This is a genomic window from Halomonas sp. ND22Bw (assembly GCF_003011945.1).
Lineage (GTDB): Bacteria > Pseudomonadota > Gammaproteobacteria > Pseudomonadales > Halomonadaceae > Halomonas > Halomonas halophila.
In genome coordinates this window covers 111,704-223,561 of sequence record NZ_PXWD01000004.1, presented here as the reverse complement: position 1 = coordinate 223,561, position 111,858 = coordinate 111,704, and the positions used below count along the sequence as shown (strand labels likewise).

Genomic DNA, 111,858 nt, shown 5'->3' with positions numbered 1-111,858 from the left:
GTGGGCATCGATCAGCGCATCGGCGTCACGGCAGGGCTGGTCGGGGTGATCATGACACTCCAGCAGCGCGCGGATCTCGTCGTGGGTCATGTCCAGCGCCCGGCAGCGGCGGATGAAGGCCAGTCGCTCGACATGGGCCTCGCCGTAGAGGCGGTAGTTGGCCTCGCTGCGAGCGGGCTCGGGAAGCAGCCCCTCGCGCTCGTAGTAGCGGATGGTGACGACGCGGCAGTCGGTGCGCCGCGCCAGTTCGCCGATCTTCATGAGCAGGCTCCGATATGGACGTTGTCGGCAGAAACGTTCCCTATAGAGACTATAGGCAATACGTGAGACAAGCCGGCATGACCGGCGTTCGCCTCGATGCCGGTCGGCGACACCCTGTGCAGGAAATCGACAAGGCAGCGCCACGTGCCGAACCCGCTCGCCACACGCCGGTCATCGGAAGGGTCACCCATGACAAGGAGATCGCGATGTCCCTCGCCGCCAACGCCGATGCCGGCGTCGCTCGCCCTTCCTCGGCCTGGACGGGCTGGGGCCAGTGGCTGGCGCTGATCACCATGACCCTCGACCATCTGTCGCGCTACGCGGTGCCCGAGGCCTGGGGACTGGACTGGATCGACTCCTCACTGGGGCGCATCGCCTTCCCGCTGTTCGCCGCCATGGTCGCCTGGCACGGGCTGTTCAACACCCGCGATCCGCTGCGCTACGCCCGCCGCGTGCTGGTGATCGGCCTCGTCGCCCAGCTGCCCTATGCGCTGATGCCCCGGGATATCGATGGCCTGATCCTCAATATCTGCTTCACGCTGTCGCTGGGCCTGATCGGCGGCGCCTGGCTGCTGAGCCTGCCGGCACGGCGGGGGCGCGGTCTCGCCGCCTGGCAGATGACTGCCGAGGCGATCGCCGCCCTGGCGGTGTGGGGGCTGGCGGGCCCGGTCGTCGAGTATGGGCATCTGGGCCTGCTGATGATCCCGCTCTACATGCTGGCGATGCAGCGCCTGCACGCGCCCGCGGCGACGCCGGACGCGCGCCTGTTGGGGCTGATGTCGGCGCTGCCGGTGCTGGTCACCGCCGGACTGATGAACAGCTCCCCGATGGCCAAGGCCTTTACCGTCGCCACCTGCCTGGTGGCGCTGCTGCTGGCCGCCGGCGCCCACCGGCTCTCGCCGCGGGTGCCCTTCACCATGCCCCGCCGCCTGTGGCTGGCCTGGTATCCCGCGCACTTCGCGGCCATCGCGATATGGCTGGCGCTCGTCTGACGCCCTTTCGCCCCGCCACCGGCCTAGCTTTCTTCGCGCAGTACCCGTCGGACCAGCATGGGCCCGACGGTCTCGAACACCAGGGTCGAGGCCACCACCGTCGAGAGCAGCAGCGTGCCATGCTCGGGAAAGCGCTCCGCCGCGAGCAGCGCCATGCCCATGGCCACCCCGGCCTGGGGCGTGAGGGCCAGGCCGATGTCCCGGGGCAGGTCGGCCTGGCGAACCCTGGCCAGACGCCCGCCCAGCATGCCGCCGAGCAAGCGGCCCGCCAGCCGCAGCGCCAGATAGGCCAGGATCAGGCCCTGGGCCTCGTGAAGGTGCAAGAGATCGACGCTGGCGCCGGACAGCACGAAGAAGAACACCAGGAAGGGCCATTCGATGTGCTCGATCTCGCTGAACGAGCGGGTATGGTGGCGGGACAGGTTGGCGATCAGCATGCCGGTGACCATGGCCGCCAGCAGCGAGGAAACGCCGAGCCAGGTCGACAGGCCGGCGAGCAGCAGGATCAGGGCGATGGCCTCGACCTGGGTGGGCTGTCCCGGCGCCAGGCGCCCGGTCAGCCAGGCCGCGGGCAGACCGATGACAGCACCCAGCAGCAGCGCCCCGCCCAGCTCCCAGACCGCCTCCAGCAGCAGGTGCTCGCCACCGGCCGCCCCCTGAAGCCCCCAGCCCAGCACCGACATGGCCAGCCCGAAGACCAGGATGCCCCAGGCATCGTCGATGGCCACGATGCCCAGCAGCAGGCGGGCCCGCAGCCGAGTGTCGCCGCTGGCATGAATGCTCTCCTGGACGGCGGCGGGATCGGTGGCCACCGAGATCGCCGCCAGCGAGACGGCCACCGCCAGCGGGAATCCCAGCGCCCAGAGGCCCAGTCCCACCGCCAGGGCGCCGACCCCGACCACCGACAGCGAGACGATCAGGATCAGCGGGCCGGTGGTTCGCAGGCGCGCCAGGGTCAGCTCGCCGCCCAGCAGGAAGGCCACCATGACCAGGGCCACCTGGACCAGCGGCTCGCCGAGACCGTCGAGGAGGCGACCGGCAGGCAGCCCCAGCACCAGCTGCTGAACGATCGCCACGCTCAGCCCGACCAGCACCAGCAGCGAGATGCGCGGTAGCCGGGTGCGGCACGCCACGGCATCGGCAAAGATGCTGGAGGCCAGCAGCCCGCCCAGCACGATCAGCGCCGCCGCCGCGGGCGGCAGATCGTTCACGACCGGGAGCATGTCCCTCTCCTTCGTCCTGGCATCGCGTCCTGTCCTTCTCCGTCCCTGTTCGCGTGCCGTTGGCCCGCTGGAAGGCACACCGGGCCGCTGCCTTCGCCCGGCCTTCAGTGTATGCCAGCCTCGCGAAGGCGCTGCGGGGTCAGATCAAGAAAGCGGTTCTCGGCTTCAGCCATCGCCCCGGGACTCGACGAGGAACACCTTGAAGGCCTGCCACAGCGGGCTGCGGTAGCGTTCGGGATGCCACACCAGCGAAAAGGTGCGGCACAGCACCAGCCGGCTGTCGAGCGCCACCAGCTCGCCGCGCTCGCGCTCGCCGGCCACGCTCAGCGCCGACAGGCAGCCGAGCCCGAGCCCCGCCAGCACCGCCTGCTTGATCGCCTCGTGCTGCCCCAGCGACATGCGCACCCGGGGCATCAGGCCCAGATCGCGCATGGCCTGCTCGAACACCTCGCGGGTGCCGGAGCCCGGCTCGCGCAGGATCCAGGGTGCCTCGGCGAGATCGCCGTCCTCCAGGTCGCCGCGACTCGCCAGCGAGTGGCCGGGCGCGGCCACTACCACCAGCCGATCCTCGCACCAGGGCTCGCTGACCAGCGCCGGCTCGCGGCACTCGCCCTCGATCAGCCCCAGGTCAGCCTCCAGGCGCAGCACATCGCCCACGACCTCGTGGGTGTTGCGCAGCCGCAGGCGTAGATCGGCGCGAGGATGCGCCTCGCTGAAGCGCCCCACCAGGCCGGGCAGCAGGTAGGTGCCCACGGTGGCGCTGGCCGAGACGTCCAGCGTGCCGCGCAGCTCGCCTTCTGGCTCACGGGCCGCGGCGACGAAGCCGGCCATGTCGTCGAGCAGCGCCTCGGCCCGGGGCAGCAGGCCGCGCCCCAGTTCGTTGAGCACCAGCCGCCGCCCGGGGCGCTCGAACAGCGCCACGCCGAGCTGACGCTCCAGGTCGGCCAGCGCCTGGCTGGTCGACGACGGGGAGAGCGACAGCGCCTCGGCGGCGGCGCTGACCGTGCCGAGACGCGCGACGCTGGCGAAGACCTGAAGCTGGCGGAAGCTGACCTGGGGCGACATATCGGTTTTTCCGAAAAGCAGTTTCGTTATCAGCTGATAACCATTAGCGCTATTAGGGCATAGCATGGGCGCCATGAACAACGTCTCCTTCCCCACCGCCCCGATGCGCGAGGCCCTGTGGCCGGGCCTCGCCCTCTGCGCCCTGCTGACTCTCGGCGGCACCGCGCTCTCGCGGCTGCCGATGCTCGCCGAGGCCGGCGTGAGTCCGCTGATGCCGGCGCTGCTGCTGGGCATGGTGGCCGGCAATCTGCCCCTGGCCCGCCACCTGAGCCAGACCGGCCCCGGGCTCGCCTTCGCCACCCGCCGGCTGCTGCGAGGCGGCATCGTGCTGTTCGGCCTCTCGCTGACGCTGCAGCAGGTGGCCGGCCTGGGGCCGAAGGTGCTGGTGCTGGACGCACTGGTGATCGCCGGCGTGCTGGCCGGCGGCTACGGGATCGGCACCCGACTGCTGGGGCTCGACCGCGACACCGCGCTGCTGACCAGCGCCGGCAGCGCCATCTGCGGCGCCGCCGCGGTGCTGGCCACCGAGTCGACCATCCGTGCGCGCCCGGCCGCTACCTCGATGGCCGTGGCCACGGTGGTGCTGTTCGGCTCGCTGGCGATGCTGGTCAACCCGCTGCTCTATTCGCTGCTGGACCTGCCGCAGGGCCTGTTCGGCATCTACATCGGCGCCACCGTCCACGAGGTCGCCCAGGTGGTGGCCGCCGGCGAGGCGGTGGGTCCGGAGGCGCTGGCCAACGCGGTGATCGTCAAGCTGGTGCGGGTGATGCTGCTGGTGCCCTTCCTGCTGATCGTCGGCCAGTGGTGGCAGCGCCGGCAGGCAGGCGGCGCCGAAGACGGCGATCGCGGCCGCCTGGTGATCCCCTGGTTCGCCTTCGGCTTCCTGGCCATGGTGGCGTTCAACAGCCTGGTCGCCCTGCCCGCCCCGCTGCACGCGGCCCTGGTGCAGCTCGGCCAGCTGGCGCTGACCATGGCCATGGCGGCGCTGGGGTTCGAGACGCGCCTTTCCCGGCTGCGCGCCCTGGGGCCGAAGCCCTTCCTGCTGGCGCTGATCCTGTTCGCGCTGTTGGTGGGCGGCGGCGGGCTGGCCAGTGTGCTGATCATGGGATGACACCGGATAACGGAAAAGGCCGCGCCCGAGGGGCGCGGCCTTTTCCTGTCAGCCGATGAGGCGAGGCCTCACTCGAAGCTGAAGCTCGGCGCCGGGGCGTCGGGCAGCAGGGCCGCGCAGGCGCGGACCTTCTCCAGCAGCGCATCAAAGGTCGGCGCCACCAGATTGACGTGGGCCAGCTTGCGGCCCGGGCGCTCGCCCTTGTCGTAGCGATGCAGGTGGGCGTCGTCGATCTCGAGCAGCTTCGCCGCCTCGCCCTCGCGACCGATCACGTTGACCATGCAGGTCGGCGCGCGAGCGGCGGTGCTGCCCAGCGGCAGGCCCTGGATGGCGCGCAGGTGGTTCTCGAACTGGCTGGTCACCGCGCCATCCTGGGTCCAGTGGCCGGAGTTGTGCACCCGAGGTGCCATCTCGTTGGCCAGCAGGCCGCCGTCGCGAGTCTGGAACAGCTCCAGGGTCAGCACGCCGACGTAGTCGAGCTCGTCGAGCAGCGCACGGATGTAGCCGTCGGCGGTCTGCTGGACGGCGTCGTCCAGGTCCGGCATCGGCGCCACGGAGTAGCGCAGGATGCCGTCGACGTGGACGTTCTCGGCCATCGGGTAGAAGGCCACCTCACCGTCGCGACCGCGCACGGCGATGATCGACACCTCGCGCACGAAGTCGACGAAGGCCTCGACGATCAGCCGCGGGTGGTTGATCGAGCGCCAGGCCTCGGCCGCATCGGCCGGGTCCTTGATCACCGCCTGGCCCTTGCCGTCGTAGCCCTCGGTGACGGACTTGGCGACCACCGGCGTGCCCAGCTCGCGCGCCGCGGCCTCCAGCGCCTCGGCGCTGTCCACCAGGCGATAGGCCGGGGTCGGGATGGCCAGGCGATCGAACAGCGCCTTCTCCTCGGCGCGGTGCTGGCAGACGCGGATCGCCTCGCTGCCGGGGTAGACCGGCTTGCGCTCCTCGATCGCCTGGACCAGCGCCACCGGCAGGTGCTCGAACTCGTAGGTGACCAGATCGACCTTCTCGAGGAAGCTCTCGAGGTGCTTCTGGTCAGTGTCGATCATGACGTCACCGATGCCCGCGCTGGGGTGGCCGGTGGTGTCGAGGAAGGTGAAGCGGTTGGCCAGCGGATAGCCCGCCAGGGCCAGCATCCGGCCGAGCTGGCCGGCTCCGAGTACGCCGATGTTCATCGTGGTTGCCTCGCTCGTCGCTCGCGGTCAGGGAAGGGGGCGCGGGTCGGGATTGTCCAGCACCGTCTGGGTCTGCTCGGCGCGGAAGGCCTCCACGGCCTCGCGCACCTCGGCATCCTGCAGGCCGACGATCTGGGACGCCATCAGGCCGGCGTTGGTGGCGCCGGCCTTGCCGATGGCCAGGGTACCCACGGCGATGCCGCCGGGCATCTGCACGATCGACAGCAGCGAATCCAGCCCCTTGAGGGCCTTGGACTCCACCGGCACGCCGAGCACCGGCAACGCGGTCTGGGAGGCCACCATGCCGGGCAGGTGGGCCGCGCCGCCGGCGCCGGCGATGATCACCTGCAGGCCGCGTTCGGCGGCGGACTTGGCGTAGTCGAACAGCAGGTCCGGGGTGCGGTGGGCCGAGACGACGCGTGTCTCGTAGGGCACGCCGAGGCGCTCGAGCATGGTCACCGCATGTTCCATGACCGGCCAGTCGGACTTCGACCCCATGATCACGCCGACCCGCGGCGTCTCGTTCGATGCTGTCATCCTGGGCTCCTGAAAACGGGAATGACGCCACCTCGCAGCGCATGCCGCGGGCGGATGATGAAAATCGGGAACCCGCTATTCTAACAGAGCCGCGACGCGCCTACCTCTCCCACAGCGCCGGGAAAGGGGGCGATCGCGGCAGGTCGTCCCGATTCGATCCCTCCCTGCGGCCCCAATGTCGCCACCAGGCGACAGCGGGTTTCAAGCTTCCTGCAGATTAGCTTGATAGGGTGATGATCGAAGCGGTCGACAGGGACGCGACCACACACCCCCACACGGCACACGTGTTGAAGGAGACCGACCATGAAGCGTCAACTTTTCATTGCGGCAGCCCTGACCGGCACCCTGGCGCTGGCCGGCTGCGACCAGGCCGACGACAGCGAACAGAACGCGGCCGATACCGCCACCCAGACCGAACAGACGACCGGCAGCGAACAGGCGTCCCAGAACGGCGAGCAGCAGGCCAGCAAGACCCTCGAGGGCGTGCTGGAGTTCGTCGCCACCGATACGCCGCTGCCGGACGATGCCCAGGTCACCGTCAGCCTGCTCGACGTGGCCCGCGCCGACGCGCCGGCCACCACCATCAGCGAGACCACCGTCGACGTGACCGGCAACGACCCGGTCGAGTTCGGTCTCGACTACACGACCGATCAGGTCGATCCGGGCCACGCCCACGCCGTGCGCGCCGAGATCCGCGACGACGACGGCAATCTGCTGTGGACCACCACCCAACGCCATCAGGTCGAGGTCGGCCCGGACGCCGAGCAGGCGCCGATCACCGTGAGCCTGGAGCCGGTGGCCAGCCAGGGTTCCATCGCCGGCCAGGCCCTGGAAGACACCGAGAACGCCGTGGACCAGGCCGGCGATGCCGTGGCCGACACCACCGGTGATGCCGTCGAGGCCGCCGGGGATGCCGCCGGCGATGCGGTCGACGCGACTCAGGACGCCGCCGCTGATGCCGCCGAGGCGACCGAGGAAACCGCCGAGGACGCCGCCGCCGCGACCGAAGAGGCCGCCGAGGAGGCGCACGAAGAGGTGGAGGAAATGATGGAGGACGACACCCAGTCGACTCAATAAGCCATCGCGCTCCATGACACGGCCCCGCCCGGATCGCCCGGGCGGGGCCGTCTAGCGTCTGGCCGAAGAGCGCTGGCCCCGGGGCGCTGTAAAAGCCAGGGTCGGGGCGCTGAAAAGGCCAGCGGCCTCAACCGGCCACGGCGGCCTCCCGTCGGCTGGCGATCCAGTTGCCCCCCAGCGCCAGCACCATCACCGCCGCGCCGGCGGCCTCGGCGATCAGGCTCGGGTAGAAGACCCCGACGATGGCCGGCAGCAGCACCAGCCGCACCGGTGTCGACATGCGCGTGAACAGGTAGCCCTCCAGGGCGGCGGCGAAGGCGCCCAGCGCCAGGAAGGCGGTCAGCGTCGTCCAGGCCAGCAGCGGCAGCGGGCCGCCCATGATGATCTCCGGATTGAAGACCATGAACAGCGGGATCAGATAGAGCCCCTTGGCGAACTTCCAGGCCTGGAAGCCGGTGTCCATCGGCCTGGCCCCGGCGATCGCCGCCCCGGCGAAGCCCGCCAGCGCGATGGGTGGGGTGACGTTGGAATCCTGCGAATACCAGAACACCACCAGGTGGGCGATCAGCAGCGGCACGCCGAACTCCGAGGTCAGCGCCGGTCCCACCAGCACGATCAGCACGATGTAGCTGGCGGTCACCGGCAGCCCCATGCCCAGCACCAGGCTGGCCAGCAGCACCATCACCAGCGCCAGCAGCAGGTTGCCGTCGGAGAACGCCATCATCATGGCCGAGAACTTGAGCCCCAGCCCGGTGAGGCCCACCACCCCGACGATGATGCCCGCCACGGCGCAGGCCATGGACACCGCCACGGCATTGCGCGCACCGAGCTCCAGCCCCTCGATCACCTTGAGCGCACCGAGCTTCAGCGCCTGGATCAGCGCCGCCCCGGTGACCGGCTCTCCGCGCCCGGGCGCGACGAAGAAGAACCACACCGCGAAGCGCAGTGCCGCCACCGCCAGCATGGTGAGGATGGCGTAGTAGCCCACCCGCATCGGCGACATGTTCATCACCAGCAGCCACACCAGCACCGCGAGCGGCAGCAGGAAGTGCCAGCCGGCGCCCATCACGTCGCGCAGCTGCGGCAGCTCGCTCTTCGCCATGCCCTGCATGCCCTGCTTGAGCGCGATGATGTGCACGAACAGATAGACGGTGCCGAAGTACATGATGGCCGGCAGGATGCTGACCTTGACCACCTCCAGGTAGGGCATCCGCGTGTACTCGGCGATCAAAAAGGCGCCGGCGCCCATCAGCGGCGGCATGATCTGGCCGCCGGTGGAAGCCGCCGCCTCGATGCCGCCGGCCTGGTGGGGCTTGTAGCCCAGGCGCTTCATCAGCGGGATGGTGAAGGCGCCGGTGGTCACCACGTTGGCGATGGCGCTGCCGGAGATCGAGCCCATGCCGGCCGAGGCGATGACCGCCGCCTTGGCCGGCCCGCCGCGCTGGCGACCGGTGGCGGCGTAGGCCAGGTCGATGAAGAAGCGGCCGGCGCCGGTGATCTCGAGGAAGGCGCCGAACAGCACGAAGATGAAGATATAGGTCGCCGCCACGCCCATGGGCAGGCCGAAGATACCTTCCTGCCCCAGGTAGAGCTGGCCGACCAGGCGGTCCAGGCCGTAGCCGCGGTGCTCGAGGATGCCGGGCAGCCATTCGCCGAGCCAGGGCAGCTCGCCGCGGGGGCCGGCGAAGGCGTAGAGGATCGCCAGCACGCCGATCACCGTCATGCCGAACCCCACCGCCCGGCGGCTGGCTTCCAGCACGGTGACGGTGGCGATGATGCCGACCGTGATGTCGGTCTGGCTCCAGAAACCGGCGCGATTGATGATCTCGTCGAGATACAGCGCCATGTAGCCGCCGGTGATCACCGCCCCGGCGAAAAACGCCAGGTCGATCGCCCCGCCCAGGGGCCCCCTTCCGTGCCGGGCGCCGAACACCGGAAACATCAGGAACGCCAGCATCATGATCAGCGCCAGGTGGATGCTGCGCTGGTAGAAGAGCCCCAGCGGCTCGATGCCGGCGGAGTAGAGCTGAAACAGCGACAGCGCAACGGCCACCAGGCTGATCAGCCACAGCACCGGGCGCGAGTGCGGCGCCTGGCTGCCGGGGACGATGGGGGAAGCACCCGCTTCGCTCATGGGCGTGTCTCTCTTCTTGAAGTTGGATGAAAGCCAGACGTTGCTCGACGGTACAGGTCGTTCATTATCAGACGTCCTCGTCGTCGGGCATCGCGGCCTCCAGGGCCAGCGTCACCCGCTCGTTGGCGGCGAGCTCGCTCAGGCTCACGACCACCGGCGACTCGGCCGCATCGGGATACCCTCCGCCGGCGTCGCAGTCCCGGGCGTCGTCCAGCAGGGTCGCCAGCGGCGCGCCTCCGGGGCGACCGACCAGGCGATGATCGACGCGCGGCGACCCGACCCGAAGCCGGTAGGCATCGCCGGGCACCGGCTCGTCGATGGCCTCGATCCAGTAGCCGCCGCGGCCGTCGGAGACCTGGCGGCCGCGGCCGGGAATGTGGTCGAGGCCGGCGGCGAAGTCCGGCAGGTGGCTGCGCTGGAGCACCATGTGTCCGGCGACGTTGCGATAGCAGTCGTGGACGGTGAAACCCTCCACCGAATGGTTCCAGGCCAGGCACCAGCCCTCGCCGTCCGGCATCGGCAGGCGTACCAGCGGCCGGTCCTGGGCGTCGAGGACCGTCAGCTCATGGCTGGGGCAGTCGGCCAGCGCCGGCGGCGCCAGCCCGCCGAGCAGCAGCGCCGCCAGCAGGGCCTTGACCCGCACCCGCCACGACGACGGGGCGAGCCTGACGGCTCGCCCCGGGGTCATCGAACACCTCATCGCGGCGCCCCTCAGGGACGCTGACGGTCGGCGATCTCGGCGCCCACTTCCTCGTAGTAACGCAGCGCGCCGGGATGGAAGGCGATCGGCGTGGACTCGACGCTGAAGTCGACGGTGGTGTCATTGGCCGCCGGGTGGATGGCGATCAGCTGGTCGGTGTGTTCGAACAGCGTCTGGGTGATCCGATAGGCCAGCTCCTCGTCCATCTCGCTGCTCACCGCCAGCACGTTGGGGATGCCGATGGTCTGCACCGCCTCTTCCATGCCCTCGTAGAGGCCGGACTTGAGCTCATAGGCGGCGAACACCGGTTCCTCGGCCTGGGCGTTGGCGATCTCCTCGTCGGAGAGGCCGATCAGGCGGATGTCGCGGGTGGTGGCCAGGTTCATGATCGAGCTGGTGGGCGGGCCCACGCTCCAGAAGCCGGCGTCGATGTCGCCGTCGCGGATGGCATCGGCGGTCTCGTTGAAGTTGAGGCGGCGAGCGTCGATGTCGTCGTAGGTGATGCCGTTGGCCTCCAGCAGGGTGCTGGCGTTGATCTCGGTACCGCTGCCCGGTGCGCCCACCGAGACGACCTTGCCTTCCAGGTCGGAGAGCGACTCGATGCCGGAATCGGCCATGGTCACGATCTGCACGGCATTGGGGTAGATCGACGCCAGGGCGCGGATGTTCTCGAGCTGGCGGCCCTCGAAGTCGCCGGTGCCGTTGTAGGCCTGGTAGACGGTGTCGGCGAGCGCCAGCGCGAGGTCGGAGTCGCCGCGCCAGACCAGCCCCATGTTCTCCACCGAGGCGCCGGTGACCTCGGCCACGGCGTCGAAGCCTTCGACGTGCTCGTTGATCAGCTCGGCGAGGCCGCCGCCGTAGGGATAGTAGGTACCGCCGGTGCCGCCGGTGGCGATGGACAGCTGCTGCTGGGCCAGGGCCGCGGGGGCCGCCACCAGCAGAGTGGCGGCGAGGGCCGTCTTGAGTGCGCGCATGAAGCCTCCTACAGACGATTCGAGGGAATTGTTGTGCTTGTTCGAGCGATGCCGGCTCGGTCGATAACTGGCCGGCGCGCCTGGAAAAACGCTAGCAGTCCCCGCGCGGCGGGGCCACACCACCAACGTCGATACGGCGACAACTTTAGCGCTTCCTGCGCGCTGGCCGGGGGCCGCCTTTCAACGCCGCCTTCACTCGCCGACCAGCTCCTTCACCTTGCCGACGATATGCGCACCGATCGGCAGCGCCGAGGTGGCCGCCGGCGACGGGGCGTTGCCCACGTTCACCGTGCGTGGCGTGTTGACGAACAGGAAGTCGTCGACCAGCTTGCCGTCCCGCGACACCGCCTGGGCACGCACCCCGGCCGGATGGGGCTCCAGGTCATCGAGGGTCAGGCTCGGGCAGTACTTGCGCACCAGCTCCAGGTAGCCACGCTTGTGCAGCGAGTTCTTCATCTCCTTGAGCCCCGGGCGCAGGTTGCGCCCCAGCACCCTGAGGATGCCCGGGTTGGTGAACATCCGCGCCAGATCGACCGGCGAGACGTCGCGCTTGCGATAACCCTCGCGCTTGAAGGCCAGCACGGCGTTGGGCCCCACGGTGACCGAACCGTCGATCATGCGCGTCAGGTGCACGCCGAGAAACGGCATCGACGGGTCCGGAATCGGATAGATCAGGTGATTGACGATGGCATTGTGACGCTCGGGCAGCCGGTAGTATTCGCCGCGGAAGGGGCAGATGGTGAACCCCGGGTCCTGGCCCAGCATGCGCACCACTCGATCGGCCATCAGCCCCGAGCAGGTCACGAGATAGCGTCCGCTGAACTCGCCGGCAGCGGTCGTCACCACCACTTCCTGGCGTCGTTCCTGGAGCCCGGTGACCTCGGCGCCAACGCGGATGTCACCGCCCATCCGCTCGAATTCGGCCGCCATCGCACGGGTCACGGCCCGATAATCGACGATGCCGCTGGACGGCACGAAGATGCCGCCGACGCCGGTGATGTTGGGCTCACGCTCCTTAAGCTCGCCCCCCGACAGCCACTCCCGCTCCAGGCCGTTGGCCTCGGTGCGCTCCCACAGCGCCTGCATGCGCTGCATCTCCAGGTCGTTGGTGGCCACCAGCAGCTTGCCGCAGCTGGCGTAAGGAATGTCGTGTTCGTCGCAGAAGGCCTTGGTGGCGCGATTGCCCTCCAGGCAGAAGCGCGCCTTGAGGCTGCCCGGGGTGTAGTAGACCCCGGCGTGGATCACGCCGCTGTTGTGCCCGGTCTGGTGGCAGGCCGGCTGGTGCTCCTTCTCCAGCACCAGCATCCGGCGATCCGGATAGGCCTGCTTGAGCTGCATGGCGGTGGACATGCCGAGAATGCCTCCGCCGATGATGATGAAATCGTACATGCCGTCCTCGTTGCGATGAGCGAGGGCCACGCCGCGGAGACGGCATGGCCCGGTCATGCCCCTTTATACCCTCAGGGCGCGATTCGACGTCGCCGCCCGCTTCAACGCTGGGGACGCGTCGCGGCATGGGTGAAATAGCCACGCTGGCGCATCAGCTCGCGGCGCAGCTCCGGGTGCGGCGTGAAGCGGTCCCGGCCGTGCAGCCAGAAGTGGTTGTTGATCAGCAGGAAGCTACCCACCGGATTGGGCACCGACAGGATCGCCGCGCTGCCCTCCAGCGATTTGGAGAGATCGCACAGCCAGTTGCCCTCCTCGAAGTCCTTCGGCTGCACGAACTGGTCGATGTAGGACATGATCGGCCGCCCCTCGCGGTCCACGTCGAACACCGGATGGAAGACGTCCTTGGCGACGTTCTTGCTGGGCGGCGCCGCCCATCGCATCCCGCGGTGCGCCAGCGGATGGCGATAGAAGCGCTCCAGGTCCTCCCAGTCATCCAGGTGCAGCAGCAGCGAGTCGCCGCCCTGCATGTGCCGCTCGTCGATCTTCATCATCAGCACGTAGTCGGTGTCCTGCTCGACGAAGGTGCCGTCGTTGTGCAGCTCCATCACCCGATGCGGCTGGCGCAGGTAGCTGTCGGACTCGTCGACGTTCCTGACCACGAAGCGGGCATAGAACTGGCCGCTCATGGCGTCGAAGTTGGAACGCCCCATCAGGTGCGCCACGGCGGTGGCGAACTTGACCATCTCCTCGGCCTGGGCGACGTCGTCCAGGCCCTCGGGCACCACCTGCAGTCCGCCGGTCGCGCGGTCCACCAGGGTATTGATCAGCACCGGCTGCAGGGTGTTGCCACACAGGTCGTCGAGGAGCTTCGCCACCCGAAAGCGCAGCATCGACTTGTACTCCAGTGCCTGCACCGGCCACTCGGCCACGGCCTCGACGAAGGCCGTGACCACCTCGCGGGAGAAGTTCATCTGCAGCAAGCGCGGCGACTGGGCCGACGGCGTCAGGGTGAAGCCCTGCAGGTCGGCGGGCAGCGGCATGGCGAGTTCGGGTATCCGGGTCAACGCGGTCATCGGGAGGCTCCAGGGGATCGAGGGTCGATGAATCAAAAATATCGACATTTTTATAAAACATCAACAAACCGCCGTCATCCCTACATCTCCCCCGCGCCCGGAAATGCCGACCACAGACCAAGAACACCGGGGATTCAACCGCATCGGAGACCGCGCTTTGCCCTGTCCGCCCCTGGCCTTGCCATCCCCGCCACCGGCCGATTCAGCGGGCAATGAATCTTGCGCCATCCGCCTTTCGACCACTGGCGAAACGCGTCAAAAGGCTTCATGCTGTAGCGGTCGATTCTGTCCTGTGGAGCATCATGAGCACGGCAAGCCCATCCAACGCGGAAATCCTCGACCCTCCGCGACGATGCCCTGACCTCGACGTCAGGGACCTGGAACAACGTACGCGCCTCATGCGCATCATCACTCGGCTGATCGCCGTATCGGATCTCGGCAACCGCGAGATCGCCCGTCGCGCGGGCCTGCCGATGCAGAAGATCAGCGACCTTCTCGCCGGACGCCTGGAGCAGCTCACCCTCGACGAGCTACAGGCACTGCGCAGCACCATCGACCACGAACTCACGCCGCCCTAGCCGTCAGGCGACCCGCTCGCCCGCGCACTGGGCCCGGGCCGGTCACGCCGGCCCTTCCACCTCATGGATTCGAGAGATCAGGGAGATTCCCGATGCGCCACCTCGTGACCGGCCTGCTGCTGGCCGCCTCGCTGCCCGCCCTGGCCGATGGCCAGGCCACCCTCGAGAGCCGTTCCGACCAGGGCAACGCCACCATGGAAGTCCGCTGGGCGGGCGATGACCTGCGCATGGACTTCCCCCAGCAGGCCCAGGCGGGCTTCATGCTGCTCAAGGACGGCAACGGCTACATGGTCACCCGGATGCAGGGCCAGACCCTGGTCATGGACATGGCCCGCCTCAAGCAGATGGCCGAGAGCATGGGCGGCGATCAGGCCATGGCCGGCGTGACCAGCCAGCAGGCCGACTCGGTCGAACGGCTCGAGGCCACCGGCGAACGCGAGACCGTCGCCGGCCTGGAGGGCGAGGTCTACGCGCTGACGTGGACCGACAAGGCCGGCAACGCCCATGACGACACCCTGGTGCTGAGCGACGACGATCAGGTACGTGAGCTGATGCGCGCCTTCCACGCCTACCAGCGCACCATGACCGGCGAACCCGACCCGATCGCCTCGGCGCTGGAGGAAGAGGGGCTCGGCATGCTGCGCTTCGGCGACCGCTTCCGGATCGCCTCGCTGTCCGACGAGGCCCCGGCGGCAAGCGCCTTCGAGCTGCCCGAGGACGCCATGAGCATGGAAGACATGATGAACCGGGCGCTCTCCCAGTAAGCCGACGGCCGCAGGGCACGCCCTGCCCGAAAGCACGAACGGCGCCGCCCCTCGGGGCGGCGCCGTCGCGTCTCGGGTCCCCGATGGGCCAAGCTAGTCGGGGCGGTCGGTCACCGCCCCGGTCGAGGCGGAGCTGACCGTGCGCGCGTACTTGGCCAGTACCCCGCGGGTGTAGCGCGGCGCCGGCCGCTGCCAGGCGGCCCGGCGTCGTTCGAGCTCCTCGACGGTGAGCGCGACATCGAGGGTATCGGCCTCGGCATCGATGGTGATGGTGTCGCCATCCTCGAGCAGCGCCAGGGGACCGCCGTCGAAGGCCTCCGGCGTCACGTGGCCGACCACGAAGCCGTGACTGCCGCCGGAGAAGCGGCCGTCGGTGATCAGCGCCACCTCGCTGCCGAGCCCGCGCCCCATGATCGCCGAGGTCGGGGTCAGCATCTCGCGCATGCCGGGCCCGCCGCGGGGCCCCTCGTAGCGGATCACCACCACGTCGCCGGCCACCACGCTGCCGTCGTTGATGCGCGCCTGGGCCTCCTCCTCGGAGCCGAACACCCGGGCCGAACCCGAGAAACGCGTGCCCTCCTTGCCGGTGATCTTGGCCACCGCCCCTTCCGGCGCCAGGTTGCCGTGCAGCACGCGCAGATGGCTCTGGGCCTTCAGCGGCGCCTCGAGGGGCGCGATGATCGCCTGATCCTGGGGGTAAGGCGCCACATCGGCCAGATTCTCGGCCAGTGTGGCGCCGGTCACGGTCAGGCAGTCGCCATGCAAGAGCCCCGCCTCGAGCAGGGTCTTCATCAGCGGCTGGATGCCGCCGATCTCGACCAGCTCGCTCATCATGTACTGGCCGCTGGGGCGCAGGTCGGCGAGCACCGGCACCCGCTTGCCGATCGCCGTGAAGTCGTCGAGGGTGATCGACACGCCGATGGCGTCGGCCATGGCGATCAGGTGCAGCACCGCATTGGTGGAGCCGCCCAGGGCGATCACCACGGTGATGGCGTTCTCGAAGGCCTCGCGGGTCATGATGTCCGAGGGCGTGATGTCGCGCTCGAGCAGGGCCAGCACCGCCTCTCCCGCCGCCCGGCTGTCGTCGCGCTTGGTCTGGGACACGGCGTTCTGCGCCGAGCTGCCGGGCAGGCTCATGCCCAGTGCCTCGATGGCCGAGGCCATGGTGTTGGCGGTGTACATGCCGCCGCAGGCGCCGGGCCCGGGAATCGCCGTTTCCTCGATCCGCTTGACGTCGATGAGGTCGAGATCGCCGCGGCTGTGGGCGCCCATGGCCTCGAACACCGAGACGATGTCGGTGTGCCCCTCGCCGGGCAGGATGGTGCCGCCGTAGACGAAGACGCTGGGCCGGTCGAGCCGCGCCAGGCCGATCAGGCAGCCGGGCATGTTCTTGTCACAGCCGCCGATGGCCACCAGGCCATCGAAGCCCTCGCAGCCGGCCACCGTCTCGATGGAATCGGCGATCACCTCCCGCGACACCAGCGAATACTTCATGCCCTCGGTGCCGTTGGCGATGCCGTCGGAGATGGTGATGGTGTTGAAGATCACGCCCTTGCCGCCGGCCGCATCCGCCCCGGCGCTGGCCTGCTCGGCCAGCTCGCCGATATGGCTGTTGCAGGGCGTGACGCGGCTCCAGGTGGACGCAATGCCCACCTGGGGCTTGGTGAAGTCGGCGTCGTTGAAGCCCACCGCGCGCAGCATGGCGCGGCTGGCCGACTTGCCGACGCCGTCCACCACCGGGGCGGAATGGCGGCGGCGGGGATCCTGTGGCGTGTCACTCATGGCGCGGCTCCTCCGTCAGGTCGGGATGACCTTCAGAGGGTGGCCGTCATCCGCCGGCCTGGCAACCGTTCAGGCCGTGCGCCGCACCGCGGCCGGGCGCCACCAGGCCACCAGCAGCGCCACCGCGCTGGAGGCCACGAGCGCGCCGAGGAAGGGTGGCAGGGTCGGCACCCCACCGGGGAAGCTCGCCGCCAGCAGGCCGTCGAGGGCACTGCCCGAGGCGACCCAGCCCGGCAGCACCGCACCGGCCAGCCCGGCGAGGCCGCCGGCCAGCGCCGCCACGGCGCTCATCCGCGCCCACAGCCCCAGCAACACCGGCACCACGATGGCCGCGCACAGCAGATCGGCGATCAGGAACAGTCGCAGCACCGAAAGCCCCTGAAGGGCGATCGCCACCACCGGCACCATCAGCGCCACGGTGACCCACCGCGACGCCCTGAGCGACAGGCCGCGACGGCCGCTGCCGGCCACCACCAGCGAGGCGATGCCGTTCTGCAGGGTGTCGACGCTGGAGGCCACCAGCGTCACCGCCAGCACCAGCGCCGGCAGCGCCAGCCAGCCCGGCGCCTCGGCGAGCAGCGCGAAGAACGGGATCGGCGGCTCGCCCAGCGACACGCCGGCCATGGCGGCCAGCATGCCGAGGCCGCCGACCACCGCCACCACCAGCACGGTGATGCCGCCGCCCAGCCAGGCGCCGCGCCCCAGCGCCCGGTCGTCCCGGGCCGCCCACACCCGCTGCCAGTAGCCCTGGTGGAAGAGGTTGGCCGCGGTCACCGCGATCACCAGCGTCAACGCCACGGACAGCGCATCGCCGGCGGGAATCGACGGCAGCGCGGCCTCGGCCGGCAGCTCGGGCAGCCGGGCCAGCGCCACGCCGCCCACCACCAGCAGCAGGGCCAGCAGCAGCCAGGCCTGCCAGCGATCGGTGGCCAGGCTCGCGCGCAGCCCGCCCAGCGCGGTGTAGAGCAGGGTCGCCACCGCCACGCCGACCACCACCAGCGCCACCGGCACGTCCGACAGCAGCCCGGTGATGGCGCCGATGGCAGTCAGCTCGGCGGCCAGGAAGCAGCCCATGTACAGCACCGAGACCAGCGCCACCCAGCGGCGGATGCCGGCGCCGAAGCAGGCCTCGGCGTACTCGCCGATGCTGCGCCCCTGCGGCAGGCGACGGCGGATGGCCGGGCCGAAGGCGCCGAGCACGAGAAACGGCAGCGCCGAGCCGATGGCATAGCCGGCCAGGCCCAGCGGGCCGACGAAGGCGCCGATCTCGGGCGGCGCGAAGAGGATCCAGGCGCCCATGCCGGAGGCCAGGAAGGAGAGCCCCAGGGTCGGGGCCGACTGGGAGTTGCGGGCGGTGACGTAGTCGTCGAGCGGGCCGTCGGCCCGGCGGGCACGCAGGCCCAGAACGGTGAAACACAGAAGCGCCGCGCCAAGCACGGCTGACGTCAGATAAGGCATGTCGCACTTCCTCCGCCGGTGTGAACCGGATCAGGTTCCAGGGTCAGCGACGCACGCTCTCTCAGCCCCGCCGATGCCGGCGGGACTCCCCTGGCGACAGTGAATGGATTGTAGTGGCGATCCTCAAGACAGGGCCAACATGGCCGATATCCGGATTGCCACGCCAGCATGACACATCCTTCCCGCCATTCGAACAACCAGCCCGGACCCCGCCATGCCGTTTACCGAAGCCAAGGAACACGCCCCCGGTTGCCTGCACCGGATCTTCGCCGAGCCCTACGCCGCCTTCGACAACGGCGTCCCCGAGCGCCAGCTGCACCTGCGCATCGCCCTCCAGGCGCTGCTGGAGGCGCCGATGCGCGAAGGGCGACTGACGCTCAGGGTGATCCACGGCTGGGAGAACGGCGGCTGCGCCCCCGAAGACCTGCGACATGGCGACCATGCGCTGGGCATGACGGCCGACCTGCGTGCGATCGCCGAGCGCTACCAGCAGGCGCTGGACCGTCTCGCCCCACTGCCGGGCGAGGCCGACAGCCTGCTCGCCGAGCCGCTGGCCGGTGCCATCGCCAGCGCCGAGGCCGACGGCCTCGAGGTCGACTCAGAGACTCGAGACAACCCGGCCCGCTGGCCGGCGTTTCCCCGCGGTCTGTCGCTCTATACCTTCTTCAAGGTCTATCACCGCCTGACCTACGGCGAGGACGAGGCCTACCGCTCGATCCGCTGCAATACGCCCGAGGGCAGCCGCGAGATCCACGAATTCCATCTGGAGGAAGGCGAATTCGCCATCGTTCGCCCCGCCGACGACGAACCCGGCGAGTGCGTGCTGGTGCTGCACGTGGGCCAGCTGGAACCGCTGAGCGAGCTGCTGGAGATGGCCCATATCCGCCCCTAGGCGATACCGTAGCGGGGCCTCAGGAGAATGCAGAAGCTTCCATGGAAGGGTCAGGATCGCCGGAGGCGTCATTGATCTTTAGCGCTTCGGAGGTGACCAGCGGCCCCCTACTCACCGCTGCCGTTCAAGGCAACAGCAGCTTGGCGGTGAGGTTGAGGGTGTCCGAGGCGCTCACCCCCTCGTCGTAGAAGTTGTGCTCATAGCTGGCCGTGAACTGCACCGGATACTCCTGAATCCTCACCAGCTTGTTGAGCGCAACGCCCAGGGGCAGGCTCACCCAATCATGCTGCTCCCAGTCATAGGTGATCGACATGTCGGAGGCCCCCGCCGACCAGCCATTCCCGAGGCTGTAGTTCACGATCGGCTGCACGATCGAGATATTCACGTCGCGGTAGTCGTCGTCTCCCGCCACCGTGAACACGTTCTGATTGAACAGCCCCCATATCCCCGAGGGTTGGCTGGCCACGAAGCCCACGGCGGGACCGAGCCCCCATTTCTCGGCGCTCAGGCCGTCTTCCCCGGTCGGCAACAGCGCGACCGCACCAACGCCGAATCGCCCCCATGAGCGGTCGAAGGTCACCAGGTCGAAGAGGGTCATGTCGGACCAGCCGCTCGAGTCATTCGGCGAGTCGGTCACGTAAGGCGCGGTGAGTCGGAAGATGTTGCTGGAGTCGCCCAGCGAGAACGGAATGGCGGCGCGGAACTGCATGCGGTTTCCGTCCTCGTCGTCGAGGTTGTGGTACCGGTAGGTGTAGAAGTCCTGCAGCTGGAAGGCCATGACGGAGGCCGTCGGATCGTTGGCTTCCGAGCCCAGGCCATCTTGCTGAGCGCTGGCGATCCCCGGGGAAAACATGGCAAAGAAGGTGGCGATCATCAGTGCATTTCGTGCAAGCATCCGTGACTCCCTGGGCTACGGTTTTCCTTCCCCACGCCCGGATAGGCATGCCCACAGCAGGCAGGCGCGTTTCATGTCCGCAGACGTGGCACCCGTGATGCCCCACGGATGGCCCGCAGGCGCACCTGCAGAGCCAAAGCCGAAGGAAACTCGCGAGGGGGGAAATCTCCCCCGGCCCCAGCAACGCTTACTGCCGCGAGACCCTGATGCGCACGGGGTCACCCGCCTCGCCGGCGAAGGGATCAACGTGCTCCGTACTGGTGAACAGCAGCTCGCCGTCGTGAACGATCCGTGCCCGCAGTCCGTAAGTCATGCGCTCGTCGATGGCCTGAGGGTCATAGACAAGCCGGAACGGATAGGGAGGCTGGGCGCCCTCGACGGTGTAGGTGTAGTCGGTGAGCACGGTGGCGGGTGCATCCGCGCGCGACTGATCCTCGAGGGTCACGATGACCTCGGCTCCCGGTGGCAGCGCCATGCGCTCGCGATACCACACCTCGCCGCTGATGACCCGCATCAGGGAGTTGTCCGGCTGCTGCATCGACGACTCTCCCGTCCTCTGTGGCTGACTGCATGCCGCCAGCAACAGGACGAGAGTGCCAATCATCCAGGGGCCGATCACTGCCGCGATTCCGTTTTTCGATCTCATTGATGACTCCTTCATGTACCAGGGCGAGGAAAAGACCCGACACCGCTGGCCGCGTCAGCCCGAACAGGCTCGTGACGCCAAGGCGGCTTCATTCCAGTTCGATACCACCTCAAGGTAGCAAGGTTTCGGCGTCCCGGTAGGGCGAGCGGGGAAACCGGCATGACACGGATCATGGAATCCCTCGCCGGCGCAGAACCGGCGCCCGGTCAACACGCGCCCAACCACGACGGCCCCGCCTCTCCCGAGGCAGGGCCGTCGATGACCGCCGAGCGGGATGGGATCAGCTCAGCGAGATGGTGCTGTTGATGCCGCCGGAGACGTTTTCCGGCTCGAACCAGCGGGCGGTGACGGTCTTGGTCTGGGTCCAGAAGCCGATCGCCTGCTTACCGTTGGGCCCGAGGTCGCCGAGCTTGGAGGCCCGCGAGCCGGTGAAGCTGAAGTAGGCCACCGGCACCGGAATCGGCACGTTGATGCCCACCTGGCCGACGTCGATCTCGGTCTCGAAGCGGCGAGCCACCCAGCCGGAGTTGGTGAAGATCGAGGTGCCGTTGCCGTTGGGATTGGCGTTGATGAAGTCGATCGCCTCGTCGAGGGTCTCGGCGCTCACCACGCACAGCACCGGGCCGAAGATCTCCTCGCGGTAGATGGTCATCTCGGCGGTCACGTCGGCGAACAGGGTCGGGCCGACGAAGTTGCCCTCCGGATAGCCCTCCACCTGACAGCCGCGGCCGTCGATCAGCAGCCGGGCGCCCTCCTGCTCGCCGGCAGCGATCAGGTCCTCCACCCGCGCCTTGGCGGCCGGCGACACCAGCGGGCCGAGGTCGGCGTCACGCTGGGTGCCGGGGCCGACCTTCATGTGGCGGGCGCCCTCGACCAGCTCGTCCAGCCAGTCGCGGGCCTCGCCCACCAGCACCACCACCGAGTTGGCCATGCAGCGCTGGCCGGCGGCGCCGAAGGCCGAGCCCAGCAGGTTGTTGATGGCCTGGCTGCGGTTGGCGTCGGGCATCACCACGCAGTGGTTCTTGGCCCCCATCATCGCCTGGGCGCGCTTGCCGGCCTCGGCGGCACGGCGATAGAGCTGGGTGCCGACGTGGGTCGAGCCGATGAACGACATCGCCTTGATGTCCGGGTGGTCGCAGAGGCGGTTGGCCACGTCCGGGCCGCCGTGCACCACGTTGAGCACCCCGGCCGGCACGCCGGCCTCGTGGGCCAGCTCGACCAGCCGCATGGTCGAGCTCGGGTCCTGCTCGGAGGGCTTGAGCACGAAGGTGTTCCCGGTGGCGATGGCCAGCGGGAACATGAAGCACGGCAGCATGATCGGGAAGTTGAAGGCAGTGATCCCGGCGCCCACGCCCAGCGGCTGATTGAGGGTGTAGACGTCGACCTCGGTGGCGGCGTTCTCGGCCAGCTCGCCGAGCTGCAGCGAGGTGATCGAGCAGGCGTGCTCCACCACCTCGAGCCCGCGGCCCACCTCGCCGGCGGCATCCGGCAGGGTCTTGCCGTGCTCCTCGGTGATCAGCGCGGCCAGCTCCTCGGTGTGCTCGCGGATCAGCGCCTGCAGCTTCAGCATGATGCGCTGACGCTTGGCCAGCGGCGTGCGGCGCCACTCGAAGAAGGCGGCCCTGGCGCTGGCCACGGCGCGATCGACTTCCTCCAGGGTGCAGAACGGCACCCGGGCGACCACCTCCTGGGTGGCCGGATTGAGTACGTCGCGCCATTCCTGGCTCTGCGAGGTGACGGCCTGGCCATCGATATACAGCGGGATCTCTCTGACGGACATCTAGCGGCTCCTTTGGCGGCCCCGGGGAGAGGCTCCCTGCCCTCCCCCGGGTTCGCGGTTTGTGATTGTTATCCGATGTTCGGCCCCGTTAATGCATCGACGGGGCCGGATCGAGAACAGCGAAACGCTCATGCGGGGCTCATGATTACCGAGCCATCGAGTGTAGGGAGGCCGCGAATCGCCAAGCAACCAGGGGGCGACCAATGGACGACGGTCGGCCATGCCGAACGTGGCCGGCCTCGTATCGTCAAAGGACGATAAAGGTTTGCTATCAACTTGTTCAGGAAAGAAAAATGGCAGTCGCCCCAGTCATCACTAAGCTATGTGAAAGAGGCTAGAGGCCCGCTTGGATGCACCGGATTCCCGGCATTCGACAACAAGGGCGGCGACGTGACCTCTATCGATACTGGAGCACACGACCACGCGATGAAGGAGTACGAGATGGGTGACGCAACACAGCAAGGCGGCGCGGGCAAGTGCCCGGTCATGCACGGCGGCATGACCGAAACCGGCACCTCGGTCATGGACTGGTGGCCCAATGCCCTCAACCTCGACATCCTCCACCAGCACGACCGCAAGACCGACCCGATGGGCGACGACTTCGACTATCGCCAGGAAGTCCGCAAGCTCGACTTCGAGGCGCTGAAGAAGGACATGCACGCCCTGATGACCGACAGTCAGGCGTGGTGGCCGGCCGACTGGGGCCACTACGGCGGCCTGATGATCCGCATGGCCTGGCACGCCGCCGGCTCCTACCGCATCGCCGACGGCCGAGGCGGCGGCGGCACCGGCAACCAGCGCTTCGCCCCGCTCAACAGCTGGCCGGACAACGGCAACCTCGACAAGGCACGGCGCCTGCTGTGGCCGCTCAAGAAGAAGTACGGCAACAAGGTCAGCTGGGCCGACCTGTTCATCCTCGCCGGCAACGTCGCCTACGAGTCCATGGGCTTCAAGACCTTCGGCTTCTCCTTCGGTCGCGAGGACATCTGGCATCCCGAGAAGGACGTCTACTGGGGCGCCGAGAAGGAATGGCTGGCCCCCTCCGATGAGCGCTACGGCGACGTCGACAAGCCCGACACCATGGAGAACCCGCTGGCCGCGGTGCAGATGGGCCTGATCTACGTGAACCCCGAGGGGGTCAATGGCCAGCCCGACCCGCTGAAGACCGCCGAACAGGTTCGCGAGACTTTCTCCCGCATGGCCATGAACGACGAGGAAACCGCGGCGCTGACCGCCGGCGGCCACACCGTCGGCAAGACCCACGGCAACGGCGATGCCGACGCCCTGGGGCCGGAGCCGGAAGCCGCGGACGTCGAGGCCCAGGGTTTCGGCTGGCTCAACCCGAACCAGCAGGGCAAGGCCACCAACGCCGTCACCTCCGGCCTCGAGGGCGCCTGGACCAAGAACCCCACCCAGTTCGACATGGGCTACTTCGACATGCTGTTCGGGCATGAGTGGGAGGTCACCAAGAGCCCCGCCGGCGCCAACCAGTGGGAGCCCGTCGACATCAAGGAGGAGGACAAGCCGGTCGATCCCACCGACCCGTCCGTCCGCCACAACCCGATGATGACCGACGCCGACATGGCGATGAAGATGGATCCGACCTACCGGGCCATCTGCGAGAAGTTCATGAAGGATCCGGAATACTTCAAGGACTGCTTCGCCCGCGCCTGGTTCAAGCTGACCCACCGCGACATGGGCCCGAAGACCCGCTACATCGGCCCGGAAGTGCCGGACGAGGACCTGATCTGGCAGGACCCGGTACCGGCCGGCAACATCAACTATTCGGTCGAGGCCGCCAAGCAGAAGATCGCCGAAAGCGACCTGTCCATCGGCGAGATGGTCGCCACCGCCTGGGACAGCGCCCGCACCTACCGCGGCTCCGACATGCGCGGCGGCGCCAACGGCGCGCACATCCGCCTGGCGCCACAGAAGGACTGGCCGGGCAACGAGCCCGAGCGCCTGAACAAGGTGTTGAAGGTCTACGAGGGCATCGCCGCCGAGACCGGCGCCAGCCTGGCCGACCTCATCGTGCTGGGCGGCAGCGTCGGCATCGAGCGGGCGGCCCGTGCGGCCGGCCACGACATCCTGGTGCCGTTCTCGCCGGGCCGCGGCGATGCCAGCGCCGAGATGACCGACGCCGACTCCTTCGAACCGCTGGAGCCGGTGGCCGACGGCTTCCGTAACTGGCTGAAGCAGGACTATGTGGTCAAGCCCGAGGAGCTGCTGCTCGACCGCGCTCAGCTGATGGGCCTCACCGCCCCCGAAATGACCGTGCTGATGGGCGGCATGCGCATGCTGGGCACCAACCACGGCGGCAGCAAGCACGGCGTGTTCACCGACCGCGAGGGTCAGCTGAGCAACGACTTCTTCGTCAACCTGACCGACATGGCCAACCACTGGAAGCCCGCCGGCAAGGGCCTCTACGAGATCCGCGACCGCAAGAGCGACCAGGTGAAGTGGACCGCCACCCGCATCGACCTGGTGTTCGGCTCCAACGCCATCCTGCGCTCCTACGCGGAGGTCTACGCCCAGGACGACAACGAGGCCAAGTTCGTGAAGGACTTCGTGGCCGCCTGGACCAAGGTCATGAACGCCGACCGCTTCGATCTCGAACTGGGCTGATCGCCCACCCGACGGCCGCCGCACCCCGCGGCGGTCCCCGACGACATCGCGCCGGCCCTCGTGGCCGGCGCGCTTCGTCGTGGGCGCCCGCTGTCTTGCTCGGCCGCTATCCGGGCGTATCGACCGTCTCTCATCGATTAGACGGCATCGCCGTATCCGCCTAGGCTAGCCTCTCTATCGTGCCGCCGCCCAGGAGCCCCCATGTCGTCCGTTCTCGGTGTCGTTCTGCCCATCTTCGGCCTGATCCTGGCGGGCTACCTGTGCCGCCGCACCGGCCGGCTGGGCGAGACCGCCGCCGCCGAGCTCAACCGCTTCGTGGTCTGGCTGTGCCTGCCGGCGCTGCTGTTTCGCACCACGGCCACCGCCCGCTGGGAGGAGATCTGGCATCCGGGCTTCATCGCCGCCGTGACCCTGCCGACGCTGCTGCTGTTCGCGGTCACCGTGGGCTACCGCCTGCGCGGCCGGCGCCGGCTGGTCGACGCCAGCATCGACGGCCTCGGCGCCGCCTACGCCAACACCGGCTACGTGGGCATTCCCCTGAGCCTGCTGGTGCTGGGCGAAGCCGGGCTGGCACCAGCGCTGATCGCCACCCTGATCGTGGTCTGCGTGCTGTTCGCCATCGCCGTGGTGTGCATCGAGGTCGGCCTGCAGGACGAGCCGTCCTTCGTCCAGGCACTCGCCAAGGTGTTCAAGGCCCTGGCCAGGAACCCGCTGGTGGTCTCGCCGCTGGTGGGCGCGCTGTGGGCGCTGGGCGGCGCGCCCCTGGACGGCCCCTTCGACGACTTCCTGCGCCTGCTGGGCGATGCCACCACGCCCTGCGCACTGGTCTCGCTGGGCCTGTTCCTGGCCCAGAAGCAGAGCGGTTCCGCCGAAGGCGCCTGGGGGCTGGTCGGCCTCAAGCTGCTGGTGCATCCGCTGATCACCTGGGTGCTGGCGTTCCACGTCTTCGCGCTGCCGCCGCTGTGGGCCAAGTCGGCGCTGCTGATGAGTGCGCTGCCCACCGGCACCGGGCCCTACATGCTGGCGGAGTTCTACGGCCGCGAGGCGGCGGTCGTCTCGCGCACCGTGCTGCTCTCGACGCTGGGCTCGGTGGTAACGCTGTCGCTGTGCCTCTACTGGCTCTAGAGGCAGGCTCGAGGCGACGTGGTGCGTGTTTTCGATAGCTCCAGGGAACGGGAGGCGGCCCCTGACCTCGCATTGCCCGCCCCCGGGCGATAAGCGCGCTGTGCGATGGCTTCGCTTCCGGAGATCACGGCCCGCCGATGCCTTCCCCTTGAACGTCAAAGCCCCCGGCGAACATTCATTTCATTGTTAGAAATATCACCATGGATGAATTTCAATCATCTTCAAGCCGGAAAACCTTCATTGGTGACGAGGGCTGAACGACTGCCAGAATGCAGCTTGATTCAAGACACCTACCACCGCGGAGGCATGCATCCATGGCACAAGACCTGATCACCCAACGACTCGACCGGGGCCCCCTCATCTGTGCCGAGGGTTTTCTGTTCGAGCTTGAACGGCGCGGTTATCTCTCCGCCGGTGAGTTCGTCCCCGAAGTGGCGTTGCTGCGCCCGGACGCGCTGGAAGCGCTGCACCGGGATTTCCAGCATGCGGGATCAGACATCGTTCAGGCCTTCACCTATAACGGCCACCGCGAAAAGATGAAGGTCATCGGCAAGGAAGATTTGCTGGAGCCGCTGAATCGGGCCGCGTTGAAGATTGCTCGCAAGGTGGCCGATGAAAAGGCCGGTAACCTGATGGCCGGCAACATTTCCAACAGCAACGTCTGGGACCCGGAAGATCCAGCCTCTCAGCAGAGCGTGCGCGCCATGTTCGACGAGATGGTCCAATGGGCCGTCGAGGAAGGCGCCGACGTCATCATCGCGGAAACCTTCTACTATGCCGGAGAAGCCGAAGCGGCCCTGGAGGCGATCAAGGCCAAGGGGCTGCCGGCCGTCGTCACCCTGGCGCCGATGGCCGAGAATCGCATGATCGACGGCCCCGGCATCGTGGAAACCTGTGTCGCCCTGGAGCAGAAGGGCGCCAGCGTGGTCGGTCTGAACTGCTTCAGAGGGCCGGATACCATGCTGCCCTGGATCCAGCGGATTCGCGACGCCGTGACCTGCCATGTGGCGGCGCTGCCGGTGACCTATCGCACTACCGAGCAGGAGCCGACCTTCTTCAACCTCTCCGACCATCAGGGGTGCGGCTGCCCGGCGCCCCATGGACGCCCCTTCCCGACCGCCCTGGACCCGCTGTTCTGCAACCGCTACGAACTCGGCGCCTTTGCTCGCGACGTTCATGCCCTGGGGGTCAACTACCTCGGCGTCTGCTGTGGCGCATCGCCGATGCACGTGCGCGAGGTGGCCATGGCGGTGGGGCGTGAACCGGAAGCCGCCCAATTTGCGGAGCGCATGGAGAACCACTTCATGTACGGCTCCCATGATCGCCTGCCGGACCATATCGCCGCCCTGGGGGAAAAGGCCTGACAAGGACCCGATGGGGCCGCTGATCCACAGGGAAAGGTTCCCTTCACCCATGGCGGTCCCGCCGACGCCTCGTTGGCGAGAACCGGCGTCATCGCTGACTGTCTGGTTTCCAACTTAAAGCCGGACGGTCCGCCGCCGTGCCGCCCACGACGCGGCGCTCTCGTTACGGCCCCGGACGAGCGCCAAGCGATTCCTGAGCCGCTTGACCGCCCCCGCTCCCGGGGCTATGCCAAAGAAGGACGGCGGACGGCCGTCGTCCCGGAACATCTTTCCGTCCTGCCACTTCACCCTGCCGTCGCCCGACGGCGGGAGGACAACATGAACACGCACGTGATCGGTACCGGTGTCGCCACGGCGCTCGGCGTGGCCCTGATGGGCTTGCCGCTGCTGGCAGCCGGCGACGCCAAGACCCTGCTGACGACGGAGCTCGACGGCATGGAAGGCATGGAGGTCAACGTGGTGAACTTCGAGGTCGGCGACGACTGGGTCACCGACCGCCACATTCATCCGGGCCACCTGTTCGTCTACGTGACCGAGGGCAGCCTCGAGGTCGCGGTCGAGGGCCAGGAGCCGCGTACCATCTCGGCCGGCGAGGTCTTCCACGAGAAGCCCGACCAGCCGATGGTCGGGCGCACCGTCAGCGCCGAGGGCGCCAAGTTCACGGTGTTCCAGATCGGCCCCGCCGGCGAGCCCATCATGGTCTCCCAGCCCGAGTGAGGCTCTCTCAAGAGTGTCATCCGACACCACGACGGCCGGCCCAGGGGCCGGCCGTCGCTTGCCACAGTGACGATGCGCTCGCGTCAGGTGCCGCAGAAGGTCCGCAGCACCTTCTCGTCGTCCCGCGGCGGGCGGGTATAGTCGACCTCGCCGGTCGGCGCCTCGAAAGGCCGGGTGATCGCCGCCAGCAGCGCCTCGAAGGGACCGAAGTCGTCGTTCTCGGCCGCCGCGATGGCCTCCGCCACGCGATGGTTGCGCGGAATCACCGCCGGATTGACGGCCCGCAGGCGCCGCGCCAGCTCGGCCGTGTCGGCCTCTTCGCGCGACAGCCGCTCGCGCCAGCGCGCGAGCCAGTCGTCGAGCGCCTCGCGGTCGCCGAACGGTTCGGCCAGGCGCGCCTCGCCCTCGGGGTCTTCCAGGGCATCGGCCAGCCGGCGGAAGCTCAGGGTGAAGTCGGCGCGTACGGCCTGCATCGCCGCAAGCCAGTCCTCGATCAGGGCGGCGTCGCCCTCCTCCGCCGTCTCGAGGCCCAGCTTGGCGCGCATCACCCGCAGCCGGCTGGCCTCGAAGCGATCCTCGAAGGTCTTCAGCACCTCGGTGGCGCGCTCGATGGCCCGCTCGCGGTCCTCGTCGATCAGCGCCAGCAGGGTCTCGGCGAAGCGCGCCAGGTTCCACTGGGCGATCGGCGGCTGGTTGACGAAGGCATAGCGGCCGCGCTCGTCGATGGAGCTGAACACGGTGCGCGGGTCATAGGCGTCCATGAAGGCGCAGGGGCCGTAGTCGATGGTCTCGCCGGAGATCGCCGCGTTGTCGGTGTTCATCACCCCGTGGATGAAGCCAAGCCCCATCCACCGCGCCACCAGCTCGGCCTGGCGCTCCACCGTCGCCTCGAGCAGGCCCAGATAGCGCTCGCCCTCATCGCGCTCGGCAAGATGCGGGTAGTGGCGCTCGATCGCCTCGTCGGCCAGCAGCCGCACGGCCTCCTGGTCGTCGCGGGCGGCGACGTACTGGAAGGTGCCCACGCGCAGGTGGCTGGCGGCGACGCGGGTCAGCACCGCGCCGGGCTCCGGCACGCGGCGATAGACCGTCTCGCCGGTGGTCACCGCGGCCAGCGCCCGGGTGGTCGGCACGCCCAAGGCATGCATGGCCTCGCTGACCAGGTACTCGCGCAGCACCGGGCCCAGCGGCGCGCGGCCGTCGCCGCCGCGGGAGAACGGCGTGCGGCCGCTGCCCTTGAGCTGGAGGTCGCGCACCCGGCCGGCGCGGTCGGTCACCTCACCCAGCAGCACCGCCCGGCCATCGCCGAGCTGGGGCACGAAGTTGCCGAACTGGTGGCCGGCGTAGGCCAGGGCCACGGGCTCGGCGCCCTCGGGCAGGACGTTGCCGGAAAACAGCTCGGCAGCCCGCTCGGGGTCGAAGGCGTCCAGATCGAAGCCCAGCGACTCGGCCAGCGGCCGGTTGAAGGCCACCAGCTCGGGACGCTCGACGGGCGCCGGCCGGGCGGGCGCCCGCAGCCGGTCGGGGAAGCGCGCATAGCGCAGCGTGAAGGGGGGAAACATGGCGCCTCCTGAATGCGAATTGCCCCCAGCCTACAGCGACCGGGGGCCTGCACCCAAGGCGTATCGGCGACTCTGGCGCGACGCGCGTCTAGCGCGACTCGACGAAGGTGGCGTGATCCCGGGCCACGCAGTCGGCGTAGCTGAAGGCCAGCGTCGAGATCATGTCCACGAAATGCTCCTGGCCGCCCTCGACCCGGCCGGTCACCGCCCGGGCGAAGGTGCCGGGATCGTCGGGGTTCAGCGCCTGGCCGCCGCGCAGGTGCTCACGGGCCAGGATCCGGCCCCACTGCTTGGCCAGCTTGCGATAGGGCTTGTCGCCGTCGATCTTGTGGGTCGGGAAGTCCTCCTTGAACGGCGAGCGCTCGCGCACCGAGAACACCGTGTCGCCCAGATGCAGCCAGCCCAGGTAGATGTCCGGGTGCTCGGCGATGGCGGTGAAGGCGGCGGCATGGCGGGCGCCCTCGTGGGCGAAGGCGCGGCGCCAGTCGCGCTTCTCGGCGGCGTTCATCAGCCGCCAGCCCTCTGGTGCGGTCTGCTGCTTCACGTCGAGGATGACGTCGTCGTGGACATGGTCGCGCCCGCCCTCGATCAGCACGTAGTAGCGGTCGAGCCCCAGCGAACCGGTGCCGGCATCGAGGCGCCGCGCCATGTCCTTGACCCGGAAGTGATCCTCCTCGGCTTCGGCGCGGGCGCCGCGCAGCGTCCCGCGATACTCCTCCTCCAAGGCCTTGCGCAGCTGGCTGCCCAGGTGGGCCGGCAGGCGGGCCAGCTTCTCCGGGCGCTCGTCGACGGCGAGACGACGGCCGTCGTCGCCGAGCACCGTCCACTTGTCGAGCATCTTGGCCCGGCTCTCCTTGCGCGCCACCTTCTCCAGGAAGGGCTCCAGCGGCCCCTTGGCGGTCTCCAGGGTCACCGCCCCCGGCACCTCGCCCTCGGCGTGATCGTCGAGCTCGTCCAGGTAGGCCTCGATGAGCGTCTCGAGCGACTTGTCGATGCCCTTGCGCGAGAGCCCGGCGTTCTCACGGGCGTCCAGCACCAGGCTGATCGCCAGCCGCCACAGGTCGTACTGGTAGTCGCCGACCATGGCATCGTCGAAGTCGTCCATGCCGTAGCGCACGGCATCGTCATGATGGCCGTAGGCGCCGAAGTTGTAGACGTGAGCGTCGCCCTGCAGCCAGGTCTGGGTCTCCGGCAGGCCGCCGTAGAGGGCAAAGCGCCAGTCGTGCCAGACGTCGCTCCAGTACAGGTGGTTGGTGCCGCGGAAGAAGCGATACGGCGACTCGGCCAGCTTGGCGTACTTGGCCTCGCGGTCGTCGTCGTCAAGCGAAGCGTTGGCGGCGGCGATGGCGTCGAGCACCTGGCGGGGGCGATTGTGACGGGTCAGCGGTGGCGTCATGGGAAAACTCCGTGTGATCGAGGGCAACCGAAACGGCATCCTTTACAGTCAAGCAGGCTCCGAACCACCGGGTAAGCCTGACGCATCGGCCCGATGAACACCATCGGGCATGAGGCAACCGCGATCATCGTCCCATCATCCTGGCCCCGCCGGCTACAGCGAGGTTCTGACCGACCAGAGCTCGGGAAAGAACTTCAGGTCCAATGCCTTCTGCAGATACGACACGCCCGAGGTGCCGCCGGTCCCGCTCTTGTGGCCGATGATGCGTTCGACGGTCTTCATGTGGCTGAAGCGCCACTTGTGGAAGTTGTACTCGGTATCCACCAGCTTTTCCGCCAGCTCATACAGGTCCCAGTGCCGGTCGGTCTCGGCGTAGATATCGGCCCAGACGGCCTCGACCTCCGCACAGGCTTCATACGGCTCCGACCAGTCGCGATCCAGCACCGATGCCGGCACGCTGAAACCTCTCCGCGCCAGCAGCTGCAGGCTGATGTCGTACAGGCTGGGGGCCTGCAACACGCTCACTAGCCGCTGATAGTGCTCGGGGTGCGAGCGATGGACCTTGACCATGCCCGGGTGCTTGTTGCCCAGCAGGAACTCCAGCTCGCGGTATTGGTACGATTGAAATCCGGAGCTCTGCCCCAGGCTGTCGCGGAAGCTGACGTAGTCGGTCGGCGTCATGGTGACCAGGACTTCCCAGGCCTGGATCATCTGCTCCTGGATGCGCGAGACCCGGGTGAGCATCTTGAAGGCCGGCCGGAGTCGATCCGCCGCGATATGCCGAGCCGCCGCATGCGCCTCATGGAGGCACTGCTTCAGCCATAGCTCGGATACCTGATGGATGATCACGAAGAGCATTTCATCGTGCTCGTCAGAGACAGGATTCTGGCAGGACAGCAGGGTCTCGAGCCCCAGGTACTGTCCGTAGCTCATGTCCTGATCCCAGTGAACGCTCTTTTCGCTCGTCAGGTTCACGGCATTCCGGCCGGTCTTGTTGTCATTTGAGTGCTTCATGGCGGCCCCCTTGCCTACCTTCATGTTGATTCGTTGGCTGATGCATCCTTGCCCGAACGATCTGGCGTGCTGCCGAGCCGCTCGAGAATATCGAAGTGGTCACAGTCCTTGAGCTCGGTCAGCCGACAGCGCCCTCCTGCCGCCTGCACCCGTTCATCGAGCCGTTCGCTCTGGCGATGGAACGCCGGCGGGTCGAATTCCCCGAGCACCAGCTGAAGCGGTGGCAGTCCCGCCAATGACTGGCACAAGGGGCTAAGCTCCTCGGCACGCTCAGGATCCAGCCCCAGCGGGGCATTGATGTAGGTCTCCACCAGGGGGCGCAGGTCATAGATACCGCTGATCAACCACAGCGAGCCGATGCCCACCAGCCCCGTGTCGCCCAGGCAGCTCGCCAAGGCCAGGTGCGCCCCGGCGCTGTGCCCCCCCAGGTGAAGGGGCGCTTCGGCGTTCAGCTCCCCCAGCTCTCGCTGAAGGACCGCGACCGCCCGCCGGCAGGCTTCGACGATGGCCTCGATGGGCGCCTGCGGCGCCAGCGGATAATCCACGGACGCGAAGGCCCAGCCGGCCTCGAGCCAGTCGGCGGCCATGAAATCCGTCGCCGAGGCGTCCAGCTCCTGCCAGTAGCCGCCATGGAGGAACACCATCAACCCGCGCGGCTTGCCCGTCGTCGGCAGGAAGAGATTGATACCCTGCTGAGCGCCCGGCCCATAGCTCAGGCGTCGCGGCGGATGACGTTCCCTGAGCCGCTCGCCACGCCGGGCCTGGCGAGCCAGGCTGGCCTCGAAGCTTCGCGCCCAGAGGCTCGGCGAATAGGCACGATCCCGTGCCGCCTGCGCGTCGCTATCGGCCATCAGGTCACCGCCCCGCGCACGTGGAAGCGCGGTTCACGATACTCGCCGCTCTCGACCACCTCGCGGAAGTGCATCGCCGCCCGCCAGACGTCCTCGAAGCTCAGGTAGAGCGGCGTGAAGCCGAAGCGCATCAGGCCCGGCTCACGGTAGTCGCCGATCACCCCGCGACTGATCAGCGCCTGGACGATGGCGTAGCCGTTGTCGGCATCCACCAGCGACGCCTGGCTGCCGCGCTCGGCCGCCGGCGGGGTGATGTCCTCGATGCCATGCGCCTCGAACAGATCGGCCAGGCAGTCGCGGAACAGCGCGCTCAGCGCCAGGCTCTTCTCACGCAGCGCCGCCATGTCGACATCGCCCCACATCGAAAGCGAGGCCTCCAGGGCGCTGTAGGCCAGCGCGGAGTGGGTGCCGGTACGAAAGCGGGTGATGTCACCGGCCGGGGCATAGTCGGCGTAGAAGGCGAAGGGCGCGGCATGGCCGTGCCAGCCCGAGAGCGGCTGCCAGCCGCCGTCCTGGTGGTCCCGATGCACATAGAGGAAGCCCGGCGCGCCGGGGCCGCCGTTGAGGTACTTGTAGGTGCAGCCCACGGCGTAACGGGCACCGCTGCCGGCGAGGTCCACCGGCAACGCGCCGGCCGAGTGGGCCAGGTCCCAGATCACCTCGGCCCCGGCCTCATGTACCCGGCGCGTGGTCGCGGCCATGTCGCGCAGCCGGCCAGTGCGGTAGTTGACCTGGCTGAGCACCACCACGGCCACGCCGTCCAGGTGGTCGGCGAGCTCGGCGCCCTCGGGCAGTACACGGTGCTCGACGCCGCCGAGCCGGCAGAAGCCCTGGGCGATGTAGCCGTCGGTGGGGAAGTTGCCGCCCTCGCTGAGCACCGCGCCACCGTCTCCATCGCCGCGCCGCTCGAGGATATAGCCCAGCAGCTTGAACAGGTTGAGGGTGATGTTGTCGGTGACCACCACTTCGCCATCGCGGGCACCGATCACCGGCGCCAGCCGGTTGCCGAGGCGCTCCGGGGCATCGAACCAGCCCTGGTTCCAGCCGCCGATCAGCTCGTCGCGCCACTGATCCAGGGTCGCGGCGACGGCTTCCCGGGCGGCCGTCGGCTGGGCACCGAGAGAGTTGCCGTCGAGGTAGAGGGTGCCCTCGGGGAGGGCGAAGCGGCGCTTGAAGCCCGCCAGGGGATCGTGGCGGTCCAGCTCGCGAACGCGGTCCAGGCTGACGCTCATGTCGGGTCTCCGCAGGTCAGGGGAAAGGCCTGCGATCATTCTAGGCGAGGACGGACGACGCCCGTTTGCATTCTCATGGGCTCCTGGGCATCTTTAATACAAGAATCTTGCATAAAAAGGCCACATAACGATAAATGACGACACTCGATCGCTTCGACCTGGCCCTGCTCCATGCCCTCCAGCGCGACGCCCGCCTGACCCTTGGCGCCCTCTCGGAGGCCGTCAGCCTCTCGCCCAGTCAGTGCTCGCGGCGCCTGGCGCGGCTGGAACGCGACGGCATCATCCAGGGCTATGCACTACGGCTCGACCCCCGGGCGCTGGGCCTGGCGGTAACGGCCTTCATCTCCATCTCCATGGACAAGTCGCGCATGGACCGCCCGCTGGATGCCGTGGCGGCGCTGCTGGCCCGCGACGAGGTCATCGAATGCCACACCATCACCGGCGACCATGATTTCGTCCTCAAGGTGGTGGTGGAAAGCCTGGGGGCACTGTCGGCCTTCCTCGCCGAGGCCATAAGCCCGCTCGAGGGCATCCAGAACGTCGCCACTCAGGTGGCCATGGACACCCTCAAGAGTAACGGGCCGCTGAAGCTGGGCTGACGGCCTCCACGTCCGTTTCCGGCGAGTCTCGCCGCGCTGGCGCGTTACACTGCGATCAGGAACCGAGACCGAGGAACGCCGCCATGCTGGATGCCGCTCAGTGCCGCCAGGCGCGCCTGGCCCGGGATGCGCGCTTCGACGGCCGCTTCGTGGTCGGCGTGACCAGCACCGGCATCTACTGCCGACCGATCTGCCCGGCCATCCCGTCGAAAGACACCCGGGTGCGCTACTTCGACACGCCCCTGGCCGCCGCCGAGGCCGGCTTCCGTCCCTGCCTGCGCTGCCGGCCGGACAGCGCCCCCGACTCCCCCGCCTGGCGCGGCACCCGCACCACGCTCGAGCGAGCGCTGCGGCTGATCGACGACGGCGCCCTGGGCGACGGCTCGCTGAGCGACCTGTGCCAGCGGCTCGGCATCGGCGAGCGTCACCTGAGGCGGCTGTTCCACGACGGACTCGGCGTCTCGCCCAAGGCCTACGCCCAGTATCGCCAGTGCCTGTTCGCCAAGCAGCTGCTGCACCAGACCACGCTGCCGATCACCGACATCGCCTACGCCAGCGGCTTTCGCAGCCTGCGACGCTTCAACGATGCCTTCGTGACCCGCATCGGCCTGGCGCCACGGGAACTGCGCCGAAGCGCCGCCGATAGCGCCCACGGCGGCCAGAACGGCGAGCCGCTGACGCTGTGGCTGGCCTATCGCCCGCCCTACGCCTGGCCGGCGCTGCGCGACTTCCACGCCGGCCGTGCCATTGCCGGCCTGGAGTGGGTCGGCGAGGCATATTACGGCCGGCATATCCGCTGGGACGGCGCGCGCGGCTCGTTCACCGCCGAACACGTCCCGCAGCGCCACGCCTTCCGGGTCCGCCTCGTGCTCGACGACCTGCGCGCACTGTCGCCGGTGGTGCGGCGCATCCGCCGGGTGCTGGATCTGGACGCCGACACCACCACCATCGAGACTCATCTGGCCGGCGCCTTCCCCGGCCTTGCACTGGTCGAGGGGCTGCGGCTGCCCGGCATCTGGTCGCCCTTCGAGGCCGGCGTCCGCGCCATCCTCGGCCAGCAGGTCTCCACCGACGCCGCCCGCGGCCTGGTCACGCGGCTGGTGGAAGCGCGCGGCGAGCCGACCGAGCACGGCCATCACTTCCCCGTGCCCGAGGCCATCGCCGACAGCGAACTCGACGAACTGCGCATGCCCGGCGCCCGCAAGGCGACGCTCAGGCGCTTCGCGAGCTGGTACGCTGAAGGCGAAGCCGACGACGACCCGCAGGCCTGGACGACGCTGAAAGGCATCGGGCCCTGGACGGCGAACTACGCGGCGCTGCGCGGCACCGGCGCCCCCGATATCTGGCTGGACGGCGATGCCGGCGTGCGCCGCGCCCTGCCCCGCCTGGCGGGCGCCGACCCGGCCCGGGGAGCGCCCTGGCGCAGCTACCTGACCCTGCAGCTCTGGTCTTCCACCCCCTGAGGTTCATGCCCCTGAGCAACAAGGAGACAAGCCGATGAGCGACAACGCCCTGGACTACTTCCACCCGCCGGAGACCGAGGCCCTCGGCCTGATTCGCCTGAGCGCCTCCGACGCCGGACTGACCGGGATCGCCTTCGTCATGGAAGAGGATGCACCGGCCCGGCCCAACGCCCACACCGAGCAGGCCCGCGCCCAGCTGGCCGAATACTTCGACGGCCTCCGCCAGGCCTTCGACCTGCCGCTGGCACCGGAGGGCACCGACTTCCAGCGCCGCGTATGGCAGGCGCTGGCCACCATTCCCTTCGGCGAGACCCGCTGCTATGCCGAGATCGCCGAGCAGCTCGGCTGCAAGGGCGGTCAGCGCGCGGTGGGCGCAGCCAACGGCAGGAACCCGCTGGCCATCGTGGTGCCCTGCCACCGGGTGATCGGCAGCGACGGACGGCTCACCGGCTACGCCGGCGGCATCGGCCGCAAGCAGTGGCTGCTGGCGCACGAGGCCGGCGAGATTCCATTCTCTCTAAATTGATTGCCTCTGAATCGCGTGTCTCTGAACTGAGCCGATGCAAAGCGACCGGATCGCTTCGCCGCCACGATGCCCCGCCTCGGAGGGGTGTCGCGGCGGACTTCCCGCGATTTTCTTCTGCCTCGCCCTATCGCCCGCCATGACCGCCTTTCGGCGCCTTTGCTGCTTTGCAGCTCACACCTTTGTCTAGACCGGCCGGTTTGACAGTAGTATTTCACTTCGCCTATTGAAATATATATCAGCACCGCTGATAGACACTTCAAACAATAAAGCTTCGTACAACAGCCGCTCTCTCGCTGCTGCTCCAAAGAGAAGTTGTGCCAAGAAACGTTGCTCTCAACAAACGGCCCATAACAACAACGCCAATCTGGAGACGCCATGAAACGCTCAATGCTCCCCATCGTCGCGGGCACCGCCCTCGCCGCCTCTCTCGCCGGCACCGCCGCCTCGGCCGACACCGTGCTGCGCGCCTCCCACCAGTTCCCCGGAGGCCAGGGTGACGTGCGCGACGAGATGGTCCAGCTGATGGCCGACAAGGTCGCCGAGGCCGACGTGGGCCTGGAGATAGAGGTCTATCCCGGCCAGTCGCTGTTCAAGGCCCGCGAGCAGTGGGCCGCGCTGTCCCGCGGCCGGCTGGACATCACCGCCCTGCCGCTCGACTACGCCAGCGGCCGCCACCCGGAATTCTCCGCCACCCTGATGCCCGGCGTGGTGCGCAACCACGAGCACGCCCGCCGCCTCAACGACTCCGAGTTTATGGGCATGATCAAGGACGTCATCCAGGAAGGCGGCGCCCGGGTGCTGGCCGATGCCTGGCTGGCCGGCGGCTTCGCCTCCAGCCAGCAGTGCATCACCTCACCGGACACCGTCGAGGGCCAGACCTTCCGCGCCGCCGGCCCGGTCTTCGAGGAAATGCTGGCCGGCGCCGGCGCCTCGATCTCCTCCATGCCGTCGTCCGAGATCTACACCGCCCTGCAGACCGGGGTGCTGGACGCCGCCAACACCTCCTCGATGTCCTTCGTCTCCTACCGCATCTACGAGCAGGTGAGCTGCATGACCGCGCCGGGCGAGCACGCCCTGTGGTTCATGTACGAGCCGATCCTGATCTCCGAGCGCAGCTGGCAGGGCCTCAGCGAGGAGCAGCAGCAGGCGCTGATCGCCGCCGGCCAGGCCGCCGAGGACTTCTTCGCCGAGGAGGCCGCCGGCCTCGACCAGGCGATGGTCGACGTCTACGAGGAGAACGGCGTCGAGGTGGTGACCATGAGCCAGGAGGACTACGACGCCTGGCTGGAGATCGCCAAGCAGACCTCCTACCAGAACTTCGCCGAGAACGTCCCCAACGGACAGGCCCTGATCGACGCCGCCCTGGCCGTCGAGTAACCGGGTTTTGCCCCCACGACACCGGCCTTCGGGCCGGTGTCTCTGACTCCGGGAGGACGACATGGCCATGGCCAATACCTCACCCCTCGCCCGACGCCTGCCGCTGGTCGGCGGCTACATCCGCCTGATGGACGGCGTCTCCCGCGGCGCCGCCTACGTCGCCTGTGCGCTGTTCCTGGCCGGCGTCGCGGCCATCTGCCACATGGTCTTCGTGCGCTACGCGCTGGGCATGAGCACCAGCTGGCAGACCGAATTCACCATCTTCTCGGTCACCGGCGCCATGCTGATGGGCAGCGCCTACGTGCTGATGACCGGCGGCCACGTCGCCATCACCCTGCTGCCCGACCTGGTCGGCGGCCTGGGCCGCAAGCTCATGCTGCTGCTCGGCTCGCTGGTCGGCCTGGCCTTCTGCGCCGCCCTTGCCTACGGCAGCTGGGTCTACGTCGCCGAGGCCTGGCACGGCCAGTGGACCACCGGCACGGTGTGGAACCCGCCGCTGTGGCCGGCTCTGCTGCCGGTGGCCCTGGGCGCCACCCTGCTGACGCTGCAGTACGTCGCCGAACTGCTGCGCGGCGAGGAGGACTGACATGGATCCGATCACACTGGGCATCATCGTCGCCGTCGGCCTCATCGTACTGATGGCCATCGGCACCCCCATCGCCTTCGCCCTGGGCGGCGTCTCGCTGATGGCGCTGCTCTACGACCGCGGTATGCCGGAGCTCACCTACTTCGGCGAGACCTTCTTCGAGCGCATCGCCGAATTCGGCTTCGTCGCCATCCCGATGTTCATCCTGATGGGCGCCGCCGTGGCCTCCTCGCCCACCGGCCGCGACCTCTACCGCTCGCTGGACCTGTGGATGGGCCGCCTGCCGGCCGGGCTGGCCGTCTCCAACATCGGCGCCTGCTCGATCTTCGCCGCCCTCTCCGGCTCGTCGCCGGCCACCTGCGCGGCGATCGGCAAGATGGGCATCCCCGAGATGCGCACCCGCGGCTATCCGGACGGCGTGGCCGCCGGCTGCATCGCCGCCGGCGGCACCCTGGGCATCCTGATTCCGCCCTCGGTGACCATGATCATCTACGGCATCGCCAGCGAGACCTCCATCGGCCGCCTGTTCATCGCCGGCGTGGTGCCGGGCTTCATGCTCGCCGGGCTGTTCATGGTGTGGACGATCATCGCCTGCAAGCTGGCCGGGGGCTATCAGAACCCCGCGGCCGAGGCCGCCAGCCGGCTCAAGGAGACGGTCAAGGCCAACGTCGACTCCAACCTCAAGGCGGTGGTGCGGGTGCTGCCCTTCCTCGCCGTGGTGGCGGGCATCCTGTTCGCGCTCTACGGCGGCGTGGCCACGCCCTCCGAAGCGGCCGGCGTCGGCGCCTTCCTGTGCCTGGCGCTGGCGATCCTGATCTACCGCATGTGGCAGGCCGGGCCGATCAAGCTGATCATGCGCGACTCGCTGCGCGAGAGCGTGATGATCATGCTGGTCATCGCCTGCGCCGAGGTGTTCGCCTACGCCCTGTCGTCGCTGTTCATCACCCAGACCGTGGCCGGCGCCATCGCCGACCTCGAGGTCAACCGCTGGGTGCTGATGGGCGTCATCAACGTCTTCCTGCTGGTGGCCGGCTTCTTCCTGCCGCCGGTGGCGGTGATCGTGATGACCGCGCCGATCCTGCTGCCGATCATCCTGGCCGCCGACTTCGATCCCTACTGGTTCGCGGTGGTGCTGACCATCAACCTGGAGATCGGCCTGATCACCCCGCCGGTGGGCCTCAACCTGTTCATCATCAAGGGCATCGCGCCGGACATCTCGCTGCGCAGCATCCTGACCGGCAGCCTGCCCTACGCGCTGTGCATGGTGCTGGCGATCGTGCTGCTGTGCCTGTTCCCGGACATCGCCCTGTGGCTCCCCGACCTGATCATGGGCTGAAGGAGACGCCGCCATGAACATGACCTTCCTTCAGGAACTGCTCAACAACATCACCCAGCGCGATGCCCTGCGCTGGAAGCGCTCGGAGGGCGACGCCGCTCCGACCCACGACGCGCTGGTCGAGGCCTGCCGCGGCCTGCTCGAGAGCGACGGCGAGGCCTCGAGCATCGCCCTGGCCAGCCGCGCCCTGGCCATGTACGCCCGGCTCGACGCCGACCAGCGCAAGCACTTCTTCATGCGCCTGGCCGAGGAGTTCGCCGCCGACCCCGAGCGCATCGACACCACCTACGCCGCCTATCGCGAGACCCGCGACAACGCCTCGCTGGAGGCGCTGTTCGAGGCCTGCGAGCCGAAGCGCCAGGAGTTGTTCCGGCGCCTCAACCTGGCCCCCGAGGGCACCTACCAGCTGGTGCGCATGCGCGAGCAGCTGCTGGCCCTGCGCCGCGAGCATCCCGAGCTCGCGGCCATCGACGCCGACTTCGCCCACCTGTTCGGCTCCTGGTTCAACCGCGGCTTCCTGATGCTCAAGCGCATCGACTGGAACACCCCGGCCTCGATCCTGGAGAAGATCATCCGCTACGAGGCGGTGCACGAGATCCAGGACTGGAACGACCTGCGCCGCCGGCTCGATGCCCGCGACCGCCGCTGCTTCGCTTTCTTCCACCCGGCCACCGGCGACGAGCCGTTGATCTTCGTCGAGGTGGCGCTGTGCAAGGGGCTGCCGGACCGCATCCAGCCGATCCTGGCCGGCGACACCAGCGCGCCGGGCCACGTGGAGGAACCCGAGGATGCCGACAGCGCCGCCTTCTTCGGCATCAGCAACTGCCAGGTGGGGCTGCGCGGCATCTCGTTCGGCAACTTCCTGATCAAGCAGGTGGTGCAGGAGCTCAAGCAGGAACTGCCGCAGCTCAAGCACTTCGTCACGCTCTCGCCGGTGCCGGGCTTTGCCCAGTGGCTGGCCGAGCGCCAGGACGACACCACCCTGCCGGAAGCCACCCGCGAGGCGCTGGCCGAGCTCCAGGCGCCCGGCTGGCATCAGGACGCCGAGCGCGCCGAGGCGCTCAAGGCCATCGTGCGCCCGCTGGCCGCCCGCTACCTGGCCGAGGAGAAGAACCCCAGGGGCCTGCCGCTCAACCCGGTGGCCCGCTTCCACCTGGGCAACGGCGCCGAGCTGCATCGCATCAACTGGCTCGGTGATACCTCGGCCAAGGGCCTCGAGCAGGCCGCCGGGCTGATGGTCAACTACCTCTACGTGCTCAACGACATCGAGCGCAATCACGAGAACTACACCGCCAACGCCACCGTGGCCCGTTCCGGCGAGGTCAAGGACCTCGTGCGCAAGGCCCGCAAGGCGCAGGGCAAGGGAGACACCGCCAGATGACCGATAACAACAACCTGTTCAAGACCTTCGCCGCCCGCATGCAGGCCCGTGGCGACGCCGACTTCATCACCACCCGCGACGGCCGCCGCTACTCCCACGCCGACGCCCTGGCCGAGAGTGCCAAGCTGGCCGGCGCCCTGGTCGAGCTCGGCGTCTCGCCCGGCGACCGGGTCGCGGTGCAGGTCGACAAGAGTCCCGAGGCGATCCTGCTCTACCTGGCCACGCTGCGCGCCGGGGCGGTCTACCTGCCGCTCAACACCGGCTACACCGGTGACGAGATCCGCTACTTCCTGAGCGACGCCGAACCGGCGCTGTTCGTGTGCCGCCCGGCGGTGCTCGAGGAAGCCCGCGCGCTGGCCGCCGAGACCGGCTGCCCGGCGGTCGAGACCCTCGGCACCGCCGCCGACGGCTCGCTGATGGAGCGCGCCGCGGCCGTCCCCCCCTTCGACGACGCCGTGCCCCGCGCCGACGACGACCTGGCGGCGATCCTCTACACCTCCGGCACCACCGGCCGCTCCAAGGGCGCCATGCTCACCCACCGCAACCTCGGCTCCAACGCCGCGGCGCTGGTCGAGGCCTGGCGCTTCACCCCCGAGGACCGGCTGATCCACGCCCTGCCGATCTTCCACACCCACGGCCTGTTCGTGGCCTGCAACGTCACCCTGATGGCCGGCTCCAGCCTGCTGTTCCTGCCCAGGTTCGACGCCGACGTGATCTTCGAGGAGCTGCCCCGCGGCACGGTGATGATGGGCGTGCCGACCTTCTACACCCGGCTGGTGGCCGACGATCGCCTCACCCCCGAGGTCACCGCCAACATGCGCCTGTTCGTCTCCGGCTCGGCGCCGCTGACCGCCGAGACCCACGAGCTGTTCGCCGAGAAGACCGGCCACGCCATCCTCGAGCGCTACGGCATGACCGAGACCAACATGAACCTCTCCAACCCCTACGACGGCGACCGCCGCGCCGGCACCGTGGGCATGCCGCTGCCCGGGGTGGAGATCCGCATCGTCGACCGCGACAGCGGCAAGGAGGTCGCCGACGGCGAGATCGGCCTGCTCCAGGTGCGCGGCCCCAACGTCTTCGTCGGCTACTGGCGCAAGCCCGAAAAAACGAAGGAGGAACTGCTCGAGGACGGTTTCTTCATCACCGGCGACCTGGTCACCCGCGACGCGCGCGGCTACGTGCAGATCGTCGGCCGCGACAAGGACCTGGTGATCTCCGGCGGCTACAACGTCTATCCCAAGGAGGTCGAGCAGGTCATCGACGAGATGGACGAGGTGCTGGAATCCGCCGTGATCGGCCTGCCCCACCCGGACTTCGGCGAGGGCGTCACCGCAACGGTGGTCTGCCAGCCCGGCGCCCGGCTCGACGAGGCCCAGGTGATCGCCCACCTGCAGGGCCGGCTGGCCAAGTACAAGCAGCCCAAGCGGGTGTTCTTCATCGACGCCCTGCCGCGCAACACCATGGGCAAGGTGCAGAAGAACGAACTGCGCCAGCGCTTCGACGCCACCTATCGCTAGGCTGTCGAGGCTGGCGACACACCGCCACCACGAACACGACGGCACCGCCATGGCGGTGCCGTCGTCATATGGAGCGGATGAGGCCCCCTCGCGATCGCGGGTCCGTGCTACCCTGCCGACGACTCGGCCGCCACGCTCAGGAAGCCCGACCATGACCCAGTTCTGGCACGACCCGGCGCTGCCCTTCGTCGAGAGCCGGCGGGCCAGCGACAGCCGCGCCTGCTACCGGCCCCACAGCCATCCCACCCTGTCGATCGGCGTGGTCGACCGCGGCCAGAGCCGCTTCCATTGCCAGCGCCGCCGCGAGCGCCTGACGCCGGGCTGCCTGGTCAGCGTGCCGGCGGGCGTCGTTCATGACTGCAATCCGCTGCCGGAAGGGCGCTGGAGCTATCAGATGCTGCATCTGGACCCGGCCTGGGCCAGCGACGTGCTGGACGAGGCCTCGGCCGAACGCGATAGCGATCGCGCCCTGCCGTCGACGGTCTTCATCGCCCGCGAGCCCGCGCCCTATCGGGCCTTCTGTGAGCTCAATGCGCTGCTGTTCTCCCCGGCCCCGGCGGCCGACAAGGAAGCCGGGCTGATCGAATTCCTCGGCCGGCGCCTGTGGTGCCGGGGCGAGCCCCTGGCCGTTCACCGTCCGGACTCGTCCGCCCTGGCCGACCTCCAGCGGCACCTGCTCGAACGCCTCGAACGGCCGCCGTTGCTCGAGGCGCTGGCCCGGGATCACGGCCTGAGCCGCTATCAGGTGATCCGGCTGTTCCGCCGCGAGACCGGCCTGACGCCCCACGCCTGGCTGCTCGACCGGCGCATCCAGCGGGCCCGCCGCCGCCTGCGTCAGGGCGCCGGGCTGGCCGATCTCGCCCAGGAGCTGGGATTCGCCGACCAGGGCCACTTCCAGCGCGCCTTCAAGGCCCGGGTGGCGATCACGCCGGGGCGCTATCGCGGCGCCTGAGCCCGCCGCGCTCTCCTTCGTCAGCGCACTTTTCTTCAATACCGCCGCGCCGGCACGACGCAGACTGGCCTCCCCGCCATCCGGAGAGGCCCAACGTCATGCTGCAACAGTTCCTGCTGGTCGCCGGCGCTCACTTCCTCGCCCTGCTCAGCCCCGGCCCGGACTTCTTCCTGATCCTGCGCTACGCCATGGCCCGGGGCCGCGGCCCGGCGGCGCTGGTCAGCCTCGGCATCGGCCTGGCCAACGCGCTGTTCATCCTGCTGGCCATGGGCGGGCTGATGGCCCTCGATGCCGAAGCCGACGCCTTCATCGCCGTTCAGTGGGCCGGCGCCGCCTTCCTGCTGTTCATGGGCCTGCAGTGCATTCGCCAGGCGGGCGAGACACGGCTCGACGCCGCCACCCTCGGCGAGACCGCGGCGCCCTCCCGCGCCGCGGCCGGCGCCCTGCTCGCCGGGCTGGCCTCGGGGCTGCTGAATCCCAAGAACGCGCTGTTCTACGCCAGCCTGTTCGCGGTGCTGCATGCCCGGGACACCCCCGCCGGCCTGCAGGGCCTCTACGCGGCCTGGATGATCGCCGCGGTGCTCGGCTGGGACCTGCTGGTCGGCCATCTGGCGGGGCACCCGGGGCTGATCCGGCGCTTCGGTCACGGCCTGCGGCACATCGAGCGACTGGCCGGCGCCCTGCTCATCCTGCTGGGGCTCGGCGTCGTCCTGACCCGGCTCGATCCCGGGCTGCTGACGCTGGCGTGACCGGCCCGGCGACTCACCCTTCGGGCGTCTCCAGCGCCGCGCGGTTCGCGACGATCAGCTCGCTCAGGAAGTCGGCCAGCGCGCGCACCCGCGGCGCCCGCGACAGATCGGTCTGGATCACCAGGTAGATGTCCTGCTCGACGCCGATGTCGGCCTCGAGGCAGGTAAGGTCGCGGCCCCGCGCCAGCAGATGCGGCAGCACCGCCAGCCCGAGGCCCGCCTCGGCCGCCACTCGCTGGGCGTCGAGCGAGGTGGTGGTCAGCGCGGGCTCGCGGCCGTCGAGCCGCTGCGCCACCCAGCGCGCGGCCGGCAGATGGGCGTGGCCCTCGTCCCAGTTAATGAAGGCGTCATGCTCGACGCCCGGCCCGGCCGGGCGCCGCGCCAGATAGCCGGGGCCGGCATAGAGCCCGTAGCCCAGGGTGCCGAGACGGCGCAGCGAGACGTTGCCCCGCTCCGGCTTGACCATGCGGATCGCCAGATCGGCGTCCCGGCGCGACAGGCTGGCGGTGGCGATGTCGGTGACCAGGTCGATGGCGATGCCAGGATGGCGCTCGCGGAACGCCGGCAGCGCCGGCAGGATCAGCCGGGTCGCCAGGTTCTCGGCGGTGGCCAGCCGCACCCGGCCGCTCAGCGCCTCGTCCTCCTCGACGCCCGTGGAGAAGGCGTGGGCGGCGGCCTCCAGCGCCTCGGCCCGGGGCACCAGCGCCTGGCCCTCCGCGGTCAGCGAATAGCCCGACGGCTGGCGCACGAACAGCGGAATCCGCATCGCGCCCTCCAGCCGCTCGATGCGCCGCCCCAGGGTGGCGATGCCCACGCCCAGCGCGCCGGCCGCCCCGCTCAGGGTGCCGTGGCGCGCCACGGCCAGGAAGGCCTGGGCGTCGTTCCAGTTGACCCGGCGCGAGGCCGGCTTTTCATTACTGGCAATCCGCTTTGCGGAGTCGTTCATGTTGCGCGTTCCCGGTGTGTGTGACGCTGCCTTCCGACACGTTCCGCATCGCCACAGGAGGCCCCAGCATGCAACGACGCACTCTCGGACAGGACCTGACGGTATCGGCCATCGGCCTCGGCTGCATGGGCATGAGCGAATTCTACGGTCCGCGCCATGATGACGAATCCCGGCGCGTATTGGCCAGGGCGGTCGAGCTCGGCGTGGACTTCTTCGACACCGCCGACATGTACGGCTCTCACCACAACGAGACCCTGCTCGGCGACTTCCTCGCCCGCCAGCGGCCCGAGGTCAAGGTCGCCACCAAGTTCGGCATCGTGCGCCGCCCCGGCGAGTACCGGCGCAGCCTGGACAATAGCGCGGCCTACGCCCGCGAGGCCTGCGAGGGCTCGCTGCGCCGGCTCGGCGTCGAGCGCATCGATCTCTACTACGTGCACCGCATCGACCCGGCGCAGCCGATCGAGGACACCATGGAGGGGCTGTCGCGCCTGGTCGAGGAAGGCAAGATCGCCCGCATCGGCCTGTGCGAGGTCGGCGCCGAGACCCTGCGCCGGGCCCACGCCGTGCACCCGATCAGCGCCGTGCAGACCGAATACTCGCTGTGGACCCGCGACGTCGAAGCCGCGGTGCTGCCGACCTGCCGCGAGCTCGGCATCGGCTTCGTGCCCTACTCGCCGCTGGGCCGCGGCTTCCTCACCGGACGCTACCGGGACGCCTCCGACTTCGAGGAAGGCGATTTCCGCCCCGGCCTGCCCCGCTTCGCGCCGGAGGCGATGGCCGCCAACCGGCGGATCGCCGAGGCCATCGCCGAACTCGCCGCCGAGAACGGCTGCACCCCGGCCCAGCTGTCGCTGGCCTGGCTGCTCGCCCAGGGCGACGACATCGTGCCGATTCCGGGCACCAAGCGGCCGCACTATCTCGAGGAGAATGTCGCGGCGGCCAGCATCACGCTGACGCCGGACGAATGCCGCCGCCTGGAAACCGCCACCGCCCGCCTGCCGGTCAGCGGCGAGCGCTACACCGCCGAGGGCATGAAGGGGGTGAACGCATGAGCGATGCGCCGACGACCCGCCGCGACGAGGCTTTTGCCCTGCTGGCCCGCCTGGAGCCCGAGGCCCCGAGCAGGGTCGCGCGCAACCTGGACGACTTCGATGCCGACGCCGCCGAGATCCTGCTCGGCTTCGCCTTCGCCGACGTCGTCGCCCGCGACGGCCTCGACCTTCGCACCCGCGAGATGCTGACGGTGGCGATGCTCGGCGCCATGGGCACGGCCCAGGGCCAGCTGGAGTTCCATCTGCGCGCGGCGCTCAACACCGGGGTGACCCGCGAGGAAGTGGTCGAGATCGTCCTGCAGGTGGCGGTCTATGCCGGCATTCCCGCGGCCATGAACGCCATGAGCGCGGCCAAGGCGGCCTTCCGGGCCCAGGACGCGGGCTGACGTCCGGGGGACGCCTAGACGTCGCGGCTACAGCGGCAGATGCAGGATGGCGCCGCGCAGGGCCGAGGCGTCGGCCCACAGCTTGCCGAGGGTCAGCGGCAGGGTGAAGCGGCGCCGGCCGGCGCCGCCGGGATTGAACAGCAGCCGGCCGTCGCGCCATTCGTTCCGGGCCTTGTGGGAGTGGCCGTGGAGCACGGCGGCGCAGGGCGTCTCGGGAGCGAGGTCGGCGATGTCGTGCACCAGATGCAGGCGCCAGCCGTTGACCACGAGGTCGCGATGCCAGGGCAGCCGCTCGGCCCAGCCCGCGGTGTCGACGTTGCCGCGCACGGCGAGCACCGGCGCCAGCTCGCCCAGCCGCTCGAGGATCGCCGCATCGCGGTCGCGGCTGCCCACGTCGCCGAGATGCAGGATCAGCCCGCAGCCCTCGAGCATCGTCAGCGCCTCGTCGCGCAGCGTGCCGTGGGTGTCGGCGATCACGCCGACCGGGGCGTCGAGCTCGAAGCGCTCGTGATCCATGGAGATCCTCCCTTCAGGTCGTTTCCAGCGCGGCGTACCAGTCCGCATAGGGCGTGTTCTCGACCTTGTACTGGGTGTAGTCCGGCGCGCCATCCCGCCACCACACCGGCCCGCGTTCGCCCAGCGCCCGCTTGGCCTCGTCGACCTCATCGCGAGCCTCGCGCTCGGCCTGCGGGTCGTCGGCACGCTTCGCCTGGGCCACGCCGCGACGGGCCCGCATCAGGCGCTGCACCCACTCCTGACGCTGCGCCTCGGGCAGCTCGGGATTCGTGCACCGCCACAGGCGGCCGCGGACCACGATATAGCGGCCGTCCGGCGTGGTCAGCGGCGTCGATGAGCTCATGGTGTAAGGTGCCTCCCGGCCAGATCTGTATTCGGGGCTTGCCAGACAAGGCTGGCATGCCTTCTCGGCTCGTGCCCAGCACGGAGGTTCATCCGGCCCTCGGCCCGCTTCATGCCCCCGGCGTTTTGCGGCACCATTGAACCCCGTTTCATCGCCGCGAAGGATTCGCCATGCTCGCCACCGCCAAGACCGAACTGACGCCCGGCTTTATGGTGATCCACGGCAATCGCCTGGAGGCGCTACGTGACCTGGCGGTGGAATGGCTGCGCAACCACCCGCTGGGGCCGCTCGAGGACGAGGTGATCCTGGTGCAGAGCAACGGCATCAGCCAGTGGCTGAAGCTGGCGCTGGCGGCCGATCCGCCCGCCGGCGCCGGTATCGCCGCGGCGATGGACGTCACCCTGCCGGCCCGCTACCTGTGGCAGGCCTACCGCGCGGTGCTGGGTAATGACGCCGTGCCGCCGGCCTCGCCGCTGGACAAGCCGCGCCTGATCTGGCGGCTGATGCGCCTGCTGCCGGAGCTGCTGGATGACGAGACCTTCGCCCCGCTGGCGCGCTTCCTGGCCGACGACGAGGACTGCCGCAAGCGCCACCAGCTGGCCGAGCGCCTGGCCGACCTGTTCGACCAGTATCAGGTCTATCGCGCCGACTGGCTGGCCGCCTGGGCCGAGGGCCGCGACGAGCTGATCGACGCCCGCGGCCAGGCCCGACCGCTGGCCGAAGACCAGCGCTGGCAGCCGGCGCTGTGGCGGCGCCTGCGCGACGACATCGGAGACGAGGGCCTGGCCACCAGCCGCGCCTGGGTCCACACCCGCTTCCTCGAGGCCTGCCGGGAACTGACGCCCGAGAGCCCTCAGCGGGGTTCTGGAAAGAGCCGGCCGGCCGGGCTGCCGCGCCGGGTGGTGGTGTTCGGCATCTCCTCGCTGCCCCGCCAGACCCTCGAGGCCCTGGCCGCAGTGTCGAAGGTCACCCAGGTGCTGCTCTGCGTGCATAACCCCTGCCGCCACTTCTGGGCCGACATCATCGAGCACAAGGACCTGCTGCGGGCCGCCCGCCGGCGCCAGCGCCATCGCCCCGGCATGCCGCTGGAGCTCGACGACACCCAGCTGCACCTCCACGCCCAGCCGCTGCTGGCCGCCTGGGGCAAGCAGGGCCGCGACTACCTGCGCCTGCTCGACGAGTTCGACGACCAGGACGCCTACCGGGCGCTGTTCGACGCCGAGGCGATGCGCATCGACCTGTTCGACTCGCCCGCCGACGGCGAGGCGCCGGGGCTGCTGCAGCAGCTGCAGGACGACGTGCTCGAGCTGCGCCCGCCCCAGGAGACCCGCGAAGCCTGGCCGGCGGTGGACCCGACGGCTGATCGCAGCCTGCGCTTCCACGTCGCCCACAGCGCCCTGCGCGAGGTCGAGATCCTCCACGACCAGCTGCTGGCCGCCTTCGACGCCGACCCCACGCTGCGCCCCCGCGACGTGCTGGTGATGGTGCCGGACATCGACACCTACGCCGCCGCCGTGCAGGCGGTGTTCGGCCGCCTGCCGCCGGAGGACCCGCGCCACATTCCGTTCACGCTCTCCGACCAGACCAGCCGCCACCGCCAGCCGCTGCTGGTGGCGCTGGAGGCGCTGCTGCACCTGCCGGAGGCGCGGCTGACGGTCAGCGACCTGCTGGACCTGCTCGAAGTGCCCGCCCTGCGCGCCCGCTTCGGCCTGGACGCCGAGGCGCTTCCGGTGCTGCGGCGCTGGATCGAGGGCGCCGGCATCCGCTGGGGGCTCGACGCCGAGCAGCGCGCCCGGCTCGACCTGCCCGGCGGGCTCACCGCCAACACCTGGGCCTTCGGCCTGCGCCGGCTGCTGCTGGGCTACGCGGTCGGCGACACCGCCGACGGCCCCTGGCACGACATCGAGCCCTATGGCGACATCGGCGGCCTGGAAGCCGCCCTGGCCGGCCCGCTGATGGACCTGCTCGACGCCCTCGAGGCCCAGTGGCGCGCGCTCTCCGAGCCCGCCGACGTGCCCACCTGGTGCCGCCGCCTGCGCGGGCTGCTGGGCGAGTGCTTCGCCGCAGAGGACGAGGCCGACCTCGCCACCCTCAGCCGCCTGGAGGAAGGCCTGGAGACCTGGCAGGAGACCGCCGAGGACGCCGGCCTGACCGAGGCGCTGCCGCTCTCGGTGGTGCGCGAGCACTGGCTCGGCCAGCTCGACGAGGCCAACCTCTCCCAGCGCTTCCTGGCCGGCGCGGTGAACGTCGCCACTCTGATGCCGATGCGCGCCATCCCGTTTCGCCACGTCTGCCTGCTGGGCATGAACGACGGCGACTACCCGCGGGTACAGCGTCCGCTGGACATCGACCTGATGGGCCACGACTACCGCCCCGGCGACCGCTCGCGCCGTGAGGACGACCGCTACCTGTTCCTCGAGGCGCTGCTCTCGGCCCGCGACAGCCTGATGGTCAGCTGGGTCGGCCGCAGCATCCACGACAACGAGCCGCGCCCGCCCTCGGTGCTGCTCGGCCAGCTGCGCGACCACCTCGCCGCCGGCTGGCGGCTGGCCGGCCACGAACAAGAGGACGACGCCGGCCAGGCCCTGGTCGACGCCCTGACCACCGAGCACCCGCTGCAGCCGTTCAGCCGGACCTACTTTTCAGATAACCCGAGCCTGTTTACCTACGCACGCGAGTGGCGGGCGGTGCACGCCGGCCGGCCGACGCCGGAGGCCGCGGTCGACGGCGAGCTGCCGCCCATGGAGCTCGACACGGCGCTGACGCTGTCGCGCCTTTCCGGCTTCCTCAAGGACCCGGTGAAGGCCTTCTTCACCACCCGGCTCGGCGTCTACCTCGAACGCGAGGCGCTGGAGAGCCCCGACCACGAGCCCTTCGCCCTGGACGGCCTGGACCACTGGCAGCTCCAGCAGGCGCTGATCGAGGCCGGGCGCCGCGCCGTCGATGCCGCCGAGCCGCCGATGCCCGCCGTGCACGACACCCTGGAGCGCCTGGAGCGCGAGGGTCGGCTGGCCATGGGCGGCTTCGCCGAGCTGATGCGCGAGCACCTGGTCGAGCCGCTGGACGGCCTGCTCGGCGACTACGCCGACCAGCTCGAGGCCTGGCCCCACGCCTGGGAGACGCCGGCCGCCGTGTCGCTGGAGCTCGCCACCGACGAAGATTCGCTACAGATCGAGGACTGGCTGGACGGCCTGCGCGAGAACGCCGCCGGCGAACGCTGCCGGCTGGTGCTGATGACCAGCAGCCTGGTCAACAAGGGCAAGTACCACTGGAAGCACTGGCTGGCCCCCTGGGTCGCCCATCTGGCCGGCCAGCTTGCCCTCGGCCCCATGACCACGGTGCTGCTCTCCCGCGCCGGCGGCGGCACCCTGGCGCCGCTGGACGCCGATACCGCACGCGCGCATCTGGAGGCCATCGCCCGCGCCTGGCGCGCCGGCATGACCGCGCCGCTGCCGCTGGCCCGCGACACCGCCTTCGCCTGGCACGAGAAGGGCGGCGACCCCGGCACCCTGGCCCGCGTCTTCGGCGATGCGGACAAGGCCGAGGAGGCCGATCACAAGGCCTGGAAGGCCGCCGTCACCGCCTTCCATGGCACCGGTTTCAACGGCGACCATGGCGAGCTCGGCCGCGATCCGTACCTCGCCCGCCAGTGGCGCGACCTCGAAGGCCTGGTGCGCCATGAGGCTGCCGGCCGGCGCTTCACCGAGCTCACCGCGGCGCTCTACGCGCCCCTCCACGATGCGGTAAAAACCAAGAAGAACGGGAGTAAGGGCCAGGGAGGCAAGGCATGAGCACCGTAGAAACCCTGCACACGGCCGAGACGCCGCGCCTCGACCCGGTGGCCCTGCCGCTCACCGGCAGCCGGCTGATCGAGGCCAGCGCCGGCACCGGCAAGACCTTCACCATCGCCCTGCTCTACCTGCGCCTGGTGCTCGGCCCCCGCGACGAGGCGGACGCGGCCAGCTTTCCCCGGCCGCTGACACCGCCGGAGATCCTGGTCGTCACCTTCACCAACGCCGCCACCCAGGAGCTGCGCGACCGCATCCGCGCCCGGCTGGTGGAAGCCGCCGACGCATTTCAGGTCGATGAAGGGGCTGCTCCTGACGACGCCCCGCTGACCGGCGACCTCTTCAGCGAACCTTGGGGTCAGACCCCAAAGTCCGCTGAGGGGTCTGACCCCAATGATCCCTTAATCATCCTGCGCGACAGCTACCCCCGCGAGAGCTGGCCGACCTGCGCCCGTCGGCTGCGGCTGGCCGCCGAGTGGATGGACGAGGCCGCGGTCTCCACCATCCACGCCTGGTGCCACCGCATGCTGCGCGAGCACGCCTTCGACAGCGGCAGCCTGTTCGCGCTGGAGATGGCGCTGGACCAGTCGGAGATGGACCTGGAGATCGCCCGGGACTACTGGCGCAGCTTCTACTACGACCTCGACCCCGAGGCGCTGGCCATCGTCGCCCGCTACTGGACCACGCCGGACGCCCTGAACGACACCGCCGCCCGGCTGCGCACCCACGCCGCCGCCCTGCCCGTGGCGCCGCCGCCGTTTGAATCGCTCTCGAACTACCGCGAGCAGCGCGCCGCGGCGCTGGCCGAACTCAAGGCACCCTGGCCGGCCTGGCTCGACGAGCTGGAGGCGCTGCTGGAGGCCGCCGCCAAGCGCAAGGCGTTCAACGGCCAGAAGCTCAACGCCAAAAGCCGCGCCAACTGGCTCGCCGCCCTGCGCGACTGGGCCAATGACGCCGAGCTGGCGAGCCCGGATCTCACCCCCGCCGCCTGGAAGCGCCTGACGCCGGAGGGCATCGCCGAGATCTGGAAGGAAGATCCGGTGCCGAATCTGCCGGCGCTGGAGGCCCTGGCCGAGCTGCCGGAGCGACTCGCCGAGCTGCCCGACCCGTTCGCCGACCTGCTCGCCCACGCCGTGCACTGGATGGCTGCGCGCCGCGAGACCGTGCAGCGCCGCCGCGCCGAGCTCGGCCCCGACGACCTGCTGCACCGGCTGGACGCCGCCTTCGCGGGCGAGGCCGGCGAGACGCTGGCCTCGCGCATCCGCGAGCAGTTCCCGGTGGCGCTGGTCGACGAGTTCCAGGACACCGACCCGGTGCAGTACCGCCTGTTCGACCGCGTCTATGCGCTGGAAGAAAATAGAGATGACAGCGCCGTTCTGCTGATCGGCGACCCCAAGCAGGCGATCTATGCCTTCCGCGGCGCCGATATCCACACCTATCTCCAGGCCCGGCGCGACACCGCCGGCCGCCACGTCACGCTGGGCACCAACTTCCGCTCCGCCACGCCCATGGTCGAGGCCGTGAACCGGGTGTTCGCCCACGCCGAAGCCAATAACGAGGCGGGCGCTTTCCTGTTCCGTAAAAGGCAACCTGAATCCCTGGATCAATCGGCGAGCGGAATGAAGCACAAGGCGCACGGCGCACAGGAAGCGAGACATAACGAGGGGTTAGGCGAGCTTTCGAGCACCGCGCAACGCAGTGATTCGTCCGCGCAGCCATTTAGCCAGGGATTCAGCAATCCGGTGCCGTTCACTCCGGTAGACGCCAACGGCCGCAAGGACGCCCTCGTGCGCCGCGGCGCCGCCCAGCCGGCGCTGACGCTCTGGCATCTGGCCGCCGAGGAGACGCTGCCCAAGGGCGCCTACCTCAATGAGCTGGCCGCGCGCTGCGCCACCGAGATGGCGAGTATCCTGCGCGAGGGCCAGGCCGGGCAGACCGGCTTCCAGAAAGAGGGTGACTTCCAGCCGCTGGCGCCGTCGGATCTCGCGGTGCTGGTCAACAACGCCGGCGAGGCCCGCGCCATCCGCGGCGCCCTGCTGGCCCGCGGCATCCGCAGCGTCTACCTCTCCGACAAGGAGGGCGTGTTCGAGACCGAGGCCGCCGCCGAGCTGGAGGGTTGGCTGGCCGCCTGCGCCGCGCCGGACGACGAGCGCTGCCTGCGCGCCGCGCTGGCCACGCCGAGCCTCGGGCTCTCGCTGGCCGAGCTCGACGCCCTGAACGGCGGCCCCCAGCAGGACGAGCTGGCCTGGGAGGCGCGGGTGATGCAGTTCCGCGACTACCACCGCCAGTGGCAGCGCCGCGGCGTGCTGCCGATGCTGCACCGGCTGCTGGCCGACTTCGCCGTGCCCGGCCGGCTGCTGGCGGTGCCCGAGGGCGAGCGACGGCTCACCGACCTGCTGCACCTCGGCGAGCTGCTGCAGGAGGCCAGCACCGAGATCGACGGCGAGCACGCCCTGCTGCGCTTTTTGGCCGAATCCCGCGCGCATCCGCACGCGCAGTCCGACACCCACCGCCTGCGCCTGGAGAGCGACGCCGACCTGGTGCAGGTGGTCACCATCCACAAGTCCAAGGGCCTGGAGTACCCGCTGGTGTTCCTGCCCTTCATCGCCGCCTTCCGCCCGGTGAAGCAGGGCGACCTGCCGCTGCGCTGGCACGACGACGACGGCCACCTGCGCCTGACGCTCTCCGCCGACGAGGCGATACTCGCCCGCGCCGACCACGAGCGCCTGGGCGAGGACCTGCGCAAGCTCTACGTCGCCCTGACCCGCGCCCGCCACGCCACCTGGCTCGGCCTGGCGCCGCTGGAGGCCATGGAGCGCAGCGCCATCGGCCACCTGCTCAAGGGGGGCGAGGCGCTCTCGCCCGACAACCTGCGCCCGGCCCTCGAGGCGCTGGCCGATGGCGAGGGGCGGGTCGCGGTGACCGACGCCCCCGAGGCCGATGCCACGCCGGTGGAGCTCGCCGGCGACGACGCGCCGCTGGGTGAGGTCCGCGCGCCCACCCGGGCGATCCGCGAGCACTGGTGGATCGCCAGCTACTCGGCGCTGCGCACCGGCGCCACGCCGGATGACGAGGGAACGGACGACGCCACCGCCGAGGCCGAGCCGTCGCCCGAGCCCACCACCGCCGACGAGGCCACGGCGATGGAGGTGATCCACGAGCCCTTCGATGCCAGTGCCGCCACGGTGAGCGAGGGCTCGCTTCACCGCTTCCCCCGCGGGCCCTCGGCAGGCACCTTCCTGCACGGCCTGCTGGAATGGGCCGGCGAGGAAGGCTTCGCCCGTGTGGCCGCGGACGCCGAGCTGCGCGCCGACACCCTGGCCCGGCGCGCCAACCGCCGCGGCTGGGAGGGCCAGATCGCCGCCCTCGAACAGTGGCTGCCGGAGCTCCTAACCACGCCGCTGCCGGTGCCGGAGCCGGGCGATGGCGAGACCGCGCCGCTGCGCCTCGACGCCCTGGACGGCGCGCGCGACTACCGGATCGAGCTGGAATTCTGGTTCGCCGCCCACAAGGTCAACACCCGCAAGATGGACGCCCTCGTAAGCGCTTACACACTCGACGGGCGGCCGCGGCCGGCGCTCGAGCCCGACACCCTCAACGGCATGCTCAAGGGCTTCATCGACCTGGTGGTGGAGCACGAGGGGCGCTTCTACGTGCTCGACTGGAAGTCCAACCACCTGGGCGCGGACGACGCCGCCTACACCGAGGCGGCGATGGCCGAGGCCGTGCTCGAGAAGCGCTACGACGTGCAGTACTGCCTCTACCTGCTGGCCCTGCACCGGCTGCTCGAGGCCCGGCTGCCGGACTACGACATCGAGCGCCATCTGGGCGGGGCGCTCTACGTCTTCCTGCGCGGCACCCGCGCGCCCTCCCGCGGCGTGCACACCGAACGCCCGCCAAGCGAGCTGATCCTCGCGCTCGATGCCCTGTTCCGCGCCGCCGAGGAGGCTGCCGCATGACCCCGGATATTCCACACAACGCCGTCGCGTCCGAACAAGCACCCGAAAACGCGCTGATTCAAGCGCCCGAACATGCGCTGGCCGATCACGCGGCGCTGTTCGCCCTGCTCGACCGCTGGGTGGACCGCGGATGGCTGCGCTCGCTGGACCGCGCCTTCGCCGCCTTCCTGCATCGCGAGGCGAGCAGGGAGAACGAGGCGAACGGAGTAAGTGAGGCCTCACCCCTGCTACTGCTCGCGGCGGCGCTGGCCAGCCACCAGCTCGGCCGCGGCCACGTGTGCCTGGATCTGGCCCAGACGCTAGCCACCCCGGACCTGGCGCTCTCGCTGCCGCCGGAGGGCGACAGCCTGGACGACCCGCCGCCGCTGCCCAGCCGAGTGATGGCCGCCTTGGACCTCGACGCCTGGCGCGCCGCCCTCGACCAACCCGATCTGGTGGCCGACGGCCCCGGCAGCACCCCGCTGGTGCTCGCCGGCACCGCCGCGCGCCCGCGGCTCTACCTGCGCCGCTACTGGCAGCACGAGCAGGATATCCACAGCCGGATCTTCGCCCGGCTCGACGCGCCCTCCCCCGACGGTGACGACGCGGAGGCCTTCGAGGCGCCGGACGCGGCCCGCCTGCGGCCGATCCTCGATGCGCTTTTTCCAGACCCGAAGGCGACCGCCGCTCAGGATGGCGCCACCCAGACCGCGACGATCGACTGGCAGAAGGCCGCCTGCGCCCTGGCCGGCCGCTCGCGCTTCGCGGTGATCACCGGTGGCCCCGGCACCGGCAAGACCACCACCGTGGTGCGCCTGCTCGCCCTGCTCCAGGCGCTGGCCATGGGGAATCACGAAGACGAGGAAAGCGAAGCGGACGGCGCACCGCCCCTGCGCATCCGCCTGGCCGCGCCCACCGGCAAGGCCGCCGCCCGGCTCAACGAGTCCATCGCCGGCCAGGTGGCCCGGCTCGACCTCGACGGCCTGGCCGACGATCCCGAGCGGCTGCGCGAGGTGATTCCGAAGGACGTCAGCACGCTGCATCGGTTATTGGGCTCGCGGCCCGACACCCGCCGCTTCCGCCACGACCGCCACAACCCGCTGCCGCTGGACGTGCTGGTGGTGGACGAGGCCTCGATGGTGGACGTGGGCATGATGGCCGCGATGCTCGAGGCGCTGCCGCCCCGGGCGCGGCTGGTGCTGCTCGGCGACAAGGACCAGCTCGCCTCGGTGGAGGCCGGCTCCGTGCTCGGCGACCTGTGCGCCCGGGCCGAGGGCGGTCACTACACCCCGGCCACCGCCGAGTGGCTTAGCGAGGCCACCGGCCAGCCGCTGCCCGCGGAGACGCTGGACGCCGTCGGCCAGCCCCTCGATCAGGCCATCGCCATGCTGCGCGTCAGCCACCGCTTCACCGCCGACAGCGGCATCGGTCAGCTGGCCGCGGCGATCAATCTGGAGGCCGAGCCTGCCGCCAAGCGCAAAGCGATTGGCGATGCCCTGAGCGCCGGCTTCGCGGACCTCTCGCACCAGAAGCTTTCCGCCGACGACGAGCGCGGCCTGGCCCGCCTGGCCGTGACCGGCTGCCCGGAGCGCTTCACTCACCATCAGCCCGGCGCCCGCGCCGCCATCGCGCTGCCGGTGGGCTACCGCCACTTTCTTAACGTGATGGCCGAGCGACGCCCGGCCGACGACGCGACTCAGCAGGAATTCGATGACTGGGCTCGCGCGGTGCTGGCGGCCCACGGCGACTTCCAGCTGCTGTGCGCGCTGCGCCGCGGCCCCTGGGGCGTGGAAGGCCTGAACGAGCGGGTGAGACAGGCACTGGAGCGGGAGAAGCTGATCGACAGCCAGGACGGCCGCCAGCGCTGGTACCCCGGCCGCCCGGTGCTCGTCACCAGGAACGACTACGGCCTGGGGCTGATGAACGGCGATATCGGCATCACCCTGGACATGCCGCGCCCGGACTCTGCACTCTCTTCACAGCGCCCGAACAATGCGATTGGCGAAGGCAGCCGCCGCCTGCTGCGCGTGGCCTTCCCCGCCGGCGACGGCACCGACCGCATCAAGTGGGTGCTGCCCTCGCGCCTGCAATCGGTGGAGACGGTGTTCGCGATGACGGTACACAAGTCCCAGGGCTCGGAATTCACCCACGCCGCCCTGGTGCTGCCCGACGCGCCCAATCCCATCCTCACCCGAGAGCTGGTCTACACCGGCATCACCCGCGCCCGCCACTGGCTGACGCTGGTGGAAACCGGCCGCGGACAGCTGATGGACGCGGCTCAGCGGCGAGTGATGCGAGTGAGTGGGCTGGGGAGTTGATGAGTATCGGCTCCCCAATTCAAGCCGAATTTAAGGTCAGTTTTCGGCCAAATGCGGACATTGACGGCCCCCGACGGTACTGCAGCGCAGCTTTCGCCAAAGGGCAAAAAGACTTCTTGCTCTACTATGAATGGGGCTCTACCAGAGCCTCATCTGAATTGCTTTGCGGCGGCATCCAAAGTGTTGGCGGGATAGGCAAGCGGTAGTGCCTACAGGCCGTCAAGAAAAGTGGAACCAGTCCTCGCTTCATCGCTGTCATTTCAAAAATTGCCCCACACTCTTTGATTGCTAGGTTCAAGGAATCTGCTATCTCCGCATTTCCACGTGCTGGCGACAGGTCAGTCACGCAAATCCCATGGTAGGTATCCCCACGCCAGATTTTTTGGTCTGTCTCCTCATCGGGGAACCACGCCTGATGTGTGCAATCGGGTATTTTTTGGGAAAGTCGTCTGGAGAATTCTTCAATGAAAACTTGTTCGGCGCAATACTGAAGCCAAGTGAACAGGTAGGGATACAGGACACTGCCAACACAAGCCTCATCACGGTACTCCTGTTCATTACTCGCAGGATGAGCAAGCAGATCGTTGTAGTCGCGAAAGCACGTTGGGTAACTGGTATTGGTTAGAAGCGCGAACGATGTGTTCTCAGCCATGGCATGAAACCATGGCATAAATCGCCTGCCTGACGATGTTTGTTGAGCAAGATACATGACCAAGGCTGCCTCGATCATGTGATCGTCCTTGAACGGAGACCCCAAAGTCGGGTTGTTGTTGATCAGGGCCACCAACATATCGAGCATCTTCTTTGTCTGCTCGTTCAGACTGTGAGCTAACTCGGGGTTCGCCTCCGAGAGAGCTTTCCCGAACAAGTCCGTCCAGATTGCACGGGTGGCCGCACGGCCAAGCAAGTCGAACATCGCAAGATTGGCATCGACCGCTTCTCGCGACTTCACCGAAACCGTTAGCGCATGAAGCGTCTCGGCATGAGGATACAGAACCTTCTCAAAATAAACCTCGGACATCATCAAATAGAGCCGGACGTACTGGTCCAAAATTTCCATCAGAGCGTCTTGATGTTTGGTAGGCTTCGTCTTGACGGGTTCTTCGCGCATTGCATCCCAGCAGAACAGCAAGCCCAATTCAGATATCCGATAAACGACATCGAGACTCTTTACTTCAACCGCCCAGGCGCAAATGGCGTGGAGGCAAATATACGCCTGCCTTAGCCTCAATAGGCGCTCTTTGTCTTTCATGTCCTCTTGTGGGAGAACGATGGCAACAAAACTTCTGGTATATTCATAACAGGCCTCTGGCTCATTCACCATTGCAAGGGCTTTCTGAAAATGCCTGCGCGCCGCTTCGTCCAGCAACTCCCGAGCCAGCAAAGATTTTTCCATAAATCCAGCTAACCGGTCTCCATTCCACAACTCAAAACCAATTTTCTCGCTTGCATAAGTCGCTGTAAAGCCGGCCCAGTTCCCTTCAACCGTTTCCTTTAATTCTCCCCCCATGCACAGGCAAATTTTGATCGGCAAATCTTGATGCTCTTTGGCAATCTTTGAGCGAATGTACACCTGTAGAATTTCTCGAAGTTCAGGGCCTACTGATTGTGGCCCGGCATCCCAGTCATTGCGCCCAACATCTCCTGCCTTGACACAAAACAAATAGAGATATTTCTGCTCATCGTCTGGCAACTGACCGACAGCGGATATATCAACTCCATCTTGGCGGGTTCCGATCATTGGGGTTTTCAGAACCTGCAACCCCATCGCGGAAAGCAGGTTGGGCAACAATGCTTTGTCAAGGTCACCTCGTTCCTTGAGGGACGCCAGATATTCTTTGAGTATCAGTTTCATTTTTCTTTTCTCTGCTCGACCCTGCAAACCAAGAGCAAACGATTAAACCCAACCGGGTCAACTACGGATAAACGAGGAAATTCAACGCTATAGGAGTGTTCGCTCAGGGGGGTGATACTTGGTAACTTTTTGCCATCAGCACCCGTGATCATACTGAAGCTCTTGCGACCGTAAAGCATCGTCGCAGTATGAAACATATCGCCAAAGATAGACATTTTGCGCGCTTGCTTTTGAATATCCGTGTTCCTCTGGTGATCTTTGATCGTCGCCGCTCGTCTCGCTTCATTTGAGGGTTCAAGTTCGCTAAGGTCCTGCGCCTTTTCCAGCCCCTCAATATATTCTGCGTGGTGCGCTATCAGCTCTTGAGCCGCCTTAGCCACAGTTGGGGAAGCACTAGACGCTTGTTGCTCAAGATACGGCCTAAGCTCACTAGAGTAGCTAAGGAGCAGCGGTTCCCAAAGGAGACCTTCAATCTCAGGAACAGCATCTGAATGCCCATGTTCGACTAGACTAAGAAGAATTGACGCTGCCGTGATCTCATGCAGCCAAAGAAAGCCGATACATTTTCGGGCTAGAAAGACTTGATCTACCGCTTCTGGAGGTAAGTCTTGCGGCAGGAGAGATAGCGCTGCTCCCTTATCTCCGCCGCTGACCATTTCGGCCAAGAAGCTGCACAAGGAGAAGTCGCCAGAATTAAGCCAGCGCGCGAAAAGGTATGAAGTGTTTGCAGGTTCTTCCCAAACCCATTCGCAAAAGCTATGAAACTGCTTGCTCTTTGCTGGCTGCTCGAAGTGCGGAACCATGGCCTCTATGAACGCGACCACCTCATTGAATGACCAGCGTTCATCTTTCCAGGTTAGTGCGTTATCTATCCAGTGGCTTGCTGTCTCGAAGCTGGAGGATATGCTTTTTGACCTACTCAATACTGCACTGATAGTTTGCTCTGTGGATGCATTCTTGTGATAGAAAAGCATCGCGCACAGGCGCACCAAGTCGTCATCTGTCGGCTGGGCGAGAAGGGACTTTATCGCTTCGTCTTGCCGATATTTTTCCTTGGTCGCACCATTGTCCCAAATACGAAAAACGGCCTCAATAGCAGCATTTCGCGCATCATCAGAAGACGGGCTTTGAATTTCCGAAAGGCAAGCATCTATACCAGTTTGGTCGTCCTGTGATGTCATATTCTTGAGCCTTACTAAGGCGCGAAATCCTATAGATCGGAATTCCGCTCTACTGTCCTCTAAGAAATCCACTAAGTATCCAAAGTCATTGAGACCTTGTAAGGCAAACACACAGGAACGTTGGCAATCCTCTTGGCCGTCTTTTGCGCCTGCAATTATTTTTCTGGCTTGATAGGGATGTTTTTCGCACCAACGAACGAATGACACAAACGGAGTGTTAGAAGCCCCATCGTTACCTGCTCTCTCGACCAGACACTCAGCAAACTTCTGTACAGCAGGGTAATCATCCGCCACGTGCTCAATTGCGTCAGACAACGCGCCGAACACCATCCAAAAGTCGTTGTGCTCAAGCTGTCGTATGGCCGCAAGGTTGGCGTCCGAGAGCAGAGCGATCTCACCCGAGTTGTTCAAATCAGCCAAGAAACCGCCAAGTTCCCGTTTTCTGTCTTTGTATTCAAAGTCGAGAATGGTTGGGATAAGGCGTCCGGCGGCATCGCCATCGATAATCAGCTGAGCTAAATCACTTTTTTCTGTCACGCTGCCGGCCTCGTTCACCAATACATTCTTTGCACAACCATACCGCGCAGACCAGTCGTTGGAAACTACTGCCTCTCAACAAGGTGCAAGTAATTTTCACACAGACTGTCGCGACTTTTTAGCTGCAGCGAACGGCAGCTATCCACCCTCCACGTCGATGATCCGACATATGCCGCACCCTGCATAACGGTCCGCTTTGGGTCGATAGCGGACGTCACTCCACAAGCTCCGTCACCTTATCCATATCAAACGCCAACCTCCCGACAATCGCCTGCACATCATCGTTCGGCCATTCATAGCTCCAGGCCACATCGGCGATATCGGGCAGCGAGTAATAAGTGCTATCGCCCTTGAACGGGCAGTGGGTGACGGTGGAGGAAATCGACAGCTTCGCCATATCCACATCCTCTTTGGGTACATACTGACGGTGTGAATATCCATGTTCGCGCAGTTCGATAGCGTCGCAGGTATCGGCGATCAGGGTGTCGCCAGCAAGGATGCGCACCCGCCGGGAATGCGGATGCAAAGTGATGCGGGATTCGGTGTGATCGGCCATGGCAGTCCCTTGCTGGTTGGCTGATAGCTCAGCCTAGAACGAGGGCTTCAGAATGTCACCGCTTGGTGACAATTTCACTTCGGCTTTTGATCTAGATCGGTCTTGCGGGAACGCCCCGCTCGCCTCCCTCACGCCCTCCCCCGCTTGGCGCCAACGCGCCTGCCCGCCATGATGGTGGCATTCATGAATTGCGGGAGACTTTCGGGATGAATCAGACACCACGCGCGCCGGTACCGCTGACCACGCTGGGCGGCAGCTCCGTGCTGTTCGTGATGGCGGCGGACGCCGAATACGGCCCGCATATGAAGGCGCAGTTCACGCCCTTCATGACCGGCGTGGGGCCGGTGGAGGCGGCGGTGGAGCTCACCGCGGCATTGGCGGCGCTGGAAGCAAGCGGGCAACGGCCGGACCTGGTGGTGTCGCTGGGCTCAGCGGGCAGCCGGGCGCTGGAGCAGACCGAGGTCTATCAGGCGACGTCGGTGGCCTACCGCGACATGGACGCCTCGCCGCTCGGCTTCCAGAAGGGCGTGACGCCCTTCCTCGACCTGCCGGACATCCTGCCCCTGCCGCTGCGCATTCCGGGGATTCGCGAGGCATCGCTCTCCACCGGCGCCAACATCGTCTCGGGGGCGGCCTATGCCGCCATCGCCGCCGACATGGTGGACATGGAGAGCTACGCCTGCCTGCGCGCCTGCACCCGCTTCGACGTGCCGCTGGTGGTGCTGCGCGGCATCTCGGACGGCAAGGCGGAGCTCAACCACGTCGACGACTGGACGGCGTATCTCCACGTCATCGACGAGAAGCTGGCCGCCGCCGTGGACCGGCTGGGCGAGGCGCTCGGCGAGGGCCTATTGACGGGCTGAGGTGCCACCGTCGAGGCCAGGGGCGCGGCGCGTCACGGCGTGTTCACCAGCGCCATGTGCAGCAGCGGATAGGGCTTGCCCAACCCGTCGAGCGGCGAGCGGTCGGTGACGGAAAACCCCTTGTGCCGGTAGAAGCCCAGCGCCTGCGGGTTCTGTTCGTTGACGTCCACCCGGGAGGCGTCCTGAGCGGTCACCGCGTCATCCAGCAGCAAGGAACCGATGCCGGCGCCGCGCGCCTGCGGCGCGATGAACAGCATCTCGATCTTGCCGTCGAGCACGCCGCAGAAGCCCAGGATGTCTCCGCTCTCGCCCTTGACGCACGTTAGATCGACGGCGCCGAAATACTGCTCGTAGATGAGCGGCTTCAGCTCCAGCAGGTCGTCTTCACGCAGGAAATCGTGCGTTGCCCTGACCGATGCCTCCCAGACCTCCAGCAGCTCACGATAGTCTTCCTTTTCCACACTCTCGACGTTCATCGAACCCTCTCCTATTCCCTATTTCCCTATTGCCCAGGGCGTCAGGCGCCTGCCAGGAACTCTCCCGCGAACGCCTGGAATGCGGGCGTCTCGTAGCCGCGGCGCCACAGCAGGCGCGTGCCGGCGGTGCCCATCTCCAGCGTGGCCAGGTCGTCCGGCACGCGGCACAGTGCCAGCACGCTGCGCGGCAGCAGGGTGACGCAGGCGCCCGCCGACACGGCCGCCACCATCGCGTGATAGGACCCGAGCTCCTGAACGCGCCACTCGCTTCCGGCGACGATGCCGAGCCGCTGCTCCGCCATGGCGCGGTAGGTGCAGCCCGGCCGGAAGGCGGCCAGAGTGCGGGTACACAGCTCATCCGACGCGGTGGCCTTGGCATCGGCGGGCGGCAGCAGCAACAGCAGCGATTCCTCCCACACCGGGGCGCTTTGCAGCCCCATCTCGGCCAGGGCTTTCTCGTTCTCGAGCTCGGCAGGCAGGGCCACGAAGGCGCAGTCCAGCCGCCCGTCGCGCACCTCATCCACCAGAGGCCCCGAGGGGCCGGTGCTGACCTCGAGCCGGGTCGCCGGATGGGCGCGGTTGAAGGCCGCCAGCGGCGCCGGCAGCCGGCTGGCCGCCGTGCTTTCCATGCTGCCGATGCGCAGGCTGCCGCCATCGCCGCCCACAGCCTGCCGGGCCTCGTCCTCCAGCGCCAGCAGCCGCTGCACGTAGGCCAGGAAGCGCTGCCCCGCCGTCGAGAGCGTGATGCGCTTGCCGAGGCGAACGAACAGCTCCGCGTCCAGCTCCGCCTCCAGCTGCTGGATGCGCGTGGTGACGTTGGACGGCGCGCGCCCGAGCCGCGCGGCGGCGCGGGTCATGCTCAGCTCGGCAGCGACGGTCTCGAAGATTCTCAGGGTTTCCAGATCCACATCGTTCGCCTTTTGCAATCCATAGAGTTATTTTATTCTCGATTTGAGAATTAATGGAAGCCATCGTTTCCCCGCTCGTGGAGGCCGTGCCCATGTCATCGCCGAATCCCCTGACCGACCGGCTGGGCATCCAGCCAATCATCCAGGCGCCCATGGCCGGCGTGGCCACACCGGAGCTGGCGGCGGCCGTGTCGAATGCCGGCGGCCTGGGCTCGCTGGGCATCGGCGCCAGCGGCGTCGATAAGGCTCGGGCGATGATCGAACGCACCCGGGCGCTGACGCCCCGCCCGTTCAACGTCAACGTCTTCTGCCATGCGCCCGCCGTGCGCGACGCGGCCCGGGAGGCGGCCTGGCTGTCGCACCTGGCGCCGCTGTTCCGGGCATACGACCGCGAGCCGCCGGCCGGGCTCGACGAGATCTACCGCAGCTTCGTGGAGGACGAGGCGGCCTTCGAGATGCTGCTCGAGACGCGCCCCGCCGTGGTCAGCTTTCACTTCGGCTTGCCGTCCGAGGGGCGGATACGGGCGCTGCGCGAGGCCGGCATCTACACGCTGGCGACGGCGACCAACCTGCGGGAGGCGCGCGAGATCCAGGCGCGGGGCATAGACGCTATCGTGGCCCAGGGCGATGAGGCGGGCGGGCACCGCGGCTGCTTCGATCCGGCGGCGGACGATGAGCGGCTGAGCACCTCCGTGCTCGTTCGCCGGCTGGTCAGGGAAACGGCGCTGCCGATCGTCGCGGCCGGCGGCATCATGGATGGCCAGGGCATCCGCTCGGCCCTGGCGCTGGGCGCCTGCGCCGCCCAGCTGGGGACGGCCTTCCTGCTGTGCCCGGAATCGGCGGCCAACGAGGGCTATCGCGCGGCCCTCAAGAGCGAGCGTGCCGAGACGACCCGCATGACCACGGCGCTGTCCGGGCGCCCCGCGCGCGGCATCCTCAATCGCCTGATGCGCCATGCCGAGGCCACGCCCGATGCCACGACCGGGGCAACGCTCAAGGTCATGCCGCCCGCCTATCCGCTGGCGTACGATGCGGCCAAGCGGCTCAACGCGGCGGCGGCCGAACGCGGGGATCATGACTTCGCGGCGCACTGGGCCGGACAGGGCGCGCCGCTGGCGCGCGAACTCCCCGGCGGCGAGCTGGTGAGCCGGCTGCTCCAGGAGTGGCGAGACGGCGCCTGACGGCACGGGAGCGGTGACCCCCGAAGGCCCGGCGGCGCCGTCGTCGTTGGACACGCCCGGGGTGTCGAGGAGGGATCGAGGCTTTAGGATGAGAGGCGACCCTTCGGCATCGAGCTCAAGGAGGCGCCATGCCTGCCACGCGCACGACCTCGCCCGCCCTGGAACGGGCCCACCTGGTGTGGGACCTGTTCATCATCGCGCTGGTGATCGCCAACCTGGGGCTGCTGCTATTCGACAGCCTGTTCCTGCTGCCGCCGCTGAACGCCGCCTTCGAGGCCGTGGCCCCCGGGCTGTACGGCGCCTACGAACGGAACATCCACGCCAACTTCCTGACCATCGACCTGGCGTTCGTCGGCATCTTCCTGCTCGACGTGCTGCTGGGCTGGGCAGTGGCCATCGCCGAGCGCCACTATCACCGCTGGTTCTTCTACCCCTTCGTGCACTGGTACGACGTGCTCGGCTGCATCCCGCTGGGCGGCTTCCGGCTGCTGCGCATCCTGCGCGTGATCTCGCTGCTGCATCGCCTGCAGCGCATGGGCCTGATCGACGTGCGCCGCTGGTACATCTACAGCGTGGCCGCCAAGTACTACGACATCCTGCTGGAAGAGCTCACCGACCGCATCGCCATCCGCATGCTCGACAATGTGCAGCAGGAGATCCGCGCCGGCGACGGGCTCTCGGCCCCGGTGATCGAGCGCGTGGTGCAGCCGCGCAAGCAGGCGCTGATCCGCGAGATCAGCCAGCGGCTGGAGGCCATGGCCGGCGACGCCTACGACCGCAACCGCGACGACACCCTGCGCTACGTGCGCGGGCTGGTCGGCCGCACCCTGGCGGAGAGTCCGGAGCTCAAGCGGCTGTCGCGCCTGCCGATGGGCGGCCCGCTGACCCGCGGGCTCGAGGCCTCGCTCTCCGACCTGGCCTGCCACCTGGTCGACGAGGCGCTGGCGGGGCTGAAGTCGTCGGAGTTCTCCGCCCTGGTGGAACACCTGGCCGAGAGCGGCTTCGATGCCTGGCTGCGCACCGACCCCGAGACCGAACGGATCACCGAGCAGGTGCTGGTGGACATGCTGGACCTGCTCAAGGAGCAGATCGCGGTGAAGGGCTGGCAGCACAAGTATCGGTGAGGGGCTGGCAGGCTCTTCCTGGCCGGCGCCATGAGAAATCGAGATCAGCAAGAACAGGTCGCTGTCCCAGACGCGCCCCTTCCTGCATGAAAAAGCGCCACCAGGTGCCGAAGGATCGGCTGCCCTGATGGCGCTCCTGCGCGGTCACATAGACCGCTTGAGCCGTTACCGGGAGCCGTTGCCGGTTTTTTCCGTCTCGCCTTTCTCGGCAGCGGTGTCGGCGGATTCCACGGCAAGCGCCTCCTGCTCTTCCAGCTCCTCCGGATCCTCCAGCGGCTCGCCTTCCTCGTTCTGCAGCTGGTGGTCGTAGGCCGCCTGCAGGCCGGTGTCTTCCTCGGCCGCCTGTTCTTCCTCGTCGTCGCCGTGCTCGATATGGCCGGGATAGAACGGCGAGAGGATGGCCACCAGGATGCCGAGCGCGGCGAACAGGGAGAACGCCGTGGCGTAGCCGAAGGCGTCGACCAGCCCGCCGACCACCGGCGAGCCGGTGGCCTGCCCCACCGACACCGCCATGAAGGGCAGCACCGGCCCCACCGACAGCCGGCCCGGCAGCAGGCGGATGCCGGTCATCAGGTAGAGCCCGGTCAGACTCATGTAGGCCAGGCCGAAGACCAGAGCCGAGAACGCCGCCAGCGGCGTCTGGGCAGGGCTGGCCGCGAGCAGCGCCAGGCTGGCGGCCAGCATCATCAGCATCAGCGCGTGGGTGATCGGCGGGTTGTTGCGGTCGGCCAGGTCGGCCACCACGGCGCCGCCGAGGCCGGCGATGCCCACCGCCAGCCACAGCCAGCCGGTGGAGGCCGGCGACAGGCCGCCGAGGGTGACGACCAGGTCGGGCGCGAAGATCCAGTAGGCGGACGAGACGAAGCCCATCACGAAGGCGAACAGCGACAGCCGCACGAGGCGCGACCAGGGCAGTTCGGGCAGCGGCGGCGGCGGCGCGGCGTTCGAGGGCACGATCCGCGACACCGAGGGCAGGAACCACCAGGCGGCGACCACGCCGACGGCGGTGCAGATCGCGAACGAGAGATAGGCCAGCCGCCAGGCGCCGACCATGAACAGCACCGTGGGCACGGCGACGATCACGCCGATGCTGGTGCCGGCGTTCATCACAGAGCTGACGCGCCCGTGCAGCGAACGTCTCACCATCGCCTGCATGGCGGCCGTGAGGGCCGGCATCATCAGGCCGGTGCAGATGCCGCAGGCGAACACGCCGGCGCCCAGCATCAGCGCGTCGGAGGCCTGGCTGATCAGCCCCAGGCCACCGACGCCGAACAGGCCGGACAGCACCGCCGTGTTGCGGGCGCCGAGATGGTCGGTGATGAAGGGCGCGACCACCGTGGACAGCAGGAAGCTGATCAGCGGCAGCGCGCCGATGATGCCGATGGCGTAGGGCGTGAGTTCCAGCGCGTCGCGGATCTGCGGCACGAACAGGCCGAAGGCGAAGCGCGCCAGCCCGTAGCTGATCGCGACCAGCGCCGCGCCGAGAATCGCGAATCCCGTACTCGAAAGAGACTTCATGGCACCTCCGCCAGGCTCGCCGGGCTGATAATCCGTGGATGGTCATCGATACCGACTGGTATATGCCGATATGCGCGACCTTGCCAGCTACCCGGGGCCGTATGCCACCCTATAACGACCACACCGTGTTGCCCCGCGACGGGCACGACCAAGGTGTCATTCACTCGCCGACGGAAAGGAGTCTTCCCATGAGCGACCGGAATGCCTACGAACAGAAGCTGCGCGCCAAGCTGGACGAGATGCAGGCCGAGGTGGACAAGCTGAAGGCCCGCGCCAGGGGCGCCGAGGCCGACCAGCGCATCGAGCACGAGAAGGAAGTCGATGAGCTCGAGGCCAAGCGCGACGAGATGCGCCAGAAGCTCGACGAGCTGCGCGACGCCAGCGACGACGCCTGGGATGACATCAAGGCCGGCGCGGAACGTGCCTGGGGCTCGCTGAGCGACTCCCTCGAGAAGGCCCGCTCACGCTTCAAGTGATGCGCCGCGCCTCCCCGTACTAGCCCCACGCCCCGGCCCTTCCTGGCCGGGGCCACCCATGACGATCGACCAAGGCCTCTGAGCTTTTACCCTAGCCGATCACAGGATGATGTGCGGCACGAAGCAGCTGGTGTCCTTGGTGATGCGCCCCTTGTCCTCGCGGATGCCGATGCCGCAGGCGCGATCTCCCACCACCCAGCTCCCGATCAGCGCGTGCTCCTCGCCGAATCTCGGCATGGGATGATAGGCCTGAAGGATATGCGGGCTATCGGTGTAGGGGCCGGCCACCGACTCCCGCTCGCCGCCGGGCGTGACCAGCTCGATGTTGCTGCCCTCCCGCGAGAAGAACGGCTTGCGCACCCAGCCGCTGCTCAGCGGCTGGCGGGGATCGTCGTCGAAGTAGGCCGGCAGCAGGTTGGGGTGCCCCTCGTTCCATTCCCACAGCAGCGGCAGGATGCCCTTGTTGCTGAGGATGGTCTTCCAGGGCGGCTCGAACCAGTGGGTATCCCTCTCCGGCACCTGGCTGCCGAACTCGTCGTCGGCCATTTCCTCCCAGGGATAGAGCTTGAAGATGGCCTGGATCGGCTTGTCCTCATGGTCGAGGAAATGCCGCTCGTCTTCGCGCAGGCCGATGTCCTCGATGTAGACGAAGGGAGCGTCCATGCCGGCCTGGATCGCGCAGTCCTGCAGGTATTCGACGGTGGCGCGGTCTTCCACGTGATCCTTGATGCTGGAGAAGTGCATCTCCGGCGTCACCAGGCGCTGGCCGATATGGGCGAAGGCGCCGATCAGCTTTTCCTGGATCGAGTTGAACTGGTCGGCATGCCAGGGGATCAGCCCCTGTTCCATCGCCTGTTCGAGCCACACCCACTGGAAGAAGCCCGCTTCGTAAATCGAGGTCGGCGTATCGTAGTTGAGCTCGAGCAGCTTGGCCTTGCCCTGGCCGTCGTAGGCCAGGTCCATGCGCCCATACAGCTGGGGCTGACCGCTCCACCAGGAGGACCGCACGCTTTCCCACATGAACTCGGGAATGCACAGCTTGTCGAGTAGCGCATCGGAGCGGCAGACGCGCTCTACCGCTTCCATGCACATCTCGTGCAGCTCTTCGGTGGGCGCCTCGATGTCCTCCTCGATCTGTCGCAGGGTGAACTGGTAATAGGCCTCCTCTCGCCAGTAGGCCTCACCGTCGATGGTATGGAAATGAAACCCCAGGTCCTTGGCCAGGTCTTTCCAAGCTTTGCGCTCTTGCACGGGGATTTTCAACATGGGGCGATCTCTACGAGTAAGTCAGGAGGGAAAGCAAGCAGGGCATTGACGAACAAGCCCCGGGGGGAATCACCGGGGCTTGCTGGGCGCAACGCCGTCGCTGTCGCGTCAGGAGCCGAAGCCGCCCCGCGCCGAGGAGCGAGAGCCGAAGCCGCTGCGGGAGGTCGCGCGAGACGACGAGTATGAGCTCGAACGAGACGACGAGTATGAGCTCGAGCGGGAGTTCCGCGCGGCCCGATTCTCCGTTCTGACCGTAGTACGTATCGATGACTCGACGCCACGCATGCGGCTGGAAGCCGCCGCGGTGGCCGCTGACCAGTCGTCCTGATTATCCCGGGTGCGGTAGATCGGTTCCTGATAGTGGTGGTTGACCATGTGACCGCGACTGGAGGAGGCGGTCATGTTGCCGACCATGAACCCCATCATGGCCGGCATGAACCAATTATCGATAGCGACATCGGGTTTTGGAGCTTTCTCGCAAGCACCCTCCCCGTACAGTTCTTCACACCACTCCTCGTCGCGATAACTCGGTACGTCCCGCCGCGCTTCCTCATAGGCCGACTGACAGGTCTGCTGAGTATAGATGCCGCCCTCCACGCACTCCTCGACGCTGCGATAGGTTTCGGTATCATCGAACTCCACGTTGCTCAGCGTCTCGGGAGGCGTGCTGTTGCCGCATCCCACCAGGGTCGAGGCCGCCCCGGCGCCCATCAGCGCCAAAGTGATGCGCATGCTGCGCTTGCGCCGCGGAAGGTGCTTGTTGGCGTTGTCCATAACGTTTCCTTTCGCTCCTTTTTTCACGGCCGCTTACCAGGTCATGGAGGCGGCGTTGAGCAGGCCGACCGCGACGGCGATGCTACCGCTGAGCACGCCGTAGGCCACATGCGCCTCGCTGATGTGGGTGGACAGGCTCTGCCCCTGCAGCTTCAGCACGCCCTTGGTCACGAAGAAGGTCACGATCTGGACGACGAAGGCCACGATGCCCCACAGGATGAAATCGACCAGGCTGATCGAGTGCGACATGGCGCTATAGAGCGGGATGGTGAAACCGAGAATGGCACCGCCATACGCCGCCGACGCCGCGGTGTTACCCGCCTGGATCAGCTTCCATTCCTTGTGCGGGGTCACCTTGCTGTAGCAGAACATGAACAGCACCAGCATCACGACGCCAGTGATGAGATAGCAGAGAAAGGCGGGGAGCCCGGCGAGATAGTTCATATACGATTCCTTGTATGAAGTGGTCCATTGCGGTTGGCGAATACAGCGCCTGAGCGTTATACCGCCGTAATATTATTCGGATTCAGATCGATACCGAGGTTGGTCACCAGCTGATAGCTGCGATCCTCCTCGTCGGCTTCGCCACTCAGCAGCACATATTCGTAGCGTCTCTCGCCTTCGAGTTGACGCTCATAGAGCATGCAGTGGTGAATGACCCGACGGTTGATGACGCTTTCCAGCGTGGTGACTTCCTCTTCGAGCAGCACCGGTGGCGACCAGGGCACGCCTTCCTGCCCCCAAACCCGGCCATAGCTTGCCGTCTGCCCACTTTCACTTTCAAGCGGAAGCACGGCTTTCCCCAGTGACACTCCGCCATTGGATACACCGTGTTCGTTGATAAGGCGGTCAAACTCGGTATCGGCCAGATGCTGCACCTGGTAGAAATCGAACAGCTTATATTCGATCACCTTTCCCGCTTCGACCGAGGCCTGCACCCAGGTGTCGTTCTCCAGGTAGAAGCGCACCAGGCTTTCACCCTGCCCCAGGTCGACCGTTCCCACGGCGGCGATATGCAGGTCCTGCCCGCCCATACTGCTGTCGAAAAGCAGGTCGCTGTAGGGCGCCAGTGCCAGCAGATCGAAGGTCACGCGCCCGTCGAGACGCATGCCGGCGAAGTCTTCCGGCGACATGTGGGTCGGCAGGCCGCGAGCGAGCCTGGCCTGCTGATCATCGAAGGCTTGCTGTTCCTTCTGGTCGGAAGTCGCACCGCGCAGCAGGGCTTTCATCTTGTCGAACATGCTGAAGATTCCTCGAAGGCGTTACCGAGTGACGGCGGCCGACGGCGCCAGCAGCGTCATCAGCTCATGCTCGGAAAGTCGCTTGTTGCCCATGTAGAAGATCACGTCACCCTCATGCAGCACGACGTCTCCCGGCGGGTTGAGCAGGTTGCCGTCTTCTTCGTTGCTGTCGCTGATGCCGAGCAGGGTGACATCGCACTGGCGCTTGGCCCGGGCAAACAGCTCGCCGTAGGTCATGCCCTGAGTCGCCGGCAGGCAGGCTTGGTACTGGGTGGCACCGTGCGTCACCGAGAGCAGTTCATTGACCACCCGACTGATGCCGGCATCCGTCGAGGAGCGCACCAGCATTTCGATGGCGAGCGCTTCGGTGCACTCGATCCCGGGCAGGGTTCGGCGCAGCATGGCCGCGGTATCCGGATCCCCGCAGTGCGCGACGATGTGGCAGCGCTCCGACTTGAGGGGATAGACCGAGAGCGCGATGGTGGCGACCCGCTCGTCGCTGTCGTCGTAGATGATGATGCGGCTGGCGCCGGCGACTCCGGCTCGCTGCAGCAGCTCGGCGTTGGCGAAGCTCTCGCCGCGCACGAACTTGATATCGCCGGGCATCGGGTTGCTGAGGTCCTGGCAGACGCACAGCACGATATCGTCGGGCAACTCGCTGTCGGCGCGCAGGATATTGATGATGTTGCGGGTCGTTTCACCGTGCCAGCCAATCACCAGGGTATGACCGGTCAGCGCACGGTAGTCGCTTCGTCCTTCCACGAGGTGCCTCCAATAGGTACTGATGGTCATGGTCGCCTTGCCGATCAGCGCGGCAAAGATGGCGATTCCCCCCGGAATCAACCACAGCGCGGCCACGAGCTGGCCGCTTGCCGTGACGGGAGAAAAATCGCCGTAGCCGACGGTGGAGGCCGTCGTGACATAGAAGTACAGCCACGTCACCGGGGCGGACGCGACCGCTTCCCCGGCGACGGCCATGGCGATCCATGAGAGCAGGAGATGCATCAGGGTGACGAAGAGCAGGAAGCTCCAGCTCACCCGGAACATCGATGCTTTCAGCGTTTTCAAGAGACGTACAATGACAGGCATGACATAGCCTCTGCGCCTGCTCCATCACTGAAGCAGGCGCATCTTGTCCGAGAGGGTTTTCGCTATGACAGGCTGATCAGCTGTCGCTATCCGCGCTCTGAGCACGCGCCTTGAGGCGTGACATCACATCACTGGCCTGGCGGTTGCTGGAGCCGATCCCCGCGTCCTTGAGACGCTCGTCGAGATCTGCGCCGCTGGCCTCCTTCTCCATCTGGGAAGCGGCCTCCATCTGGGCGGCCCGATGCTCCTGCTTCTTCTTGATGCGGTCCAGCGAATCCATGGCGTTGCTCATGGAAGCGTTCTGCCCGGAGTGCTTCTCGGCCACGGCGGCCTGGGCCTTCTGGGCCGACTCGGTGGCCTTCACCACGCTGATCTGCTGCTTGATCTGGCGCTGGTTGTTCTGCGACTTGCGGATCGTCGATTGCAGCGTCTCGATGCTGCCGTCGTACTGGGCGACCACCGCCTCTTCGGAGGCCTTTTCTTCCTCGAGTGAGGCGATGCGCTCGGCCACTTCCTGGGCGAGGGCCTCGTCGCCCTTTTCCAGGGCCGCGATGGCACTGGCCTCGTACTCGCTGATGCTGTCGACGAGGCCGTCGACCTTCTTCTGCGCCAGCGAGCGATCCGCCATGATCGAGGCCAGCTGGGTCTTGGCATCGTTCAGCTCTTTCTCCGCATCGCGCATTTCCTGCTCCAGGATACGGATGGCCTGATGATCGATGATGGCCTCGCCGGTTTCACTGGCGGCGCCGCGGAAAGCCGTGAAGATTTTACGCAACATGACGATGATTCCCTTCGTTTAAGCGATGTAGTCCTGGACGAGATCGGCGATATCGATGGCGGCGGAGGCACAGGCATGCACCTCGGCGCTGATCGCCTCCGGCCGGGAGCCGCCGTAGAGCTGCCCGAAGACCACATAGTGGGCTTCGCCGTTGAGCGTCATGACGCCAGCGGAAACCAGCGGTATCGCCACGCCCTGCTCCAGCAGGAGACGATTCAGGGTGGCGGTGTCCTTCACCGCAGCGACGGGGGCGATATCGGCCAGCACGACCCATTGATCGTCGCTGTACGTCAGCGTCACCACCAGGTCGCCGTAGTCTTCCAGCGTCCACAGGATCGTCTGCGAATCGGGCACCAGTTCGATGTCGCCCTTCGGCCACGCGGCCTCGCTATCTTCTGTCGCCTGCTGCGCGAGGATATCCTCGAACAGAACATTGGCTGATGAGTAGCTGGTTACCAAATCTAATCTCCTTTTATCATCGGCGTCCTTGTGCCATGACGCCCAGCTCATCGTTACCGATTGACCAACCGTGAAACCGCCCAATTGGATAACGCCTCCATCGGCAAGTTCCGCAGCAAGCACGGACGCCAAACTCCGATTCGCGGCATCCCCTGCCACGGCGCCAGTCAGCCTTGACGCGTCGGGGGGCATCCCCTGTCTGGCGATGCCTCAACGACGGAAAATCAAGTTGCCGAGTCACGACGTGACTGTCGAATCGGCACAATACTTTTCCCTGGCAAACAACGGAAAAGCAGCATATCGAGAGTCTCAGTCACGGTAAATCATCTAACTATGCACGAACGCTACACACGCACTCCTGCTCAACAGGCATCCAGCGTTTCTCGTCCGGTGATACCGCGTTTTCCTCCTTTGCAGACGGCGCTCAGAGGCCTGGGGCAAAGCGTCCTAGGGGTCGAGTCTTCCGCCACCACGCCGGCCGTGATGGAATGCCCTACTTCCACCACTTCGATGACGGGGCCGGGAACCGCGAGCCGCCGATGAAACGCTACGAGACATTCGCCGACCAGATCGCCGAGCTGATCCGCGGGGGCGTGCTGGCCCCGGGAGAGCGGGTGCCCTCGGTGCGCCAGGCCAGCCGCCAGTACGGCATCAGCCATTCCACCGTCTTCCAGGCCTACTACCTGCTGGAGGATCGCGGACTGATCGTGGCCAGGTCGCGCTCCGGCTATTACGTGCGCGAGCAGGCCCGGCACGTGCTGGACGAGCCGCGCATGACGCCGAGCCGGCAGGAGAGCGCCGACGTATCGGTCAGCGAGCTGGTGTTCTCGGTGCTCGATTCGCTCCAGGACCCCGACACCGTACCGTTCGGATCGGCCTTCCCCAGCCCCGAGCTGTTCCCGCTCGCGCGGCTGGCCCGCAGCATGGCCAAAGGGCTAGGTGCGATGACCGGCGGCGAAGTGCTCCGGGACATGACCGCCGGCGACGCCGACCTGCGCCGCCAGATCGTGCTGCGCTACACGCTGAAGGGAATGCCGCTGCCACCCGAGGAGCTGGTGATCACCAGCGGCGCCATGGAGGCGCTGAACCTGGGGCTGCAGTGCGTGACCGAGCCCGGGGACCTGGTCGCCATCGAATCGCCGGCCTTCTACGCCAGCCTGCAGATCCTCGAGCGGCTGAAGCTCAGGGCGGTGGAGATTCCCGTGCACCCGCGCGAGGGCGTCGACCTGGACGTGCTGGCGGACAGCCTCGCACGGCTGCCGATCAAGGCCTGCTGGTTCATGAGCCATCTGCAGAACCCGCTCGGTGCGAGCCTCGACGACGACAGAAAGCGCGCCCTCTACGCGCTGATCAAGCGCCACCGGGTGCCGCTGATCGAGGACGACGCCTACGCGGAGCTGCACTTCGGCACCACGCCGCCCAAGCCGGTGAAGCAGTTCGACGACGAGGGCCTGGTCATCCACTGCGGCTCGTTCTCGAAGAGCCTGGCGCCGGGGTATCGGGTCGGCTGGGTGGCGGCCGGGCGCTTCGCGGAGGCGATCTCGCGGCTCAAGCTGATGACGACCATCTCGCCGTCGGTGCCGGCCCAGGCGGCCATCGCCGACTACCTTCAGCACGGCGGCTATGACCGCCACCTGCGCCGGCTACGCCATGCACTGGAGACCCAGCAGGGCCGGATGCTGACCGCGGCGGCGCAACACTTTCCGGCCGAGACCCGCGCCACGCGCCCGGCCGGCGGCTACTTCCTGTGGTTCGAACTGCCCGAGCGGGTGGACTCGCTGCGCCTGTTCCATCTGGCCCGGGAGCGTGGCATCAGCCTGGCGCCGGGGCCGATCTTCTCCGCCACCCAAGGCTTTCGCCACTGCCTGCGCCTGAGCTATGGCCATCCCTGGACGCCGCGCAGCGAGGCGGCCATGGCGACGCTGGGCGAGCTGATCGACGCCTTCTGAAATGCGGTCTATTGCGCCTCGTGCAGGCGCCGGTTCAGCCGGCCGATCTGCTGGAGATCGTGCAGGTAGAGGTCGAGCCTGGACGCGGCGAAAGCCAGCAGCGCCGAGGCATAGACCAGCCCGGTCAGCACGGCCAGGTCGTTGATCCAGGCCAGGGCCGGCACGGCCACCGGGTAAGCCGCGGTGAAGATGCTCATCCCGCCCCAGAACAGCGCCATCAGGCTGCAGGCCATGACCAATACCAGCATCGGCCCACGCCGATAGTGCCGCGGCGGGCGGCTCTTCCAGCCCGGCAGGTGAGCGACGGTCAGCTCGCCGCGGGTGTCGATGCGCCCGCGGCGGCGCAGCAGCGGCTCGGCGAAGGCCTTCTGCCGGCCCGGCGCCACCGCCGCCAGCACCAGTCGCGGGTCGACGTCGCCGCCGAAGATGCGGGCGACCGCCTGCTTGAACCCTTCCGAGGGCTCACCGTCGCGGCAGCCCTCGGCCTCATCGGCCAGCGTCGTCAGCGCCCGGTTGACCCGCTCCGGACGCTCCTCCTCGTCCTCGAAGTTGATCGCGTAGTGCACGCTGTACACCTGGTGCAGCGCGAACGTCACACCGACGAAGATCAGGAAGAACGCGACGTAGATCATCATGACACCCCTCAAACCCTGGAAACCGGCCCGCGTCCCGCGGCCCCTGTCGTGGGCGGTCAAGATGACAGAACGGCCAGGACCATAACAGGGGCAGAAGGTCGCGAAAAAAGGGGATCAGTTCAGGCTGGGTCGCCATCATGGCATCGTGGGCCGAGGCCCGGCTCGAGCAGCGCGACGTGGTCGTGCCGCCCCGCGGCGATCCATCGCCGGCCGAAGCAGCGTCAGACGCTGAGCCTGGTGTAATAGGTGATCACCTCGGAGCGCACCCCGGTCGCGTCGGCCTTGATCAGGCCGGCCCCCTTGATCTGGGTGCCCGGGAAGGACCACCAGCACGACGCCGTGAGAACGCCGCCCTCCTCGTGGCTCAGCACCTCGGACAGCTCCATCAGGGGGTCCGGGAGTTGCCCACCGCATTGCGCGGCGATGCTCTCCTTCAAGCCCGTGAGGTAATCCGGAAACGCCTTCCTCGTCACGACCCCGAAGTCGGGATCGTCGAAGGTGTAGTCCTCCGCCGTGGCCTTGAGGATCCTGTCGGCATCGCCGTGGGTCCAGCCGTCCGCGTAGGCCCTCAGGTGTTCCGCCGCGTTCATCGTCATGCCCTCCGTTCTCGTCAGGGGCTAGCCGTCATGGGACGTTACGACGCACGGGCGATGCGAAATCCCGGCGACTCGCCTGCTGATTCCCCTCTCCCTGACCATCGGGCAAAGGGGCCATGCCGACGTCGCTGCGATCAACCGTCCCTACCAAACCAGTATAGGCCGGTGGTGTCCCTGCAAGGCGCTTCCCATGCGGCGATCAGCGTCGGCACGATGACCCCGACGGCTGGAAACGGCAGCGCTTACTTCATCTCGAAGCCGCGCTTGACCAGGAAGTCGCGCATATGGGGACGCAGCTTGGTGTCGAACAGCGGGCCGAGACTCTTCGACCAGTTGGTGTCCTTGGTACCGCCGGTGCGCTCGCCGTAGTAGCGCTGCATCTCGTCGTCATAGGCGTCGACCTGCTCGCGGTCGTCGGTGTAGCGGTCTTCCTTGAGGATCGCCTCCACCGGCAGGCGCGGCTTCACGTCCGGATCGTGGGCCGGGTAGCCGATGCACATGCCGAACACCGGGTAGACGTGGTCCGGCAGCTCGAGCAGCTCGCTGACGGCCTGCGGGTTGTTGCGGATGCCGCCGATGTAGCAGATGCCAAGGCCCTCGGACTCGGCGGCCACGGCCACGTTCTGCGCCATCAGCGCGGTGTCGACGCTGGCCACCAGCAGCTGCTCGGTCATGCCGCGCACGACGTTGGCGCCGGTGCGCTCGGAGGCCTCGGTGGGCCGTTTCATGTCGGCGCAGAACACCAGAAAGTCGGAGGCGCTGGCGACATAGCCCTGGCCACCGGCCAGCTCGGCGATCTGTTCGCGCTTGGCCGGGGTGGTCACGTGGATGACGCTGTAGGCCTGCACGTGGTTGGAGGACGCGGCGGCCTGGCCGGCGCTGACCAGCTCCCGCAGCAGCTCGTGCGGGATCTTCCGGTCGGTGAACTTGCGTACCGAGCGGTGGGACTTCAGCAGTTCGATGGTCGGATTCATGGGACCTCGCGGGATTCACGTTCGAACAGGCAGGGTCGGACGAATCGCCGTCCCTGCCAAGACCCGAACAAGATACTTAACATGCTTACGGCATGCCATCATGGGCGCCATATCGTCTAGCTATCGGGGGCGACAGAGGGCGGGCATCGGCACGAGCGGCTTCGGGCACTATATTAGGGGGCCATCGCCGCCATCGACATTCGGACACCACCAAGGGAGGAAGCCACGCCATGTCGTTGACCTTCAAGCCCCGACCCCGTGGCGGCCGCTGGCCGGTCGCCCTGGCCTGGCTGGCCGCGCTGCTGCTCGTCCTCGCGGCGGCGCTGATGGGAGGCGCAGGGCCGGCCTACCGGATGGAATGGCTGACGCTCGGGCAGTCGTTCTCGCTGCTGCATCGCGGCGCCCTGCTGGCCGTGGGCGCGGCGGGTGTCGCCGCCCTAGCCTTCCTGATCGCCGGCCTGTGCCGGCGCAGCAAGCCGGCCCTGGCGAGCCTGCTGATGATCGGTGCGGTGGTGGCGATGGTGGCCCAGCCGCTTCAGCTGCGCGAGCTGGCCCGCCGCGTGCCGCCGATTCATGACATCACCACCGATCTCGCCGATCCGCCGGCCTTCGAGGCGCTGGCCGAGGCGCGCAGGGAAGCGCCCAACGCGCTCGACTACCCTCGCGCCTTCGCCGAGGCCCAGCGTTCCGGCTACCCGGCCCTGGGGCCGCTGGAGATCGCCCGCCCCCTGCCGGAGGTGCGCGATGCCGCCGAGGCTCTGGCCCGGGCACGCGGCTGGACGATCGCGGCCGTCTCCGAGCGCCGGCTCGAGGCGGTGGCGACCACCCGCTGGTTCGGCTTCGAGGACGATATCGTGATCCGCCTGACGCCGACGCCGGCGGGCACCACGGTGGACATGCGCTCGGCCTCGCGCCTCGGCCGGAGCGATCTGGGCACCAATGCCGCACGCATCCAGACCTTCCTCGAGGAGCTGGCGGCGCGGCTCGCGCCCTGATGCCGCGGGCGCCGATTCGTCACCGATTCGTGAACACGCTACCATCATGCCCCCCGCGAGACGCCGGTCTCGCGGGCCGCTGCAGCGGTCCACCATCATTCACAGGGAGCATCCTTCATGGCGGCCACGTACCGCGCCCCGGGTCAGATCATCACCTCGCTGCTGGATACCGACTGGTACAAGCTCACCATGATGCAGGGGGTTCACCACAACTACCCCAATGCCAGCGTGACCTGGGAATTCCGCTGCCGCGACGCCGAGGACCTGCGCCCCTATCTCGACGAGATCCGCGCCCAGATCGACGGCCTGGCCTCGCTGTCGCTGAGCGAGGCGGAATCGGACTACCTGAGCGGCTTCGCCTACATGTCGCCGGACTTCGTGCGCTTCCTGGAGCTGTACCGCTTCCGTCCGCAGTATGTGGACCTGCACATGGAGGGCAGCGAGCTGTGCATCGTCATCGACGGGCCCTGGACGCACAGCATCCTGTTCGAGATCGTGATCCTCGCCATCATCAGCGAGGTGCGCAATCACACCCTGAATCCCGGCGCCAGCGTCGACCAGGCGGTGAGCCAGCTGCGCGCGAAGATGGACCGGCTGCGCCGCGACTATACGCCGGCCCAGCTGGCCGATTTCCGGCTGGCCGACTTCGGCACTCGGCGGCGGCTCTCCCAGCCGGTGCAGGAGGCCATCGTCGAGGTGCTGACCGAGGAGTTTCCCGGCCAGTTCGTCGGCACCAGCAACGTCGACATCGCCAGGCGCCACGGCCTGGCGCCGATGGGCACCATGGCCCACGAGTGGGTGATGGCCCATCAGCAGCTCGGCAGCCGGCTGGTGGACAGCCAGCGCGCCGCGCTGGAGGCCTGGGTACAGGAATATCGCGGCCATCTGGGCGTGGCGCTGACCGACACCATCAACCTCGACGCCTTCCTGGCCGACTTCGATCTGTACTTCGCCAAGCTGTTCGACGGCCTGCGGCATGACAGCGGCGATCCCATGGTGTTCGCCGAGAAGTGCATCCGCCACTATGAGACGCTCGGTATCGACCCGCGCGGCAAGACACTGATCTTCAGCGACGCCCTGACCTTCGACTCGGCGATGGGCATCAAGACCGCGCTGGACGGGCGCATCCGCACCAGTTTCGGCATCGGCACCAGCCTGACCTGCGACCTGCCGGACGTGAAGCCGATGAACATGGTGATCAAGCTGGTGGCCTGCAACGGCCAGCCGGTGGCCAAGATCTCCGATGCCCCGGGCAAGATGCTGTCCCGGGACGAGGCCTATGTCAGCTATCTGAAAAGCGTCTTCGGGGTGGCCGCCTGAACCGCCTCGCCCCCATCGGGAGAATCGGGAAAGAGACGAGACGCGAAACCTGGATCGAATGCGAATCGCACGCGAAGGCAATCTCAAGCCATTGATATATCAGGAAAAATTGACCAACCTCGCATCTCGGACTAGGATGCGCACCTGATACGTCACCTCGACAAGGAAGAACGCTCATGCAAGGCAATCAAGAGATCATCGACGCCCTGAACGGCCTGCTCGCCGCCGAGCTCGCCGCCATGGACCAGTACTTCGTGCACGCCGAGATGTATGCCGACATGGGGCTGACCAAGCTCCATGAGCGCATCGACCACGAGTTCTACGACGAGAAGGGCCACGCCCAGAAGCTGATCGAGCGCATCCTGATGCTCGAGGGCAAGCCGGACATCCACACCCGCACCGAGGTGCGCATCGGCAAGGACGTGGAAGAGATGCTCGGCTACGATCTGCAGCTCGAGTACGAGGTGGGCGACGCCCTGAAGGCCGCCATCGCCCTGTGCGAGCGTGAGCGCGACTTCAACACCCGCGCCATCCTGCTGCCGCTGCTTTCCGACACCGAGGAAGATCACGCCCACTGGCTGGAACAGCAGCTGCGCCTGATCAAGCTGGTCGGCCGCGAGAACTATCTGGTCGCCCAGATGTAAACCGCTCGGGCCGGCCCGGCTCGGCGCTCAGCCTCTTCAGCTCGGTCAACTGGGCTCAGGGGCTCAGACCATAGCGCCGCTCGGCGCGGCGCAGGCGCCAGATGGTGATCACATTGGTCAGGAGGATCAGCGTCTCGGCGAGGGTGCCGCCGATGGAACCGGCCAGCAGGTTGCTGATCACCCAGCAGAAGGCCGCCACGGCCAGCACCGCGCGCATGGCGATGCCGCGCAGCATGAACATGCCCCAGGTGCCCAGCAGGCCGGCCAGCAGTGCCGGCACGTCGCGCGGGCCGCTCCAGGTCAGCAGGGCGACCGCCAGGGTGGCGACGAGGACCCCGGCCATCACCGCGGCGTTGCCCGGGTAGCGGCGCACCAGGACGATGCGCAGCACGATCAGCGCCGAGATGCCCGCCGCCACCCAGCTCTGGAACAGCGCGAACTGGGCGGCGAAGGCCACGTTGGCGAACAGCAGCAGCACGAACAGCCGATCGTCGCGCCGGCTGGCGAAGCCGGCCACGCACAGCGCCAATGCCACCAGGCTGACGCCCTGCCCCAGCCACTCCCTCGTCACCAGCCCGCTCAGGCCGATCTCTTCCATGCGTGCCTCCCTTCACTGCGCTGTCCTCAGGCATCGCGTCAGGCTAGCATGCCGCGCCATGGGTCAGCGCTCACTTCTGCTGCTGTGCCGACATGCGGTCACCCCGGCGCCCGCCGCTTCCCCCTCTCTAGCCAAGCCGGCTCCGACGCGGTAGAATAATTAGGTAGCGAACTATGATCTGGCCAGCACCGGCGCATGGTTGGCTGTTTCCTTCGATTTCGGGCCGGCCTCCACCAGGAGGCCGGCTCTCTTTTCGCGCGTCATGCCGTGCCACCGCCCGCCATGCACCGTCGACACCGCCCTCTCCCCCGACCGCATGAAGGAGTCTTCCCGTGCCGGATGTCACCTCTCATTGCTCGACCCAGCGCCGTCCTCCCCTGCATCGCCCGACCCCGCGCTCCCCGTCCACCTCCGACGCGAGGCGACTGCCATGACCCAGAGGGACCGACTCCACCTGCGCTACGGCCCCCGCTATCGGCTGTGGGTCACGCTCACCGTGATGCTGGGCCTGGTGGCGCTGGGCATGTCGATCACCATCGTCAACGTGGCGATTCCCTTCATCAGCGACGATCTCGGCCTGAGCGACGCCGAGGCCCAGTGGCTCTCCACGGGCTTCCTGGCCTCCACCACGGTGTCGCTGCTGGTGGCCCCCTGGCTGGTGCACGCCATCGGTCAGCGCGCCACCTATGCGGGACTGCTGCTGACCTTCATCGCCGCCTCGATCCTCGGCGGACTGGGCAACGGCATGGCGATGCTGGTCGCCGCCCGGGTGATCCAGGGCGCCATGACCGGCCTGATCCGACCGCTGGCGATGCAGGTGCTGTTCGACGTCTATCCCGCCGAGGGGCGCGGCATGGCGGTGGCCATGTACGGCATGTGCCTGGGACTGCCGCTGACCCTGGCGACGGTGATCGGCGGCTGGCTGGTGGAGCACCTGTCGTGGCACTACGTGTTCTTCGTGCCGCTGCCGATCTGCGCGGCGGCGGTGGTGATGGGCGGGTTTTTCCTCCCGCCCAGGGAAGGCCGCGGCCCGCTGCCGCCGTTCGACTGGGCCGGCGCCGGGCTGCTGCTGGCCGCCGTGTTCGCCCTGCTGACGGCGCTCTCCAGCGGCCAGCGCTGGGGCTGGAGCGACCCGCGCATCGTCGGGCTGGCACTGTTCTCGCTGGTCGCCGGCGCGGCCTTCGTGGCCTGGCAGCGGCGCTGCGCGCAGCCGCTGATGGATCTGTCGATCTTCCGCTACCGGCTGTTCGTGGTCGGCACCCTGGCGATGCTGCTGTTCGGTGGCACCTTCTACAGCGTGATGTACCTGCTGCCGCAGTTCGTGCAGTCGGTGCTGCACTTCAGTCCGATCACCACCGGCATGATCTACCTGCCCTCCACGGCGGTGCTCGGCGTGCTGGTACCGCTGGTCGGCTGGCTCAGCGACCGCCACCCGCCGCTGTGGCTGACCCTGCCGGGCCTGGCCAGCACGGCGTACGCGGTGTGGCGAATGGCGCAGATGGACGCCAGCACCAGCTTCGCCGCCCTGGCCGGCATCATGGGCATCATGGCGATCGGCATGGCGGCCTACCCGCCGCCGACGCTGGCCAACGCCATCGCCGCGCTGCCGGCACGCCTGACCGGCTACGGCTCTGGCATGCTCAACTTCGTGATGCAGCTGGGCGGCGCCCTGGGCACCGCCGGGCTGGTGATCCTGCTCGAGCACCAGACCGTCGTGCACGGCCGCCGGATCGCCGGCGCACCGACCGGAGAGGTGTCGCCCGACGGCCGGGCCTCGATCCTCGCCTATCAGGACGGCTTCTGGATGATGGTGATCAGCCTTGTGATCCTCATCGTGCCGACGCTGCTGGTCAGCCGCTGGCGCCGCGACTGACGCTCCACGGCGCTCTCCACAGCGCCCTCCATACGCGCTTCCGCTCACCCGAGCCACGACGCCCGCCCTTCGGCGGGCGTCGTCGTTGTCAGGCCTGGTCGTTGTGGCCCTCGCGCCCGGCGACGGCGCGTCTGAACTCCTCCCGCCAGGCCTCGGCATGGCGCGCCGGATCCTGCGGAAAGCGCCCCAGCTCGACGGCCAGTTCGAAGAAGCCCGTGCGCGGCAGGCCCTCGCCCTGTCGGCTGACCACCAGCGCGGCGATGAAGGGTCGGCCGGCGGCGGCGTCTTCCCGCATCAGCTGTTCCAGGGCCAGCGCCACGCGGCGAATGGTACGCGGCGGCGTGAGCGCCAGGGCCTCGGCGAGCCGCTGGTAGGTCAACGGCAGCCTGTCCTCGGGGGCCGCCTCCAGCAGCCGGCGGACGCGGGCCGACAGTGGGGCTTCAGCATCGCTCATGGGGGTCGATCCTCATGTATCAGGGGCGCGTGGATGATGCCGCTCGAGGCGTGGCGCGTCGAGGCCGGGATAATACTTGTACAAAGGCGATACATGATTAAAAATAAGTAAAATAAAATGCACGCCATCGCCTCTCCCTGACTGCTCCGCAGTCGCGAGCGCATCGAAAAAGGAACCACCATGGGACACTGCGCCAGGGTCGCCAATCACTGCAACCGCTGCGAGATCGAGCTGCCCTTCGACTTCGCCATGGCCTTCCAGCCGATCATCGACGTCGGCCGCCGCGAGATCCACGCCTACGAGGCGCTGGTGCGAGGCCCTGACGGAGAGTCCGCCCATTCGGTACTGCGCCAGGTCGACGACCGGCTGATGTACCGCTTCGACCAGGCCTGCCGCGTGCGGGCCATCGAGCAGGCCAGCCGGCTCGGCATGAAGGTGCCGCTCTCGATCAACTTCCTGCCCAACGCGGTCTACGAGCCCGCGGCCTGCCTGAGCGCCACGCTGGAAGTCTCGCGTCGCGTGGGCTGGCCGCTGGAGCGGCTGATCTTCGAGATCGTCGAGACCGAGCGCGTGGTGGACCGCGACCACCTGGCGGCGATCATCAAGGCCTACCGCCAGGCGGGCTTCCGGGTGGCGCTGGACGACTTCGGCACCGGGCACGCCAACCTAGACGTGCTGACCGAGCTGTATCCGGACAAGCTCAAGATCGATCGCCAGCTGATTCAGGGCTGCCACCGGGACCCGCGCCGCCAGGCGATGGTCAAGGCGCTGGCCGCCATGGCCGGCCCGCTCGGCGTGACGCTGATCGCCGAGGGCGTGGAGACCGCCGAGGAAGCGCGCTGGCTGTTCGAGGCCGGCATTCCGCTGCAGCAGGGCTATTACTTCGCCCGGCCGGCCCTCGACGCCCTGGCCGAGTCACCGGCCCGGCGCATCGATGCGCTGTTTCCCCGCCCGCTGGACCGAGGATGAGCCCATGCCGCTGACCCTGACCCGCTCCGACGGCGTGCCGCGACTGGTGCGTGACGCACCCATCGGCATCTGCATCACCAGCGAGGACGGCACCTACGAGATGGTCAATCCGGCCTACTGCGCATTCTACGGCTATGCGGAGGAGGAACTGCTGGGCCGGCCCTTCACCCTGATCATGCCGGAAGCCAGCCAGGCGGCGATGCTCGCGCGGCATCGCGACTTCATGCAGGGCGAGGCCGAACACGACGATCGACAGGAGTGGGAGGTGGTTCGCCGCGACGGCGAACGACGCAGCATCATCGTCGAATCGTTGCGCCAGGAAGGCGACGACGGCCGCCCCAGGCGCATCACCTTCATCACCGACATCACCGAGCGCAAGGCCATGGAACAGCGCCTCGAGTTCCTGGCCCGTCATGACGAGCTCACGGGGCTGCTCAACCGTCGCGCCGGCCTGGCCCGACTGGAGGAGGAGATCTCGCGTGCCCGGCGCCATGGCACGTCGCTGTGCGTGGCGATCTGCGATCTCGATCACTTCAAGCTGGTCAACGACCGCCACGGCCATGCGGTGGGCGACAGGGTGCTGCAAGGCGCCACCGAGCGCATGGAGGAGGCGCTGCGCGGCTACGACGTGCTGGCACGCCTGGGCGGCGAGGAATTCCTGGTGATCCTGCCCGGTGCCCGCCAGACCGAAGCCCGCTGCGCCATCGACCGGCTGCGCGAGCGGCTCGCGGCGACGCCGTTGGGCGAGGAGCGGATCCCCCTGACGATCTCGGTCGGCCTGGCCTCGCTCGAGGCGAACGAGGCCAGCCATCTGCTGCTGGAGCGGGCCGATCGCGCCCTCTATCGGGCCAAACGGGACGGCCGCAACCGGACCCTGGTGGGCTGAGAGGCCTCAGGCCAGCACCGCGTCGATCTCGCGCTCGCCGTCCAGCAGCGGATACTCGCGGTCGTTCTCCGCCTTGCCCTGCACCAGATGCAGCAGCGCATGGGCCACGTTGGCCCGGGAGACGTCGTTGTGGCCGCCGTTTTCCTCCAGCGAGGCGGCGACGCGCCGGGTGGCCGCCTCGTCGGTGAGGCGGCCCGGCTTGAGAATCGCCCAGGGCACCTCGGCGGCCTTGAGATAGGCATCGGCGGCACGCTTGGCGGCGAGATAGGGGCGCAGCTTCTCCGGTCCGGCCAGCGGGTCGTCGACGCGCAGGGCGCTGACCATCACGAAGCGCTCGAGACCCCGCTCGGCGGCCATATCCACCGCGCGCATGGCACCGTTGAGGTCGATCAGCAGCGTCTTGTCGGGGCCGGTGTGCGGCCCGGAGCCGGCGGTGAACACCACCTGGTCGCAGCCCTCGAAGGCATGACGCAGCTCGCCCTCCAGGTCGCCGATCACGGTCTCGATGCCCCGCGCCTCGAACCAGGCGCGCTGGTCGTCATTGCGAACCATCGCCCGAACGGGCTCGCCGGCCTGCTGGGCCAGCTCGCAGAACAGGCGGCCGATCTGGCCGTTGGCGCCGATCACCAGGGTGGTCATGGGAAGATCCCTCATGTGCCATGGATGTCAGACAGGCATGCGGGCCGGCCCGCCGGGATTCAAGGGCGGTGCGGGAAATCCACCGGCCACTGGCCGCCCGGCTCCCGGTGGCGTACCCTGCGGCCTCGTTTTCATTCACCCTAGAGGAGCGGCGCCTTGCAACCCGAGGATCTGCAACGCCTGGTCACCCAGCGCATGCCCTTCGGCAAGTACGAAGGCACCCTGATCGCCGATCTTCCCGGCCCCTATCTCGCCTGGTTCGCCCGCGAGGGCTTCCCGGCGGGCCAGATCGGCCAGCTGCTGCAGCTGATGCACGAGATCGACCACAACGGCCTCAGCGAGCTGCTCGAACCGCTGCGCCGGCGCGGCTGAACGGCCGCTCCACCCACCGCCCCCCTGTTCATCCCCCTCTTGATTCCCCCTGCTCATTCACCCTATTCATTCACCCACCGCGAGGACAGCATGCTGCGTATCTCCAATACCGTGGAAGTGCCCGACCACGAGATCGAGATTCACCAGATCCGCGCCCAGGGCGCGGGCGGGCAGAACGTCAACAAGGTCGCCTCGGCGGTGCATCTGCGTTTCGACATCCCCGCCTCGAGCCTGCCGGAGTTCTACAAGGAACGCCTGCTGGCGCTCTCCGACCAGCGCATCAGCAAGGACGGGGTGATCGTGATCAAGGCCCAGGAGCACCGTACCCTGGAGCTCAACAAGGAAGACGCGCTGAACCGGCTGCGCGAGCTGATCCGCCAGGCCATCCAGCAGCGCAAGGCGCGCAAGCCGACCAAGCCGACCAAGGGCTCCCAGCGCCGCCGGGTCGACAAGAAGGTCAAGAAGGGCCAGACCAAGGCGCTGCGCGGCAAGGTGAAGCTCTAGGCACGTCGGGCTCAGCGGAAGGTGTCGCAGACGGCACTCTGCGTCGAGGGATCGTGACGCTCGCTATGCGTCACCGGCCCGTCGCCGGGCTCGATGGCCACGCTCCACTGGTGATCGTGCTGCATGGGGTCGCAGTTGCCGGCGGTGCCGCCGCCGAAGTTGGCATCGATCCAGTAGTGCACGGCGTACTGGCCGTCCGCTTCCAGCGCGCCGGGAAAGGTGAAGGCGAAGCTCGGGGCATCCTCGGCAGAGACCTTGCCGGTCTCCACCGCGATGGTCTCGTCGAGGGCCGTGTCGACCAGCGCCGCCTGAATCGCCTGGCCGCCGTGGGGCCCCTGGAAGCTGGCGTCGCCCTGGAAGACCAGGTCCTGCCCCTTACTGGCGAGCGCCGTGCCGGCGAGCAGCGGCAGCGTCAGCAGCAAGCCGCGGCCGAACCGGGCGGCGATGGATGTCGTGGACATGGCGTGAACCTCCCTATGCAGTATTCGGGGCAAGCACAATGGCTCCCTCAGCATAGTGCCCCACCCCGACGCCTGCCGGCGGCGAGCTTTTCCATGCGCCATGACTTATATTCTCTGCACCGCTTCGCGCCGCGAAACCCAAACGCTCCGCCGTTCCGCCACGCTCACTGACGTGATGGCGACGGCCCTCGCCACGGCCGATTCAAACGATCGTTTGCATTTGCGCGACGATCGGCTAGACTCGTTTTCGAACAGTGTTTCATAACACCGATACCCCTCCATGGAAAGGAGATCCTCATCGTGTCACCCACCGTGTTCCGCCATCGCCGCGAGGTCACGCCATGACCACCGATGCGCTGCTGATCCAGGTCCTGCTCTACGTTTTCCTGCCGCTATGGGGCATCGCCGGCTTCGTCGACTGGTGCTGCCATCGGGCCACCCGCATCGAGGCCACCTCGGGGCTCAAGGAGTCGCTGGTCCATTCGCTGATGGGCCTCCAGGTCGGCATTCCGATCCTTCTTTGCCTGCTCTTTGAGGTCAACGTGCTGGTGCTGCTGATCTGCCTGGCGGCCTGGATACTGCACGAGCTGGTCGCCCACTGGGACGTCCACTACGCCGCCCCGCGCCGCCACATCAGCATCTGGGAGATGCACGCCCACAACTACCTGGCCAGCCTGCCGCTCTACATGCTGGCGCTGATCGCGGTGATCAACGGCACGGTGGTGGCGGACCTGCTGACCCTGAACTGGGCCGGCCAGCTGTCGCTGGTGCCGCTGGAAACGCCCCACGGGGGTGACGGCTACCTGCCCGGCTATCTCGCCTTCATGGCGGTACTGGCGATCTTCCCCTATGCGGAGGAGAACCTGCGCTGCCTGGTGTTCGCCCTGAAGCGCCGGAGGCCGGCATGAGCGTCTACATCACCAGCACCGGCCACCATCTGCCCGGCGAACCGGTCGACAACGCGCGCATCGAGGAGGTGCTGGGCCGAGTCCACGGCAGGCCCAGCCGGCTCAAGCGGCGCATCCTGCAATCCAACGGCATCCAGACACGCCACTACGCCATCGACGCCGAGCATCGCACCACCGTCAGCAACGGCGAGATGGCCGCCCTGGCCGGCCGCGACTGCCTGGATCAGGGCTACCTGCCCGATGCCCGCCTCGACATGCTCAGCGTGGCCACCAGCCAGGGCGACCTGGTGCTGCCGGGCTTCGGCAGCATGGTGCAGGCCGAGCTGGGCCTGCCGAGCCTGGAGCTGCACACCAGCCACGGCATCTGCTCGAGCAGCATGATGGCGCTGAAGGCGGCCTGGACGGCGATCCGCGCCGGCGAGCACGGCAATGCGCTGGTGGTTGCCAGCGAGCTGGCCTCGCGGCTGTTCAAGGCCAGCCGCTTCGAAGCCGCCGGGGCGACGCCGGACTTCAACGCCGAGTTCCTGCGCTGGATGCTCTCCGACGGCGCCGGCGCCCTGCTGCTGGAGGATCGCCCGCGCGGCCTCAGTTTTCGCATCGACTGGATTCGCGGCGTGTCCCACGCCGACGCCTTCCCGGTGTGCATGAGCGTGGGCCGACCGAACGGCCAGGGGCGCCACCCGAGCTGGCAGGACTACCCCACCTACGCCGAGGCCGAGGCCGACGGCGCGCTGCTGATCCGCCAGGACGTGCGGCTGCTCGATCACCTGGTGAAGCTCGGCGTCGACGGCCTGCTGCGGCTGATCGACGAGGGCCGGGTGAAGGTCGACGAGGTCGACCACCTGCTGTGCCACTACTCGTCGCATCACTTCCGCGGCCAGATCTACGACATGCTGACCCAGGCCGGCGCCGCCATTCCCGAGGAGAAGTGGTACACCAACCTCTACACCCGCGGTAACACCGGCTGCGCCTCGCTGTTCATCATGCTCGACGAGTTCCGCCGCACCCGCGAGCTCGCCGAGGGCGAGACCCTGCTGTGCTTCGTGCCCGAGAGCGGGCGCTTCAACAACGTCTACATGCACCTCACCGTGGTCAGGGAGGCCACCTCATGAGCGACAAGGTCACCACCTCCGAGGGCCAGGCCTGCCTGCAGGGCCTGATGCGCGTCTGGTTCGACTTCGAGCGCCAGCTGAGCCGGGTGCCGATCCTCAAGCGCCTGGAGCGCGACCGCTTCACCGACGAGGACTACCGCCGGCTGCTGTGCCACCTGCGCCAGCAGGTGATCGAGGGCGCGCGCTGGATCACCCGCGGCGCCTCCAGCTTCGAGCGCGACTTCGCCGACGTGCGCTCGATGGTGATCGAGCACGCCCGGGAGGAACACCGCGACTACGAGATGCTGGAGGCCGACTACGTGGCGGCCGGCGGCGAGCGCCAGACGATCGTTCACGCCGAGCGCAACGCCGGCAGCGAGGCGCTGCACGCCTTCATGATGCACCGCGCCAGCCAGCCCAACCCGGTCGACCTGATCGGCGCCATGTGGATCATCGAGGGGCTCGGCCACAAGATGGCCGACGACTGGGCCCGGCGCATCGACGCGGCCCTCGGCGGCGACGGCGGCGCCACGCGCTTCATGCGCTATCACGGCGCCAACGACGATGCCCACCTGGACAAGCTCTACGCGATGCTCGACCGGGTCTGCCGCGGCGAGGCGGAGCGCCGTGCGATCCTGCGCACCGCCCGGGTGGTGGCGCGGCTCTATGCCCTGCAGCTCGAGGAGATCGACCATGAGCCGACGTAGCCCCTTCCTGCGCGCCCTGGAGGCCGACGACACCCTGCCGATCGAGCGCGAGGCGCTGCGGCTCTGGCTCGACGACATGGAACGCCCCACGCGCTGGTCGCTGCGCCCGCTGCTGCAGCTGGTGCTGGGCGCGCTGCTGCATCTGACCTGGTTTCTCAAGCGACTGCCACTGCCGCAGTTCCGCGCCCACGGCCTGCTGCAGCGGCTGATCTGCTGGTTCTGCCGGCACGTGGTCAGCCCCGAGGCCAACCTGCTGATCCTGCGCCACTACGCCACCGAGTCGAACGTGATCAACTTCCTGATCGACAACGGCGCCGCCGGCGATGTCGAGCCGCTGACGCTGTATCCCCGGCGCATCGAGGACATGCTCACGGCGAGCTTCGTCGATCACGACCAGGAGCTGTTCCGGGCCTTCGCCGAGCTCGGCGAGCGCGGCCAGGACACCGCGCCACGCCCGCCCGGCGCGCTGCGCTGGGACCACTGGCGGCCGCTGGACATGGCCGAATTCACGCTCGAACGTCGCCGCACCCAGGTACTCGACTTCGAGAGCGCCCACGTGCTGTTCATGTGCCTGTTCTGCCTGCTGCTGACCCGCGAGGAGTACCGCGACGCCATCAACGGCTTCAACCTCGACCAGTCGATCGCGCTGCGCATCGGCCGCATGATCGACGACCCGAGCCTCGCCGAGCTGGCCTACAACAAGTACCCGCACTACCTGGTGGGTCCCTGGAACCTCAGCCAGCGCTTCCTGATGCACGGTTTCTTCACCGAACACCTCTACGCGCGGCTGGAGGCGCTCCGCCAGGGGGATGAGGGCCTGGGCCAGAAGGAGGAGACGTCGTGACTTTCACGGGGGGCTAAGTAGTATTGAGAGGTGCGCCACGCACCAAGACTCAAAACATCGCAAGGGAACAGACTCATGTCGTCGATTCATCGCAAGGCTGCGCTCGTGGCTCTTCCGCTGCTGTGCTTCAGCGCCGCTGCCCAGGCCCTGGACTGGCAGGCCACGCCCACCTACGGCACCGTCAATCTCAACTCGGGCTTCCAGCCCGACCCCCACGTGACCTCGCTCACCGCCGGCGGCAGCCGCTCCGCGAGCGAGGCGGGGCCCAACTGCAGCGGCTACGTCAGCGGCGATCCCGACCTGGACCTCAACTACCAGGCCGGCCAGTACCAGCTGAGCATCTACGCCAAGTCCCAGGCGGACACCACCCTGGTGGTCTTCGATGCCGAAGGCAACTGGCACTGCAACGACGACTTTTCCACCGCGGCCGGCACCAACCCGGGCATCGTGTGGAACAACCCGCCCTCGGGCAACTACAACATCTGGGTCGGCACCTACCAGTCGGGCAACCTGCCCGAGGCCGAGCTCTACATTTCCGAAGCGTCTCCCGCCTGGGGCGGCGGCAACGTCTCCACCGGTTCCGGCGGGTCGTCCCACGGCATCGAGTGGGGCGACAACACCAGCCAGTGGGCCAACGACGGCGAATGCGACGACCCCCGCTTCGGCGGCCCGGGCGTGCACTCGATCAACCTCGACGAGGATCGCTACCACGACGCCAACGACTGCCGTTCACTCTACGAGCAGGGCCAGATCTATCTGAAGTGATGCCCGCCGGGCGCCGGCCACCGCCGGCGCCCGACCGAGGATTCAGCGGAAAGTTGCCGAGCGAAGGTTAGGGCTAGGCCCGCTCCCGACGGGCCAACGCACTTCCCACTTCCCTGTGGGTCGCAAGGCAAAAATCAACGAAGAACGGACCGGGCTCGCGAGCGAGTTTACACGTAGTAAATGAGCATTCTGATCGGACTCGCGCACGAGATGGTTTTTAACGCCGTATAACCGAGCGCGGGCAATTTCCCTCAGACTCAGTGGTTCTTGACCCGCCATATCCGCCACCCCAGCAGTACCAGCAGCAGGATCGCCAGCGGCCCGAACACCGCCACCGCCCGCCATGGGGCGATCGGCATGCCCAGTGCCTCGAGGCTGCCCAGCGCCAGCTTGATCAGGCTGAACAGGTAGTAGCTGATGACGATGATCGACAGGCCCTCGACGGCCTTCTGGATCTTCAGCTGACTGCTGGAGCGCGCGTCGAGGCTCTTGAGGATCTCGACGTTCTGCTCCTCGATCTCCACCTGGGCACGGGTCCGCAGCAGGTCGTTGAGGCGTGCCACGTTCTCGGCCAGCCGCTCCTGGCGACGATCCACCGCGGCACAGTAGCGTACCGTGGGCTGGAAGCGGCGCATCAGGAAGACGCCCAGCCGCTGACAGTCGCCCACACGGCTCTCGCGCAGCCGCTCGACCCGGTCGAAGACGATGCCGGCATAGGCCTCGGTGGCGGCGAAGCGATGACGACTGCGCGCGCCGCTGCGTTCGAGCCGGGCCGACAGCGAGGCGATCGCCGCCAGCAGCGGACGCGGCCCCTCGGGCAATCCCTCGGCGTTGCGGTCGGAGAGCTCACCGAGCTCTGCCTCGAAGCCCGCCAGTTCACCGCCGAGGGACTTGGCCAGAGGCAGCGCCAGCGACGCCATCATGCGATAGGTCTCGATCTCGAGCAGCCGGCGGCCGATGCGGCCGAGGCGGAAATCGTTGAGGGCTCGATTGACGAGCAGCATGCGATTGACGCCGACCTCGTCGAGGCGGAAGTCGCTCCACACCGTGGCATCGCCCCCGGCAACCCGCGAGCCGGAAGGATCGACGAAGCCATAGTGAGCGGTGTCACCGGCCCAGTCGGCCTCGTTCTCCACGCGAATCAGGGTGGCGCTGATCAGCGCCTCGTGATGGGCCTCGGCGATCTCGGCCAGCCGCGGCGGCGGGTCCGGCCACAGCGGTGCGTCGTCGCCGATCGGCACCATCAGGGTGAGGGTGAAGAACTCGGTGTGGCGCTCCCACTTGAGCACTCGGTCGCCGTCGAGGGTCAGGATGCCCTGGACGGCATCGGCCGCGGGCCGGGTGTCGCTCAGCTCGCACAGGCGCCGGACGATGCCGTCGCAGACGCCGTCGGTGTCGAGAAAGGCATAGTGGTGAAGGTGTGCCGGCCCGGCGAAGTAGATCGAGGGCCGGGCATGCAGCTCGTTATGAAGTTGTTCGCGCTGGGAATGCATGGTCGGAACCGCGTCAGAAAGGGGGGACCCTCGAGACTACGGGCCCGGGCGGCCGCGGGGAAGCCGCTCGCGCTGCGGCACTATGCCCCACCGGCTGCGCTCATAGCCATTTGACGCGCCGGAACCACCACAGCAGCCCGACGCCGATCGTCAGCATCGCGCCCATCACGATGAAGTAGCCGTAACGGTAGTCAAGCTCCGGCATGTGGCTGAAGTTCATGCCGTAGATGCCGGCGATGAAGGTCAGCGGCACGAAGATCGCGGTGATCACCGTCAGCACGCGCATGGTCTCGTTGAGCCGGTGCGAGGACAGCGACAGGTGGCCGTCGATCAGGTCGCCGCAGATGTCGTAGTACATCTGGGTCAGGCTGTGCAGCCGCTCGAAGCGCTCGTGCACGTCGTTGATGGCGTGCAGGGTCTCCTCGTTGCCGCGCGGCAGGTGGGCGTAATCATAGGCGGTGATCTCCTGGGTGATGCCCAGGTGGTAGTTGTAGAGCCGGCGCATCTTCACCAGCCGCGAGCGATAGCCGATCAGCCGTCGCATCAGCTCGTCGTTGCCGTTCTCGACCAGGGCGTCCTCGAGGTCGCTCAGCTCGGTCTCGAAGGCCAGCAGGCCGTCCAGATAGTAGCCGGCGGAGGCATACATGACGCGCAGCGCCACGAACGCCGGCGACCGCGCCAGCAGGGCGCCGGCATCCTGACTCATCAGCCGGTCGATGCTCAGCGCCAACCCGGGATGCAAACTGATCAGCAGGCGTTCGCCTAGCAGGAAGGCGATCCGCTGGGGCTCGTAGCGAAGCTCGGCGTCGAAGGAGGAAATGCCGCGATAGAGGATCAGGGTATGGTCCTCGAACTCCTCGATCTTGGGCGGATGGCGCTCGCGGTGCACGTCGTCGATGGCCAGCGGGTGAAAACCGAAGCCTTCCAGGAAGGCCCGCTCGTCCGCCAGGGACTCGCCCTGCAGGTCGACCCACAGATGGCTGTCGGGACGCTCTCGCCAGCGTGCGATCAGCTCCTCGCCGCCGCGGAGTTCGGCCTCGCCCGGCACCACCAGCAGTGTGCGTATCATCGCTCGGTCATCCTTTGACGGGACAATGTCGGCATCTTGCGGCATGGGCCGGCGTTTGCCCACCCCGCCCGCGGCCATCCATCAGCTCGCCTTGCCACATCCTGTCCGGAGCCATCATGTCCCCACCCTCTCGCGTCGCCGACGTCTTCCGCGCCTTCCTGCTGCTGGGCCTGACCGCCTTCGGCGGCCCCGTCGCCCACCTCGGCTATTTCCGCCAGGAGTTCGTGGTGCGCCGCCGCTGGCTCGACGAGCACGCCTATGCCGACCTGGTGGCGCTGTGCCAGTTCCTGCCGGGCCCGGCCAGCAGCCAGGTCGGCTTCGCCCTGGGCCTGCTGCGCGGCGGCCCGCTAGGCGCCCTGGCCGCCTGGGCAGCTTTCACCCTGCCCTCGGCGCTGCTGCTGATGGCCTTCGCGCTGGGCGCGGGAAGCCTGTCCGGCCCGCTCGGCGACGGCCTGCTGCATGGCCTGAAGGTGGTGGCGGTAGCCATCGTCGCCCATGCCGTCTGGGGCATGGCAGGCCGCCTGTGCCCCGACCGGCGCCGTGCCACCATCGCCGTGGCCGCGACGCTGCTGGTGCTGACGGTGAACGGCCCGATGGGCCAGCTGCTGGCCATCGTGCTCGGCGCCCTGGCCGGCGGGCTGATCTGCCGCGAGGCCGGCCAGGTACGACCGGCGGTGCTGAACATCGGCCTTGGCAAGCGCACGGGCGCCGCCTGCCTGCTGGCCTTCGCCGGCCTGTTGATCGGGCTGCCGCTGCTGGCCCAGGCCGGCATCGGTCAGGGCATCGCCCTGGTGGACGCCTTCTACCGTTCGGGAGCGCTGGTGTTCGGCGGCGGCCATGTGGTGCTGCCGCTGCTTGAGGCCGAGGTGGTGCAGCCGGGCTGGGTATCGCCGGACGCCTTCCTCAGCGGCTACGGCGCGGCCCAGGCGGTGCCGGGTCCGCTGTTCACCTTCTCGGCCTATCTGGGCATGGCCACGAACGGGGTGCCCGGCGCGCTGCTGGCGCTGGGGGCGATCTTCCTGCCGGGGATGCTGCTGCTCGCGGGGACGATACCGTTCTGGAACGCCCTGCGCACCCGTCCCGGACTGCAGGCGCTGATGCGCGGCGCCAACGCCGCGGTGGTCGGCCTGCTGGCGGCGACGCTGTACCAGCCGGTGTGGACCAGCGCGATCCTGGGGCCGGCGGAGTTCGCGCTGGCCCTGGTAGGCTTTCTGCTGCTGACGGTGTGGCAGCGCCCGGCCTGGTGGGTGGTGCTGCTATGCGGCCTGGGCGGCATGCTACTGGGGCTGCCTTCGTCGCCCTGACCGCCCGAGGCCAGACGTGTGGCCCAGACATGTGGACCCAGACGCAAAGGACCGCCCCGAAGGGCGGTCCTGTCGAGCACGGTGGGGCGAACCCGGTGAGGCGAGGGGCTCAGGCCTCGGCGTCGTGGGCCGCCTTGAGGCGATAGAACTCCTCGACCACGGCGTCCATGGTGCAGGCGTCGTAGTCGCAAAGCCCGCTGACCACCAGCTTCTTGGAGCCGGTGCCGACTTCCTCGCCGCCGGCCATGATGCGGAACTCGAGCAGCGCATCACCGCGCTTGCCGACTACGTCCAGCGACGCATCCGCCAGTTCCAGCCCCGGCTCGATGCCGTCCAGGCGCTCCAGCGAGAAGCCCATGCTGTCGTAGATCACCAGCGGACGCTTGGGATTGAACATCACGCCGCGGTCTTCCATCAGCGGTTTCAGGTAGTGCGGGAAGTTCTTGCCGGAGAAAGCCACGTAGCAGCGCGTGAAGGCCTCGACCACGGCTTCGTCGCGGGTGATGTCACCGCTTCGCTCCACCTCGAGATAGCACTTGCCGCTGTCGTCGCGCACCCGGATCCGGCCGTCGTCGTCCTCGTCGAAGGCCAGCGGCACCTCGGCGCCGACCATGCTCAGGAAGCGGAAGGTCATGTGCTGGGAGAGGCCGAAGCGAGCCAGGACCAGGGCGAAGAGCAGGTCGCCGGGCACGCAGAAGCGCCGCGCATCCGGATTATGAATGGGGTTGAAGTCACCGGCGACGCGCTTGGCGAAACGGCTCGCCTGCTCGGCGGTGATGCAGAGCCGCGAGTCCGTGCGCGAGTGGTAATCATCGAGAAACATGCGTCGAGAGCCTGCCCTGAAGTCGTTGGCGATGCGATTCCGGTCATCACCGGAGGGAGCAGATGATGCCACAATTTTTCCCGCTTCGGGCGCCGAATCCCGACATCCGACTGCGACCTTAGCGTTGATCCGCTCCGCTATCCCCTACCAAAGGGGCAATCCCGTCAGCGCCACGTCTCAGTAGGCTGTTGGGTGAACCCCCTTTTCCGGATGCTCCACACACTTCACCACGGGATGATCGTCGCCATGCTGACACTCCATCGTTCACCGCCTCGCTCTCGCTTGCCCGCCGCCCGCTGGCTGGCCCTTGCCATGCTACCGCTGCTCGCCTCGCCCGCCGCCGCCGCGACCGGCTCGCTGGACCTGACGCAGTCGTTCGTCGGCGGCCTGGCGGTGATGATCTTCGTGCTGGCCTATGCGCTGGTCATGGCCGAGGAAAAGCTCCACATGCGCAAGTCCAAGCCGGTGCTGGTGGCGGCGGGCCTGATCTGGGGGCTGATCGGTTGGGTCTATGTGCAGTCCGGGATGTCGAGCGAGTCGGAACATGCCTTCCGCATCACCCTGCTCGAGTTCACCGAGCTGATGCTGTTCCTGCTGGTGGCGATGACCTACATCAACGCCATGGACGAGCGCGGCGTCTTCGATGCCCTGCGCGCCTGGATGGTGCGCAAGGGCTTCAGCTATCGGACCCTGTTCTGGATGACCGGCGTGCTGTCGTTCGTGATCTCGCCGGTGGCGGACAACCTGACCACGGCGCTGCTGATGTGCGCGGTGGTCACCAAGGTCGCCGAGGGCGACAAGCCCTTCATCAACCTGGCCTGCATCAACATCGTGGTGGCGGCCAATGCCGGCGGCGCCTTCAGTCCCTTCGGCGACATCACCACCCTGATGGTCTGGCAGGCCGGCATCGTGCACTTCCAGGAGTTCTTCGCCCTGCTGGTGCCGTCGCTGGTGAACTTCCTGATTCCCGCCGCGGTGATGAGCTTCTTCATCAAGAACCGCGTGCCGGCCAGCCTAGAGGAGGATGTCGTCCTCAAGCGCGGGGCCCGGCGCATCATCGTGCTGTTCCTGCTCACCGTGAGCACCGCCGTGGCCTGTCATACGCTGCTGCACCTGCCTCCGGTGCTGGGCATGATGACCGGGCTCGGCTACCTGCAGTTCTTCGGCTACTACCTGCGCCAGACGCTGCCTCGCTCGCTGGAGCGCAAGCGCACCCTCTACACCCAGCGCGGCGACTGGAAGATGCTCGAGCAGCTGGGCAGCGTGGTGCCCTTCGATGTCTACAAGCGGGTGGCCCGGGCCGAGTGGGATACCCTGCTGTTCTTCTACGGCGTGGTGATGTGCGTGGGCGGGCTGGGCTTCATGGGCTACCTGGCACTGCTCTCCGACGCTCTCTACACCGGCTGGAACGCCACCGGCGCCAACATCGTCCTCGGCGTCATCTCGGCGGTGGTCGACAACATTCCGGTGATGTTCGCGGTACTGACCATGGAGCCGGAGATGTCCCACGGCCACTGGCTGCTGATCACGCTCACCGCCGGGGTCGGCGGCAGCCTGCTGTCAGTGGGCTCGGCGGCCGGCGTCGCCCTGATGGGCCAGGCGCGGGGCAACTACACCTTCATGGGCCACCTGCGCTGGTCACCGGTGATCGCCCTGGGGTATGCCGCCAGCGTCGTCGCGCATCTGTGGATCAATGCCGGCAGCTTCGGCGTCTACGGCTGAGAGCGGGCTCGGCGGTAGTGCCGCCGAGCCTCATGACCACAAGCAGAAGGGGCCAATTTGCATTATCTTTTCGTCATGCACTGATAAAGGTAAGCTGTGCCGAAACGCTCAGCGGGCCCGCACCGTCCACCTCGGCAGAGGCGCTCCGAGAGATGCATAACGATAACCCCCGACGAGTCGACAGGGAGATAGCGCCATCGTCCCCATCCTGTTCGCCTTCATTGCCGGCTCCCGGATGGAGCCCTATCCGCGCCACCCGAAGCCTCCAACTGCCATGTCGCCCGCCCAGCGGCGTTTCCCCCAAGCTCGTGTCATGGCCGGGAGGGCCCGAATGCGCCGGCGTGTGGTAATGGCCATTGGCCTCGCGCTGCTGCTGAGCGTCGCGCCATGGGTCGCGGCGGACCAGGGAGACGATAACGAGGCACAGGCGGTGCTGCTGGTCGCCCACCCGGACGTCACCACGCAATCGCTGACCCGCGATATCACCCGAGCGCTGTTCGCCATGCGACAGCGCACCTGGCCGAACGGACAGGCCGCCCGCATCTTCGTGCTGCCCAACCGCCACCCCGTGCATGCCCGCTTCGTCAAGCAGCGGCTATCGGTCTATCCCCACCAGCTACAGCTGGCCTGGGATCGCGCGGTGTTTTCCGGCACGGGGCAGGCCCCCGAGCGAGTGAGCACCCAGGCGGAGATGCTCGAACGAATTGCCGACACCCCAGGCGCCCTGGGCTATCTGGAAAGGGAGAAGCTGGATGACCGCGTCCAAGTCATCACCATGGAATAGGACACGCCTTTTCCGGGCTGTCGGCGCGATGCTGCTGACCGTTGCCGTCCCGGCGCAGGCCGAACCAGGCAAGGTGCTGGACACCCTGCAGCTGCACGGCTTCCTGAGCCAGGCCCTGGTCATCACCGACGACAACGACTTCTTCGGCCCCAGCAGCGATCATGGCGGCAGCCTGGAATTCACCGAGATCGGCGCCAACGTGTCGCTGCGCCCCCACGAGGACGTGCTGCTCGCCGCCCAGGTGCTCAGCCGTCGAGCCGGCGGCGAGCGCGGCGACGCCGAGCCGAAGCTGGACTACGGCCTGATCGACTATCAGCTGCAGTCGAATCAGCAGCGCAATATCGGCGTGCAGCTGGGGCGCTTCAAGAACCCCTTCGGTTTCTACAATCAGACCAGAGACGTGGCCTTCACCCGTCCCGGCATTCTGCTGCCGCAGTCGATCTACTTCGATCGCACCCGCTCGCTGGCACTTTCCGCGGACGGCGTGCTGAGCTATTACGAGGAACGTTTGCCTCAGGGCACCTTGAGCTTTCAAGCTGGCGTCGGGCGCGTCCAGGCCGGCGACGATCTGCTCGAGACCCTTCGACTGGACCGCATTCCTGGCGATCTTGACCCGGACACCTCCGCTATCGCCCAGCTGCGCTATGAGCATGACGGCGGTCGCATCATCACCGCCCTGAGCCATGCCGATGTCGGGGCTCGCTTTGATTCGCACCAGAGCGGCCTCAGCGATGGCGACTTCTACTTCCGGCCCTGGGTGCTGTCGCTGCAGTACAACGCCGAGCTCTGGAGCCTCACCGCCGAGTACGCGCTGCGCAACTCCGGTCTGGAGGGCTTCAACGACCCGCGTTTCAACTTCGATACCACCGGCGAGAGCTGGTACCTGCAATACCAGCGGCGCTTCCTCGACGACTGGCAGTGGCTGGTACGCTACGACCGTCTCGTGGCCAACCGCGACGATCCCTCCGGCGACGATTACGCCGCCAGAGGCGCCGGCCCGGACCACTCGCAGTTCGCCCGGGACTGGACCTTCGGCCTGCAATGGACGCCCACGCCGCGGATCATGCTGGCCGGCGAATATCACTACATCGACGGCACCGGCTGGCTGCCTGCCCAGGACAACCCCGAACCGTCGGACACGGACCGCTACTGGAACATGCTGCTGTTCCAGGTCGCGTTTCGCTTCTAGCCCTGTGCGGACCGCTCCTTCATGACAGCCAAGGAACCGGCGACATGACCCTGCCCCCGCTGTTTCGCCAGCGCCGCCCGCTGAGCCTGACCTGGCGCGTGATCGCACTCAGCAGCCTGCTGCTGCTGGTGCTGGTCTCGCTGTTCAGCTGGCTGAGCCATACCACCCTGACGCGCCAGTTCCAGGAAAGCCGCCTGCAGCAGCATGCGCTCCACCACCGCGAGGTGCGCCTGATCCTGCAGCGCTCGGAAGAAGGGCTGCGACAGCTGGCCGGCCTGGCCGCGGCCTCCTCGGGATTGGGCGAGGCCCTGGAAGCCGACGATCACGCCGCCGTGCGTGCCTCGCTGGCGGCCCAATGGCCGAGCCTGCAGCTGGACGCGGGCATCGACGAGATCCGGATCTTCGACACCCGGGGCGAGTCAATGGCGCACTGGGGCAGCTCGTCGGAGCTTGACGGGCCGATCCAGGACTGGGTCTCACAGGTGATCCGTACCGAGACACCGCTGACGACCCTGCGCTGTGACGTCGGCTGCCGCCAGTATGCCGCCGTGCCGGTACTGATCGACGGGCGCAGCGTGGGCCTGGTCATCCTGTCGCGCACGCTCGCCGACGTGATTCTCCAGGTCAAGTCGGTCTCGGACAGCGAGGTCGCGCTGCTGGCCGCCTCTTCCCGCTCAAGCAACGACGCCGTCCCGGCTCGTCGGCTGTCCGCGTGGCAAGGTCAGCTGCTGGCCCTGACCGAGGAGCAGCCGGGCCTGTCACTGCTGCGACGGGCCGCCGAGCGGGTCTCGCTGGACACGCTTGCCGACGGCCCGTTACAGCTGCCCCACGATCAGCGCCTGAAGGAACTGTCGGCCATTCCCGTGACCCGGATTCGATCCACTGACGGTGCCGGCTACCTCCTGCTGATCTCGGATATCACCGACCAGGTGCTCGCCATCAACCACGACACCCGGGTCCTGCTGGGCGCTGGCGTGGCCGGCTGGCTCGCCGCCGAGCTGCTGCTGCTGGCCATCCTGCTCGGCCCGATGGCCCGGCTGCGGCGCGTCGCCGGTGTACTGCCGGCCCTGGCCCGTGGTGGCTTCGACGAGGCCCGCCAGGCCATCCCCGCCACCTCGAAACGCTGGCCCGACGAGATCGACGTGCTCGAGGGCACCACGGTCGAGCTCTCCCGGCAGCTCGAACGGCTCGAAGGCGAGGTGCAGGCCCGGGGCGAGCAGCTCGCCGAGCGCGTCGACGAACTGGCCCGGGAGCGCGACTTCGTCAGTGGCCTGCTCGACACCGCCCGGGTGTTCATCATCGCCCAGGACAGCGCGGGGCGTATCAGCCTGGTCAACGCCTATGCGCTGTCGATCCTCGAGGTCGACGAGACGACGCTGATCGGTCGCCGCTTCGATGACATCTTCCCGCTGCCCGGTCATTCACCGATCGCCGATGCCGCCGGCGCCGAGGAAGAAGAGCGCCCCCTGCTCACCGTGGATGGCCGGGTCCACACCATCGTCTGGTATCACGCGCCGCTGACCGGCGGCGGCGACGCCGGCATGGCACGCCTCTCGGTGGGGCTCGACATCACCGAGCGCAAGGCCGCCGAGGGCCGGCTGACCTGGCTGGCCGAACGCGACCCGCTGACCGAGCTTCACAACAGGCGTCACTTCCAGGAGCTCGTGCAGGCGGCGCTGGCTCGCGGCGGCCAAGGGGCCCTGCTGCTGCTCGACCTGGACCAGTTCAAGGAGGTCAACGAGCTGAGCGGCCATCACGCCGGCGACCGGCTGCTGCGGGAAGTCGCCGACGTGCTCCAGTTCCATGTGGGACGACGCGGCAGTCTGGCTCGGCTGGGCGGCGACGAATTCGCCCTGCTGCTCGAAGGCGCCGATGCCGACCGGGCGATCGGCACGGCGCAGCAGTGCAACCAGCTGCTCGAGGCCATCCAGTTCCGGGCCAGTGGACGGCTCCACCGCGCCATCGCCAGCATCGGCATCGTCCAGTACCCCGCTCACGGCGACACGCCCGCCGACCTGCTGGCCAGCGCCGACGTGGCCATGTACAAGGCCAAGGAACACCACCACCAGCGCTGGCACCTGCTCTCCACGCTGGAGAATGCCAAGAGCGAGCTGAAGGAGCGGGTCTACTGGGTCGAGCGGCTGCGCAAGGCCCTGCAGGAAGACGATTTCGTGCTGATGGTGCAGCCGATCATGCGGCTCGAGGATCGCGACGTGAAGCACTACGAGGTGCTGGTCCGGATGCGCGAGGAGGATGGCAGCCTGGTCTCGCCAGGCCACTTCATCCCGGTTGCCGAACGCAACGGCATGATCGTGCAGCTGGACCGCTGGGTACTGCGCCACAGCCTTCAGGCATTGAGGCGACTCCAGGCGCGAGGCATCAGCCTGGCGGTGAATCTCTCCGGTCAGTCGCTGCACGACAGGGGGCTCGAGCAGTTTCTCGCCGAGGAGCTGGCCGACAGCGGCGCCGATCCGCACCAGCTGATCCTCGAAGTGACGGAAACCGCGGCGGTCACTGACTTCTCCACGGCTAGGGGCGTGCTGCAGGCGATGCGCGACCTGGGCTGCCGCACCGCTCTCGACGACTTCGGGGTGGGCTTCAGCAGCTTCCACTACCTGGGGCAGCTGCCGGTGGACTACATCAAGATCGACGGTTCCTTCATCCGCCACCTGACCGACAGTTCCGACAGTCGGGTGATCGTCCGGGCCATCGCCGACCTGGCCGCCGGCTTCGGCAAGCAGGCCATCGCCGAGTTCGTCGACAACGAACAGGTGCTGCCGCTGCTCAAGGCCTACGGCATCACCTACGGCCAGGGCTTCCACCTTGGACGGCCACGACCGCTGGCCCCCCTTCTCGACGACGATGCCTGATACAGGCCCACCCCCACATGACGACACAGGGATGCACAGCCATGTCCTCGACCACCGCGAAGGAGACACCACGCCGCTCAAGGGTCCCCGCTCACCTCTTCGACCGCTTCCGCGAGGCCTTCACCTTCCGACTGGCCGATGACGAGGAGACGCGGCGTCGCATCTTCCGGCTGCGGCACGATGTCTACTGCGAGGAGCTGGGCTACGAGGCGCCAGCGGACCCGCTGCATCATCTGGAGTTCGATGCCCACGACGAGCACGCCATCCTGTGCCTGATCGAGCATCGGGACACCGGCCTCTCGGCGGGCTGCATGCGTCTGGTGCTGCCGGAGGACAGTCGGAATGACGGGGTCCAGCGTCTGCCCCTGGAGGACTACGCCGGCGACAGCCTCGAGCATCCCAGGCTGCATCCGCAACGCTTCGCCCAGGAGAGGGTATGCGAGGTCTCGCGACTGGCGATCTCGCCACTGTTCCGTCGACGCTCGACCACGGAGGAAATAGAGGGCCTGCTGCATGCGCGACATGCCTTCACGCCCGAACAGCGCGAGACCTTCCCCCTGATCGTGATCGGACTCTTCCTGGCCACCTATGCTCTGCTAGGACTCTCAGGTCGCCCTCATGCCTTTGCCATGATGGAGCCACGACTGCCGCGACTGCTCTCCATGTCGGGTTTCCTGTTCACTCCAGTCGGTCGCATCATCGATTTCCACGGAAAGCGCGGTGCCTTCTACATCGACCAGCGGCAGGTCGAGTACGAGATGAATCGCGATCTGATGCCCCTTTATCGGGACATCAAGCGCACGCTGGCCTCGCAGCTGGAAAAGGCGCTGCCCCGACAGGCAACCCCCTCTCTCTCCTGAGCCCCGGACGACAGCACCGGCCCTGGATACAGCCGCTCGGGCCAGTCCAGCAGCATGATCGCCAGCACGTTGCGATGCTCGCCGTACTCGAGGTCGGTGCCGCCCGACTCCGAGGGCACCATCCCGGCCATCGGATCGTATGCCGCCACCAGCGCCTCGCGCAGGCGCACCACGGCAGGAGCCTGCTCGCGGCCGGCCAGCAGGAAGCTGATACCCACCTCGGTGTAGATGTCCTCCTTGGTCTCGGCCAGAATCCGGTCCAGATCCTCGGCGAAGTCGTCGAGCACCCAGGCGAACGCGTCCGCCGACACCGGTTTCTGGTAGTAGTCGCTGGCGGCGATCACGAAGTGAGTCATGCCGTAGATCTTGTTGCGGAACAGCGCCCGGTCGAGCGCCGCGTCCCGGGACGGCGGAAAGCGCTGCCGGAAGGCGGCGATGGCCTCGCCGCGCAGGTCCGCCACGCCCAGATCCTCCAGGTAGTGGACCAGGTTGGCGACCTGGGCGGCATAGACATCGATCACCTCCGGGTCGGTCACGAAGGCCAGGAAGTCGACGCCCGAGAGGTAGTCCAGCGCGCGCCGATGGCCGGGCAGGTCTCGGTCGTTGAGCAGCCCGTGGTAGTGAGCCTGGGTCAGGTCGAAGGCCAGCCCCTTGGCGTAGTGGATCTCGCCCCAGCCGGCGAGCATGCGCTTGCGACGGCGCTGCTTGGCGGTGCGCTCGGGGTAGCCCTCGACGCCCTCGCGACTGCGGCGGGCCGCGTAGCCGGGCTCGTCCAGCCGGGCGATCTCCTCCCGCAGCGACGCCACCAGACGCTCGCCGTAGTCGCGATTGAGGGGCAGCCAGCGCGTGTCGCCGGTGATGCGATACATCCGCTGGGCATAGTGGCGCCGCTTGCCCGCCGACAGGCTCGGCAGAGCCCGCTCGTAGGTGGCGCGGATCTCGGCGGCCACCGCCTCGTCGCTCGGCCGCGGGGCAGGCTCGAGGGCACAGCCGGCCAGCAGGAGCGCCAGCGCCCCGCCGACCAGCCAGCGCCATGACGCATGTCGGTTCATGAGGACCTCCTGCGCCGACGCGAGCGCTTCGGGGGAATCAGCTTGACCCGCGCCTTGGGCCGGCGCGGCGGAGCTGGCGGCGATGTCTCGCCATCCGCCTCGCTCGGCGCCGGGGTCGGAGCCACCGTCACCCAGGCGAAGACCGGCAGGGCCAGGCGCCAGTGGATGGCCGACAGCCGCAGCCCAAGGGTGGTGGCCAGCGACGCCGCCACGTTGAACACGAAGGGCGTTCCCAGCGCGTCCAGGCCCACCAGCACCACCCCGCCGGCAATGGCGGCAGTGGCGTAGATCTCCTGGCGCAGCACCATGGGCACGCGGCGCGCCAGCACGTCGCGCATCATGCCGCCGGCCACGCCGGTCAGCAGCCCCATCAGCACCGCGACCACGCCGGGCGCGTCCAGGGTGAGGGCCTTGTGAGTGCCGATCACGGTGAACAGCGCCAGGCCGAAGGCATCGGCCACCGGCAGGAAGACCCGCGACAGGCGATGGATATAGTGGAAGCCGAGAATCGACAGTCCCACCGTGGCCAGGATCACCCACAGGTAGGCGGGGTCGCCGACCCAGAACACCGGCCGCACGCCGAGCACCAGGTCGCGCAGGGTGCCACCGCCGATACCCGTCATCGCGGCCAGTACCAGCATGCCGAAGGGATCCATGCGCGAGCGGCAGGCGAGGATCACCCCGGAAAGCGCGAAGACGATCACCCCCGCCATGTCCAGCCAGTAGACCCATCCCGTCACGTCACGCCTCCCGGTTCGTGCTCGCCACCAGCATAGCAATGGCCCGATGTTCCTGATGCATCGCGTCATGCCCTGCGCCATGAAAAAGCCCCGCGTCGAGCGGGGCCAGTCGATCCGCCGGGCGACCCCGGATCAGCGCTGGAAGGGGTAGACGCTGCCCAGCCTGAGAAGGCCGGTGAGCTCGTCCAGGGCGGCGAGGGTCTCGCTGGCGAGCGCCGGGTCGGCCAGATCGGCCGGGGCCAGGCGATCGCGGTAGTGACGCTCGACCCAGGCGACGAGCTCGCCGTGCAGGGCGTCGTCGAGCAGCACCCGGCCGGAGAGCGCGGCGCGCTCGGCCTCGGAGAGCGCCACCCGCAGCCGCAGGCAGGCGGGGCCGCCGCCGTTGCGCATCGACTGTTTGACGTCCTTCACCACCACCTCGGAGATGGGGTTGTGGCCCGCCAGCAGGTGGTCCTGCAGGCAGCGCCACACCGCCTCGCGCTCCTGGCATTCGCCGGGCACCACCAGCGTCATGGTGCCGTCCGGGTTGCTGAGCAGCTGGGAGTTGAACAGGTACGAGGCGACGGCGTCGTCCAGGCTCACCGCCTCCACCGGCACCCGCACCGGAATCAGCGGCGAGGCCATGCGCTCACGCAGCGCGTCCAGGGTGCCCGCCTCGTCGCGGAAGGCATATTCGTGATAGAGCAGCACCGGGCCGTTGCCCACGGCGATGACGTCGTTGTGGAAGACGCCGGCGTCGATGGCCTCGGGATGCTGCTGGGCGAACACCGTCTGGGCATCGCCGAGGCCGTGCTGACGGGCCACCGCCTGGCTGGCCTCGAGGGTCTGGCGGGCCGGATAGCGCCGCGGTGCGATGCCGTCGCCGCCGAACGCCTGACGGCCATAGACATACAGGTGCACGCCCGGCTCACCGTGGTCGCCGGCCAGCCGGGTGTGGTTGGCCGCACCCTCGTCGGAGAAGGCCGGGGTCGCCGGCAGCACCGGATGATGGGCGAAGCGGGCCTCGTCGGCGAAAATCGACGCCAGAACCCGGCCGGTGGTGGCCGGCTCCAGGTAGCGGTGGAAGCTCGACTGCAGGTTGGCCGGCGTGAAGTGCGCCCGGCCGTCCGGCGCATCGACGCTGGGCGTCACCGTGGCGGCATTGGCGGTCCACATGCTGGAGGCCGAGCACACCGCGCGCAGCACCTGGGGCGCCTCGTCAGCGGCCCGGGCCAGCACCTGGGCATCGCTGCCGGCGAAGCCAAGCTCGCGCAGCGCGCCCAGGTCCGGGCGCTGCTGGGGCGGCAGCACGCCCTGGGCATAGCCGGCGTCCATCAGCGACTTCATCTTCTCGAGGCCCTGCAGCGCGGCCTCGCGGGGATTGGCCACCAGCCCCTCGTGGCTCATCGAGGCCACGTTGCCGTGGGCCAGGCCCGAGTAGTTGTGGGTCGGGCCCACCAGGCCGTCGAAGTTGACCTCGCGCACGGTCATGTCGGTCTCCCGGTTCACAGCGTCACCCCCGGCGGCAGCTTGTCGGGTAGGCTCAGCGCCTCACTCTCCATGGAGGCCACGGGGTAGGCGCAGTAGTCCGCTGGGCTTATATAAGCAGGCACTCGGAGTGCCTTGGTCGGGTTGGGCATCATGTCCTGGCTCACAGCGTCACCCCCGGCGGCAGCTTGTCGGGTAGGCTCAGCGCCTCGCTTTCCATGGAGGCCACGGGGTAGGCGCAGTAGTCGGCCGCGTAATAGGCACTGGGGCGATGGTTGCCGCTGTCGCCCACGCCGCCGAAGGGCGCGTCGCCGGAGGCACCGGTGGTCTGGCGGTTCCAGTTGACGATGCCGGCGCGGATGCGCAGCAGGAAGTCGTCCCAGTCCTCGCGCTCGCCGCCGATCAGCCCGGCGGAGAGGCCGTAGCGGGTGTCGTTGGCCAGTGCCATCGCCTCGTCCCAGTCGCGGTAGCGATGGACCTTGAGCAGCGGGCCGAAGTGCTCCTCGTCGGGCACCTCCAGGCCGGTGACGTCGATCAGCGCAGGCGTGAGCAGGCTGGTGTTCTCCTCCAGGCGCTGCATGCGCGCGAGCACGCTGCCGCCGCGGGCCTCGAGGTCGTCCTGGGCCGCCAGCAGGCCGTCGGCGGCGGCCACGCTGACCAGGCCGCCGTAGAACGGCGCCTGCTCGCTGAACTGGCCGGCCACGTGGAGCCGCGAGATGGCATCTGACAGGGCATCGAGCAGGTGATCACCCACCTGCCCTTCCGGCACGATCAGCCGGCGCGCGCAGGTGCAGCGCTGGCCGCCGGACAGGAACGCCGACTGCAGGATGGTCAGCACGGCGGCGTCCTGGTCGGGCACGTCCTTGATCACCAGCGGGTTGTTGCCGCCGAGCTCGAGGGCCAGGATCTTGTCCATCTGGCCGGCGAACTGCTGGTGCAGCAGGCCGCCGACCTTGGCGCTGCCGGTGAACAGCAGGCCGTCGATGCCGGTGTGGGAGGACAGCGCCTGACCCACCGGGGCCGCGCCCTGCACCAGATTGATCACGCCCTCGGGCAGGCCGGCCTCGCGCCAGCACTGCAGCGTCAGGTCGGCGGTCAGTGGGGTCTGCTCGCTGGGCTTGAAGACCACGGTATTGCCGGCCAGCAGCGCCGGCACCATGTGGCCGTTGGGCAGGTGGCCGGGGAAGTTGTAGGGGCCGAACACCGCCATCACGCCGTGGGGCCGATGGCGCAGCACCGCCCGGGCCTCGCCCAGGTCGCGCTCGCGCTCGCCGGTGCGCTCCTGGTAGGCGCGGATCGAGATCGCCACCTTGCCGATCATCGCGCCGACCTCGGTGCGAGCCTCCCACAGCGGCTTGCCGGTCTCGCCGGCGATCGCCGTGGCCAGGTCCTCGCGGTGGCTCTCGAGCACCTCGCGGAAGCGCTCGACCAGCGCCTGGCGCTCCTCGAACGTGCGCCGCGCCCAGGCCGGGAAGGCGGCACGGGCGGCCTCGACGGCGGCGCCCACCTGAGCCTCGGAGGCGGCGTGGCCCTGCCACAGCGTCTCGCCCGAGACCGGGTCCTGCTTGGCGAAGCCCTCGGCCTCGCCCTCATGCCACTCGCCGCCGATCAGCAGCCGTTGCATCGCCTTCATCACGCCTCCTCGTCGCTATCCAGAATACGCAGGGTGTCGCCGGCGGCGACCTCGAGGCGTGCCGCCTCGGCCTCGCTCAGCGTCACCACGCCGTCGTCGTCGGGTCCGCGGCCCAGCCAGGCCGCGCGGAAGCCGGCCATGGAGGTGGTCGCGGCCAGCCAGCGCGGCCGTTCGGCCTGCTCGAGTTCATCGGCCTTGATCTCCACGCGGCAGGTCCGCGACAGGCGCACGCCGCGCACGTCGTCGATGTAGGCCTCCACGGTGGGGCCACCATCGAAGATGTCGATGAACCCTTCCCAGCGCAGGCCCTCCTTCTTGAGCATCGCCAGCGCCGGGCGGGTGTGCTCGTGGACCTCGCCGATGCAGGCCCGGGCCTCCTCGGAGAGGAAGGGGGTGTAGATCGGGAACTTGGGCATCAGCTCGCCGATAAAGCTCTTCTGCCCCAGCCCCGTGAGCCGGTCGGCCTCGTTGAAGTCCATGGGGAAGAAGTTGCTGCCCAGGCACTCCCAGAACGGGCTCCTGCCCTCGGCGTCGAACCTCCCGCGCATCTCGGCCAGCACCTTGTCGGGGAAGCTGTCGCGGAACTGGGCCATGAACAGCCAGCGCACCATCGACAGCAGCGCGCCGTTGCGCTCGTGCCGGCGGTCGCCGCCGCGATACTCGGGGCGCAGGAACAGCGAGGCCACCTCGGCGTCGCCGGTGTGGTCCGAGCTCAGGAACAGGGTGTCGATGGTGCGGTGCAGGTCGAGCTGCACCGAGGAGTGCGCCAGGGTGCCCAGCCGATAGTGATAGAAGGGCACCTCGCGGCCCACCTGGCCCTCGATAGCGCAGCAACCGGCCAGCTTGCCGCTGGCCTCGTCCTCGAGCACGAAGAAGTAGAGTCGCTGGTCCACCGGCGTCTGCTGGGCGAAGGCGCTGACCGCAGTGTCGATCTTGGCGGCCAGGAAGTCGCGGTTGTCGGGCAGCGAGGTGAAGCCCACCCCGGTCTCCCGGGCCACCGCCTGCAGCTCGTCCAGGTCGGACGGGGCGATCGGTCGAATGCGCATCACAGCTCTCCCTCGTCGTAGCCCGGGTCGTGGGCATCGCCCGGCAGGCCCAGCGGCGCGGCCAGCACGGCGCGTCCCTCCTCCACGCCGAGCCGTTCGGCGTGCTCCGGCGACAGCATCAGCTGGCCGGTGGGCGACAGCGCATAGCGCGCCACCACGCAGCGGAAGTCGTCGAGACGCTGGTTGGCGACCATCGCCGGCTCGGCGTCCGGCAGCGAGTGGGCCGGGCGGATGCGGACCGGGTGCCAGGCGGCGCGGCGGAAGCTCTCGAGCCGCTCGCGCTCGGCCTTGATCACCGGGCCGGCATCGAAGATGTCGACGTGGCGCGAACGCAGAAAGCCCTCGGCCAGCATCTCGTCGAGTGCCGCCTCGTGGTCCGGGTGCTCACGGCCGATGGCGGCCCGCGCCTGGGGCGTGAGCAACGCCAGGTAGAGCGGGAACTGGGGCATCACCTCGGCGATGAAGCTCTTCGAGCGGACCCCGGCCACGTAGTTGATCTCCTGGTAGTCGCGCTGGAAGAAGTGACGCCCCACGCTGTTCCAGAACGGCGACTGCTGGTCGTCGTCCAGGAAGCCGGGAAAGGCCATCGCCAGGATCTCGGCGAAGCGCTCCGGGTACTGGGCGATGAACATCAGCCGCGCCCGGCGCAGCAGGCTCTCGGCACTGGTGCCGCGGTAGCGCGGGTCCAGCGAGTAGGCGCACAGCAGGCTCGCCTCGGAGACCTCGTGGGACAGCGACAGGGTCTGCACCTCGCGGCGCACGTCGAGCTGCTGCGAGGCGTGAATCAGGGTTTCCTGGCGATAGGTGTAATAGGCCTCCCGGGCGCCGGCCTGGGCACGCACGGTGGCGGTGCCCACCACCTCGCCGCGCTCCAGGTCCTCGAGCACAAAGGTGTAGTGCTCGTCGCCGGGGAACTCCACCTCGGCCTCGAAGGCCCGCTGGGAGCGCATGATGCGCTCCTCGAGGCGGTCTCGATGGGCCGGCAGGTTGGTCAGGCGCGGCGAGGCGTTGCCCGCCAGCCGCTCCAGGGCCGGCAGGTCCGCCGGCCGGGTGGGACGTACGACCAGCATGGCTTGGCCTCCCGCGGATGATTCCGATGCGTCCATGGCGTGGCCGCGGCTCACTCGGATGCCACCAGCCGGGCGATGGCCCGCTCCAGGCGCGCCATG

At 68.0% G+C, this 111,858-nt stretch carries 104 protein-coding genes and 1 riboswitch (2 of these 105 only partly in view); of the genes, 50 read left to right on the top strand and 54 right to left on the bottom strand.

Going from position 1 to position 111,858, the window contains the following annotated elements; all coding sequences use genetic code 11:
• A protein-coding gene (gene cadR, locus CVH10_RS08070) for a Cd(II)/Pb(II)-responsive transcriptional regulator (protein ID WP_106488317.1) crosses the window boundary here: on the bottom strand, positions 1-261 show its 5' portion. It extends 195 nt beyond the left edge of the window; the window shows 261 of its 456 coding nt (coding positions 1-261); it begins with the start codon at positions 259-261; its stop codon lies beyond the left edge, outside the window.
• Positions 262-467: 206 nt separating this feature from the next.
• Between cadR and CVH10_RS08065 the strand changes: the two genes are divergently transcribed.
• A complete protein-coding gene (locus tag CVH10_RS08065) occupies positions 468-1,253 on the top strand; it encodes a TraX family protein (RefSeq protein WP_106488316.1) in 786 nt (261 codons plus the stop codon).
• Between the two features lie 23 nt (positions 1,254-1,276).
• Here CVH10_RS08065 and CVH10_RS08060 read toward each other — a convergent pair whose 3' ends face one another.
• Positions 1,277-2,476 (bottom strand): cation:proton antiporter, encoded by a 1,200-nt coding sequence (locus CVH10_RS08060; RefSeq protein WP_035593710.1) that lies wholly within the window; start codon positions 2,474-2,476, stop codon positions 1,277-1,279.
• 165 nt (positions 2,477-2,641) lie between these two features.
• A complete protein-coding gene (locus tag CVH10_RS08055; protein ID WP_106488315.1) occupies positions 2,642-3,541 on the bottom strand; it encodes a LysR substrate-binding domain-containing protein in 900 nt (299 codons plus the stop codon).
• A gap of 64 nt (positions 3,542-3,605) precedes the next feature.
• On the opposite strand from CVH10_RS08055, the gene CVH10_RS08050 reads away from it, so the two are divergent.
• Entirely contained in the window at positions 3,606-4,652 is a 1,047-nt protein-coding gene (locus tag CVH10_RS08050; protein ID WP_369335753.1) for a YeiH family protein, read from the top strand.
• Positions 4,653-4,720: 68 nt separating this feature from the next.
• Here CVH10_RS08050 and CVH10_RS08045 read toward each other — a convergent pair whose 3' ends face one another.
• Positions 4,721-5,833 carry a 5-(carboxyamino)imidazole ribonucleotide synthase gene (locus tag CVH10_RS08045; protein WP_035593713.1) on the bottom strand — a complete coding sequence of 371 codons (1,113 nt, stop codon included), beginning with the start codon at positions 5,831-5,833 and terminating at the stop codon, positions 4,721-4,723.
• A 27-nt stretch (positions 5,834-5,860) separates the two neighbouring features.
• Entirely contained in the window at positions 5,861-6,370 is a 510-nt protein-coding gene (gene purE / locus CVH10_RS08040) for a 5-(carboxyamino)imidazole ribonucleotide mutase (RefSeq protein WP_035593715.1), read from the bottom strand.
• 303 nt (positions 6,371-6,673) lie between these two features.
• On the opposite strand from purE, the gene CVH10_RS08035 reads away from it, so the two are divergent.
• Positions 6,674-7,447 (top strand): YbaY family lipoprotein, encoded by a 774-nt coding sequence (locus tag CVH10_RS08035; protein WP_106488314.1) that lies wholly within the window; start codon positions 6,674-6,676, stop codon positions 7,445-7,447.
• A 127-nt stretch (positions 7,448-7,574) separates the two neighbouring features.
• Here CVH10_RS08035 and CVH10_RS08030 read toward each other — a convergent pair whose 3' ends face one another.
• The 5 genes from CVH10_RS08030 to glaH form a co-directional block, all read right to left on the bottom strand.
• Positions 7,575-9,581 carry a TRAP transporter fused permease subunit gene (locus CVH10_RS08030; RefSeq protein WP_035593717.1) on the bottom strand — a complete coding sequence of 669 codons (2,007 nt, stop codon included), beginning with the start codon at positions 9,579-9,581 and terminating at the stop codon, positions 7,575-7,577.
• A 67-nt stretch (positions 9,582-9,648) separates the two neighbouring features.
• Complete coding sequence (locus tag CVH10_RS08025; protein WP_052052370.1) at positions 9,649-10,269, bottom strand: DUF1850 domain-containing protein; 621 nt, start codon at positions 10,267-10,269, stop codon at positions 9,649-9,651.
• A gap of 23 nt (positions 10,270-10,292) precedes the next feature.
• Positions 10,293-11,255 (bottom strand): TAXI family TRAP transporter solute-binding subunit, encoded by a 963-nt coding sequence (locus tag CVH10_RS08020; RefSeq protein WP_035593719.1) that lies wholly within the window; start codon positions 11,253-11,255, stop codon positions 10,293-10,295.
• A gap of 192 nt (positions 11,256-11,447) precedes the next feature.
• Complete coding sequence (lhgO, locus tag CVH10_RS08015) at positions 11,448-12,644, bottom strand: L-2-hydroxyglutarate oxidase (RefSeq protein ID WP_106488313.1); 1,197 nt, start codon at positions 12,642-12,644, stop codon at positions 11,448-11,450.
• Between the two features lie 101 nt (positions 12,645-12,745).
• Positions 12,746-13,717 (bottom strand): glutarate dioxygenase GlaH, encoded by a 972-nt coding sequence (gene glaH / locus CVH10_RS08010; protein WP_106488312.1) that lies wholly within the window; start codon positions 13,715-13,717, stop codon positions 12,746-12,748.
• A 212-nt stretch (positions 13,718-13,929) separates the two neighbouring features.
• On the opposite strand from glaH, the gene CVH10_RS08005 reads away from it, so the two are divergent.
• Both CVH10_RS08005 and CVH10_RS08000 read left to right on the top strand, forming a co-directional pair.
• Positions 13,930-14,295 carry an XRE family transcriptional regulator gene (locus CVH10_RS08005; RefSeq protein ID WP_311241434.1) on the top strand — a complete coding sequence of 122 codons (366 nt, stop codon included), beginning with the start codon at positions 13,930-13,932 and terminating at the stop codon, positions 14,293-14,295.
• A gap of 92 nt (positions 14,296-14,387) precedes the next feature.
• Positions 14,388-15,059: a hypothetical protein gene (locus CVH10_RS08000; RefSeq protein WP_035593729.1), complete on the top strand. Its 672-nt coding sequence runs from the start codon at positions 14,388-14,390 to the stop codon at positions 15,057-15,059.
• Positions 15,060-15,152: 93 nt separating this feature from the next.
• Here CVH10_RS08000 and ilvD read toward each other — a convergent pair whose 3' ends face one another.
• The gene (gene ilvD, locus CVH10_RS07995) at positions 15,153-16,841 is read right to left on the bottom strand and encodes a dihydroxy-acid dehydratase (protein ID WP_035593733.1); all 1,689 of its coding nucleotides are present in this window, start codon (positions 16,839-16,841) and stop codon (positions 15,153-15,155) included.
• A 69-nt stretch (positions 16,842-16,910) separates the two neighbouring features.
• On the bottom strand, positions 16,911-18,299 hold the full coding sequence (locus CVH10_RS07990; protein ID WP_106488311.1) for a sodium:solute symporter: 1,389 nt from the start codon (positions 18,297-18,299) through the stop codon (positions 16,911-16,913).
• A riboswitch (TPP riboswitch) is annotated at positions 18,289-18,401 on the bottom strand. It overlaps the preceding gene by 11 nt.
• A gap of 112 nt (positions 18,402-18,513) precedes the next feature.
• Here CVH10_RS07990 and CVH10_RS07985 point away from each other — a divergent pair.
• The gene (locus CVH10_RS07985; RefSeq protein ID WP_035593736.1) at positions 18,514-19,191 is read left to right on the top strand and encodes a hypothetical protein; all 678 of its coding nucleotides are present in this window, start codon (positions 18,514-18,516) and stop codon (positions 19,189-19,191) included.
• A 124-nt stretch (positions 19,192-19,315) separates the two neighbouring features.
• On the opposite strand, the gene CVH10_RS07980 is transcribed toward CVH10_RS07985, so the two are convergent.
• Positions 19,316-20,065, bottom strand: coding sequence for a hypothetical protein (locus CVH10_RS07980; RefSeq protein WP_369335752.1), 750 nt, complete (start codon positions 20,063-20,065; stop codon positions 19,316-19,318).
• 208 nt (positions 20,066-20,273) lie between these two features.
• A complete protein-coding gene (locus CVH10_RS07975) occupies positions 20,274-20,624 on the bottom strand; it encodes a YbaY family lipoprotein (protein ID WP_052052371.1) in 351 nt (116 codons plus the stop codon).
• Positions 20,625-20,679: 55 nt separating this feature from the next.
• Between CVH10_RS07975 and CVH10_RS25605 the strand changes: the two genes are divergently transcribed.
• Positions 20,680-20,850, top strand: coding sequence for a hypothetical protein (locus CVH10_RS25605; protein WP_181244373.1), 171 nt, complete (start codon positions 20,680-20,682; stop codon positions 20,848-20,850).
• A 162-nt stretch (positions 20,851-21,012) separates the two neighbouring features.
• On the opposite strand, the gene CVH10_RS07970 is transcribed toward CVH10_RS25605, so the two are convergent.
• Positions 21,013-22,512: a CoA-acylating methylmalonate-semialdehyde dehydrogenase gene (locus CVH10_RS07970; RefSeq protein ID WP_106488309.1), complete on the bottom strand. Its 1,500-nt coding sequence runs from the start codon at positions 22,510-22,512 to the stop codon at positions 21,013-21,015.
• Between the two features lie 441 nt (positions 22,513-22,953).
• Between CVH10_RS07970 and katG the strand changes: the two genes are divergently transcribed.
• The 4 genes from katG (at position 22,954) to CVH10_RS07950 (ending at position 28,343) form a co-directional block, all read left to right on the top strand.
• On the top strand, positions 22,954-25,137 hold the full coding sequence (gene katG / locus CVH10_RS07965; protein ID WP_035593739.1) for a catalase/peroxidase HPI: 2,184 nt from the start codon (positions 22,954-22,956) through the stop codon (positions 25,135-25,137).
• A gap of 201 nt (positions 25,138-25,338) precedes the next feature.
• Positions 25,339-26,262, top strand: coding sequence for an AEC family transporter (locus tag CVH10_RS07960; protein ID WP_035593740.1), 924 nt, complete (start codon positions 25,339-25,341; stop codon positions 26,260-26,262).
• Positions 26,263-26,531: 269 nt separating this feature from the next.
• Positions 26,532-27,626, top strand: a complete 1,095-nt coding sequence (locus CVH10_RS07955; protein WP_369335751.1) for a homocysteine S-methyltransferase family protein — start codon at positions 26,532-26,534, stop codon at positions 27,624-27,626.
• A 318-nt stretch (positions 27,627-27,944) separates the two neighbouring features.
• On the top strand, positions 27,945-28,343 hold the full coding sequence (locus CVH10_RS07950; protein WP_035593742.1) for a cupin domain-containing protein: 399 nt from the start codon (positions 27,945-27,947) through the stop codon (positions 28,341-28,343).
• A gap of 83 nt (positions 28,344-28,426) precedes the next feature.
• On the opposite strand, the gene CVH10_RS07945 is transcribed toward CVH10_RS07950, so the two are convergent.
• The 5 genes from CVH10_RS07945 to kynU form a co-directional block, all read right to left on the bottom strand.
• A complete protein-coding gene (locus CVH10_RS07945; RefSeq protein WP_106488308.1) occupies positions 28,427-29,902 on the bottom strand; it encodes a YdiU family protein in 1,476 nt (491 codons plus the stop codon).
• An 88-nt stretch (positions 29,903-29,990) separates the two neighbouring features.
• Positions 29,991-31,298, bottom strand: coding sequence for a DUF2252 domain-containing protein (locus CVH10_RS07940; RefSeq protein ID WP_106488307.1), 1,308 nt, complete (start codon positions 31,296-31,298; stop codon positions 29,991-29,993).
• A gap of 153 nt (positions 31,299-31,451) precedes the next feature.
• Positions 31,452-32,312, bottom strand: a complete 861-nt coding sequence (gene kynA, locus CVH10_RS07935) for a tryptophan 2,3-dioxygenase (protein WP_106488327.1) — start codon at positions 32,310-32,312, stop codon at positions 31,452-31,454.
• A gap of 20 nt (positions 32,313-32,332) precedes the next feature.
• Positions 32,333-33,163, bottom strand: a complete 831-nt coding sequence (locus CVH10_RS07930; RefSeq protein WP_106488306.1) for an alpha/beta hydrolase — start codon at positions 33,161-33,163, stop codon at positions 32,333-32,335.
• The gene (gene kynU, locus CVH10_RS07925) at positions 33,163-34,395 is read right to left on the bottom strand and encodes a kynureninase (protein ID WP_106488305.1); all 1,233 of its coding nucleotides are present in this window, start codon (positions 34,393-34,395) and stop codon (positions 33,163-33,165) included. Before kynU ends, CVH10_RS07930 begins: the two co-directional genes overlap by 1 nt.
• Before the next feature lie 134 nt (positions 34,396-34,529).
• On the opposite strand from kynU, the gene CVH10_RS07920 reads away from it, so the two are divergent.
• From CVH10_RS07920 to CVH10_RS07875, 10 genes are all read left to right on the top strand, one after another.
• On the top strand, positions 34,530-34,994 hold the full coding sequence (locus tag CVH10_RS07920; protein ID WP_106488304.1) for an Lrp/AsnC family transcriptional regulator: 465 nt from the start codon (positions 34,530-34,532) through the stop codon (positions 34,992-34,994).
• A gap of 83 nt (positions 34,995-35,077) precedes the next feature.
• The gene (locus CVH10_RS07915; RefSeq protein WP_106488303.1) at positions 35,078-36,457 is read left to right on the top strand and encodes a DNA-3-methyladenine glycosylase 2 family protein; all 1,380 of its coding nucleotides are present in this window, start codon (positions 35,078-35,080) and stop codon (positions 36,455-36,457) included.
• Positions 36,458-36,491: 34 nt separating this feature from the next.
• Positions 36,492-36,983, top strand: coding sequence for a methylated-DNA--[protein]-cysteine S-methyltransferase (locus CVH10_RS07910; RefSeq protein WP_106488302.1), 492 nt, complete (start codon positions 36,492-36,494; stop codon positions 36,981-36,983).
• A gap of 375 nt (positions 36,984-37,358) precedes the next feature.
• Positions 37,359-38,360: a TRAP transporter substrate-binding protein DctP gene (gene dctP / locus CVH10_RS07905; RefSeq protein ID WP_106488301.1), complete on the top strand. Its 1,002-nt coding sequence runs from the start codon at positions 37,359-37,361 to the stop codon at positions 38,358-38,360.
• A 61-nt stretch (positions 38,361-38,421) separates the two neighbouring features.
• Positions 38,422-38,946 carry a TRAP transporter small permease subunit gene (locus CVH10_RS07900; protein ID WP_106488300.1) on the top strand — a complete coding sequence of 175 codons (525 nt, stop codon included), beginning with the start codon at positions 38,422-38,424 and terminating at the stop codon, positions 38,944-38,946.
• 1 nt (position 38,947) lies between these two features.
• On the top strand, positions 38,948-40,282 hold the full coding sequence (locus CVH10_RS07895) for a TRAP transporter large permease (RefSeq protein ID WP_035593754.1): 1,335 nt from the start codon (positions 38,948-38,950) through the stop codon (positions 40,280-40,282).
• Positions 40,283-40,295: 13 nt separating this feature from the next.
• The gene (locus tag CVH10_RS07890; protein ID WP_106488299.1) at positions 40,296-41,663 is read left to right on the top strand and encodes a malonyl-CoA decarboxylase; all 1,368 of its coding nucleotides are present in this window, start codon (positions 40,296-40,298) and stop codon (positions 41,661-41,663) included.
• On the top strand, positions 41,660-43,183 hold the full coding sequence (locus CVH10_RS07885; protein WP_035593756.1) for a malonyl-CoA synthase: 1,524 nt from the start codon (positions 41,660-41,662) through the stop codon (positions 43,181-43,183). The genes CVH10_RS07890 and CVH10_RS07885 overlap by 4 nt, the downstream gene beginning before the upstream one ends.
• A 151-nt stretch (positions 43,184-43,334) precedes the next feature.
• Positions 43,335-44,135, top strand: a complete 801-nt coding sequence (locus tag CVH10_RS07880; RefSeq protein ID WP_106488298.1) for an AraC family transcriptional regulator — start codon at positions 43,335-43,337, stop codon at positions 44,133-44,135.
• A 98-nt stretch (positions 44,136-44,233) separates the two neighbouring features.
• Positions 44,234-44,884, top strand: coding sequence for a LysE family translocator (locus CVH10_RS07875; protein ID WP_106488297.1), 651 nt, complete (start codon positions 44,234-44,236; stop codon positions 44,882-44,884).
• Positions 44,885-44,897: 13 nt separating this feature from the next.
• Here CVH10_RS07875 and CVH10_RS07870 read toward each other — a convergent pair whose 3' ends face one another.
• Positions 44,898-45,830: a LysR family transcriptional regulator gene (locus CVH10_RS07870; protein ID WP_106488296.1), complete on the bottom strand. Its 933-nt coding sequence runs from the start codon at positions 45,828-45,830 to the stop codon at positions 44,898-44,900.
• Positions 45,831-45,898: 68 nt separating this feature from the next.
• On the opposite strand from CVH10_RS07870, the gene CVH10_RS07865 reads away from it, so the two are divergent.
• Both CVH10_RS07865 and CVH10_RS07860 read left to right on the top strand, forming a co-directional pair.
• Positions 45,899-46,882, top strand: coding sequence for an aldo/keto reductase (locus tag CVH10_RS07865; protein WP_106488295.1), 984 nt, complete (start codon positions 45,899-45,901; stop codon positions 46,880-46,882).
• A complete protein-coding gene (locus tag CVH10_RS07860; protein ID WP_106488294.1) occupies positions 46,879-47,268 on the top strand; it encodes a carboxymuconolactone decarboxylase family protein in 390 nt (129 codons plus the stop codon). The genes CVH10_RS07865 and CVH10_RS07860 overlap by 4 nt, the downstream gene beginning before the upstream one ends.
• 27 nt (positions 47,269-47,295) lie before the next feature.
• Here the strand turns inward: CVH10_RS07860 and CVH10_RS07855 are convergent, their stop codons facing one another.
• Both CVH10_RS07855 and CVH10_RS07850 read right to left on the bottom strand, forming a co-directional pair.
• Positions 47,296-47,784 (bottom strand): metallophosphoesterase, encoded by a 489-nt coding sequence (locus CVH10_RS07855; RefSeq protein WP_106488293.1) that lies wholly within the window; start codon positions 47,782-47,784, stop codon positions 47,296-47,298.
• Between the two features lie 13 nt (positions 47,785-47,797).
• Positions 47,798-48,127, bottom strand: coding sequence for a hypothetical protein (locus tag CVH10_RS07850; protein ID WP_106488292.1), 330 nt, complete (start codon positions 48,125-48,127; stop codon positions 47,798-47,800).
• Between the two features lie 170 nt (positions 48,128-48,297).
• Between CVH10_RS07850 and recC the strand changes: the two genes are divergently transcribed.
• The 3 genes from recC to recD are packed head-to-tail and all read left to right on the top strand — an operon-like array spanning position 48,298 to position 58,171.
• Complete coding sequence (recC, locus tag CVH10_RS07845) at positions 48,298-51,918, top strand: exodeoxyribonuclease V subunit gamma (protein ID WP_106488291.1); 3,621 nt, start codon at positions 48,298-48,300, stop codon at positions 51,916-51,918.
• Positions 51,915-55,874 (top strand): exodeoxyribonuclease V subunit beta, encoded by a 3,960-nt coding sequence (gene recB / locus CVH10_RS07840; protein WP_106488290.1) that lies wholly within the window; start codon positions 51,915-51,917, stop codon positions 55,872-55,874. The genes recC and recB overlap by 4 nt, the downstream gene beginning before the upstream one ends.
• Positions 55,871-58,171: an exodeoxyribonuclease V subunit alpha gene (gene recD / locus CVH10_RS07835; RefSeq protein ID WP_106488289.1), complete on the top strand. Its 2,301-nt coding sequence runs from the start codon at positions 55,871-55,873 to the stop codon at positions 58,169-58,171. Before recB ends, recD begins: the two co-directional genes overlap by 4 nt.
• Before the next feature lie 124 nt (positions 58,172-58,295).
• Here recD and CVH10_RS07830 read toward each other — a convergent pair whose 3' ends face one another.
• From CVH10_RS07830 to CVH10_RS07825, 3 genes are all read right to left on the bottom strand, one after another.
• Positions 58,296-60,026 carry a hypothetical protein gene (locus CVH10_RS07830; RefSeq protein WP_106488288.1) on the bottom strand — a complete coding sequence of 577 codons (1,731 nt, stop codon included), beginning with the start codon at positions 60,024-60,026 and terminating at the stop codon, positions 58,296-58,298.
• Positions 60,023-61,762, bottom strand: a complete 1,740-nt coding sequence (locus tag CVH10_RS25275; protein ID WP_146142914.1) for a hypothetical protein — start codon at positions 61,760-61,762, stop codon at positions 60,023-60,025. The genes CVH10_RS07830 and CVH10_RS25275 overlap by 4 nt, the downstream gene beginning before the upstream one ends.
• 196 nt (positions 61,763-61,958) lie before the next feature.
• Positions 61,959-62,300, bottom strand: a complete 342-nt coding sequence (locus tag CVH10_RS07825; RefSeq protein WP_106488287.1) for a DUF427 domain-containing protein — start codon at positions 62,298-62,300, stop codon at positions 61,959-61,961.
• Positions 62,301-62,506: 206 nt separating this feature from the next.
• Between CVH10_RS07825 and CVH10_RS07820 the strand changes: the two genes are divergently transcribed.
• Entirely contained in the window at positions 62,507-63,163 is a 657-nt protein-coding gene (locus CVH10_RS07820; protein WP_106488286.1) for a 5'-methylthioadenosine/S-adenosylhomocysteine nucleosidase, read from the top strand.
• 32 nt (positions 63,164-63,195) lie between these two features.
• On the opposite strand, the gene CVH10_RS07815 is transcribed toward CVH10_RS07820, so the two are convergent.
• Both CVH10_RS07815 and CVH10_RS07810 read right to left on the bottom strand, forming a co-directional pair.
• Positions 63,196-63,639 (bottom strand): GNAT family N-acetyltransferase, encoded by a 444-nt coding sequence (locus CVH10_RS07815; RefSeq protein ID WP_106488285.1) that lies wholly within the window; start codon positions 63,637-63,639, stop codon positions 63,196-63,198.
• Between the two features lie 41 nt (positions 63,640-63,680).
• Positions 63,681-64,547 (bottom strand): LysR substrate-binding domain-containing protein, encoded by an 867-nt coding sequence (locus CVH10_RS07810; RefSeq protein WP_106488284.1) that lies wholly within the window; start codon positions 64,545-64,547, stop codon positions 63,681-63,683.
• Between the two features lie 92 nt (positions 64,548-64,639).
• Here CVH10_RS07810 and CVH10_RS07805 point away from each other — a divergent pair, with 92 nt between their 5' ends.
• Positions 64,640-65,728, top strand: coding sequence for a nitronate monooxygenase family protein (locus tag CVH10_RS07805; RefSeq protein ID WP_106488326.1), 1,089 nt, complete (start codon positions 64,640-64,642; stop codon positions 65,726-65,728).
• A 128-nt stretch (positions 65,729-65,856) separates the two neighbouring features.
• Positions 65,857-66,852, top strand: coding sequence for an ion transporter (locus CVH10_RS07800; RefSeq protein ID WP_106488283.1), 996 nt, complete (start codon positions 65,857-65,859; stop codon positions 66,850-66,852).
• A 165-nt stretch (positions 66,853-67,017) separates the two neighbouring features.
• Here CVH10_RS07800 and CVH10_RS07795 read toward each other — a convergent pair whose 3' ends face one another.
• Positions 67,018-68,370 carry an MFS transporter gene (locus CVH10_RS07795; protein WP_106488282.1) on the bottom strand — a complete coding sequence of 451 codons (1,353 nt, stop codon included), beginning with the start codon at positions 68,368-68,370 and terminating at the stop codon, positions 67,018-67,020.
• A 188-nt stretch (positions 68,371-68,558) separates the two neighbouring features.
• On the opposite strand from CVH10_RS07795, the gene CVH10_RS07790 reads away from it, so the two are divergent.
• On the top strand, positions 68,559-68,846 hold the full coding sequence (locus tag CVH10_RS07790) for a coiled coil domain-containing protein (RefSeq protein WP_035593785.1): 288 nt from the start codon (positions 68,559-68,561) through the stop codon (positions 68,844-68,846).
• A 99-nt stretch (positions 68,847-68,945) separates the two neighbouring features.
• Here the strand turns inward: CVH10_RS07790 and CVH10_RS07785 are convergent, their stop codons facing one another.
• From CVH10_RS07785 to CVH10_RS07755, 7 genes are all read right to left on the bottom strand, one after another.
• Positions 68,946-70,112 (bottom strand): glutathionylspermidine synthase family protein, encoded by a 1,167-nt coding sequence (locus CVH10_RS07785; RefSeq protein WP_106488281.1) that lies wholly within the window; start codon positions 70,110-70,112, stop codon positions 68,946-68,948.
• A gap of 108 nt (positions 70,113-70,220) precedes the next feature.
• Entirely contained in the window at positions 70,221-70,886 is a 666-nt protein-coding gene (locus CVH10_RS07780; RefSeq protein ID WP_106488280.1) for a DUF1190 domain-containing protein, read from the bottom strand.
• A 33-nt stretch (positions 70,887-70,919) separates the two neighbouring features.
• Positions 70,920-71,330 (bottom strand): DUF350 domain-containing protein, encoded by a 411-nt coding sequence (locus tag CVH10_RS07775; RefSeq protein ID WP_106488279.1) that lies wholly within the window; start codon positions 71,328-71,330, stop codon positions 70,920-70,922.
• A 56-nt stretch (positions 71,331-71,386) separates the two neighbouring features.
• A complete protein-coding gene (locus CVH10_RS07770; RefSeq protein ID WP_106488278.1) occupies positions 71,387-72,127 on the bottom strand; it encodes a DUF2491 family protein in 741 nt (246 codons plus the stop codon).
• Between the two features lie 21 nt (positions 72,128-72,148).
• A complete protein-coding gene (locus tag CVH10_RS07765) occupies positions 72,149-73,216 on the bottom strand; it encodes an ion channel (protein WP_106488277.1) in 1,068 nt (355 codons plus the stop codon).
• 76 nt (positions 73,217-73,292) lie between these two features.
• Entirely contained in the window at positions 73,293-73,994 is a 702-nt protein-coding gene (locus CVH10_RS07760) for a PspA/IM30 family protein (protein ID WP_106488276.1), read from the bottom strand.
• A gap of 18 nt (positions 73,995-74,012) precedes the next feature.
• On the bottom strand, positions 74,013-74,453 hold the full coding sequence (locus CVH10_RS07755) for a DUF2170 family protein (RefSeq protein ID WP_246124625.1): 441 nt from the start codon (positions 74,451-74,453) through the stop codon (positions 74,013-74,015).
• Positions 74,454-74,992: 539 nt separating this feature from the next.
• Between CVH10_RS07755 and mapR the strand changes: the two genes are divergently transcribed.
• Complete coding sequence (mapR, locus tag CVH10_RS07750; protein WP_106488324.1) at positions 74,993-76,402, top strand: GntR family transcriptional regulator MpaR; 1,410 nt, start codon at positions 74,993-74,995, stop codon at positions 76,400-76,402.
• 8 nt (positions 76,403-76,410) lie between these two features.
• On the opposite strand, the gene CVH10_RS07745 is transcribed toward mapR, so the two are convergent.
• The 3 genes from CVH10_RS07745 to nfsA form a co-directional block, all read right to left on the bottom strand.
• Entirely contained in the window at positions 76,411-77,037 is a 627-nt protein-coding gene (locus tag CVH10_RS07745; RefSeq protein WP_035593787.1) for a hypothetical protein, read from the bottom strand.
• Between the two features lie 221 nt (positions 77,038-77,258).
• Positions 77,259-77,633, bottom strand: a complete 375-nt coding sequence (locus CVH10_RS07740; RefSeq protein ID WP_106488275.1) for a nuclear transport factor 2 family protein — start codon at positions 77,631-77,633, stop codon at positions 77,259-77,261.
• Positions 77,634-77,875: 242 nt separating this feature from the next.
• Positions 77,876-78,607: an oxygen-insensitive NADPH nitroreductase gene (nfsA, locus tag CVH10_RS07735; protein ID WP_035593791.1), complete on the bottom strand. Its 732-nt coding sequence runs from the start codon at positions 78,605-78,607 to the stop codon at positions 77,876-77,878.
• Between the two features lie 230 nt (positions 78,608-78,837).
• On the opposite strand from nfsA, the gene CVH10_RS07730 reads away from it, so the two are divergent.
• The 3 genes from CVH10_RS07730 (at position 78,838) to bfr (ending at position 81,566) form a co-directional block, all read left to right on the top strand.
• Positions 78,838-79,602 carry a DUF1499 domain-containing protein gene (locus CVH10_RS07730; RefSeq protein ID WP_106488274.1) on the top strand — a complete coding sequence of 255 codons (765 nt, stop codon included), beginning with the start codon at positions 78,838-78,840 and terminating at the stop codon, positions 79,600-79,602.
• A 117-nt stretch (positions 79,603-79,719) separates the two neighbouring features.
• Positions 79,720-80,922 (top strand): nicotinate phosphoribosyltransferase, encoded by a 1,203-nt coding sequence (gene pncB, locus CVH10_RS07725; RefSeq protein ID WP_106488273.1) that lies wholly within the window; start codon positions 79,720-79,722, stop codon positions 80,920-80,922.
• Positions 80,923-81,098: 176 nt separating this feature from the next.
• Positions 81,099-81,566: a bacterioferritin gene (gene bfr / locus CVH10_RS07720; RefSeq protein WP_035593797.1), complete on the top strand. Its 468-nt coding sequence runs from the start codon at positions 81,099-81,101 to the stop codon at positions 81,564-81,566.
• 55 nt (positions 81,567-81,621) lie between these two features.
• On the opposite strand, the gene CVH10_RS07715 is transcribed toward bfr, so the two are convergent.
• Entirely contained in the window at positions 81,622-82,164 is a 543-nt protein-coding gene (locus CVH10_RS07715; protein ID WP_106488272.1) for a YgjV family protein, read from the bottom strand.
• A 430-nt stretch (positions 82,165-82,594) separates the two neighbouring features.
• Between CVH10_RS07715 and CVH10_RS07710 the strand changes: the two genes are divergently transcribed.
• Positions 82,595-84,037: a DHA2 family efflux MFS transporter permease subunit gene (locus CVH10_RS07710; protein ID WP_106488271.1), complete on the top strand. Its 1,443-nt coding sequence runs from the start codon at positions 82,595-82,597 to the stop codon at positions 84,035-84,037.
• 88 nt (positions 84,038-84,125) lie between these two features.
• Here the strand turns inward: CVH10_RS07710 and CVH10_RS07705 are convergent, their stop codons facing one another.
• On the bottom strand, positions 84,126-84,491 hold the full coding sequence (locus CVH10_RS07705; protein ID WP_106488270.1) for a hypothetical protein: 366 nt from the start codon (positions 84,489-84,491) through the stop codon (positions 84,126-84,128).
• A 180-nt stretch (positions 84,492-84,671) separates the two neighbouring features.
• On the opposite strand from CVH10_RS07705, the gene CVH10_RS07700 reads away from it, so the two are divergent.
• Positions 84,672-85,460, top strand: a complete 789-nt coding sequence (locus CVH10_RS07700; RefSeq protein ID WP_035593803.1) for an EAL domain-containing protein — start codon at positions 84,672-84,674, stop codon at positions 85,458-85,460.
• 4 nt (positions 85,461-85,464) lie between these two features.
• Positions 85,465-86,346 (top strand): GGDEF domain-containing protein, encoded by an 882-nt coding sequence (locus tag CVH10_RS07695; protein ID WP_369335750.1) that lies wholly within the window; start codon positions 85,465-85,467, stop codon positions 86,344-86,346.
• Positions 86,347-86,352: 6 nt separating this feature from the next.
• On the opposite strand, the gene CVH10_RS07690 is transcribed toward CVH10_RS07695, so the two are convergent.
• Positions 86,353-86,985, bottom strand: coding sequence for an SDR family oxidoreductase (locus tag CVH10_RS07690; RefSeq protein WP_106488268.1), 633 nt, complete (start codon positions 86,983-86,985; stop codon positions 86,353-86,355).
• Positions 86,986-87,141: 156 nt separating this feature from the next.
• Between CVH10_RS07690 and CVH10_RS07685 the strand changes: the two genes are divergently transcribed.
• Positions 87,142-87,357 (top strand): DUF3820 family protein, encoded by a 216-nt coding sequence (locus CVH10_RS07685; protein ID WP_035593808.1) that lies wholly within the window; start codon positions 87,142-87,144, stop codon positions 87,355-87,357.
• Between the two features lie 90 nt (positions 87,358-87,447).
• Positions 87,448-87,861: an alternative ribosome rescue aminoacyl-tRNA hydrolase ArfB gene (gene arfB / locus CVH10_RS07680; protein WP_046079486.1), complete on the top strand. Its 414-nt coding sequence runs from the start codon at positions 87,448-87,450 to the stop codon at positions 87,859-87,861.
• 11 nt (positions 87,862-87,872) lie between these two features.
• Here arfB and CVH10_RS07675 read toward each other — a convergent pair whose 3' ends face one another.
• Positions 87,873-88,322 (bottom strand): hypothetical protein, encoded by a 450-nt coding sequence (locus CVH10_RS07675; RefSeq protein ID WP_106488267.1) that lies wholly within the window; start codon positions 88,320-88,322, stop codon positions 87,873-87,875.
• Positions 88,323-88,663: 341 nt separating this feature from the next.
• On the opposite strand from CVH10_RS07675, the gene CVH10_RS07670 reads away from it, so the two are divergent.
• The 5 genes from CVH10_RS07670 (at position 88,664) to CVH10_RS07650 (ending at position 92,637) form a co-directional block, all read left to right on the top strand.
• The gene (locus CVH10_RS07670; RefSeq protein ID WP_106488266.1) at positions 88,664-89,230 is read left to right on the top strand and encodes a diguanylate cyclase; all 567 of its coding nucleotides are present in this window, start codon (positions 88,664-88,666) and stop codon (positions 89,228-89,230) included.
• The gene (locus CVH10_RS07665) at positions 89,227-90,342 is read left to right on the top strand and encodes a beta-ketoacyl-ACP synthase III (RefSeq protein WP_035593815.1); all 1,116 of its coding nucleotides are present in this window, start codon (positions 89,227-89,229) and stop codon (positions 90,340-90,342) included. Before CVH10_RS07670 ends, CVH10_RS07665 begins: the two co-directional genes overlap by 4 nt.
• Complete coding sequence (locus CVH10_RS07660) at positions 90,339-91,028, top strand: hypothetical protein (protein WP_106488265.1); 690 nt, start codon at positions 90,339-90,341, stop codon at positions 91,026-91,028. The genes CVH10_RS07665 and CVH10_RS07660 overlap by 4 nt, the downstream gene beginning before the upstream one ends.
• On the top strand, positions 91,015-91,872 hold the full coding sequence (locus CVH10_RS07655; RefSeq protein WP_035593820.1) for a hypothetical protein: 858 nt from the start codon (positions 91,015-91,017) through the stop codon (positions 91,870-91,872). The genes CVH10_RS07660 and CVH10_RS07655 overlap by 14 nt, the downstream gene beginning before the upstream one ends.
• Before the next feature lie 105 nt (positions 91,873-91,977).
• Positions 91,978-92,637, top strand: a complete 660-nt coding sequence (locus CVH10_RS07650) for a hypothetical protein (RefSeq protein ID WP_181244372.1) — start codon at positions 91,978-91,980, stop codon at positions 92,635-92,637.
• 257 nt (positions 92,638-92,894) lie between these two features.
• Here CVH10_RS07650 and CVH10_RS07645 read toward each other — a convergent pair whose 3' ends face one another.
• Complete coding sequence (locus tag CVH10_RS07645; protein ID WP_035593822.1) at positions 92,895-94,130, bottom strand: DUF3422 domain-containing protein; 1,236 nt, start codon at positions 94,128-94,130, stop codon at positions 92,895-92,897.
• 100 nt (positions 94,131-94,230) lie between these two features.
• The gene (locus CVH10_RS07640; RefSeq protein ID WP_035593823.1) at positions 94,231-95,199 is read right to left on the bottom strand and encodes a magnesium transporter CorA family protein; all 969 of its coding nucleotides are present in this window, start codon (positions 95,197-95,199) and stop codon (positions 94,231-94,233) included.
• Positions 95,200-95,315: 116 nt separating this feature from the next.
• Between CVH10_RS07640 and chrA the strand changes: the two genes are divergently transcribed.
• On the top strand, positions 95,316-96,503 hold the full coding sequence (gene chrA, locus CVH10_RS07635) for a chromate efflux transporter (RefSeq protein WP_106488264.1): 1,188 nt from the start codon (positions 95,316-95,318) through the stop codon (positions 96,501-96,503).
• A 109-nt stretch (positions 96,504-96,612) separates the two neighbouring features.
• On the opposite strand, the gene CVH10_RS07630 is transcribed toward chrA, so the two are convergent.
• Positions 96,613-97,326, bottom strand: coding sequence for a DUF3581 domain-containing protein (locus tag CVH10_RS07630; protein WP_035593827.1), 714 nt, complete (start codon positions 97,324-97,326; stop codon positions 96,613-96,615).
• A 246-nt stretch (positions 97,327-97,572) separates the two neighbouring features.
• On the opposite strand from CVH10_RS07630, the gene nhaD reads away from it, so the two are divergent.
• The 5 genes from nhaD to CVH10_RS07605 all read left to right on the top strand — a co-directional run bounded on the left by nhaD (position 97,573) and on the right by CVH10_RS07605 (position 104,751).
• Positions 97,573-99,048 carry a sodium:proton antiporter NhaD gene (gene nhaD, locus CVH10_RS07625; RefSeq protein ID WP_106488323.1) on the top strand — a complete coding sequence of 492 codons (1,476 nt, stop codon included), beginning with the start codon at positions 97,573-97,575 and terminating at the stop codon, positions 99,046-99,048.
• 349 nt (positions 99,049-99,397) lie between these two features.
• A complete protein-coding gene (locus tag CVH10_RS07620; protein WP_369335749.1) occupies positions 99,398-99,832 on the top strand; it encodes a hypothetical protein in 435 nt (144 codons plus the stop codon).
• A 28-nt stretch (positions 99,833-99,860) separates the two neighbouring features.
• Positions 99,861-101,021 carry a hypothetical protein gene (locus CVH10_RS07615; RefSeq protein ID WP_106488263.1) on the top strand — a complete coding sequence of 387 codons (1,161 nt, stop codon included), beginning with the start codon at positions 99,861-99,863 and terminating at the stop codon, positions 101,019-101,021.
• A gap of 44 nt (positions 101,022-101,065) precedes the next feature.
• On the top strand, positions 101,066-103,891 hold the full coding sequence (locus tag CVH10_RS07610) for an EAL domain-containing protein (protein WP_106488262.1): 2,826 nt from the start codon (positions 101,066-101,068) through the stop codon (positions 103,889-103,891).
• Between the two features lie 41 nt (positions 103,892-103,932).
• Positions 103,933-104,751 carry a PEP-CTERM/exosortase system-associated acyltransferase gene (locus tag CVH10_RS07605; RefSeq protein ID WP_181244371.1) on the top strand — a complete coding sequence of 273 codons (819 nt, stop codon included), beginning with the start codon at positions 103,933-103,935 and terminating at the stop codon, positions 104,749-104,751.
• On the opposite strand, the gene CVH10_RS07600 is transcribed toward CVH10_RS07605, so the two are convergent.
• The 8 genes from CVH10_RS07600 to CVH10_RS07570 all read right to left on the bottom strand — a co-directional run.
• On the bottom strand, positions 104,673-105,803 hold the full coding sequence (locus tag CVH10_RS07600; RefSeq protein WP_106488260.1) for a DUF3541 domain-containing protein: 1,131 nt from the start codon (positions 105,801-105,803) through the stop codon (positions 104,673-104,675). The genes CVH10_RS07605 and CVH10_RS07600 overlap by 79 nt on opposite strands.
• Positions 105,800-106,543: a trimeric intracellular cation channel family protein gene (locus CVH10_RS07595; RefSeq protein ID WP_106488259.1), complete on the bottom strand. Its 744-nt coding sequence runs from the start codon at positions 106,541-106,543 to the stop codon at positions 105,800-105,802. Before CVH10_RS07595 ends, CVH10_RS07600 begins: the two co-directional genes overlap by 4 nt.
• A gap of 132 nt (positions 106,544-106,675) precedes the next feature.
• A complete protein-coding gene (astB, locus tag CVH10_RS07590) occupies positions 106,676-108,013 on the bottom strand; it encodes an N-succinylarginine dihydrolase (RefSeq protein ID WP_106488258.1) in 1,338 nt (445 codons plus the stop codon).
• Positions 108,014-108,027: 14 nt separating this feature from the next.
• Positions 108,028-108,177, bottom strand: a complete 150-nt coding sequence (locus tag CVH10_RS25600; RefSeq protein ID WP_219924688.1) for a hypothetical protein — start codon at positions 108,175-108,177, stop codon at positions 108,028-108,030.
• On the bottom strand, positions 108,174-109,643 hold the full coding sequence (gene astD, locus CVH10_RS07585) for a succinylglutamate-semialdehyde dehydrogenase (protein WP_035593839.1): 1,470 nt from the start codon (positions 109,641-109,643) through the stop codon (positions 108,174-108,176). The genes CVH10_RS25600 and astD overlap by 4 nt, the downstream gene beginning before the upstream one ends.
• The gene (gene astA / locus CVH10_RS07580; RefSeq protein ID WP_035593841.1) at positions 109,643-110,689 is read right to left on the bottom strand and encodes an arginine N-succinyltransferase; all 1,047 of its coding nucleotides are present in this window, start codon (positions 110,687-110,689) and stop codon (positions 109,643-109,645) included. The genes astD and astA overlap by 1 nt, the downstream gene beginning before the upstream one ends.
• On the bottom strand, positions 110,689-111,759 hold the full coding sequence (locus CVH10_RS07575; RefSeq protein WP_035593843.1) for an arginine N-succinyltransferase: 1,071 nt from the start codon (positions 111,757-111,759) through the stop codon (positions 110,689-110,691). Before CVH10_RS07575 ends, astA begins: the two co-directional genes overlap by 1 nt.
• Positions 111,760-111,809: 50 nt before the next feature.
• Positions 111,810-111,858 carry the 3' end of an aspartate aminotransferase family protein gene (locus CVH10_RS07570; protein ID WP_106488257.1) on the bottom strand. It continues 1,166 nt past the right edge of the window, so the window shows 49 of its 1,215 coding nt (coding positions 1,167-1,215); its start codon lies beyond the right edge, outside the window; it ends in the stop codon at positions 111,810-111,812.

Excerpts from the sequence above, each read along its gene's own strand:
- CVH10_RS07945 (WP_106488308.1), bottom strand. The coding sequence starts at position 29,902 with ATGTTTCCCCCCTTCACGCTGCGCTATGCGCGCTTCCCCGACCGGCTG.
- kynU (WP_106488305.1), bottom strand. The coding sequence starts at position 34,395 with ATGAGCGTCAGCCTGGACCGCGTTCGCGAGCTGGACCGCCACGATCCC.
- CVH10_RS07825 (WP_106488287.1), bottom strand. The coding sequence starts at position 62,300 with ATGGCCGATCACACCGAATCCCGCATCACTTTGCATCCGCATTCCCGG.
- CVH10_RS07980 (WP_369335752.1), bottom strand. The coding sequence starts at position 20,065 with ATGATCGCCACCTTCTTTGCCATGTTTTCCCCGGGGATCGCCAGCGCT.
- ilvD (WP_035593733.1), bottom strand. The coding sequence starts at position 16,841 with ATGAGTGACACGCCACAGGATCCCCGCCGCCGCCATTCCGCCCCGGTG.
- recB (WP_106488290.1), top strand. The coding sequence starts at position 51,915 with ATGAGCACCGTAGAAACCCTGCACACGGCCGAGACGCCGCGCCTCGAC.
- CVH10_RS07715 (WP_106488272.1), bottom strand. The coding sequence starts at position 82,164 with ATGGAAGAGATCGGCCTGAGCGGGCTGGTGACGAGGGAGTGGCTGGGG.
- nfsA (WP_035593791.1), bottom strand. The coding sequence starts at position 78,607 with ATGAATCCGACCATCGAACTGCTGAAGTCCCACCGCTCGGTACGCAAG.
- CVH10_RS07955 (WP_369335751.1), top strand. The coding sequence starts at position 26,532 with ATGCAGCTTGATTCAAGACACCTACCACCGCGGAGGCATGCATCCATG.
- chrA (WP_106488264.1), top strand. The coding sequence starts at position 95,316 with ATGTCCCCACCCTCTCGCGTCGCCGACGTCTTCCGCGCCTTCCTGCTG.
- lhgO (WP_106488313.1), bottom strand. The coding sequence starts at position 12,644 with ATGTACGATTTCATCATCATCGGCGGAGGCATTCTCGGCATGTCCACC.
- arfB (WP_046079486.1), top strand. The coding sequence starts at position 87,448 with ATGCTGCGTATCTCCAATACCGTGGAAGTGCCCGACCACGAGATCGAG.
- mapR (WP_106488324.1), top strand. The coding sequence starts at position 74,993 with ATGAAACGCTACGAGACATTCGCCGACCAGATCGCCGAGCTGATCCGC.
- CVH10_RS07665 (WP_035593815.1), top strand. The coding sequence starts at position 89,227 with ATGAGCGTCTACATCACCAGCACCGGCCACCATCTGCCCGGCGAACCG.
- CVH10_RS07775 (WP_106488279.1), bottom strand. The coding sequence starts at position 71,330 with ATGAACTATCTCGCCGGGCTCCCCGCCTTTCTCTGCTATCTCATCACT.
- CVH10_RS07700 (WP_035593803.1), top strand. The coding sequence starts at position 84,672 with ATGGGACACTGCGCCAGGGTCGCCAATCACTGCAACCGCTGCGAGATC.
- CVH10_RS07885 (WP_035593756.1), top strand. The coding sequence starts at position 41,660 with ATGACCGATAACAACAACCTGTTCAAGACCTTCGCCGCCCGCATGCAG.
- pncB (WP_106488273.1), top strand. The coding sequence starts at position 79,720 with ATGGCGGCCACGTACCGCGCCCCGGGTCAGATCATCACCTCGCTGCTG.
- recD (WP_106488289.1), top strand. The coding sequence starts at position 55,871 with ATGACCCCGGATATTCCACACAACGCCGTCGCGTCCGAACAAGCACCC.
- katG (WP_035593739.1), top strand. The coding sequence starts at position 22,954 with ATGGGTGACGCAACACAGCAAGGCGGCGCGGGCAAGTGCCCGGTCATG.
- CVH10_RS07805 (WP_106488326.1), top strand. The coding sequence starts at position 64,640 with ATGTCATCGCCGAATCCCCTGACCGACCGGCTGGGCATCCAGCCAATC.
- CVH10_RS07740 (WP_106488275.1), bottom strand. The coding sequence starts at position 77,633 with ATGACGATGAACGCGGCGGAACACCTGAGGGCCTACGCGGACGGCTGG.
- CVH10_RS08065 (WP_106488316.1), top strand. The coding sequence starts at position 468 with ATGTCCCTCGCCGCCAACGCCGATGCCGGCGTCGCTCGCCCTTCCTCG.
- CVH10_RS08050 (WP_369335753.1), top strand. The coding sequence starts at position 3,606 with ATGGGCGCCATGAACAACGTCTCCTTCCCCACCGCCCCGATGCGCGAG.
- CVH10_RS07960 (WP_035593740.1), top strand. The coding sequence starts at position 25,339 with ATGTCGTCCGTTCTCGGTGTCGTTCTGCCCATCTTCGGCCTGATCCTG.
- CVH10_RS07710 (WP_106488271.1), top strand. The coding sequence starts at position 82,595 with ATGACCCAGAGGGACCGACTCCACCTGCGCTACGGCCCCCGCTATCGG.
- dctP (WP_106488301.1), top strand. The coding sequence starts at position 37,359 with ATGAAACGCTCAATGCTCCCCATCGTCGCGGGCACCGCCCTCGCCGCC.
- CVH10_RS07615 (WP_106488263.1), top strand. The coding sequence starts at position 99,861 with ATGCTGCTGACCGTTGCCGTCCCGGCGCAGGCCGAACCAGGCAAGGTG.
- CVH10_RS07830 (WP_106488288.1), bottom strand. The coding sequence starts at position 60,026 with ATGAAACTGATACTCAAAGAATATCTGGCGTCCCTCAAGGAACGAGGT.
- CVH10_RS07920 (WP_106488304.1), top strand. The coding sequence starts at position 34,530 with ATGACGACACTCGATCGCTTCGACCTGGCCCTGCTCCATGCCCTCCAG.
- CVH10_RS07860 (WP_106488294.1), top strand. The coding sequence starts at position 46,879 with ATGAGCGATGCGCCGACGACCCGCCGCGACGAGGCTTTTGCCCTGCTG.
- nhaD (WP_106488323.1), top strand. The coding sequence starts at position 97,573 with ATGCTGACACTCCATCGTTCACCGCCTCGCTCTCGCTTGCCCGCCGCC.
- CVH10_RS08005 (WP_311241434.1), top strand. The coding sequence starts at position 13,930 with ATGAATCTTGCGCCATCCGCCTTTCGACCACTGGCGAAACGCGTCAAA.
- CVH10_RS07690 (WP_106488268.1), bottom strand. The coding sequence starts at position 86,985 with ATGACCACCCTGGTGATCGGCGCCAACGGCCAGATCGGCCGCCTGTTC.
- CVH10_RS07745 (WP_035593787.1), bottom strand. The coding sequence starts at position 77,037 with ATGATGATCTACGTCGCGTTCTTCCTGATCTTCGTCGGTGTGACGTTC.
- CVH10_RS07620 (WP_369335749.1), top strand. The coding sequence starts at position 99,398 with ATGGCCATTGGCCTCGCGCTGCTGCTGAGCGTCGCGCCATGGGTCGCG.
- CVH10_RS07660 (WP_106488265.1), top strand. The coding sequence starts at position 90,339 with ATGAGCGACAAGGTCACCACCTCCGAGGGCCAGGCCTGCCTGCAGGGC.
- kynA (WP_106488327.1), bottom strand. The coding sequence starts at position 32,312 with ATGAAGCACTCAAATGACAACAAGACCGGCCGGAATGCCGTGAACCTG.
- CVH10_RS07875 (WP_106488297.1), top strand. The coding sequence starts at position 44,234 with ATGCTGCAACAGTTCCTGCTGGTCGCCGGCGCTCACTTCCTCGCCCTG.
- CVH10_RS07655 (WP_035593820.1), top strand. The coding sequence starts at position 91,015 with ATGAGCCGACGTAGCCCCTTCCTGCGCGCCCTGGAGGCCGACGACACC.
- CVH10_RS07610 (WP_106488262.1), top strand. The coding sequence starts at position 101,066 with ATGACCCTGCCCCCGCTGTTTCGCCAGCGCCGCCCGCTGAGCCTGACC.
- astA (WP_035593841.1), bottom strand. The coding sequence starts at position 110,689 with ATGCGCATTCGACCGATCGCCCCGTCCGACCTGGACGAGCTGCAGGCG.
- CVH10_RS07870 (WP_106488296.1), bottom strand. The coding sequence starts at position 45,830 with ATGAACGACTCCGCAAAGCGGATTGCCAGTAATGAAAAGCCGGCCTCG.
- CVH10_RS07765 (WP_106488277.1), bottom strand. The coding sequence starts at position 73,216 with ATGCCTGTCATTGTACGTCTCTTGAAAACGCTGAAAGCATCGATGTTC.
- CVH10_RS07800 (WP_106488283.1), top strand. The coding sequence starts at position 65,857 with ATGCCTGCCACGCGCACGACCTCGCCCGCCCTGGAACGGGCCCACCTG.
- CVH10_RS07790 (WP_035593785.1), top strand. The coding sequence starts at position 68,559 with ATGAGCGACCGGAATGCCTACGAACAGAAGCTGCGCGCCAAGCTGGAC.
- CVH10_RS07670 (WP_106488266.1), top strand. The coding sequence starts at position 88,664 with ATGACCACCGATGCGCTGCTGATCCAGGTCCTGCTCTACGTTTTCCTG.
- CVH10_RS07795 (WP_106488282.1), bottom strand. The coding sequence starts at position 68,370 with ATGAAGTCTCTTTCGAGTACGGGATTCGCGATTCTCGGCGCGGCGCTG.
- CVH10_RS08055 (WP_106488315.1), bottom strand. The coding sequence starts at position 3,541 with ATGTCGCCCCAGGTCAGCTTCCGCCAGCTTCAGGTCTTCGCCAGCGTC.
- CVH10_RS07730 (WP_106488274.1), top strand. The coding sequence starts at position 78,838 with ATGTCGTTGACCTTCAAGCCCCGACCCCGTGGCGGCCGCTGGCCGGTC.
- CVH10_RS07695 (WP_369335750.1), top strand. The coding sequence starts at position 85,465 with ATGCCGCTGACCCTGACCCGCTCCGACGGCGTGCCGCGACTGGTGCGT.
- CVH10_RS07930 (WP_106488306.1), bottom strand. The coding sequence starts at position 33,163 with ATGGCCGATAGCGACGCGCAGGCGGCACGGGATCGTGCCTATTCGCCG.
- purE (WP_035593715.1), bottom strand. The coding sequence starts at position 6,370 with ATGACAGCATCGAACGAGACGCCGCGGGTCGGCGTGATCATGGGGTCG.
- CVH10_RS07785 (WP_106488281.1), bottom strand. The coding sequence starts at position 70,112 with ATGTTGAAAATCCCCGTGCAAGAGCGCAAAGCTTGGAAAGACCTGGCC.
- CVH10_RS07780 (WP_106488280.1), bottom strand. The coding sequence starts at position 70,886 with ATGGACAACGCCAACAAGCACCTTCCGCGGCGCAAGCGCAGCATGCGC.
- bfr (WP_035593797.1), top strand. The coding sequence starts at position 81,099 with ATGCAAGGCAATCAAGAGATCATCGACGCCCTGAACGGCCTGCTCGCC.
- CVH10_RS08000 (WP_035593729.1), top strand. The coding sequence starts at position 14,388 with ATGCGCCACCTCGTGACCGGCCTGCTGCTGGCCGCCTCGCTGCCCGCC.
- CVH10_RS07900 (WP_106488300.1), top strand. The coding sequence starts at position 38,422 with ATGGCCATGGCCAATACCTCACCCCTCGCCCGACGCCTGCCGCTGGTC.
- CVH10_RS07910 (WP_106488302.1), top strand. The coding sequence starts at position 36,492 with ATGAGCGACAACGCCCTGGACTACTTCCACCCGCCGGAGACCGAGGCC.
- CVH10_RS07605 (WP_181244371.1), top strand. The coding sequence starts at position 103,933 with ATGTCCTCGACCACCGCGAAGGAGACACCACGCCGCTCAAGGGTCCCC.
- CVH10_RS07975 (WP_052052371.1), bottom strand. The coding sequence starts at position 20,624 with ATGCAGCAGCCGGACAACTCCCTGATGCGGGTCATCAGCGGCGAGGTG.
- CVH10_RS07865 (WP_106488295.1), top strand. The coding sequence starts at position 45,899 with ATGCAACGACGCACTCTCGGACAGGACCTGACGGTATCGGCCATCGGC.
- CVH10_RS07940 (WP_106488307.1), bottom strand. The coding sequence starts at position 31,298 with ATGACGCCACCGCTGACCCGTCACAATCGCCCCCGCCAGGTGCTCGAC.
- CVH10_RS07820 (WP_106488286.1), top strand. The coding sequence starts at position 62,507 with ATGAATCAGACACCACGCGCGCCGGTACCGCTGACCACGCTGGGCGGC.
- CVH10_RS07850 (WP_106488292.1), bottom strand. The coding sequence starts at position 48,127 with ATGAGCTCATCGACGCCGCTGACCACGCCGGACGGCCGCTATATCGTG.
- CVH10_RS07895 (WP_035593754.1), top strand. The coding sequence starts at position 38,948 with ATGGATCCGATCACACTGGGCATCATCGTCGCCGTCGGCCTCATCGTA.
- astB (WP_106488258.1), bottom strand. The coding sequence starts at position 108,013 with ATGACCGTGCGCGAGGTCAACTTCGACGGCCTGGTGGGCCCGACCCAC.
- CVH10_RS07990 (WP_106488311.1), bottom strand. The coding sequence starts at position 18,299 with ATGCCTTATCTGACGTCAGCCGTGCTTGGCGCGGCGCTTCTGTGTTTC.
- astD (WP_035593839.1), bottom strand. The coding sequence starts at position 109,643 with ATGAAGGCGATGCAACGGCTGCTGATCGGCGGCGAGTGGCATGAGGGC.
- glaH (WP_106488312.1), bottom strand. The coding sequence starts at position 13,717 with ATGACCGCGTTGACCCGGATACCCGAACTCGCCATGCCGCTGCCCGCC.
- CVH10_RS07770 (WP_106488278.1), bottom strand. The coding sequence starts at position 72,127 with ATGTTCGACAAGATGAAAGCCCTGCTGCGCGGTGCGACTTCCGACCAG.
- CVH10_RS08025 (WP_052052370.1), bottom strand. The coding sequence starts at position 10,269 with ATGACCCCGGGGCGAGCCGTCAGGCTCGCCCCGTCGTCGTGGCGGGTG.
- CVH10_RS08020 (WP_035593719.1), bottom strand. The coding sequence starts at position 11,255 with ATGCGCGCACTCAAGACGGCCCTCGCCGCCACTCTGCTGGTGGCGGCC.
- CVH10_RS07705 (WP_106488270.1), bottom strand. The coding sequence starts at position 84,491 with ATGAGCGATGCTGAAGCCCCACTGTCGGCCCGCGTCCGCCGGCTGCTG.
- CVH10_RS07890 (WP_106488299.1), top strand. The coding sequence starts at position 40,296 with ATGAACATGACCTTCCTTCAGGAACTGCTCAACAACATCACCCAGCGC.
- recC (WP_106488291.1), top strand. The coding sequence starts at position 48,298 with ATGCTCGCCACCGCCAAGACCGAACTGACGCCCGGCTTTATGGTGATC.
- CVH10_RS07760 (WP_106488276.1), bottom strand. The coding sequence starts at position 73,994 with ATGTTGCGTAAAATCTTCACGGCTTTCCGCGGCGCCGCCAGTGAAACC.
- CVH10_RS07855 (WP_106488293.1), bottom strand. The coding sequence starts at position 47,784 with ATGGATCACGAGCGCTTCGAGCTCGACGCCCCGGTCGGCGTGATCGCC.
- CVH10_RS07575 (WP_035593843.1), bottom strand. The coding sequence starts at position 111,759 with ATGCTGGTCGTACGTCCCACCCGGCCGGCGGACCTGCCGGCCCTGGAG.
- CVH10_RS07950 (WP_035593742.1), top strand. The coding sequence starts at position 27,945 with ATGAACACGCACGTGATCGGTACCGGTGTCGCCACGGCGCTCGGCGTG.
- CVH10_RS08030 (WP_035593717.1), bottom strand. The coding sequence starts at position 9,581 with ATGAGCGAAGCGGGTGCTTCCCCCATCGTCCCCGGCAGCCAGGCGCCG.
- CVH10_RS07675 (WP_106488267.1), bottom strand. The coding sequence starts at position 88,322 with ATGTCCACGACATCCATCGCCGCCCGGTTCGGCCGCGGCTTGCTGCTG.
- CVH10_RS07970 (WP_106488309.1), bottom strand. The coding sequence starts at position 22,512 with ATGTCCGTCAGAGAGATCCCGCTGTATATCGATGGCCAGGCCGTCACC.
- CVH10_RS07630 (WP_035593827.1), bottom strand. The coding sequence starts at position 97,326 with ATGTTTCTCGATGATTACCACTCGCGCACGGACTCGCGGCTCTGCATC.
- CVH10_RS07985 (WP_035593736.1), top strand. The coding sequence starts at position 18,514 with ATGCCGTTTACCGAAGCCAAGGAACACGCCCCCGGTTGCCTGCACCGG.
- CVH10_RS08045 (WP_035593713.1), bottom strand. The coding sequence starts at position 5,833 with ATGAACATCGGCGTACTCGGAGCCGGCCAGCTCGGCCGGATGCTGGCC.
- CVH10_RS08060 (WP_035593710.1), bottom strand. The coding sequence starts at position 2,476 with ATGCTCCCGGTCGTGAACGATCTGCCGCCCGCGGCGGCGGCGCTGATC.
- CVH10_RS07600 (WP_106488260.1), bottom strand. The coding sequence starts at position 105,803 with ATGAACCGACATGCGTCATGGCGCTGGCTGGTCGGCGGGGCGCTGGCG.
- CVH10_RS07880 (WP_106488298.1), top strand. The coding sequence starts at position 43,335 with ATGACCCAGTTCTGGCACGACCCGGCGCTGCCCTTCGTCGAGAGCCGG.
- CVH10_RS07815 (WP_106488285.1), bottom strand. The coding sequence starts at position 63,639 with ATGAACGTCGAGAGTGTGGAAAAGGAAGACTATCGTGAGCTGCTGGAG.
- CVH10_RS08035 (WP_106488314.1), top strand. The coding sequence starts at position 6,674 with ATGAAGCGTCAACTTTTCATTGCGGCAGCCCTGACCGGCACCCTGGCG.
- CVH10_RS07640 (WP_035593823.1), bottom strand. The coding sequence starts at position 95,199 with ATGATACGCACACTGCTGGTGGTGCCGGGCGAGGCCGAACTCCGCGGC.
- CVH10_RS07645 (WP_035593822.1), bottom strand. The coding sequence starts at position 94,130 with ATGCATTCCCAGCGCGAACAACTTCATAACGAGCTGCATGCCCGGCCC.
- CVH10_RS07915 (WP_106488303.1), top strand. The coding sequence starts at position 35,078 with ATGCTGGATGCCGCTCAGTGCCGCCAGGCGCGCCTGGCCCGGGATGCG.